Origin of the sequence: Thauera sp. WB-2 (assembly GCF_027594845.1) — a bacterium.
GTDB lineage: Bacteria > Pseudomonadota > Gammaproteobacteria > Burkholderiales > Rhodocyclaceae > Thauera > Thauera mechernichensis.
This window is the reverse complement of the sequence record NZ_CP088935.1, coordinates 1,135,972-1,251,314: the sequence shown is the minus strand read 5'-3', so window position 1 is coordinate 1,251,314 and position 115,343 is coordinate 1,135,972. Positions and strand designations below refer to the sequence as shown.

Below are 115,343 nucleotides of genomic sequence, written 5' to 3'. Positions count from 1 at the left end.
ACGAGGCCCCCATCCCGCTGCCCGCCAGCGACCAGCGCGGCAAGTACCTGCTTGCCTTCGATCCGCTCGACGGATCAAGCAACATCGACGTCAACGTTGCCGTCGGCTCCATCTTCTCGATCCTGCGCGCACCCACCCCCGGCGAGGACGCCACGGCCGCGGACTTCCTGCAGCCCGGCAGCCGCCAGGTCGCCGCCGGCTACGCCATCTACGGTCCCTCGACGATGCTGGTGCTCAGCGTCGGCAACGGGGTCGCGGGCTTTACCCTCGACCCCATCATCGGCGAGTTCTATCTCACCCACCCCGGCATCCGCTTACCCCAGAACACGCGCGAGTTCGCCATCAATGCGTCCAACACGCGCTTCTGGGAGCCGCCGGTAAGGCGCTACGTCGACGAGTGCCTGGCCGGGCGCAGCGGCCCGCGCGGCGTCGACTTCAACATGCGCTGGATCGCCTCGCTGGTGGCCGAGACCCACCGCATCCTGATGCGCGGCGGCGTCTTCCTCTACCCGCGCGACCGCAAGGACCCGGCCAGGCCCGGCCGGCTGCGCCTGCTCTACGAATGCAACCCGATCGGCTTCCTCATCGAGCAGGCCGGCGGCCGCGCCAGCACCGGCGTGCGCCCGATGCTAGAGGTCCGTCCCGAAAGCCTGCACCAGCGCATCGGCTTCGTCTTCGGGTCGCGGGAAGAAGTCGAGCGCATCGAGCGCTACCACCACGAACCGGTGATCGGCAGCGTGCAGGACGAGCCGCCACTGTTCCACGCCCGCTCGCTGTTCCGTGACACCGAGTTCGCCCAATAGGGACCGAGGGGAGACATCATGTCCGAACGCCACCCGATCGTCGCCATCACTGGCTCCTCCGGTGCCGGCACCAGCACCGTGCAGCGCACCTTCGAGGAGGTGTTCCGCCGCGAAGGCGTCACCGCCGCCGTCATCGAAGGCGACAGCTTCCACGCCTACGACCGCAAGACGATGCGCGAGAAGCTCGCCGCCTGCGAGGGCAGCACGGGCTGCCAGCTCAGCCACTTCGGCCCCGAGGCCAATCTCTTCGGCGAACTCGAGAACCTCTTTCGCAGCTACGCCGAATCCGGCGGCGGCAGGCGCCGCAAGTACCTGCACAGCCTGGAAGAGGCCGAGCACTACCAGCAGCCGCCGGGCACTTTCACCCCTTGGGAAGAGCTGCCCACCGGCACCGACCTGCTGTTCTACGAGGGCCTGCACGGCGCCGTCCAGCACGAGCAGGTGGACGTGGCCCGCTTCGTCGACCTGCTGATCGGCGTGGTGCCGGTGGTGAACCTGGAGTGGATCCAGAAGCTGCACCGCGACAAGAGCACTCGCGGCTACTCCACCGAGGCGGTCACCGACACCATCCTGCGCCGCATGCACGACTACGTTCATTACATCTGCCCGCAGTTCGCCCGCACCCATGTGAACTTCCAGCGCGTGCCGATGGTGGATACCTCCAACCCCTTCATCGCGCGCTCGATCCCGACCGCCGACGAGTCGATGGTGGTGATCCGCTTCGCCAATCCGAAGGGCATCGACTTTCCCTACCTGCTCAACATGATCAACGACAGCTTCATGAGCCGTGCCAACACCATCGTGGTGCCGGGCGGAAAGATGGAGCTGGCCATGCAGCTGATCTTCACGCCCTTCATCTGGCGCCTGATGGACCGCCGTCGCAAGGCGCTGGCGCAATGACGACGAAACACCGGCCACAACGCACCGCCCACGCCCCTGCTCGCATCCGCAGCCTGCGTGCCCGCGCACCATCGAAAGGAGTCCTCCGATGAATTTTCTGCGTCTGTCCGACCTCGACCTTGCCGGCAAGCGGGTCTTCATCCGTGCCGACTTCAATGTTCCCTTCAATGCAGACGGCAGCCTCGCGGACGACACGCGCATCCGCGCCACACTGCCCGCCATCCGCCACTGCCTGGACGCCGGTGCAGCGGTCATGATCACCTCGCACCTCGGACGCCCGGTCGAAGGAGCGCTCGCAGCCGCCGACTCGCTGGCACCCGTCGCTGGCGCATTATCCTCACTGCTCGGACACCCCGTGCCGCTGGTCAAGGACTGGACCGACGGCGGCTTCGGCGTGCGTGCGGGCGAGCTGGTGCTGCTCGAGAACTGCCGGGGCAATGTCGGCGAGAAGGCCGATGACCCACGGCTCGCCGCCCGCATCGCCCGCTTCATCGACGTCTACGTCAACGACGCCTTCGGCACCGCACACCGCAAGGAATGCACCCTCCACGCACTGGCACTCGCCGCGCCGGTGGCCTGCGCCGGGCCGTTGATGACGGCCGAACTCGATGCGCTGGGGCGTGCGCTGGCCCACCCCGCGCGCCCGCTCGCGGCGATCGTCGCCGGCTCGAAGGTGTCGACCAAGCTCACCATCCTCGAGAGTCTGGCTGCCAAGGTAGACGTGCTCGTACTGGGCGGCGGCATCGCCAACACCTTCCTCGCCGCGCGCGGCTGCGAGGTCGGCGCCTCCCTGCACGAACCCGACCTGCTCGACGCCGCCCGCCGCATCGAGCGCCGGCTGGCTGAACACGGCGGCGTGGTTTGGCTGCCCGAGGACGTGGTGGTCGCCGACCGCTTCGCCCCCGACGCCGACGCCCGTAACCATGACACCGAGCACGTACCACCAGGCACCATGATCCTCGACATCGGGCCGCAGAGCCGGGATTCGCTCGCTGGCGTGCTCGCCCGCGCCGGCACCATCGTCTGGAACGGCCCGGTTGGCGTGTTCGAGATGGACGCGTTCGCGGCCGGCACACGGGCACTCGCCTCAGCCATCGCCGTTAGCCCGGCCTACAGCATCGCAGGCGGCGGCGACACGCTGGCAGCCATAGCACGCTTCGACGTTGGCGAGCAGATCGACTACATCTCCACCGGTGGCGGCGCCTTCCTGGCGTTTCTCGAAGGCAGCGAACTGCCGGCCGTCGCCGCATTGCGCACCCGCGCCCGCACGGCGAGCCGTCGCATCGAACCGGTGCCGCAGTTCGAGCACGAGCCGGAGCTCAGCTGAGCGGGCGGCCACTGGCTGCGGTGGGCGGGCCGCCCTCCGCAGCGGCTTGTCATCGCCTGCAGCGGTGGGCAAGAATGCCGACAGATCCGCATTCCCATCCCCACTCGGCCTCCTCCCCCTCCATGTCCCTGCCCGAACAGCACCCCCTGCGCCGCCCGCTCAACGACGAGGTACACGCCCGCCCGCCCGTTCCACTCGACGCCCCCGAGTACGTGAGCTACCTGGCAGTCCTTCACCATGAAGGCAGCGCCAGTCGCGAGGCAGCCCATCTCTCGGCGCTGGCCGAGCAGTTCGGCCTCGACTCCCCGGTTACCGACAGCGGCCACGTCCTGCTCGAGATGGACGGTTTTCGCCTCAAGTGGGAACGACACAACGAGTTCTCCAGCTACACCTTCTTCCGCCCCATCCTGGCCGGTGACAGCAGCGAGGAGCACGCACTGCTGGCCGTACCCGCAGCGTGGCGGCGGGACATCCCGGGGCAGATCATCGCCGCCACCCATATCGAGGTCCGCAGCACGGACGACGTCCTCCCCGACAGCCTGCTCGAGCAGGCCTCGCCGCGCGGCGAAACCCTGGTCGCCTCACGCGTGGCGGATTGCGCCGGCTGGGTATTCACCGACTTCCACATCCACGACGGCTTCTCGCGCTTCGTGCTGCTCGACGACGGCCTCACCCCGCGCCAGGCCGGCCGCATGGTGCAACGCCTGGTCGAGATCGAAACCTATCGCGTGATGGCCCTGCTCGCCTTTCCGGTCGCCAAGGAGGTTGGCCGTCTGCTTTCTCGAGCAGAGGATGAGCTCGCAGACCTCATGGACGGCCTCGGCCAGGCCCGCAGCACCGACGACGACCGCATCATGCTAGGCCGCCTCACCCGCCTGGCGGCGGAGGTCGAACGCTCGGTGGCCCGCACCACCTTCCGCTTCGGCGCCGCAGCGGCCTACTACCGCCTGGTGCAACAACGCATCGACGAACTGCGCGAGTCACGGCTGAACGGCTTCCCTACCATGCGCGAGTTCATGGAACGCCGGCTGGCCCCGGCCATCGCCACCTGCGCGACGATCGCCCGCCGCCAGGAGGATCTGTCGGGCCGCGTCGCACGCAACTCGCAACTGCTGCGTACGCGGGTCGACATCGAGCTCGAACGCCAGAACCAGGAGCTGCTCGCGCAGATGAACCGCCGCGCCAAGATCCAGCTCCATCTGCAGGAGACGGTGGAAGGCCTGTCGGTGGTGGCCATCACCTACTACGCTTCGCAACTGGTCAACTACGTCGCCAAGGGCGCCAAGGACTTCATCGCGCCAGCCACGCCGGAAGTGCTCACCGCGGCGTCGATTCCGGTCATCGCCGGGCTGGTGTACATGGGCTTGCGGCGAATGCGCAAGTTGCTGGCGCGGGAAGAGCACAGCGGCCATCCCTGAGCTGCCCGCCACGGCCCTGCTTCGTCCCCGCGGCCTAGTGCGGGCGTTGGGGCGGCTCGGGGGCGAAGAAGCGCAGCGTGTTGCGGCCGGCAGCCTTGGCCTCGTACATGGCGAGGTCGGCCTGCCGGATCAGCTCGTCCACCTGCAATCCCTTGCCCGCAAAGACTCTGATGCCGATGCTTGGCGTGCTGACATGGACGTGCCCCTGCAACACATAGTGTTTCCCGAGGCAGTCCAGGATCTTCTCGCCGACGGCTCGGGCATGCGCGACCGCCTCGTCCTCGCGCACGCCCAACCCGCCCAGCATCACCACGAACTCGTCGCCGCCGATGCGGGCGACGGTGTCCTCCTCGCGCACGCAGGACCGCAGCCTGCATGCCACTTCCACGAGCAGCACATCGCCCTGGTCATGCCCCAAGGTGTCGTTGAGCGCCTTGAAGTTGTCAAGGTCGATGAACAGCAGCGCCCCATGCTGGGCGTTGCGGCTGCCCTGCGCGAGCAGCTGCTGCAGGCGATCGACCAGCAATCTGCGGTTGGGAAGGTCGGTGAGCGCATCGTAGAAGGCCAGATGGCGGATCTCCTCCTCCATGGCCTTGCGCTGGGTGATGTCCGTGGATATGCCGCACAACGCGTAGATCGAACCATCCTCCCGGCGCAGCGGCAACTTGACTGACATGAAGGTGCGCTCGGCCGTGCCGCTGCGGGTGGTGTTGATCTCTTCGACCGCCACGCGTTCGCCGTGCTCGATCACTCTTCTGTCATTGCGCGCGAGATTCGCAGCGGTGGCCGCATCGAAGAATTCCGCGTCGGTCTTGCCGACCAGGTCTGCCTGACGACAATCGAACAAGTCGCATACCAGGCGGTTCGCATAGCTGTAGCGATAGTCCGCGCCCTTGATATAGATGTAGGCCTCGACACTGTCGAGGATCGTCGCGAGCTTGTCCTCACTCTCACGCAAGCGCTCCGCCTGCGCCCTCAGGGCCGCACGCTGGGCACGGTTCTCGTCGTGATAGCGCATGAAGAGACGTCCGGACCAGCGCGAGAACAGCCAGGACGCAACCAGGGCGACGCCCAGCGCAAGCCCCAGCGCGATCATCAGGCCGCGCCCTCGCGGACCGCTCATGCGTTCGAACGACTCGCGCTCGGCAAGCAGGGCGCCATGCAGTTCGTCCTCGAACACGGCAACGACGAGAATCCAGCCCCAAGGCTGGGCAGTCTCCACTCTGGCCAGCTTGGGCGCAAGCACGCCGGTCGCCGGATTGCGCCACAAGTAGCGCACCAACCCTCCACCCTCGCGCGCCTTGGCGTACAGAGTGCGCAAAGCCTCGCCCTGCTCGGCAGGAAGCTCGCTGAAATGCTTGCCTTCGAGTTCGGGCTCGGAGGGCGAAAGCAGGGAGCGGCCTTCGGCATCGATCAGGCCGACATAGCCACTTTCACCAAAGCGGAAGCCGCGCAGTCGGGCCAGCGCCTCATTCTGAAGATGGATTTCCCACTCGTAGGTGTAATCGCCTGTGCCGATCAGCCAGTCGTAAGGCTCGAAGTGGCGGACATAGGCAAGCTTGTCGGCCATGCGCTGAGGGTCGTCAGGACGGTACCAGCGGTAGCGGAAAAACCCCTGCCCCGGTGGCAGGCGTGCTGCATCGATGAGGCCCCGCATGATGTAGCGGCCAGTGTCGTCCTGGTTATCCGGCATCAGCCGCCCTTCGAACTGCGGGGCGGTGGGCAGCAGGATGAAGCGACCGCTCATGTCGTCGATGAAGAAATATCCTCGCCCATCGAAGAAACGCACAGGCCTGAGCGCCTCGACGATCAAACGCTGAATATCGTCATCGGGTCGCCGTCCCACCTCACGCGCATGTATGGCGGTTGCGATCTGGAGCGCCGCTTCCACAGGCTCGATGACGGCGTTGCGCAACGTCTCTTCGGTGCGCGAGCGGGTAAACTCCAGGTAGTCGAGCGCAGAGGCCATCTCGGCGTCCAGGCGCGCTTCCAGCTTGGCGGTGACAACCTGCTCCAGACGCGCGATCGAGGCCCGATGCGCATCGATGTGCTGCCAGGAAAAGATGCTGCCCAGGGCCAGCGTCAGGACGACAACAACAACCAGGGTACCGACGAGGTGAAGCCGCGGAATGACTCGAGCTTGATCGGAAAGAGACACGATATCGGGGCGCACTGCCAGCGCCAGTATGAATGCACGGACCGGATTCTAGATGCTGCAGCGCAAAATAGCGCCATCAAGCATCACGGTCGCACGCATTCTCAAGGACGGCCACGACAAATCGCGCCCCTACGCGGCAATGCGTCACACAGTCAGTCGGCTGACGGGCTGCCCCCCCTGTCGCACCCGCGCCGTCCGGCCTAGGCAGCGCCCTGCACCCTGCTACTGCCCGGCTCCTGCAACTCTTCACGGACACGCCCCCCACGCATGTCGCCAATCGTTGCCCGCACACTCTTGAGGTGGTACTCCATCAACAGCTTCTTCGTTGCCTCGGGTACGGCCGGATCATGATAGATGCTGTGGAAGAGCTGCGACTGCACGAACATTGTCTGGCGCTTGATCGTGGCGCAATCGGGGTCCCTGACGCCATTGTTCAACTTGGCCACGATCGACAGTACGTCGCGCTTGAACTTGTAGATCACCGGTGTCTTCTCTCGCGATCTGACAGCAGGCGTCTTGTCCGTCGCAAAACCGATGAGTCTGCACAGAAAGGCCTTCATGATTCAGCGGTGGGCACTCGGAGCGCGTCTGGCAACGCATTGTTTCAACACGGGGGACCCAGCCTGCAACTGCAGGACAGCGTCTGATCGAGCGCCGAATTATACCCCCGTCAATTCCGAACGCATAGCAAGCATTCGGCAGGCGGCAGTCTGCCCCCCGGATCAGTGCCAGGCGCCAGCCTCGCGCTCGCGCGCGTACTTGCCGTAACGGTAACCCGACCACGGCGACACGGAAATCACGCCGCCATCGTCAGAGAACGCGAACGTGATGATCTGTTCAGCACCCAGCCACGGTGCCCCCCCGCCCTTGGCGGGCAGAGGTTCGGGCAACCCGAGTGCCCGCGCTTCCGGGGTGAACAGGAAGGGCGCGGGCGAGTGAATCTCCGGCACATACTTCAAGGAAACGAAACGGGTGCCGTCCATGGCATGAACCGGCAGGGATTCGGCGATCTCGCGGACCTTGACCTCGCCAAAGCAGAACCTCGATTCACGACGGCTGTAGTAAGGCTCGCCGGCCTCGAGCAGATGGTACTTCCCGTCCGAGAACGCCAGCAGCCCGGCCTGCTCCAGCCCCTTGCATGCGTCGCACGGGATATGGTTCCACATCGGCGAGCGCGGGAATGCGCCGGGTATGGTGATGCAAGCCGGAGCCAGGCGTTCGAGCTCGGCGTCGATCGCCGTTGCAAACACGGCGGCATGGTCTCTGACCACGGCTGCGCCATGAGGGTCGGCACCCGACTTCATCAACACCAAGTACAGGCCAATACCGGCCGCCGACAATACAAGCACGCCACGAAGCAACTGCATGATATCCCTCGATCCGCATCAAGAAGGCACTTCGATGAAGAGCACCGGCGCCCTGAACGCCCCCGTCAATCCTGTCAGCCTTGTTCTCTGTGCATGCGCAACCACTCAAGAACATCCTCAGCACTCCTGTCCGGCGGAAACACGGGATAGAACACCTTGCGGATGACGCCCTCCTCGACGACCAGCGTCAAGCGCTTGTATAGCTCCATGCCTGCGGCGTTGAAGGTCGGCAGGTGCAGCGCCGTCTTCAAGGCAAGCGCACTATCGCTCAGCAGTTCAAAAGGCAGACGCAGCCGGTCGCGGGCTTCGCGCTGGTAATCCGAGCTCTGGGCACTCAGGCCGAAAACACGCGCCCCAAGCGCGGCGAGTTCGCCATGGTGGTCACGGAAGCTGCAGGACTGCGGCGTACAGCCGCGCGCACCAGGAATTGCATCCCAGCCATCCGGCAAAGGCACACCTGGCTGCCCGGTCCGGGGATATACGTAGATGACGCATGAACCATGCAGGGTGCTCAGATTGACAGTCGAACCATCGGTGGCGGCGAGCACCAGATCTGGCGCAGATGCGCCTTCAAGATGCGCAGCCGCCCCATCATCGACGGGACACGGCAACTCGGGGGGTAACACGGAAGGATTGATATTCATTGCAGCTTCATCAAGTAAGGGTCAAGCACCCGTATCGGCTGTAAACAGCACGCACCGCCCCGGTCCGGAGCCCCCGCCTCAGTGGCTATCGGGAGAGCTGTACCGCTCGATGACCTGCCGTTCGGTCAAGGTGGGCGTCTGGTTCGCGAGCGCATAGTAGCCCGGCTTCCTGTCGATATAGACCTGCGTGACGATCTCGAAATCGGTGGAATCGAACACGCCAGCAGGGACGAAGTGGGCGCCTGTGGACAAGAGCTTGTAGTAGAGGTGCGTTCCACATCTACTGCAGAAGCCTCGCTCTGCCCACTCGGATGACGAAAACACCGAGATATGCTGAGCACCCTCAAACCGTACGTCTGGCCCACAATGAACGGCCAGGAGTGGCCCACCACCCCATCGCCGACAGAACCCGCAATGGCACGCACCAATTTCCTTCACGTCGGGCGCGATGAGGTTCACTGCGCCACAAAGACAACGACCTTTCATGCGCCTATCCTCCAGAGATTGTTGCAGCGGAACACTCGGCCACCTGCGCGCCTGGCACGGTCACAGCACATGTGACCGCTGCCTCAACGCAACGCCATTACAGCATACGGAATGACGACCAGAAGCAACAGACCAAATGACAGGTAGTTTCCTGTTCGTGGATCGAAGTCTCTGAACACCCTGGCCCATGGCCGTTTGAGAAGCGTCCTGGCCAGAACGATATCGAAGCTGGCCATGAACAATGCCAAGGCAAGCCCAATGGCAAGGAGCGCCCCTGGCTCATTCACTCCGATGCCGGGGACAAGCAGGTAACACACACCGAACGCCAAGGCTGTGCCCGTCACGATGCTTACCTTCAAGGCTCGCCCCTTGCCCACCCGCGGAACAAGCACTGCGGCCCATAGAATTCAGTCGGCGATACTCAAGGACACGCCACATTTCCTATTCTCAAACGACTCCAGCACAGAGCGTTGCTCATTGCCTGGAACCCATCGATGACTGTGCCTTCCACAATCACGAAAGTGAGCGCCCCTCCCCTATAATCCCGGCTTTGCCAGCAACCCGAGGCCCCACCGTGGCGACGCCCATTTTCGAGACTTCCATCAAGAGCCTGCCGCTACTCGGCCGCGGCAAGGTGCGCGACATCTACGCCGTCGATGCCGACAAGCTGCTGATCGTGACCAGCGACCGCCTGTCTGCTTTCGACGTGATCCTTCCCGACCCGATCCCGGACAAGGGCCGCGTGCTGGTGGCGCTGGCCAACTTCTGGTTCGACAGGCTCGGCCACATCCTGCCCAACCAGCTCACCGGCATCGACCCCGAGACGGTGGTGGCGGCGGACGAGCGCGACCAGGTGCGCGGGCGCGCACTGGTGGTCAAGCGCCTCAAGCCCTTGCCGATCGAGGCAGTGGTGCGGGGCTACGTGATCGGCTCGGGCTGGAAAGACTACCAGGCCAGCGGCGCCATCTGCGGCATCGCGCTGCCGGCGGGCCTGCAACAGGCGGCAAAACTGCCGGCACCGATCTTCACACCCTCGTCCAAGGCGGACATGGGCGAGCACGACGAGAACATCTCCTTCGAGCAGGCACAGGCGCGCTGCGACGCCATGCTGAAGGACGCGCTCGCCGGCACTGGCAAGACCGGTGCGCAACTTGCCGAGGAAGCGCGCACAGCAGCGATTGCGCTGTACTCCGAAGCAGCAGACTACGCTGCAAGCCGCGGCATCATCATCGCCGACACCAAGTTCGAATTCGGCATCGACGCCGCCGGCACGCTGCACCTGATCGACGAAGCGCTCACCCCAGACTCATCGCGGTTCTGGCCCGCCGACAGCTACCGCGAAGGCATCAGCCCACCGTCCTTCGACAAGCAGTACGTGCGCGACTACCTCGAAACGCTCGACTGGAACAAGACCGCGCCCGGCCCCCGGCTGCCGGCCGAGGTCATTGAGCACACCGCAGGCAAGTACCGCGAGGCCTACGAGCGCCTGACCGGCGGCACCCTGGCCTGAGCGCAGCGGGCCGGGTCGCTGTTCCAGCCCGATTGCAGCAGCCCCGTGGGGCCCGTCCGCAAGCGTGTGCGGACGGGCCCCACGCTTTTGAACGACGGCTGCCGGGATGGAACAGGAACAACTCGTATTCGCGAACTCGACGATTCTGTCCTACTCTAAGAGTCAGCCTGCCGCCCGAGACGCCCTCGTGGGCGCCGGAGCGACAGCGCACCCCTCGCAGCACACCACAGGGAGACAGCCATGGACCACTCGTCAAACTCGCTGGAGCAGCATTTCCACCTGCCACACGTTCGCCATGTCGACCGTTCGCGCCCCCTGCAGTGGTTGAAGCTGGGCTGGGAAGATATGCGCGACAACCTCGGCGCAAGCCTGCCCTACGGGGTCGTGCTCGCTGCGATGGGGTACTTGATACTCTCCTTCGCCGCCGACATGCCCTATCTGTTCACAGCGGCCATTTCAGGCTTCTTCCTGGTCGGTCCGATCGCGGCGGCAGGTCTCTACGAGGTCTCACGCCGGCACGAGCGCGGCGAACGGGCCTCCTTCATGGACTCGATGAGGGGCCTGCGCGGACACGCTGACAGCATCGCCTACTTCGGGGTCTTCCTCGCGCTCGCGCTGATCGCCTGGGAGCGCCTGTCGGCGATACTTTTCGCACTGTTCTTCCGGGGCGACCTCGCCGAAGTCTCGGGCTTTCTCAGCAGCGTCTTCATGTCGGGCGAGAACCTGTACTTCGTGTTCGCCTACATGGTGATCGGCGGCACGCTGGCTGCCGTGGTGTTCGCACTGTCCGCCGTCGCCATTCCGATGCTGATGGATCGTGACGTCGACAGCGTAACCGCAGCCATGACCAGCCTGCGGGCAGTTCAGGTGAACTTCGACACGATGGCGCTATGGGCAGCGATCATCGTCGCGCTCGTCCTGGTGGGCTTTGCAACCATGATGATCGGCATGGTCATCCTGCTGCCGCTCCTTGGCCACGCGAGCTGGCATGCGTATCGTGACCTGATCGAGAAGTAAGTACGACAACCAACAGCAGGTCAATTGAGATTGCTGCGGGCGCCCATAGCGGCGCCCGCAGCAATTTTTACGGCACAATAGTCCGCATCAACCAACCCTGGATTGCCCACGATTCCCATGCAGAACGACAGCACCGCAGCCAATCCTCTCCTCGATTTCTCCGCGATGCCGCGCTTCGAGGACATCAAGCCCGAACATGTCGAGCCTGCCATCCGCAGTCTGATCGACGAGAACCGCGCGCTGATCGAGCGCCTCACCGCCGACCCGGGCACCCCCACCTGGGACGGCTTCGTCAGCCCGATGGACGAGGCCGGCGAGCGCCTCGGCCGCGCCTGGGGCGTGGTCGGCCACCTGCACAGCGTGTTCGACGTGCCCGAGTGGCGCGAGGCCTATAACGCGATGTTGCCCGAGATCTCGCGCTTCTACGCTGAGGTCGGTCAGAACCTGGCGCTGTTCGAGAAGTACAAGGCACTGCACGACAGCCCCGAGTTCGCCACCCTGTCGCCGGTGCGCCAGCGCATCCTCGAGCACGGGCTGCGCGACTTCCGCCTCTCCGGTGCCGAACTGCCCGATGACCAGAAGCCCCGCTTCCAGGAAATCCAGGAAGAGCAGTCCCAGCTCGCAGCCAAGTTCTCCGAGAACCTGCTCGACGCCACCAACGCCCACGCCGAGTGGGTCAGCGATGAGGCGGGCCTTGCCGGGATCCCGGACGATGCCCGCCAGGCCGCCCGCGCCGCAGCCGAGGCCGAGGGCAAGCCGGGCTGGAAGTTCACCCTGCAGATGCCCTCCTATCTGCCGGTACTGCAGTACGCCGACGACCGCGAACTGCGTGCGCGCATGTACCGCGCCTACGCCACCCGCGCTTCCGAGCTGGGTAAGCCCGAGCTCGACAACGGCCCGCTGATCGGACGCATCCTTGCGCTGCGCGATGAAGAGGCCCGCATGCTCGGCTATCGCAATTTCGCCGAGGTGTCGCTGGTTCCCAAGATGGCCGACACGCCGGAACAGGTGCTCGGCTTCTTGCGCGACCTCGCCGCCAAGGCCAAGCCCTTTGCCGAGAAGGACCTGGAAGAACTCAAGACCTTCGCCAGGGCCGAGCTCGGCCTCGATACGCTCGAACCCTGGGACGTGGCCTACGCCGCCGAGAAACTCCGCCAGGCGCGCTACGCCTATTCCGACCAGGAGGTGAAGCAATACTTCCCCGAGCCCAAGGTGCTCGACGGCCTGTTCGGCGTGATCCGCGCGCTCTACCGCGTCGACATCCTGCCCGACGAAGCGCCCACCTGGGACCCGGACGTACGCTTCTTCCGCATCGAGAAGGACGGTGCAAACGGACCGGAACTCGTCGGCCACTTCTACCTCGACCTGCACGCGCGCAGCACCAAGCGTGGCGGCGCGTGGATGGACTCGGCGCGCAGCCGCCACCGCAACACCTGGGGCAGCGACACACCGGTGGCCTACCTGGTGTGCAACTTCCCCGGCCCGGTCGGCGGCAAACCGGCCACCTTCACCCATGACGACGTGCTCACCCTGTTCCACGAGTGTGGCCACGGCCTGCACCACCTGCTCACCCAGGTGGACGAACTGGCGGTGTCCGGAATCCACGGCGTCGAGTGGGACGCCGTCGAACTGCCCAGCCAGTTCATGGAGAACTTCTGCTGGGAATGGGACGTGCTGCAAGGCATGACCGCCCACGTTGACACCGGCGCGCCGCTGCCGCGCGCACTCTACGACAAGATGATCGCCGCCAAGAACTTCCAGAGCGGCATGCAGACCGTGCGCCAGCTCGAGTTTTCGATGTTCGACCTGCGCCTGCACGGCGAGGTGGATGCCTCCTCGGGTCCCGTCCCGATCGAGCGCGTCATGGCCCTGCTCGACGAAGTGCGCCGCGAAGTGGCGGTGATGATACCGCCCGCCTGGCACCGCTTCCCGCACAGCTTCTCGCACATCTTCGCCGGCGGCTACGCGGCCGGCTACTACAGCTACAAGTGGGCCGAGGTGCTGTCGGCCGACGCCTTCGAGGCCTTCGAGGAAGCCGGTGCGGGCAAGGGCAGCCTGCTCGACCCCGAGACCGGCGAACGCTTCTGGCGTGAGATCCTCGCCGTCGGCGGCAGCCGACCGGCGCTCGACTCCTTCAAGGCCTTCCGCGGTCGCGAGCCCAGGGTCGACGCGCTGCTGCGCCACAGCGGGATGGTGGCGCAGGCATGAAGATCGCCACCTGGAACGTCAATTCGCTGAAGGTCCGCCTGCCGCATGTCCTCGACTGGCTGGCGGCCAACAAGCCCGACGCGCTGTGCCTGCAGGAACTCAAGCTCGAAGACAAGGCCTTCCCGGTCGCTGATCTGGAGGCCGCCGGCTACCACGCCGTCTTCATCGGCCAGAAGACCTACAACGGCGTCGCCATCCTCAGCCCGCAGCCGATCGACGAGGCGACTGTGGTGCGCAACATCCCCGGCTTCGAGGACGAGCAGAAGCGCATCATCGCCGCCACCATCAACGGCGTGCGCGTGGTGTGCGGCTACTTTCCCAACGGCCAGGCGGTGGGTTCGGACAAGTTCGAGTACAAGCTGCGCTGGCTCGCCGCGCTGACCGAGTGGTTGCGCGAGGAGTTGAAGACGCACGAGCGCCTGGTGCTGGCGGGCGACTTCAACATCGCCCCCGAGGACCGCGACGCCCATCCGGAGTGGAAGGACGAGATCCACGTGTCGGAGCCCGAGCGCGCCGCCTTCCGCGCGCTGCAGGACCTTGGCCTGATCGACGCCTTCCGCCTCTTCGAGCAGCCCGAGCGCGCATTCTCGTGGTGGGACTACCGGATGATGGCCTTCCGCCGCAATTTCGGCCTCCGTATCGACCACCTGCTGGTGTCGCCCGCGCTGCGGGAGGCCTGCCGCAGTTGCGCGGTGGACAAGGAGCCGCGCCGGCTGGAGCGGCCTTCGGACCATGCGCCGGTAGTGCTGGAACTGTGGCCTGAACCGATGAGCCTCCGTCCATCCCCGAGCGCTGCTGCCCAGCTCGACGCACGCTACCCGGTCCTGGCCGAGCTCTCTGCGCCCGCGCGCGAGCAATTGCTGCGGAGCGCGCAATGGATGCGCGTGCCTGCAGGGGCGATGCTGTTCGACGACCGCCAGGCCTGCGAGGGCTTCCCCTTCGTGGTCGAGGGCTCGGTGCGGGTAAGCAAGTGCGCACCCAACGGGCGCGAGCTTCCGCTCTATCGCGTTGGCCCGGGCGAGACCTGCATCATCTCGTCGTCCTGCCTGCTCGGCCACGAGGACTACAACGCGCGCGGTGTCACCGAGGCCGATACCGAGCTGATGCTGCTGCCCAAGCCAGTGTTCGACGCCATGCTGGGTGAGCGCGCCTTCCGCGACTTCGTGTTCCACCTCTTCGCCGAGCGCATCGCCGACCTGATGCAGCTCATCGAGGAGGTCGCCTTCCGCAAGCTCGACCAGCGCCTGGCCGCCCTGCTGCTCGGCAAGGGCCGCACGATCCACACCACGCATCAGCACCTCGCCGACGAACTTGGCAGCGTGCGCGAGATCGTGAGCCGGTTGCTGAAGGGATTCGCCGAACAGGGCCTGGTACGCCTGGGGCGCGAGCAGATCGAGATACTCGACGCGACGGGACTGCGCAGGCTAGCAGCGGACGGCTCCGCCAAGCCGGGTTGATGCGGACTGGATACGGGCACCTTGGCCACGTGGATCTGTCGCATGGAAGTGGGCGCTATGTAACCTCGGTTACAGACCGGGGTCATGCGCCCATGGTCCAATGACGCCACTCACCCATCTGCAGCAAGGAGAACCTCATGAAGACGAACGTTGGCGGCATCGACAAGATCCTGCGCATCCTGGTCGGCATCGCGCTGATCGCCTGGGCCCTGTTCGGCGGGCCGGTGTGGGCCTGGATCGGTATCCTGCCGCTGGCGACCGGCCTGATGGGCTGGTGCCCGGCCTACACGCTGATCGGCCTCAACACCTGCCCGCTCAGCAAGAAGTAATCGACTTCGCAACACATCAGAAAGCCGGGGTAACCCGGCTTTTTTCATTGCGTAGGCGCAGCGCGGCGGCGCTGCGGTCTCAGCCCCTGGCGCTGCAGTGATTGGCGATGGCGACGAACTGCGCCACCGACAGCCGCTCCCCGCGCAGGCTGCCATCGATGCCCAGGGCCTCGAAGTCGGCGTCGCCTACGAAGTCGCGCAGCGTGTTCTTGAGCGTCTTGCGGCGCTGACCGAAGGCCGCAGTGACGATGCGGCCGAGCAGCGCCTCGTCCTGCGCACCGAGCTGATCGACAGGCAGCGGCGCCATGCGCACGATGCTCGACATCACCTTCGGCGCCGGCCGGAACGCGCCTGGCGGCACGTCGAACAAGCGTCCCATGCGGAAGCGGTACTGCAGCATTACCGAAAGCCGGCCGTACTCCTCGGTGCCCGGCTCGGCCACCATGCGCATCACCACCTCCTTTTGCAGCATGAAGGTCATGTCCCTGACGCGATCGGCAAAGCCGGCGAGGTGGAACAGGATGGGCGTCGAAATGTTGTACGGCAGGTTACCGACGATGCGCAGCGCGGGCCCCGCATCTGCGGCAAGCCCGGCACACAGGCTACCGAAGTCGAACTTGAGCGCATCACCCTCGTGCACCGTGATCTGCGCAGGTGTGTAGCGCTCATGCAGGCGGGCGATGAGGTCGCGGTCGATCTCGACCACGTGCAGATGGCCCAGACGCTCGATCAGCGGTGCAGTCATCGCGCCCAGTCCGGGGCCGATCTCGACCATCAGTTCGCCGGCCTGCGGGCGGATGCCGTCGATGATCTTGCGGATGATGTTGGGGTCGGACAGGAAATTCTGGCCGAAACGCTTGCGGGCACGGTGGCCGTCGGTCTCGTGGTCGTGCATGTCTCTTCTCTTGCGGCCCGGCGCGTGGCGCGGGTCAGGCCGCCGCGCGCGCCGCCACCATGGCAGTCGCGAGTTCAACGGCGGCAAAAAGGCTGCCCGCGTCGGCGCGGCCACTGCCGGCCAGGTCGAGTGCAGTGCCATGGTCCACCGAAGTGCGGATGATCGGCAGTCCCAGGGTCACATTGACGCCGCCGCCGAAGCTGGCGTGCTTGAGCACAGGCAGGCCTTGGTCGTGGTACATCGCCAGCACCGCATCGCCACGCTCGAGCGTGTGCGGTACGAACAAGGTGTCTGCCGGCAAGGGGCCGACCAGGTGCATGCCCTCGCCGCGCAGGCGGGCCAGCACCGGCTCGATGACCTCGATCTCTTCGCGCCCCATGTGCCCACCCTCACCCGCGTGCGGGTTGAGCCCAGCAACCAGGACGCGCGGGCTGGCGATGCCAAAGTGACGGACGAGGTCGCTGTGCACGATGCGCAGCGTCTGCTCGAGCAGGTCGGGGGTCATCGCCGCCGGCACCGCGGCCAGCGGCAGGTGGGTGGTTGCGAGCGCGACGCGCAGGCCACCACCGACCAGCATCATCACCACACGCGGCGTGCCGGTATGCTCGGCGAGGTATTCGGTGTGGCCACTGAACGGCAGGGAGTCGCGCGCACCCAGCCCCTCGCAGATCACGCCTTTATGCACCGGGGCGGTGACCATGGCGGCGAACTCGCCCTGCACGCAGCCGGCAATCGCGCGGTCGAGCAGCGCCAGCACATGAGCCGCATTGGCCGGATCGAGGGCGCCGGCGCGCGCGGGACGGGCAAGCGGCAGGTGCAGTACATCGAGCGTGCCGGCCACTGCCGCCTCGTCGGCACGGAAGGGGCGCGGCACGACCCGGACCCCTGCCATCGCGGCCCGCTCACGGATGAGTTCGATGTCGCCAAGCACCACGAGGCGCGCCGACCACAGCCGCTCGGCCAGTCGTGCGCACAGCTCGGGCCCGACGCCGGCCGGCTCGCCGCTGGTGACGGCGATCAGGGGCGCGGAGTGTGCCTGTGTCACTCGCGCTCCAGGCGAAGCTCGACGTAGGTACTGTCGCGCAACTGGCGCAGCCAGTCCTCGTAGCCTTCCTCGGCCTTGCGCTCGCGCAAGGCCATGCGTGCTGCATTGCGCTTGCGCTCGTCGGTGACGTCCTGCACGCGGCGCTCCACGACCTGGATCAAGTGCCAGCCGAAGGGCGAGCGCACCGGTGCGCTCACCTCGCCCGGCTGCAGCGCATTCATCGCACGCTCGAACTCGGGCACGGTGTCGCCCGGGTTCAGCCAGCCCAGGTCGCCTCCGCTGGCGGCGGAAAGATCGGCCGAGTTGGCCTTGGCCAGGTCACCGAAGTCGGCGCCATTGACCACGCGCTCGCGCAACGCGAGCAGGCGAGCCTCGGCCTCGGCGTCATCGAGCACCTCGGAGGTGCGCACCAGGATATGGCGTGCGCGCGTCTGTTCAAGCTGCTGTGCGGTATCGATGCCACCGCCGCGCCGATCGACCAGGCGGACGATGTGAAGCCCCGCCGCGCTGCGCAGCACCGGCGAGGTCTCGCCCGGGCTCATGCCGCGAACCGCATCGGCGAACAGCGCCGGCAGGCGGTCCAGCGGGCGCCAGCCGAGCTCGCCCCCCGACAGGCCATCGGGCGAGTCCGACATCTCGGCCGCCACACGGCCGAAATCCTCGCCCGAGCGCAGGCGTACAAGCGCCTGCTCGGCACGGGCACGCACCACCTCCACCTGCTGCGGCGAAGCGCCTTCCGGCGTACGCAGCAGAATGTGGGCGACGGCGAACTCCTGACCCGAGAAGGCATCCGGGTTGTTGGCGATGAAATTGTCGATCTCGGCGTCGGTCACCACGATGCGGCTATCGACCTCGCGTTCGCGCAGGCGGGTGAGCAGGATCTCGGTGCGGATCTCGTCGCGGAAACGGCCCCAGGCGACGCCGTCGGCGTCGAGCGCCGCACGCAACTGTTCCATCGACATGTTGTTGTTGCCGGCGATGCGCTCGATCGCGCGTTCGAGCGTGGTGTCGTCCACCCGCAGCGCAGTCTCTTCGGCCAACTGCACCTGCGCACGCTCGACGATCAGGCGCTCGAGCAGCTGGCGCTCGAGGACTTCCGTGGGCGGCAGCTCGACGCCCTGGCGGCGCAGCTGGCGCTCGGCCTGCTCCACGCGGGCGCGTAGCTGCAAGGCGGTGATGACCTCGTTGTTGACGACCGCGATGATGCGATCGACCTCGACCGCACGCGTCTGCGCATGGGCCGGCAAGGCCAGGCCAGCCGCGGCGAGGGTGACGACGAGGGCGCTACGGGTGCGGGAAATTAGGCGATTCATGGTCATTTGCAATGGGGTTCGCATGTACTGGCAGGGGCTGCGGCGCTCAATCGACGCCGAAGACGCGGTCCGCCGAAGAGTCGTTGATCTTGCCATAGCCGGGCACGCTGCGCTTGATCAGGCTGACCGGATTCGAGCCGATGCTGGCAAGGTCGTTGAGCTCGAGCTGCAGGAAGACGGCCTTGGTCACGTCGCTCTCGTCGATCGCGAAGCGGTGCATCGCAATCCGGAATGCCCAGCAGCCGCCGTTGTATTCCAGCCCGCCGATGGCTTCGGTCACGCGGTTGTCCTTGAGCGAATGCGTCACCCGGCCCACGCCATACCAGCCCCGCCCAAGCGGCCACTGGCCGGAGACGTCGACGTCCTCGAGGCCGACGATGCTGTCGGCAATGCGCAGGCTGGGCGCATAGCGGTAGCTCAGGTTGAGCACCTTGGCGAAATCCGGCTGGTAACGGACGCTGGCATTGATGCGTTCGCTGCGCCCGCTGTCGGTGTTGTACTGCACATAGGAATCGACCGAGACCGTGCGCGTGACACGCCCGCCGATGCCCGCAAGCAGTTCGGCCCCCTGCCCCGAGGGACGCAGGGTGTCGCCCGAGTTCAGCGACACCTTCTGATCGGAGAAATAGTAGCGCTGGCCGACCACCGCCCGCAGGCGCTCGATGCCGGTATCGGACTCGATCAGGCGCGTGCTTACCGCGGCGGTCAGGTCGTTGGCATCGCCGATGCGGTCGCTGCCCGAGAAGCGGTTCTCGGAGAACAGCTGCGCGAAGCCGACGTCGAAGCGGCTGGTGTCGAACAGCGGGATCTCGTCCTGCTTGCGGCTGGGCACGCGCAGGTAATAGAGCCGTGGCTCCAGCGTCTGCAGGTAATCACCGCCGAACAGGTTCGTGTCACGCTCGAAGAAAAGGCCGGAATCGACCGAAACGATGGGCAGCGAGCGTGTCACCGAGGTCTTCATGCCAGCATCCGCTGGCGAGCGGTCGATGTCGTAGCTGGTGTAGTGCAGGCCAGCCTTTGGCGTCACGAACCAGGCGGCTCCCGTCATGGGCAGCGAGACCTGGGGATAGGCGGTGAAGCGCCTCGCCTCGTCGCGGTCACGCCGTGCATCCTCGTGCGCGAAATGCACGTACTCGGTATTGAGTACCGCGCTCACGCCGCCGGGAAGGTCTGCGCGTGCGGCATCGAGGCGCAGTTGCGGCAGGCGGCGATACGGCGACCTGTTCCTCGATTCAGGATCGGGGCTGAGCGTCTGGTAGCTCTGCGCCAGCGCCGATGCCGTCCACCAGCCGCCGGTATAGATCAGACGCCCCTCGCGCAGCAGGTTGACCCGGGACGCAACACCGATGCGGGAGGACAGATCCTCGAAATAACTGTCGTCGGATACCGCATTGAGGTCCACCGTGCCATACAGGTTGGGCGCAATGCGGTGCTGGTGCTGCAGCGCACCCAGACGTCGCTCCTCGCCGGTGACGTTATCCTTGGGCATCCACTCGACCCGGCTCGTACCCTGGTAGTCCTCGCCCAGGTAGCGGAACTCGCCGCCCAGCTGCAGGCCGCGCCGGCTCATGATGCGGGGCGCGAGCGTGGCGTCGTAGTTGGGTGCCAAGTTGAAATAGTAGGGCTGCGTGAAGTCGACACCGGTCTTGTTGGACGACCCGAAGGTCGGCGGCAGCAGGCCGGACTGGCGCTGGCCATTGAGCGGAAACTCGGCCCACGGCATCCAGAACAAGGGCACGTCCATGAACACCACCGATCCACCACGAGCAGTGCCCACCTCGCGGTCATAGTCGAGCTGCAGGTCGCGCGCCTTGATGTACCAGTCGGGGTCATTGGCGCGGCAGGTCGTCCACGTGGCGTTCTCGAGCCTGAACTGGTTCTCGCCCTCCAGACGCAGCAGGTCGGCGGCACCACTGCCGGCCACCGGGCGCGCCTCGCCACCCGCCTCACGCGGCCCTTGCTCGCGCGACAGCACGTAACGCGGCGATTCGAAACTGCCCACTTGGTCGCCGACGACCAGGGTCGCACGCGGCCCCTCGATACGATCCTGACCACGCAGCATCACCACGTTACCCTCGGCCAGCACCTCGTCGGTCGGCTCGCGGTACGTGACACGATCTGCCGTGAGCAACACATCGTCGCGCTGCAGTTCGGCCTCGCCCTCGGCGACCAGTTCGATGCCACGCGCCCCCAGGATGCGCAGCGCGCTGACCGCGGTCGTGCCGGCAGGCAGCTTCGCCACCGCGCCCAGCGGCACCGTGGCAGCGGCGGGAGCATCCGCGGGCTGAGCCTGGCGCGCGCGCGGGGTCTCGGCCTGCTCGGGCGCGACGGCTTGCGTCTGCGGCACGGCGGCAGGCAGGCTACGTTCTTCCACCGTCACCTGCGGCACCGTTGCACTTGCCTGGCCTGCAGCCGGACTCGGAGCCTGTGGGCGAGCCTCGACCGGAGCAGGCCGCTGCGTATCCTTAGCAGGTACGGGCGCCACCACACGAGCGGGTGCCGGACGCAGAAGGTCGGGCGAGACCAGAAGCGGCGGTAGCCCTTGGGCGAAAGTTGCTCCGGACATGCCGAGCAACAACAGTGGAATCAGACGAATGCGCGTATTCGGAGCCATCAAGCCCAAGCCTTCCCGTCGTTCGCAATGTGCGGCAGCCCACCCGAACCAGCGTATTGATAAACTCATGGATTGTACACGAACCCCCACGGAGAACCCGCTTGCAACGTCTAGAACAGCTAAGGACCTGGCTTGCCGACGCCCAGCCCGGACGTGACTTCGAACTCGAGCCCGCCTCGGCCGACGCCAGCTTCCGCCGCTACTTCCGCGCCCGCTTTGCCGACGGCGGCCCCACGCGCATCGTCATGGACGCCCCGCCCGCCCAGGAAGACGTGCGCCCCTGGCTGCACGTTGCCGAGTTGTTCCGCAGCGCGGGCGCCCATGTGCCCGAGGTGCTCGCCCAGGATCTCGAGCGCGGCTTCCTCCTCCTCTCCGACCTCGGCTCCACCACCTATCTGGCCGCGCTGCAGCGCTCGGCGGGCGATGCGCCGGACTGCCCGCGCGCAGCCCATCTCTACGCCGACGCGCTCGGTGCACTTGCAGCGATCCAGTACGCCAGCCGCCCCGGCGTGCTGCCGGTATACGACCGCAGCCTGCTCCTGCGCGAGATGCAGCTCTTCCCCGATTGGTATGTGGCTCGCCACAAGGGCATCAGCCTGAGCGAGGCCGAGGCCGCCATGCTCGACGAGACCTTCGAGAAGATCCTCGCGGTCAACCTCGCCGAGCCCCAGGTGTTCGTGCATCGCGACTTTCACTCGCGCAACCTGATGCTGCTCGAGCCCACCGCCGGTCTCGGCGCCAACCCGGGCGTCATCGACTTCCAGGACGCGGTGTACGGCCCGATCAGCTACGACCTGGTGTCCTTGTTCAAGGACGCCTACATCCGCTGGGACGAAGAGTTCATCCTCGACATGCTGATCCGCTACTGGGAAGCAGCGAAAAAACTCGGCCTGCCCGTACGCGCCGAGTTCGCCGACTTCCACCGCGACTTCGAATGGATGGGCGTGCAGCGCCACATCAAGGTCCTCGGCATCTTCGCCCGCCTCTACCACCGTGACGGCAAGGACGGCTACCTCGCCGACATGCCGCTGGTGATGGACTACCTGCGCCGCGCCTGCAAGCGCTGGCGCGACCTCGGCCCGCTGCTCAAGCTGCTCGACCGCCTCGAGCCCGAAGACGTCCAGATCGGCTACACCTTCTGATGGCAAGCACCCGAGCCATGATCCTCGCCGCCGGCCGCGGCGAGCGCATGCGCCCACTCACCGATCACACGCCCAAGCCGCTGCTGGCGGTGGGCGGCAAGCCGCTGATCGTCTGGCACATCGAGCGTTTGCGCGCCGCCGGTTTCACCGAGCTGGTGATCAACCACGCCCATCTGGGCCTCCGCCTCGAGGACGCGCTGGGCGACGGCGCGGCCTTCGGCGTGCGCATCGCCTGGTCGCCGGAGGCCGCTGCGCTCGAAACCGCCGGTGGAATCCGCCATGCGCTGCCGCTGCTGGGCGATGCGCCCTTCGTCGTGGTCAATGGCGACGTCTTCTGCGACGCCGACCTCGCCGCCCTGCGCGCGGCCGCCCGGCGCCTGGATGGCGACGGTGCGCTCGCCCACCTGCTGCTCGTCGACAACCCGGCACACCACCCGGACGGCGACTTCCACCTTGATGGTAACGGCCTTATCCATGACGACCGCGCACCACGCCTGACCTTCTCCGGCCTGGGCGCCTACCACCCCGCCCTATTCTCCGCCCTGCCCGACCCCGCGCCAGCCAAGCTCGGCCCGCTCCTGCGCCGCGCCATGCACACCGGCCGCGTCCGCGGCGAGCACCACTGCGGCCGCTGGGTCGACGTCGGCACTCCCGAGCGGCTGGCAGAACTGGATCGCGAACTCCTCACCACTGGACAGCGCCACGCTTGACCCCGCCGGAGCAGCGCAAGCCGCGAGCTTTTCGAGCTTGCGACAAGCGCTCGCGCCTCCAACCCCTCGCGGCTTGCGCCGCTCCCACGGCATCCTGCTGCGGTCGATCACCCCCCAGTGGGAGCGGCGCAAGCCGCGAGCTTTTCTCGACATCCCACCAAGCCACGTCGCCTCCCCCCTCCCAGCTCCCACCGCCCCGAACGCGGTGCCATAATCCCGGCTATGAACGCCCTCACTACCCCCAGCCTCGCCGCATCCCTGGACACCGCCCCCTTCCGTGCCCGTCGCGCTCGCCTGCTCGCGCGCATGCAGGCCGCGGGCGGCGGCGTCGCCATCCTGCCCACCGCCCCCGAGCGCGTGCGCAACCGCGACGCCCACTACGCCTACCGCCACGACAGCTACTTCTACTACCTCACCGCCTTCCGCGAGCCAGAGGCGGTCGTCGTGCTCGTTGCGGGCAAGGAGACGAAGCAGATCCTGTTCTGCCGCGAGAAGAACGAGGAGCGCGAGATCTGGGACGGCTACCGCTGGGGTCCGGACGCCGCACGCGAGGCCTTCGGCTTCGACGAGGCGTGGACCATCGGCGACCTCGAGAAGCGCCTGCCCGACTACCTCGCTGACCAGCCCCTGCTGTGGACCAGCCTCGGCTACGACAACGACTGGGACGCCAAGGTACTGGGCGCGCTCAACGCCGTGCGCGACAAGGCCCGCAGCGGCCTCACGCCACCGCACTCGGTGCGCGACCTGCGCGCCGAACTCGATGAGATGCGCCTGGTCAAGGACTGCTCCGAGCTCGCCACCATGCGCCGCGCGGCACAGATCTCTGCCGACGCCCATTGCCGCGCGATGCGCGCCACCCGCCCGGGGCGCTTCGAATACGAGATCGAGGCCGAACTGCTGCACGCCTTTCGCGCCGCCGGCAGCCAGGCGCCGGCCTATACCTCGATCGTGGCCGGCGGCGCCAACGCCTGCGTGCTGCACTACGTCGACAACGACCAGCCCCTGGCCGACGGCGCACTGCTGCTCATCGACGCCGGCTGCGAGCTCGACGGCTACGCCTCGGACATCACCCGCAGCTTCCCGGTCAACGGCCGCTTCTCCGCCCCCCAGCGTGACGCCTACGAAATCGTGCTCGCCGCCCAGGCGGCAGCGCGCGACGCCACCCGCCCGGGCGCGCACTGGAACGAGCCGCACGACGCGGCGGTGAAGGTGCTCGCTCAGGGCATGATCGACCTCGGTGTGCTGAAGGGCAGCCTCGACGCCGTGCTCGAAAACGGCGACTACCGTCGCTTCTACATGCACCGCACCGGCCACTGGCTGGGCATGGACGTGCACGATGCCGGCGAGTACAAGCTCGGCGGCGAGTGGCGAGCGCTGGTCGAGGGCATGGTGCTGACCATCGAGCCGGGCATGTACATCCGCCCGGCCGACGACGTGCCTGAAGCCTTCTGGAACATCGGCATCCGCATCGAGGACGACGCCGTCGTCACCGCCGACGGCTGCGAGCTGATCACCGAAGGCGTACCCAAGGCGGTCGCCGAGATCGAGGCGCTGATGCGCGAGGCGCGCCATGGCTGAAACGGCGGCCAGCCATGTGCATGATCTGCTCATCGTCGGCGCCGGGCCGGTCGGCCTGGCGCTTGCACTGACGCTCAAGGACGCCGGTCTCGATATCGTGCTCGCCGACACCCGCCCGCGCGAGGCCGTCACCCGAGACCCGCGCGACCTGGCGCTGGCGCACGGCACCGGGCTCACGCTGCAAGGCCTCGGTGTCTGGGATGCACTTCCCAAGACCGCGATCGCACACATCCACATCTCGCACCAGGGCGGCCTCGGCCGCACTCTGATCGATGCCAGCGAGCACGACCTGCCCGCGCTCGGCTACGTCGTCCCGGCGGGCGCCCTCGCCGCGGCCCTGCGTGCCCGGGTAGACGCCGCTGGCATCCCCGTGTTTGACGAAACCGAAGTGACCCAGCTCGCCCCCGGCGCCGACGACGTCATCGCCAGCCTCTCTGGTCCGGGCAGGCCCGCCGCAACCCTGCGCGCGCGGCTCGCGGCCTGCGCCGAGGGAGGCCTGCGCGCCGACGACGGCAACGTGGTCGAGCACGACTACGGCCAGCACGCGCTCATCGCCGACGTGCAGGTCGCCGGCGGTCACCGCGCCACCGCATTCGAGCGCTTCACCTCGCAAGGCCCGGTGGCGCTGCTGCCGAAGGGCGAAGGCTACGCGCTGGTGCATGTCGCCCGCCCCGAGACCGCCGACGAACTGCTCGCGCTCGACGATGCCGCCTACCTCGCCCGCCTGCAGACCCACATCGGTGGCCGCGCCCGCCTCACCAGCGTCGGCCCACGCCTGCGCTACCCGCTGGTACTGCGCTACCGGCGCTCGACGATTGCCGAGCGCACGGTGTGGCTCGGCAATGCCGCGCAGACCCTGCACCCGGTCGCCGGCCAGGGTTTCAACCTGGCGCTGCGCGACGTCTGGGCGCTCGCCGAGACACTGCTGCGTAAGGTGGATTCGCACGCTCTTGGCGCGCACGGCGAAAAAACGTGCGTCCGTGAGGATATCGGCCGTGCCGAAGTCCTCGCGGCCTATGCGTGCGCGCGCGGCCTGGACCGCCTGGGCACGATCCGCTTCACCGACACCCTGGTGCGGGTGTTCAGCAACGACTTCGCGCCGCTGCGCCACGCTCGCGGCGCAGCGCTGGTCGCGCTCGACCTGCTGCCGCCACTACGCCATTTCGTCGCCCGCCGCATGATGTTCGGCGCCCGCGCCTGGCCCTGACCGGGGCGGGCACTCATCAAACCCTCGCGGCTGGCGCCGCTCCCACCCAGGTAATCAGCTGCTACGGGGCTCTGTAGGAGCGGCGCCAGCCGCGAGCTTTTGGGGCTTGCGACGGCACTATCGCCCTCAAACCCTCGCGGCTGGCGCCGCTCCTACAGGGGGTTCCCGGCCGCACTTGCTCCACGGCACAATCCGCGAGCGCTCATGAACGGCGCCCGAGATCGGGCGCCGCGCGGGTCAGAACGCCGGCACCACCGCGCCCTGGTACTTGTCGGCAATGAACTGCCGCACTTCTTCAGAGTTGAGCGCAGCAGCCAGCTTCTTCATCGCCGCGCTGTCAGCGTTGTCCTCGCGCGCCACCAGCAGGTTGGCGTACGGCGAGCTGGCGTCCTCGATGAACAGCGAGTCCTGCAGCGGATTCAGCTTGGCCTCGATCGCGTAGTTGGTGTTGATCACCGCCAGGTCGACCTGGTTGAGGATGCGCGGCAGAGTCGCAGCCTCGAGTTCGCGGATGCGCAGCTTCTTGGGATTGGCGGCGATGTCCTTCTGCGTCGCCGACACACTGTTGATGTCCTTCAGCGTGATCAGGCCATTCTTGGCCATCAGCAGCAGCGCGCGGCCGGAGTTGGAGGGGTCGTTGGGAATCGCCACGGTGGCGCCGTCCGGGATATCGGTTGCGGCCTTGTGCTTGGCGGAATAGGCACCGAGCGGCTCGACGTGCACCTTGGTCACCACGACCTGGATGTCGTTCTTCTGCTTCTGCTTGAAGGCGTCCAGATAGGGTTGGTGCAGGAAGAAGTTGCCGTCGACGCGCTTCTCGTTGGTCTGCATCGAGGGCTGGACGTAGTCGGTGAATACCTTCACCTCCAGTTCCACGCCGTCCTTGGCCAGCAACGGCTTGACGAATTCGAGGATCTCGGCGTGCGGCACCGGGGTGGCGGCGATGACCAGGCGGTCGGCTGCAGACGCGGTGGCAGCGGCGCCCAGGGTAAGGGCGCCAAGACTGGCGATGAAGAGTTTGCGCAGGGTATGCGACATGGACAGCTCCTTTGTGAGGATCACTTGCGGGTGAAATACAGCACCAGGCGGTCGCCCGAGTACTGGATGATCTGCACCAGCACCACCAGCAGAGCGACGGTGATCACCATCACCTCGGTCTGGAAGCGCTGATAGCCGAAACGGATGGCGAGGTCGCCGAGGCCGCCGCCGCCGATCACGCCCGACATTGCGGCATAGGACATCAGCGTGATCGCGGTTACCGTCACTGCGGCGATCAGGCCCGGCAGGGCCTCGGGCAACAGGGCGCCGAAGATGATGCGCCAGGTGCGGATACCCATCGCCTGGCAGGCCTCGATGACGCCGCGATCGACTTCGCGCAGCACGTTCTCGACCAGGCGGGCAAAGAAAGGCGCCGTGCCCACCACCAGCGGCGGGATCGCGCCTTCGACGCCGAGCGAGGTGCCGATCAGGATCACCGTCACCGGGATCATCACGATCAGCAGGATCAGGAAGGGCACCGAGCGCAGCACATTGACCACGAAGGACAGCACTGCATAGACGAAGCCCTGCTCCAGCAACTGCCGCCTGGCGGTGACGAACAGCAGAATGCCCAGCGGCAGGCCGAGCAGGATGGTGAAGAACAGCGACACGCCGGTCATCACCAGGGTCTCCCAGGTGGCGACGCCGATGTCGCTCCAGTCGATGACGGACAGGTCCATTACTGCAGCACCTCGTGGTGGATCTGGTGGCGGTCGAGTTCGGCGAACACGGCGCCGATACCATCCTCGCTACCCTCGAGCTCGAGCAGCAGCTGGCCGAAAGGCACGTCCTTGATGCTCGACACCTCCCCCTGCAGGATCGTGATCTGCACCTTGGCGCCGGCCATGATGCGACTGAGGATGGGCTGGTAGGTGACGTCGCCGATGTAGGTCAGGCGCACCAGGGTGCCGCGCAGCTTGTCGCTCATGTAAGCATGTGCCGGATCGTAACTGGCCGCGGCGAGCGCGTCGCTCTGCGCCACCATGCTGCGTGTCACCGGATGCTGCGGATGCAGGAACACGTCGGCCACCCTGCCCGCTTCGACGATGCGCCCACCGTCGATCACCGCGACGCGGTCGCAGATCGTGCGGATGACCTGCATCTCGTGGGTGATCAGTACGATGGTGAGGCCGAGCTGGCGGTTGATGTCGAGCAGCAGGCGCAGGATGGACTGCGTGGTCTCGGGGTCGAGCGCCGAGGTCGCCTCGTCGCACAGCAACAGCTGCGGCCGGTTGGCGAGCGCACGCGCGATGCCCACGCGCTGCTTCTGGCCGCCTGAGAGCTGCGAGGGGTACTTGTGGCCATGCTCGGAAAGCCCCACCAGCGCCAGCAACTCCTTCACGCGCGCGGCGCGCGCGGTGGCGTCGGTGTGGCCGGTCGCCTTCAGCGGCCAGTCGATGTTATCGGCCACCGTCTTGGCGTTGAGCAGATTGAAGTGCTGGAAGATCATGCCGACACGCCGGCGCAGCGCGTACAGGCCTTCGCTGTCGAGCGAGGTGATGTCTTCGCCGTCAATCAGCACGCGCCCGGCCGAGGGGCGCTCGAGCAGGTTGAGGGTGCGGATCAGCGTACTCTTGCCTGCGCCCGAACGGCCGATGATGCCGAACACCTCGCCGGCGCCGATCTCCAGGCTGACGTCGGCGAGCGCGGAGACGTCGCGGCCGTCGGCAGCGCGATAGGTCTTGTGCAGGTTCTCGATGCGGATCACGGTGAGCGCCCGGGCAGGAAAAAACCTGCGATCTTACCCCTAGCTCAGACTCGACACCACCACGCCGAACTTGTAGGCTCGCCGCCACCCTGGCAAGCATCCGCTCTATTGTGCGCCCCGTTGCGCGCCCCCGCACTCATCAAGGAACGCACACCATGCAGCACGACGACCACCGCAGGCCTGGCGCCAACTTCGCCCCCGCCACCCTCGCCGCCCAGGGCCTCGGCGCGAGCACGATGCCGCACCGCGACATCGTGCCGCCGATCCATATGGCGAGCACCTTCGAGCGTGCCGAGGATGGCAGCCTGCCGGGCGGCCGCATCTACGCCCGCGACGCCAGCCCGGCCTACGACCCTGCCGAAGCCCTGCTGTGCGAGCTCGAAGGCGGCGCGGCGGCGGCATTGTTCGCCTCCGGCATGGCCGCCGCATCGGCTGTGCTGCTGGCACTCAAGCCGGGCGCACGCATCGTCGCTCCGCACGACATGTACTGGTCGCTGCGCAACTGGTTGATCGGCTTCTCCGCCAACTGGCAGATCGACCTCGATTTCTATGCCGACACCGACGAACTCGCCGGATTGCTGCAGGCGCCGGCCGATCTGGTATGGGCCGAGACCCCCGCCAACCCGACCTGGGACATCATCGATATCGCCCGCGCAGCCAGGCTCGCCCACGCCGCCGGCGCCCGTCTGGTGGTGGACTCCACGGTACCGACCCCGGTCTTCACCCGCCCGCTGGCGCTCGGTGCAGATATCGTCATGCACTCGGCGACCAAGTACCTCAACGGTCATTCCGACGTCGTCGCGGGCGTGCTCGTCACCGCCGCCGCCGACGATTTCTGGAGTCGCATAAAGACCGCACGTGCAGCCGGCGGCGCCGTCCTCGGCCCCTTCGAGGCCTGGCTGCTCAACCGCGGTCTGCGTACGCTGTTTCCGCGCGTACGCACGGCGGCAGCGTCGGCGCTGCACATCGCACAGCACTTCGAACACCATCCCACCGTGCTCGAGGTGCGCTACCCCGGCCTCCCCAGCCACCCCGGCCATGCTATCGCCTGCAGGCAGATGATCGGCGGCTTCGGCGCCATGCTGTCGCTGCGGGTGCGCGGTGGCGCCGCGGCGGCGCACGAGGTGGCCGCCCGGGTGCGCATCTTCCGGCGCGCAACCTCGCTCGGCTCGGTGGAAAGCCTCATCGAGCACCGCGCCATAGTCGAAGGACCGGGCACGCGCTGCCCCGACGACCTGCTGCGCCTGTCGGTGGGCATCGAGGACACCGAGGACCTCGTTGCCGATCTGGAGCAGGCACTGGCTTGCTGCCCCGCCGGCGCGCAACCGAGCACCTGAGCGCTTGCCGCATGTATCAATGCAGCGTTGTCATTACGCTGCACTGCGACAGCCGACACGCCAAGGGTTTGAACGATGGGGTAAAATGCCGGGCTTTCATCGCTCGCTCCCGCTCATGCAGTTCGCCGGCTTTACCTTGCGCAACAATCTTTTCGTCGCTCCGATGGCCGGGGTGACGGATCGTCCTTTCCGCCAGTTGTGCAAGAAACTGGGCGCAGGCGTGGCCGTGTCCGAGATGGTGACGTCCAACTCCCTGCTCTATGGCAGCGAAAAGACCCGTCGCCGTGCAGATCACACCGGCGAGGTCGACCCGATCTCGGTGCAGATTGCCGGCGCCGACCCGGCAATGATGGCCGAGGCCGCAAAGTACAACGCCGACAATGGCGCGCAGATCATCGACATCAACATGGGTTGCCCGGCCAAGAAGGTGTGCAACGTGATGGCTGGCTCGGCGCTGATGCAGGACGAACCGCTGGTGGCGCGCATCCTCGAAGCGGTGGTCAAGGCCGTGCCCGATACCCCGGTCACGCTCAAGTTCCGCACCGGCTGGAACCGTGCCAACAAGAACGCGCCGACGATAGCCCGCATCGCCGAGGCGTCCGGCATCCGCGCCATCGCCATCCACGGCCGTACCCGCGCCGACCAGTACATGGGCGAGGCCGAGTACGACACCATCGCCCACGTCAAGACCCTGGTGAGCATCCCGGTGATCGCCAACGGCGACATCACCAGTCCACAGAAAGCGAAGCACGTCCTTGACTACACCGGCGCCGATGGCGTCATGATCGGGCGCGCCGCACAGGGCCGGCCGTGGATCTTCCGCGAGATCGAGCACTACCTCGCCACCGGCGAGCTGATGCCGCCGCCGCTGGTGAGCGAGATCCATCAGGTCTGCCGCGAACACCTCGCCGACCTGTACGGCTTCTACGGCGACGAGCGCGGCGTCAAGATCGCGCGCAAGCACATCTCCTGGTACACCAAGGGCCTGGTCGGCTCGGCGGCGTTCCGCCGGGCGATGAACCAGATCCCCGACATTCCCGCCCAGCTCGCCGCTGTTGACGACTTCTTCGGCCAGCTAGCCGAGGCCGATGCGCGCCTGAGCTACGAAGCCGACGAAAACCTGCAGGAACTCGCCGCATGAGCCGCAACAACGAGATCGCGGACGCCGTCGTTCGCACCCTGGATCAGTATTTCCGCGACCTCGACGGCGAGAAACCGGGCGCCATCCATGACATGGTGATCCGTAACGTCGAACGCCCGATGCTGCAGTTCGTTCTCGAGCAGGCCAAGGGCAACCAGACGGTCGCCGCCGAGATGCTGGGCATCAACCGCAACACGCTGCGCCGCAAGCTCACCGACTACGAACTGCTGTAAGCCGCCACCGCGCGCTCTTCGGCTCGAACCGGAAGGCGCGGCGCGCACCTCGACCCTCCGTTTTTCTCAATCCTCAGCCCAGTCACCACGATGAACGTCACCCAAGCCCTGATCAGTGTTTCCGACAAACGCGGCGTGCTCGAATTCGCCCGCGAGCTCTCCGCGCTCGGCGTCAAGCTGCTGTCGACCGGCGGCACCGCCAGCCTGTTGCGCGAAGCCGGCCTCGAGGTGACAGACGTTTCCGAGCACACCGGCTTCCCGGAGATGCTCGACGGCCGCGTCAAGACCCTGCACCCCAAGGTGCATGGCGGCATCCTCGCCCGTCGTGATCTCGCCGAGCACATGGACACGATCGCTGCACACGACATCGGCCGCATCGACCTCGTGGTGGTGAACCTCTACCCCTTCCAGCAGACCGTGGCCAAGCCCGACTGCTCGCTGGAAGATGCGATCGAGAACATCGACATCGGCGGCCCCACCATGGTGCGCGCCGCGGCCAAGAACCACGGCAACGAAGACGGCGGTGTCGGCATCGTCACCGACCCCGAGGACTACGCCGGCATCGTCGCCGAGCTCAAGTCCAACGCCGGCAAGCTCAGCCACAAGACCCGCTTCGCGCTCGCGGTGAAGGCCTTCACCCACACTGCGCGCTACGACTCGGCGATCTCCAACTACCTCACCGCGCTGGTCACCAACGACGCCGGCGACGTGTCGCTGCAGACCTACCCCGAGCGCCTGCAGCTCGCCTTCGACAAGGTGCAGGACCTGCGCTACGGCGAGAACCCGCACCAGACCGCGGCCTTCTACCGCCAACCGGGCGCAGCCGAGGGTGGCGTTGCCGGCTACACCCAGCTGCAGGGCAAGGAGCTGTCGTACAACAACATCGCCGACGCCGACGCGGCCTGGGAATGCGTCAAGGCCTTCGACGGCCCGGCCGCCGCCTGTGTCATCGTCAAGCACGCCAACCCCTGTGGCGTGGCCGTCGCCGCCAGCCCGCTCGAAGCCTACAAGAAGGCCTTCGCCACCGACCCGACCTCTGCCTTCGGCGGCATCATCGCCTTCAACGGCGAGGTTGACCGTGCCGCCGCAGAAGCGGTGTCGGCGCAGTTCCTGGAGGTCCTGATTGCGCCGTCCTACACTGCCGACGCGCTCGAACTGCTCGCCGGCAAGAAGAACGTGCGCGTGCTCACCTGCCCGCTCGGCCAGCCCGCAGGCGCCTTCGACTACAAGCGTGTCGGTGGCGGCCTGCTCGTGCAGAGCGCCGACGAGGCTCGCATCCAGGTCGCCGACCTCAAGGCCGTCACCCAGCGCGCACCGACTGACGCCGAGATGCGCGACATGCTGTTCGCCTGGCGCGTGGCCAAGTACGTCAAGTCCAACGCCATCGTGTACTGCAAGGACGGCATGACCATCGGCGTCGGCGCCGGCCAGATGAGCCGCGTCGACTCCGCCCGCATCGCCAAGATCAAGGCCGAGAACGCCGGTCTGCAGATCGCCGGCTGCGTGGTCGCCTCCGACGCCTTCTTCCCCTTCCGCGATGGCCTCGACGTGCTCGCCCAGGCTGGCGCCACGGCGGTGATCCAGCCGGGCGGCTCGATGCGCGACGAAGAGGTCATCGCCGCCGCCAACGAGCAGAACATCGCCATGGTGTTCACCGGCTTCCGCCACTTCCGCCACTAATAACGACATCCTCCCCGCAGAGATCCGGAGCAGCTCATGAAAGTCCTCGTCATCGGTTCAGGCGGTCGCGAACACGCGCTGGCCTGGAAGCTCGCCCAGTCGCCCAAGGTCACCCGCGTGCTGGTGGCGCCGGGCAACCCCGGCACCGCTGCCGAGAAGCTGCTGCAGAACGTACCGGTCACCGATATCAAGGTGCTGGTCGAACTGGCCAAGCGCGAACAGGTCGCCTTCACCGTGGTCGGCCCCGAAGCCCCGCTCGCGGCAGGCGTTGTGGACGCCTTCCGCGCCGCCGGCCTGCCGATCTTCGGCCCCACCAAGGCGGCTGCGCAGCTCGAGAGCTCGAAGGACTTCGCCAAGCAGTTCCTCGTCCGCCACAACATCCCGACCGCGAAGTACCAGACCTTCTCGGACGCTGCCGAGGCGCACGCCTACATCGACACCGAGGGCGCGCCGATCGTGATCAAGGCCGACGGCCTGGCTGCGGGCAAGGGCGTCGTGGTGGCGATGACGGCAGACGAGGCCCATGCCGCGATCGACATGATGCTGCTCGACAACAAGATGGGTGATGCCGGCGCGCGCGTGGTCATCGAGGAATTCATGGAGGGCGAGGAAGCCAGCTTCATCGTCATGGCCGACGGCAGGAACGCGCTCGCGCTCGCCACCAGCCAGGACCACAAGCGCCTCAAAGACGGCGACCAGGGCCCCAATACCGGCGGCATGGGCGCGTATTCGCCCGCTCCGGTGGTGACCCCCGACGTGCATGCACGCGTGATGCGCGAGATCATCAACCCGACGCTGGCCGGCATGACTGCCGACGGCCTGCCTTACACCGGCTTCCTCTATGCCGGGCTGATGATCGATGGCGACGGCCGTCCGCGCGTGGTCGAGTTCAACTGCCGCATGGGCGATCCGGAAACGCAACCGATCATGATGCGGCTCAAGACGGACCTCGCAGACCTCATCGAAGCGGCCATCGCCGGCAAGCTCGACCACACCGAAGCCGAGTGGGATCGCCGCTTTGCGCTGGGAGTTGTGCTGGCTGCCGCCGGCTACCCGGACAGCCCGCGCAAGGGCGACGCCATCACCGGCCTGCCCGCCAACGAGCTCGAGGACGTGCATGTGTTCCATGCCGGCACCGCCGACGAGGACGGCCAAGTCGTCACCGCCGGCGGCCGCGTGCTGTGCGTGACTGCGCTCGGCGACAACGTGCGCACGGCGCAGAAGCGCGCCTACGAGATCGCCGACATGATCCAGTTCGAGGGCCGCCAGTACCGCCGCGACATCGGCCACCGCGCCATCGGCCGCAAGCTCTGATGACGATGCAGGCCGAGATCGTAAAGCCCTGGTTCACGGGGCTGCAGTCGCGCATCGTAGACCGCCTTGAAGCCTTCGATGGCGTCGCCTTCCGTGCCGACGGCTGGGAGCGCCCGGGCGGCGGTGGCGGGCTGACGCGAGTGATCGAGGACGGTAACTTCTTCGAGCGCGGCGGGGTCAACTTTTCCCACGTCACCGGCGACGCCATGCCGGCCTCAGCCACTGCCCACCGCCCCGAACTCGCCGGCCGGCGCTTCGAGGCCATGGGCGTATCGCTCGTGCTGCACCCGCGCAACCCCTGGTGCCCCACGGTGCACATGAACGTGCGCTGCTTCATCGCCATGGCCGAGGACAAGGCCCCGGTGTGGTGGTTCGGCGGCGGCATGGACCTGACGCCGTATTACGCCTTCGAGGACGACGTCCGCCACTTCCACGCCACCTGCAAGGCAGCCGTGCTGCCCTGGGGCGGCGAGGCGGAACACCGCCGCCTCAAGGACTGGTGCGACCGTTACTTCTTTCTCAAGCACCGTAACGAGCCACGCGGCGTGGGCGGGCTGTTCTTCGACGATCTCGGCGCCGACGGCCAGACCGATTTCGATACCGCCTTCGGGCTGACACGCTCGGTCGGCGAAGCCTTCCTCGACGCCTACCTGCCGATTATCGAGCGCCGCAAGGACATTGCCTACGGCGAACGCGAGCGCGACTTCCAGGCCTACCGCCGCGGCCGCTACGTGGAGTTCAACCTGGTGTTCGACCGCGGCACACTGTTTGGCCTGCAGTCCGGCGGTCGTACCGAATCGATCCTGATGTCGATGCCACCGATCGTGAAGTGGCGCTACGACTGGCACCCCGAGCCCGGCAGCCCCGAGTCGCAGCTCTACGACATCTTTCTCAAGCCGCGGGACTGGGCCTGAGCCTAGCGCTTTGGGCTCGACGCAGGCGCAAAGGCCTTCAACCCCTCGCGGCTCGCGCCGCTCCTACAGGGGGCGACGCGCGTTGGGTTTGCTGTAGGAGCGGCGCCAGCCGCGAGATTTTCATCGGCTGCCCACCCACTTCCGTCGCCTTCAACCCCTCGCGGCCCGCGCCGCTCCTCCAGGGGGCGACGCGCGTTGGGTTTGCTGTAGGAGCGGCGCCAGCCGCGAGATTTTCTTCCTCCAAGCACACCTGCCATCCCTGGCCCTAGAAAGCGCAGAGGGCCGCAAACACTACGCCCGCGGCCCCCTTGTGCCCAGCCCTGCGCTGCCTTCAGGCCGCTGCGGCCGAGCCCACCTTCTCCGCCGCGGCACGGTAGTGGCGCTGGGCGTCTGCCGGACGCTCGAGCGTGTCGAACAGGTGTGCCAGCGCAAGATGCGTATCCACCGCCGGCGACTGCTTGAGCGAGGCTTCGAGGTAGCTCTGCGCCTTGCCCCACAGTTCACTGCGCCGGCACAGCTGGCCAAGGGCAAACAGCAGGCCGCTGTCCTGAGGATGCGCCTCGAGCCAGCCTTCGGCCTTCTGCAGGCAGCTGCGCGCATCCTCGTTCGACGCCGCGCAGTAGGCGTACAGGCGCGCCAGCGCCGTATCCCAGCGTTCGTCGAGCAGACGCTCGACCTGGCGCCGGACCGTCACACCATGGCCGGCGCGCGCCATCAGCGGCAGTGCACGCTCCACCAGACCCCGATCCTGCAACTCGTCCTCGGGGATCTCCTTCCAGTACTGCGCAAGCGCCCCAGTGTCGCCCGCCAGCTGCTTCATGCGCTCGATGTGTGCCCGTCTCAGCTTGGGCGCGGCCTGCTCATCGCTGAGAGCCTTGTGCTTGCGCAGCTGGCGTACGTGATGCACCAACTCGTCCCAGCGCCCCAATGCCAACGCCACACGTGACTCCAGCCGCAGCATGGCGATGTGCTTGTGCCCGGCATCGCGCAAGGTCTGCAGGCGGCTCGCGGCAACGTCGAACTGACGGCTTTCGATGGCGAGCTCGGCCTCGGTCATCAGGCGAGCTACTTCACTGCCCTTCTCTTCTGCGGCATGCCCCAGCCACTCCTGGTAACGGGCCTCGTCCTGCAGGCCATGCGCCGCGCGCGCAGCCACCAGTGCAGCCATGGACGAGCCCGCGCTCGCAGTGTATGCAGTCGAGGCCGACTTGAGCGATTGCGAGAAACGGCCTTCGAACAGGGCATTGATCGCGCCATGCAGCGCGCGATCGGCCTTTTGCCGGCGTCGGCGCTCACGCCAACTGGCAACCCGGGCAGGCAGACCCAGCGTGCGACCGATGACCTTGAGCAGCAGGTGGACGAGCAGCACGCCGACGACGAGCAGGACGATGAACAGGTTCAGCGAGATCTGCGCCCGCCAGGGCGACAGCACAACCAAGACATAGCCGTCATTCACACCGGCAACCATCGCCACGCCGACAGCGAGGGCGAAGATGCCGATCAACCAGATCAGTGCGCGCATCGACTGGCCCTCACTCGCTCACGGCCGGCGCCGCGCCTGCCGAATCGCCACCTTCCGTGCCCTCTCCAGCGTCGGCCTCCTGGGCTTCGGCGGCAACCTCGGCGGCCTCCACCGTCGTGCCCGCAGCGGGCGCAGCAGTCGGCGCAGCCGGTGCGGCCGCAGGGACGTCCTGTGCCGGCGTAGTGGGCACTTGCGGCCGACCGCTACGCGCTTGCGCAAGACGCAGCGCATTGAAGGTCTCGGACAGGTTGTGTGGCTCATAGCGCACCCGCACTGCCTCCAGGGTCTTGAGTTCAGTCAGCGCAGCCTGCACGCGAGCGTCACGCGGGTCGAAGAAACGCTCCACCCAGGCGCGAGCCTGCGCCAGGTCGGCCTCGTAGGTGCGGCCATCGCGGGCCAGCAGCGCGAGACGCGCGGTGAGCAGGCGGATCTTGAGGTTCTCGCGCAGGAAAGCGTTCTGCGCCGGCGCCAGCAACACCGGCTCTGCCTGGTCGAGACGCTCGACCCGGATAAGGGTGCGCACTTCGTGCCAGACGTCGGCCGCCAGCGCTTCGCCAAGGCGCCACGCGCTGGCCATCCAGCCTGCCAGCCCGGTGCTTTCGCCCGGTGCCAGATCGCGGCCGACCGCAGCCTCCACCGGCAACTGCCCCTCGAAGGCGAGCGGCAGAGCGTCGGCGCGCTCGAGCAGGCGCTCAAGGCGCAGGCTCAGGCCCGAGACGTCGAGTACCGGCTGCAACTTGAGCGCGTCGATGTCGTTTGCCAACGCACGCCGCAGCCCGGCAAGCTGCCCCCGATCATGCAGCGCGAGGCGGGATTCGGCCTCCTGCAGCGCAATCAGCGCAGCCTCGACGTTGCCGGCAATCTGCAACTGCTGTGCGGCGAGCACCACCGCCTGCTCGACCTCGGCAATCACGCCGTCTTCACGCGTACGCGAGAACTCCTGATAAAGGGCTTCGAGCGCAGCGGCCTGGCCTTCGGTCTCCTCGACCTTGGCGCTCAACGCACCCAGGCGGCCCTGAAGCGCGGCGATCACTTCCTGTTGCTGGCGCACGATGCCGCGCGCCTCGCTCGCCACCCGCTCGCCCTCGGACAGGCGCTGTGCCAGTTCCTCGCGCAGGACGGTCGCGCCGACCCGCGTGTCGCGTGCCTGCCACACTGCCCAGCCGGCAATGCCGATCGCCACCAAGGCCAGCAACAGTGCCCACCACGCGGCAGCGCTGCGGCGCGGCGCGGCCACCACCCCCTGCTCGGCTCCGCCCGCAGGCTGGACCACATCGGTTGAAGTCTCGGCCGACGAGGCGGCTTCGCCGCGCTCCACCGTATCGGCACTCGTGCTTGCAGCGGCTTGCTCGCCGCGCGCCGCGTCGAGGGCATCGTCCTTACGATCGGGATGGGCGCTCGCCGGCGGCTGCGTGAGGGCGGGAGTCTCTTCTTTCATGGCTTCAGTGTAACCAAAGTGGTCCTCAAGTGCCTGCATCAGGCCGTCATCACCGGCGGGCGCCTCAATCACGTCAGCGAAACCGGCCTCGCGGGCCTGCTCGACGATGCGTGGATGAGTGGCGAACACCTTTACCTGGCGCAATGCCGCAAGCCCTTCAGCGCCGAGCATCTGCGCCAGGTTGCGGACGCCTTCACTGCTGGTCAGCAGCAGGGCGTCGACCTCACCGCGACCCACCGGCTGCAGCAACAGCGCAGGATCAAGCTCCGGACAGTAGCGCCGATAGCACGTGACATATTCAACACTGGCGCCGCGCTCGCGCAAGGTATCGGCAAGCAACTCGCGACCGCCGTCACCGCGGAAGATCAGCACCTTGCAGCCGGCCACAGCCTCTGCGGCAAACTCGGGCAGCGCAATCACAGCCTCGCTGTCGAACCCGACCTGCGGCGCAATGACCGCCTCGAAGCCATAGTCGCGCAGCACCCGCTCGCTGCCCTTGCCCACGGTCGACACGCGCAGACCAGCCGGCCAGGCGCGCCGCGGCAGGATGTACTGCATCGCGTAGTTGGCGGCATTGGGGCTGACAAAGAACGCCAGCTGGAACTCGTCGAGGCGGGGTACCACGGCCTCGAGCTGGGCAGGATCGGGCGCCGCACCGATCGCAATCACCGGAAAGCGCAGGGCGCGGCCACCTGCGGCCTCGATGCGCCGGCACAGGTTGTCGGCCTGCTCCTGCGGGCGCATCACGACCAGGCAGCGCCCTGCGAGAGGGCCGGCGCCCGGACCGGGCGCGGACGGGAGAGCGGGGGCGGTCGCCATCAGCTGTGTTCGCCGTCAGCCGATATCGGCCAGGATCGCCTCGGCGCCCTGCGCGCGCAGATCTTCGGCCAGTGCGCGGCCAAGCGCGTCGGCATCGGCGGGCGCGCCCTCGCGTTCGGCACGGACGATCTCGCTGCCATCGGGGCGGGCGACGAAACCTCGCAGCCACAACTGCCCTCCGCGGATCACCGCGTAGGCACCCAGCGGCACCTCGCAGCTGCCGGCCAGTGCGCGTGCGACTGCACGCTCGGCCAGCACGCAGGCGGCAGTATCGGCATCGACCAGGGGTTGCAGCCAGGCAATGACATCGGGCCGCGCCGCCAGGCATTCGATACCGAGCGCGCCCTGTCCGGCGGCCGGCAGCGACACCTCGGCCGGCATCACCGAGCGGATGCGCTCGCCCAGTCCGAGCCGGGTCAGCCCGGCCGCGGCGAGGATGATTGCGTCGTACTGGCCTTCGTCGAGCTTGCGCAGACGGGTGTCGAGGTTGCCGCGCAAGCTGGTCACGGCAAGGAAGGGATACTGCGCATGGATCTGCGATTCGCGGCGCAGCGAGGACGTCCCCACCACAGCCCCAGGGGGCATGTCCGCCAGGCTGTCGTAGCGATTGGAGACGAAGGCGTCGAGCGGAACCTCGCGCTCCGTGATGCAGGGCAGCACGAACTCATCGCCCATCACCATCGGCACGTCCTTCATCGAATGCACGGCGATGTCGGCGCGCCCATCGAGCAGGGCTGTTTCCAGCTCCTTCACGAACAGGCCCTTGCCGCCAACCTTCGCGAGCGGGCGGTCGAGGATCTGGTCACCGCGCGTGGTCATGCCCAGAAGCTCGACATTGCAGCCGGGATACAATCCCTCGAGCCGGGCCTTGATGTGCTCGGCCTGCCACAGGGCGAGACGGCTTTCACGGGTAGCGATGACGATGCGCTCGGGGGTCGCTTGGCTCACGATGGATAACTCACGTAACAAGTAGGAAGGTGCCGGGTACGGCCAGATTTCGCCGCACTGCAGCATCAGGGTTCGCACCAATGGTGCGCGGACAGGCCGGGATTCTAGCATGCGTGCCGATCGCACTCTTTTCCCCACCGACCGCCTTGCCTGGCACGCAGCACATCTCTCTGCGACGCCGGAGCGATGCACAACGCCGGGACGCCCTGACGTGAGCATGGACGATCAACGGCAGGTGCAGGGCCCCCTAGACGACAACCAGGAAACCAAGACACATGACCCAGGACAAGGACGCCCCGCTGCGTGAAGACATCCGCCTGCTCGGGCGCCTGCTCGGTGACACCGTGCGCGACCAGCAGGGCGCAGCCGCCTTCGAGCTGATCGAGCGCATCCGCCAGAACTCGGTGCGCTTCCGCCGCGACGACGACATTGCGGCCCGGCGCGAGCTCGAGGACATCCTCGATGCGCTGTCGCGCGACCAGACGATCCAGGTCGTGCGCGCCTTCAGCTACTTCTCGCACCTGGCCAACATCGCCGAGGACCAGCACCACATCCGGCGCTCGCGCGCACACCTGGTGGCGGGCTCGGCCCCGCGCGAGGGCAGCCTGCCGCACGCGCTGCAGGCGGTGTTCGACAGCGGCGTGACCGATGCTGCAGGCCTGGTCGCGTTCTTTGACGGTGCGCTGGTGTCGCCGGTGCTCACCGCCCACCCCACCGAGGTGCAACGAAAGAGCATCCTCAACTGCGAGACCGTGATCGCGCGCCTGCTCGACGAGCGCGACCGCATGCAGCTCACCCCCGAGGAGGCCGCAGCCAGCGACGAGGCGCTGCGCCGCGCGGTGCTCACGCTATGGCAGACGCGCATGCTGCGCACCGCCAAGCTGTCGGTGATCGACGAGGTCAATAACGGCCTGTCGTATTTCGACACCACCTTCCTGCGCGAGCTGCCGCGTCTGTACGCCAGCCTGGAAGACCGCCTGGCCGCGGCCGACCCGGCGCTGGGCGCACCCGAGCTGGCCGCCTTCGTGCAGGTGGGCAGCTGGATCGGCGGTGATCGCGACGGCAACCCCTTCGTCACCGCCGAGGTGCTCGAGCGCGCGCTCGCCATGCAGGCGGCCGTCGCCCTGGGCTACTACCTCACCGAACTGCACACCCTGGGCTCGCAGCTCTCGCTCGGGCTGGGCCTGGTCTCCGCCTCGGAGGCGCTGCTGGCGCTGGCCGAGCGCTCGCCCGACCACTCGCCGCACCGCAGCGACGAACCCTACCGGCGCGCCATCACCGGCATCTACGCCCGCCTGGCGGCCACCTACCAGGCGCTGCTCGGGCACGCCCCGGCCCGCCCCGCAGTGGCCGCGGCCGAGCCCTATGCCGGCGCCGACGCGCTCGCCGAGGACCTCGACACTCTGCACCACTCGCTGGTGGCCAACGGCTCGGCCGCGCTCGCGCGCGGGCGGCTGCGCCACCTGCGCCGCGCGGTGAAGGTGTTCGGCTTTCATCTCGCGCCGCTCGACCTGCGCCAGAACTCGGACGTGCACGAACGCGTGGTCGCCGAGCTGCTCGAAGTGGCCCGTCCCGGCACTGCCTATTCCAGCCTTGACGAGGCCGCGCGCTGCGCGCTGCTGCTCGAAGAGCTCGCCACCGCGCGCCCGCTCGCCTCGCCCCACGTCGCCTACTCCGAGGAGAGCGCGGGCGAGCTCGCCATCTTCCGCGCCGCGCGCGGCATCCACCAGCGCTACGGCAGCGCCGCCATCCGCAACTGCATCATCTCCAAGACCGACGACGTCTCCGACCTGCTCGAGCTGGCCGTGCTGCTGAAGGAGGCCGGCCTGCTGCGCCCGCTCGAGAACGCGCTCGACGTGAACATCGTGCCGCTGTTCGAGACCATCGGCGACCTGGAGAACGCCGCCGGCGTGATGGAACGCCTGTTCTCGATCCCGGCCTACCGCGGCCTGCTCGAGGCGCGCGCCCACACCCAGGAGGTCATGCTCGGCTACTCGGACAGCAACAAGGACGGCGGCTTCCTCACCTCGGGCTGGGCGCTGTACAAGGCCGAGGGCGAGCTGGTGGCCACCTTCGCCCGCCACGGCGTGCGCCTGCGCCTGTTCCACGGCCGCGGCGGTTCGGTGGGGCGCGGCGGCGGGCCGAGCTACCAGGCCATCCTCGCTCAGCCCGAGGGCGCGGTGCAGGGCCAGATCCGGCTCACCGAGCAGGGCGAGGTGATCGGCGCCAAGTACGGCAACCCGGAAGTGGGCCGGCGCAACCTCGAGGTGCTGGTGGCCGCCACGCTCGAGACCAGCCTGCGCCCGGCCAGCGCCGCGCCCACCCCGGCGGCCTTCCTCGAGGCCATGCAGGCCTTGTCGGACGCCGCCTTCGCCGCCTACCGCGGCCTGGTCTACGAGACCGAGGGCTTCGAGCGCTACTTCTGGGAATCGACCGTGATCAGCGAGATCGCCGCGCTCAACATCGGCAGCCGCCCGGCCTCGCGCAAGAAGAGCACCGCCATCGAGGATCTGCGCGCCATCCCCTGGGTCTTCAGCTGGTCGCAGTGCCGGGTGATGCTGCCGGGCTGGTACGGCTTTGGCAGCGCGGTGCAGGCCTTGCTCGCCCGCCAGCCCGCGGACGGCCTGGCGCTGCTGCAGCGCATGAACCGCGAGTGGCCCTTCTTCCAGACCCTGCTGTCGAACATGGACATGGTGCTGGCCAAGACCGACCTCGCGATCGCCAGCCGCTACGCCGAGCTGGTCAAGGACGCCGCGCTGCGCGAGGCGATCTTCGGGCGCATCCGCGCCGAGCACCAGGCCACCGTCGAGGCGGTGCTCAAGATCACCGGCCAGGCCGCGCTGCTCGACGGCAACCCACTGCTCAAGCGCTCGATCCGCAACCGCTTCCCCTACCTGGACCCGCTCAACCACGTCCAGGTCGAGCTGCTGCGCCGCCACCGCGAAGCCGCCGCCGCTGCCGGCAGCGACGAGCGCACCCGCAACGGCATCCATATCTCGATCAACGGCATCGCGGCGGGCTTGCGCAACAGCGGCTAGGGCGCAGCACAGGACGCGCGCCTACACACCAAGCGCCTGGCGGACCGCAGGCCACTGCCTGCGGCTGACCGCCAGGCGCTCGTCCACGCCCTTGAGCAGTACCGCCCAGTGGGCCTCGCCGTCCTGCTCACCGGCGCGCTCGACACCGAGCACCGCCGCACGCGCCACCAGGCAGTTGCGGTGCAAGCGCAGGAAGCGCTGGGGAAACTCCTCCTCGAGCTGGACCAGCGATTCGTCGAGCACGTAGTCGCGCTCTGCCGTGCGCGCTGTGACGTACTTGAGCTCGGCACGCAGGTAAAGCACATCGGCCACCGGCAGCAACAGGATGCGCCCACGCTCGCTGACGCTGAAGTGACGGCGCTCGCCCGGCGCCAGGCCGGCCAGCGTGGCGTCGGCGACACGCGCGGGCGGGCGCAGCTTGCCCAGCGCAGCAGCCAGGCGCTCGGCGCGCACGGGCTTGAGCAGGTAATCGACCGCCGCAAGGTCGAAGGCCTGGACCGCATACTGGTCGTAAGCAGTCACGAAGATAACCGCCGGCGGCTTGTCGAGGCGGCCCAGGTGGCGGGCAAGCTCCACCCCATCCATCACCGGCATGCGGATGTCGGCGAGGACGACGTCGGCCGGCTCTGCCTCCAGGATGCGCAAGGCCTCCACGCCATTGGCCGCCATGCCCACGACCCGGCTCGGCTGCCCCGCACCGATGTCGCCGAGCAGGTCGCGCAGGCGGCTGCGTGCAGGCGCTTCGTCATCGACAATCAGGACCCGCAGTGCGGGCGCTGCTCCGCCCCCCTCAGGCTTCATCGTTCCATGCTCCCAAAGCACCCCCGGTACGGTAAGGCAGTCGGATGCGCACACGGTATCGCCTGCCATCGTCGTTGATCTCAAGCCCGGCCTCGAGGTCATAGAACAGCATCAGGCGCTCACGAATGTTGTCGAGTGCCATGCGATTGCCGGCATGGTGGCCACCTGCATCGCACACCGGGTTGTCGACCTCGAGCCTCAGCTCCTTGCCGTGGCGCGCCAGACGCACGACCACCTCACCTGCCTGGGCAGCGGGCTCGATGCCGTGATAAACCGCGTTCTCCAGCAGCGGCTGCAATAGCAGCGGCGGGACTCGCGCTTCGAGCAAGGCCTCGCGCCCGCCCTCACCTTCGCCAAGCTCCCAGCGCACATGCAGGCGCTCGCCCAGACGCAGGCGCTCGAGGTCGATATAGCGCTCGCACAGCGCCAGTTCGTCGCGCAGCGGCACCTGCTCGCGGTTGTCCTGCATCAGCGCACGAAACAGGTCTGCAAGCTCTTCGAGGGCGCGCTCGGCCCGACGGGGATCGGTCCGGATGACCCCAAGCACACCGTTGAGGCTGTTGAAGAAGAAATGTGGCCGGATGCGCGCGGTAAGCGCAAGCAGACGCGCCTCGGCAAGCGCGGGCGTATAGCGGCAGCGCACATAGTCGAGGTAAAGCAGGCACAGCATGGCGGCCAGCGCCGCCCACACCGCGCTGCGCGCGCCCTCGGCGACCACATCGCCGCCGACCAGCACCACACCCGCAAGCGCCGCAGCAACAGCCAGGCCGACAACGGCGAACCACGCGCGACGCGCACCAGCGCGCAGCAATGCAGGTGCCACGCCATAGAGCAGCAGCACGGTGAGCAACAGCGGCAGCGCCACCTGCCCGGCCATCAAGACCAGCGCTGCCGGCAGCTCGGCGGGCTCATCGACACGCACGCCAACGGTGAGAACGACGAGCAGGCTCACCAGCACAAGCACGCGCAGGATGACGCCCAGATTGCGGAAATCCGGCAGGCGGGGCGGGCCAAGCCCGGCTGGCTTTTGCTTTATAATTTCCATCGTTCCCGAGCGCCGTGACCACGGCCTCACATCCACGCGCAGGGCCGGCTTCAATACGCCGGCCGATTCATTTCATCGGCACCATTATGACAGACACCACGACGCCGGCAGCCGGCGGCAACGAACCCGCCAAGGCCTGGTCCGGCCGCTTCACGGAGCCCGTCTCAGAACTCGTCAAGCGCTACACCGCCAGCGTGTTCTTCGACCAGCGCATGGCGACGCAGGACATCCGCGGCTCGCTCGCGCACGCGAGGATGCTCGCCCGCCAGGGCATCATCGGCGCCCAGGATCTCGCCGATATCGAGCGCGGAATGGCGCAGATCAAGGACGAGATCGAGCGTGGCGAATTCACCTGGAACCTCGACGACGAGGACGTGCACCTCAACATCGAGAAACGCCTTACCGCGCTCGTGGGCGACGCCGGCAAGCGCCTGCACACCGGCCGCAGCCGCAACGACCAGGTCGCCACCGACATCCGCCTGTGGCTGCGCGACGCGATCGACCAGATCCTGGCGCTGATCGCCGAGTTCCAGAAGAACCTGCTCGATGTCGCCGAGGCCAACGCCGACACACCGATGCCCGGCTTCACCCACCTGCAGGTGGCGCAGCCGGTTACCTTCGGCCACCACCTGATGGCGTATTACGAGATGAGCAGGCGCGACGCCGAGCGCTTTGCCGACTGCCGCAAGCGTACCAACCGCCTGCCGCTGGGCTCGGCCGCGCTCGCCGGCACCAGCTACCCGATCGACCGCGAGTTCGTGGCCGCGGAGCTGGGTTTCGACGAGGTCTGCTACAACTCGCTCGACGCCGTCAGCGACCGCGACTTCGCCATCGAGTTCTGCGCCGCATCGGCGTTGCTGATGACCCACCTGTCGCGCCTGTCCGAGGAGCTGATCCTGTGGATGAGCCCCCGCGTGGGCTTCATCGACCTCGCCGACCGCTTCTGCACCGGCAGTTCGATCATGCCGCAGAAGAAGAACCCCGACGTGCCCGAGCTCGTGCGCGGCAAGACCGGCCGCGTCAACGGCAGCCTGATCGCCTTGCTCACCCTGATGAAGGGCCAGCCCCTGGCTTACAACAAGGACAACCAGGAAGACAAGGAGCCGCTGTTCGACACCGCCGACACCGTCATCGACACCCTGCGCATCTATGCCGACATGATCACCGGCATCAAGGTCAAGGCCGACGCCATGCGCGGCGCGCTCTGCCAGGGCTATGCCACCGCCACCGACCTCGCCGACTACCTGGTCAAGAAGGGCCTGCCCTTCCGCGATGCGCACGAGGCCGTGGCGCTGGCGGTGCGCGCAGCCGATGTCAAGGGCTGCGACCTGCCGCAGTTCTCGCTCGACGAGCTGCGCATCGCCATGGCGCACGTGCCGGGCGCAGCCGAGCGCCTGGGCGAGGACGTGTTCGGCGTGCTCACGGTCGAGGGCTCGCTGGCCTCGCGCAAGCACATTGGCGGCACCGCGCCGGAGCAGGTTCGCGCCGCCGTTGCACGCGCGCGCAACCGGCTCGGCTGAGTTCGCCGCAACTCGATGACGGCACATAAAGACGCTGCGGCGCGGCGACGATGAACACGGCAACGGCTGAGTTCATCGGCAAGTACGAACTTCGCCGCCTCATCGGCCGCGGCGCCACCAGCAGCGTCCACCTGGCCTGGGATCCGTTCCGCCAGACCGAGGTCGCCATCAAGCGCCTGCGTCGCGAGATCGTGAGCGACCCGCAGCGTGGCCGCCTGCTGCGCCAGCTGTTTCTCAACGAAGCCACCTTCGCAGGCAAGCTCAAGCACCCCCACATCGTCCGCATCCATGACGCCATGGTGGGCGACGACAGCGCCTGGCTGGTGATGGACTACATACCCGGCGGCACACTCGACGCCATCGCCACCCCAGGGACGCTCGCCCCCTTCGAGCGCGTCATAGAAATCGTCTTCAAGGCCACGCGCGCGCTCGACTACGCCTTTCACCAGGGCATCACCCATCGCGACATCAAGCCGGCCAACATCCTGCTGATGGAACCGGAGGGCACCGACATCCGCATCTCGGACTTCGGCGCCGCGCTGCACACGGCACGCGAGACCACCCAGATCTCCGGCGTCGGCTCGCCTGCCTACATGTCACCACAGCAGGTGCGCGAGGTGCCGCTGGACCACCGCACCGACATCTATTCGCTCGGCGTGGTGATGTTCCAGTTGCTCACTGGTCGCCTGCCCTTCGAGCACGACAACAACTACAGCCTGCTCTACAGCATCGCCAACGATACGCCACCACTCCCCTCGGAACTGCGCCCCGAGGTACCCGAAGCCCTCGATGCGATCGTGCGTCGCGCCACCGAAAAGGACATCGAGCGTCGCTACCAGGACTGGGCCGAGTTCTCGCACGACCTCGCGCTCGCATTCCGCAACCATGGCGTGCACCTGGCCGCAAACAGCGTCCCCGATGCAGAGAAGTTCGAAGCCCTGCGCGCGATCCACTTCTTCCGCCGCTTCTCGGATGCCGAACTGTGGGAGGTCATCGGCCTGTCGCGCTTCAGTCGTGCCCATAGCGGCACGGTGATCTTCAAGGAAGGGGAGCGCGGCGACGCCGTTTGTTTCGTGCTCGAAGGCGAGGCGCATGTACGCAAGCACGGGCATCTGCTCAACGTGTTGAGCACCGGCGAGTGCTTCGGCGAGGTGGCGGTGTTCTCGGCGGCTGCCGGCATACGCTCGGCCTCGGTCGAAGCGACCACCGACACAGCGCTCATCACCATACGCGCAGCGGCCCTGCAACGCGCCAGCGACACCTGCCGCATGCATTTCTACCAGGGCTTCCTCGAGGTCCTCGCCACCCGCCTGTCCCAGGCCAGCGCACGCATCGCGAACCCATGAGCACACCGCCCCACCCCGCCCTGCCCGACATCGAACACGCAATCCGCAACGCGACCGGCAGCGCCTTCCACATCGCCGAACTGACACCAGCCAGAGGCGGTAGCACCCACCAGGCGATGACCGTCTACGGCACCGACGGCAGCCGCCACTTCGTCAAGGTCGGGCCCCGCGCCTGTGCAGCGATGTTCGCTGCCGAATCAGACGGCCTCGCCGCGATCGCAGCCAGCGCAACGTTCCGCACGCCTGCCGTCATTGCCCGTGGCGAGTCCGCCGAGCACGCCTTCGTCGTCCTCGAGCACCTCGACCTGCTGGCTGTGAGCTCTGCGGCCGACGGCGTCCGCTATGCCGAAGCGCTGGCTGCCCTCCATCACACGACGGGCGACAGCTTCGGCTGGCGATGCGACAACTTCCTCGGCCGCAGCGCCCAGCGCAACACGCCAAGTGCGAACTGGGCCCAGTTCTTCATCGAACAGCGCCTGCGCCCCCAGTTCGCCCTTGCGCGCGAGCGCGGCTTCGTCGGCGAGCTGCAGAAGCAGGGAGAACGCCTGCTCCCACGCGTGCCCGCACTCTTCCTCGACTACCGTCCACGCGAGAGCCTCGTCCACGGCGACCTCCGGCACGGCAACGCAGCCCTGCTCGCAGACGGCACGCCGGTTGCGTACGACCCCGCGGTGCACTTCGGCGACCGCGAGTCGGATATCGCCATGAGCGAGCTTTTCGGCGGCTTCCCGTCGAGCTTCTATGCGCGCTACCGCCAGGCTTGGCCGCTGCACGAGGACTACGAGCAGCGCAAGCTGCTGTACAGCCTGTATCACATGCTCAACCACCTCAACCTCTTCGGGCGCGGCTACCTAGGCGAAGCGCTGAGGCTTGCGACCAAGCTCAACCAGGAACTGTCGCTGCGCCGGGATTGAGGACAGGCGTCAAAGTGCGCCGCGCATCACGCCTCGCTGCGAAAGGCCTTGTTGAGCAGATGAACTGCCAGCAATCCTGGCGGCATGCGCAGCCAGTGGCTGCGCACGAAGGCCATCCAGCGCGCAAATCGGACGGACGATGTGGTGCACGAGGGGTGATCGGGCAGAAGAGCGCGGCGCAGCATCCAGTCACGGAGCGCGCCGACGCCGCGCCACGACCGCGCTCGAACGACTTGTGCCAGCTCGACCTCAGGCACAGCGGTATGGAACACCCGCGCACAATGCTGAAGCGCATCGTTCAGCGGCTGCTCCAGCCCAGTCTCGAAAGCCCTGCGCCGCAAGACCGTCCAGAACGCCGGCACATCGCCAAAATGCGTCAGCAGACGATGCAGGTCGTAGAGGTCGCGCAAGCCCTTGTGGAACTCATTGAAGAACAAGTGCGCGGCCGAGTGCAGGACCATGTCTTCCGGCGCCAGCACCCTGAACATGCCCAGCCTGTCGGACTCCAGACCGTTCAGGGGCTGCGCGCGCTCGAGCAGCACATTTGCGTCAGGCACGACACCGGAGGTCGGCGGTACGATCGTATGGTGCACGTCGAGCACAGTGCCGCGTGATTTGTGTTCAAGCGGCGGAATCTCATGCATCCAGCGCCTGTAGTAGCGCTGGTCATAATCGTTGACGATCTGCGGAATCCAGCCCGCATCGAGCAAGGCGTACTCGACCGTGGTGATCGCGGCATGCGGCACCATGATATCAACGTCATTGAATACGCGGCCTTCCGCCGCCGGATAGTCCGCGAGGGCGTAAGCGGCTCCCTTCAGCAACACCACAGGAACATCAAGCTTGCGCAGGGCACGCGCGATGTGAAGCACCTCCCAGCGCACGGCCTCGCGATGGCGCATGGACAGTTGCCAGGCTAGATCAAGGTGGCGGCGCGCCGCCTGAGGCGCAAAATGGAGCGCGGCGGCACACGAAAGGCGCGCATGCAACTGACCGAGCATTTCGGCATTTCTGGCCTGTCCGATCAGAACCGACCACGCCGCCGCATCCAGGCCGGCCACCCGCCCGGGCTCGGCAAGCACAGCGGCAATCAGGCTCGTGTCGAGCACGCCGCCCCCGCTCATGAGCGATCCGCCGCGGTAAGGCGGTCGATCTCGGGGAGTATCTGCGTCAGACTGCCATAGCCAGCGCGAAAGGTCTCGCTACGCTCGATCAAGCCGGCCAATGCGTCGAAGGCAGAGGCGCCAAGGAAGCCATAGTTGAAGGCGTGGCGCACCATCTCCATGAAAGCGTGCGCCTTGCCGACCGGCTCGACGCTGAGCTGACCGCCGCGCGTGAAGCGAGGAAAAACCAACCAAGCCGGCAGCGCCATCTCCGCTCTGCGCGCCACACTATCGGCAGGCGGGCGCATATGCGCGACGGCGCCCTTGGTCGTATCGGCACATACTGCGCTGAGCTCGACCTCGTCGCCAAGACCGCGCACGACCTCGATAGATTCATTCTTGAGGCTGATCGGTCGCGCCACCGGCCGCACACGCCCGGACGACAACTCGAGCAAGGCCAACTCGTCCGACAGCAGGCGCCAGCCCGCATGCACGAGGCCTGCACACAAGGTGCTCTTGCCCGATCCCGGATCAGCAGACAACAGAAGGGCGCGCCCGTCACGCTCGAGAACAGCGGCATGCAGGACGAGATGGTCGTGAGCGTGGGTGGAGATCACCCAGTTGAGCCCCCACTCGAGCATCGGAAAAGCCTGATGACGCGGCAGAGGCTTGAAAGGCGCACGACCATCGCAGTAGAAGCCGACCTGCGGCCGCAGGAAACGCCGAGCCAGGCCTGGCGGACGGACTTCGACCTCGAAATCGACAAAGCCCCCCTCTGGCATAAGGGGGAAGTCTCGATAGAGACGCTGCAAGCCCTCGACGATCTCTGCGCTTCGCGTACGCAATCGGACCACGAAAGGGCCACATGGCAACAATAGCCCGGCGCCCGCCAGCCTTTGCTGCAATTCACCCCGGGAAAGCGCTCCGAGCGTCAATCCCGGCCCCGGAGCGCCGCAAGTCGCAACAATGCGTCCGCCAGCGCGGACTCAGCCTCGCCACCAACCGCTGCCGCGGACCAACCCTCGGCACTCGCGGCGTCAAGCAGAAGCGCCTCCGCTGCACCAGGCAGCATTACGGTCTCGGCACTGCGTGGCGAAAACAGCACCACACCGTCAGCCCAGGCATGCCAGCGCACTTCCGGGTTCAAAAAGAAGGTGGTCATCTATACCTGAGGGAAACTGCACGCCCGTGCGCACGGCCCGCGATACCGCCCCGGTCTGGCGGGCCGCGGTCAATCAGTACTTCTGAGTCCAGTCCTTCTCACCTGTGGTAACGCCGTTGAAGCACCACAACTCGCCAGACTTGTCATACACATCCAGATGGCTCTTGAGCGCATTGAGCGCGCTGCAAGGACTGGGACTCGACAACGCAGTCTGCAGTGCAGCGATCACCGCGCCCGGGGTCTGGTAGCCTGGCGCAGGATAGCGATCACCATAGAAGGACGCATTCAGCAAGCCTGCGATCACATGGAACAGACTGGCCGAGAGCGAAGTACAACCCTTGAGCTTGCTCATCGCAAGTTCGGAGTCCGCGACCTTGTTGCTGCCAGGCCCCAGATCGATCAGCCTGCGGTTGGAGGTTGTCTTGAAAAGCGTGACCCCGAACACTGAATTGAAGGTCTTGTAGGGACCATAGTGCGCGGGAATGATGTCGGTATCGCCCCACTTGATGATCCCGTGCGGGCTACGCCACCAGAACCCAGGGCTGCAGCCGCATGACGACACCTCGCCATGCCGAGACATTGCCGCCGACACCGACTCCGAGCCACACTGGCCGAAGCCGGTACCGAGCGCCGAGCGGGAACTCAGCGACATCAGCACACCTGCGCCGGCAAGACCGGCCGTAGTCAGCTTGCGTCGCTTGGGATCGGACACGGATTCGACCTGGCCGGAAGCTTCCGCACCAGGATCTGAGGGTTTGTTCGGCGTATTCATCAAGTATCTCCGTCAGCGCACCGCACCGTATCACAGCTCGCCAGTCGCGAGCGTGAACAACGGCACGGATTCGAATGCTGTCATTCCTGCGCTTTTCGAAAGACGTAAAGCAAGATTCACGCCCATCCCTGCAAACAACTGAACAACAAGAATAAATTACCCTGCTGTTGCTACGCCCTCCGACCAGAGCAGCGAGAGTGTCAAAAAAACCGACACTACGAGCAACGCCATGCCTCGACGACTCAGGCGGCGTCGGACACGCCTGCATCCTTCAGCATCTGCTGCAGTTCGCCGCTCTCGTACATCTCGCGCATGATGTCGCTGCCGCCGACGAACTCGCCCTTGATGTAAAGCTGCGGGATGGTGGGCCAGTTGGAGAACTCCTTGATGCCCTGGCGGATCTCGGCGTCGGCGAGCACGTTAACCGCCAGCACCTCGCGCACGCCACAGGCCTTCAGGATCTGCACCGCGGTGGACGAAAAGCCGCACTGCGGGAACTGGGGCGAACCCTTCATGTAAAGCACCACGTCGTTGGTGGCGACCTGTTCGCGGATGACGTCCTGGATGTCCATGGAAAAACCTGCAAAAGTTGAGTTAAACAGTCGGAAATTCTAGGGATGGCCCTGGAAGGCGTCAAGCCGGACGCACAAAGCCGGTCGCAGACGCACCCGGTGCTCAGCCCCTGCCCAGCCAGCGCCCACCGGAGACGCGCTCGATTCCGGCCAGATCCCTCCAGGACGCAATCTGCGCGAAGCCCGCATCCGCCAGCAAGCCCCGCGCCGCGGAAGCCTGGTCATAGCCGTGCTCGAGGAAGAGCCAGCCGCCCGGCACGAGACGCGCTGGCGCCCCGGCGACGATCTCGGCGAGGTCGTCCAGCCCCTGCGGGCCGGCAGCCAGCGCGCTGCGCGGCTCGAAGCGCACGTCGCCCTGCTCGAGGTGCGGATCGGCCGCGGCAATGTAGGGCGGATTGGAGACGATGAGCTCGAAGCGCTCGTCCCCCAACGCACCGAACCAATCGCTCTGCACGAAGGACACGCTCGCGCCCAGGCGGGCGGCATTGGCCATTGCCACCCACAAGGCCTCGCGCGAACGGTCGAGGGCGACGACATCCGCCCCGTCGAGCTCGAGCGCAAGCGTGACGGCCAGCGCACCGCTCCCCGTACCCATGTCAAGTACGCGCACGCCGCGCTGTCCGGCGAAGTGCGCCAGCGCCAGCTCGACCAACAATTCGGTGTCCGGACGCGGGATCAGCACCGCGGGCGTGACCAGGAACTCACGACCGTAGAATTCGCGACTGCCTGTCAGGTAGGCCACCGGTTCGCCCGCGCAGCGGCGCTCGACGAGCGCACGGTACTCAGCCCAATCGGCAGCCTCGAGACGCTGCTCGGGCCAAGCCACCAGGCGCGCCGCAGGGCATTGCAACACATGGCGCAGCAGCACTCGCGCATCGAGCATATCGATGCGCGCGCGCGCCCAGGCGAGCGCACCAGCGATATCGACACCGGCCACCGGCACCCCCGAACGTTCCTCGCCCATCAGTCGTCCGCCAGCGCTGCGAGCAGCGCCGCCTGGTGCTCCAGCGTCAGCGCAGCGACGATCTCGTCGAGTTCGCCCTGCATCACCGCATCGAGCTTGTAGAGGGTGAGGTTGATGCGATGATCGGTGACACGCCCCTGAGGAAAATTGTAGGTGCGGATGCGTTCAGAGCGGTCGCCACTTCCGACCAGGCTCTTGCGCTGCGCAGCCTCGGCGCTCTGCTGCGCACGCACCTTGGCGTCATACAGACGCGCCGCCAGCACAGCCATCGCCTGCGCCTTGTTGCGGTGCTGCGAACGGTCGTCCTGGCACTCGACGACAATCCCGGTCGGCAGATGGGTGATACGCACCGCCGAATCGGTCTTGTTGATGTGCTGCCCGCCCGCGCCAGAGGCACGGAAGGTGTCGATGCGCAGATCTGCAGGATTGATGTCGACGGCCTCGACCTCGTCCGCCTCAGGCAGCACCGCCACTGTGCACGCCGAGGTGTGAATCCGCCCCTGCGTCTCGGTGACCGGGATGCGTTGCACGCGATGACCGCCGGATTCGAACTTGAGTCTGGAATACGCCCCCGCGCCGACCACGCGCGCGATGACCTCCTTGCACCCCCCCAAGTCAGACTCGCTCGCCGACACGATCTCCACTCTCCAGCGCTGGCGCTCTGCGTAGCGTGTGTACATGCGCAGCAGGTCGCCAGCGAACAAGGCGGCCTCATCGCCCCCCGTACCCGCACGGATCTCGAGGAAGAGGTTGCGCTCGTCGTTGGGGTCGCGCGGCAACAAGGCGCGCTGCAACTCGCCATCGAGTTCGCCGATGCGCGCCAGCCCAGCCTCCAACTCCAGCTCGCCAAGCTCGCGCATCTCGGGCTCGGCGATCAGCTCGCGCGCGGTAGCGCAGTCCGCTTCAGCCTGAAGGTAGTCGCGATACAGCGCAACCACCGGCTCGATCTCTGCACGCTCGCGCGAAAGCTCGCGAAAGACGTTCATGTCACGCGCAGCATCTTCTGCCGCGAGCGCACGGTCGAGCTCCTCGAGCCGGCTGGCAAGGTGTTCGAGTTTGTCGCGGATGCTCTGCTTCATCGTGATGAGCGACATGCGCCTGCACCGCCCCTGCGGGCGGCCCGGCGTATGCCGATGGGCCTAGTGTTGATCGCGATGGAGGTCGCGGGGCAGGCTGAAAAGATCGCGCACGACGCGGCCGGCTTCGGCCTTGTGCTCGCCTTCAGCCTGGTTGAGGAAACGGGTGGGCCCGTGCATGAGCTTGTTGGTCAGACCCTGCGACAGCGCATCGAGCACCTTGTGTGGATCCTCACCCTTGGCAAGCAGGCGCATGGCACGTTCGAGCTCGCTGCGGCGCAAGGACTCCGCATGGTCGCGCAGCGCGCGGATCACCGGCACCGCGTCACGATTGGCCATCCAGCTGAGGAAACCGTCGACACGCGTGTCGATGATCTGCTCGGCCTCGATCACCGCCTGCTGGCGCGACTCCATCCCGGCCTCGACGACCTGGGCGAGGTCGTCGACGGTGTACAGGAAGATGTCATCGAGCCCGGCAATCTCGGGCTCGATGTCGCGCGGCACGGCGAGATCGACCATCACCATCGGGCGGTGGCGGCGCGCCTTGACCGCGCGCTCGACCATGCCCAGGCCGACGATCGGCAAGGGCGCGGCCGTACAGGACACGACCACGTCGAAGCGCGGCAGCGCGTCGGCAATCTGCTCGATGCGCATGGTCTGGGCACCAAAGCGCGAAGCCAGCGCACGCGCGCGCTCCTCGGTGCGATTGGCCACGGTCATGGACTTGGGCTTTGCCCCGCCGAAATGCGCAGCGCAGAGTTCGATCATCTCGCCTGCGCCGATAAACAGCACATGCTGGTCGGACACCCGCTCGAAGATGCGCTCGGTCAGGTGCACGGCGGCGGCGGCCATCGACACCGTGTTGGCCCCGATCGCGGTGGTCGAGCGCACCTCCTTGGCCACCGCAAAAGTGTTCTGGAACAGCTTGTGCAGCAGCACGCCCATGGTGCCCGCCTCTTCGGCGTGGCGCGCGGCATCCTTGACCTGGCCGAGGATCTGCGGCTCGCCGATGACCATGGAATCGAGCCCGCTGGCGACGCGAAAGACGTGGCGAATGGCGTCGCGCTGCGGGTAGGAATACAGGTAGGGCGACACTTCCGGCAAGGGCACGCTGTGAAAGCGCGCCAGCCAGTCGGCCGCGTGCTGAGGCTGCTCGGCCGCGAAGTAGAGCTCGGTGCGGTTGCAGGTCGACAGGATCGCCGCCTCGCGCACCGAATCGGCATGCGTCAGATCGTGCAGAGCCTGATCCAGCCGCTCGGGCTGGAACGCCACGCGCTCACGGATGGCGAGCGGCGCGGTGTGATGGTTCAGGCCAAGGGCGAAGAGTTGCATGCGGAAACCGGGTTTTCGGGCGTGGCGCATTATAGCACCGCGAAACAAGCGTAAAACTTGAGCAGAATCAGCCACTTCTGACCCGAAATTCCAGCCCGGAAAGCAAACGGGCCGACACAAGTGTCGGCCCGTCCTGGGAATCGTGGTGGCCAGTCGCGGAATCGAACCACGGACACGCGGATTTTCAATCCGCTGCTCTACCAACTGAGCTAACTGGCCAACGAGGACGCCATTATAGTGAAATCTTTTCCGATGTCAAAGCCTAATTCAATGCAAATGCGCGACGTGCTGGATGCAAGTTCGAGGGAAGACCTCGAGCGCGGCACAAGGCCTCAACCCAGCGGATCATGATCGCCCTGCACGATCGGTGGCGGCTGCAGATTGCTGCGCGGGAAAACCACCCGCGCCAGCGTGCCCTGCCCGGCCGGATTGGCATCCAGCGTCACCGTGGCGCGATGCAACTCGGCAATCTCGCGCACGATCGGCAAGCCCAGGCCGGAGCCATCCACGCCGCTGCCGAGCACACGGTAGAAGCGCTCGAACACGCGCTCGCGGTCGACATCGGGGATTCCCGGCCCGGTGTCCTCCACCTCCAGGATCGGCGATCCCGCAAAGCGGGTGCGCGCCGTCACCCGTCCGCCGTACGGAGTGTATTTGACCGCGTTGTCGACAAGGTTCTTGACCATCTCGCGCAGCAGGACGGGGTTACCCTCGATCACCAGTTCGGTGTCGCCGGCCTCGACGCCGAGGTCGATCTGCTTGACCTGAGCGCGCGGGTAAAGCTCGAGCGCCACCTCCCGCACCACTGCATCGAGACTGACCGGCTCCACGGTATAGAGCTTCTCGAAGCTTGCCTCGGCGCGCGCCAGCGACAAAAGCTGGTTGATCAAGTGGGCAGCGCGGTCGGTACTTTCTGCAATACGCGTGAGCGACTCCCGCAACTGCACGGGGTCGGTCTCGTGCAGCGCAAGGTCGGCCTGCATCTTCAGGCCGGTCAGTGGCGTGCGCATCTGGTGCGCTGCGTCAGCAATGAAGCGTTGCTGTGCCTGCAGGTTCTCTTCGAGGCGGACCATCATGTCGTTGAAAGCGACGATCAAGGGACGAACCTCTTCCGGGACGCTGCCGGGCGCGACCGGTGACAGATCGGTCGGCCGGCGGCGCCGGATCAGGCTCTGCAGCCGGTTGAGCGGCGCAATGCCGCGACTGAGGCCGACCCAGACGAGGATCACCGCGAGCGGGATGATCGCGAACTGAGGCAACAGCACCCCCGTGACCACTCGCGAGGCCAGATCCGTACGCTTGTTGCGCGTTTCAGCCACCTGCACTACCACAAGCAGCTCGGGCCGCGCGGGATCAAGGCGCAGGAAGCGGTAGGCGATACGCACATCTTCGCCGTGGATCAGCTCGTCACGAAAGAAGATCTGCTCGCCGTCGATGGAAACGGGCAAGGGAGCCGGGAGGATCTCGGGGTCGCCGCTGACGGTCACGCCACGCCAATCCGCCACCTGGTAATAAACCGCGTCGTCCTGATCGGCACGAAACAAAGCGCGCGGTGGCGCCGGAAAGTTGACAACGGCACGCCCCTCATCGATGACGACGAAGCGCGCCAACGCCCTCACACTGTCGGCGAGCGCGAGGTCGTAGGGCTGATTGGCGATACTGTCCGCCACGTTATGGGTGACGATGATGGAGATCGGCCACAGGAAAAGCAGCGGCGCGAGCATCCAGTCGAGGATCTCACCGAAAAGCGAGTTTGGGGGCGCAGTCTTGCGCGCCGCCCCCGCCTTCTCAGGCTTTCGCCGCAGGGGCAGCATCGGGGTTTTCCAGACAGTACCCCAGACCGCGCACGGTCACGATGCGCACGCCGCTGTCCTCGAGCTTCTTGCGCAGGCGGTGCACATACACTTCGATTGCATTGCTCGACACCTCCTCGCCCCAGCCGCACAGGTGGTCGACGAGCTGGTCCTTGCTCACCAGGCGACCGACCCGCAGCAGGAAGACCTCGAGCAAGCCGATTTCGCGCGCCGACAGGTCGATCATCTGACCGCCGACCTTCACCACGCGATCGGCCTGGTCGTAGCTGAGCTGGCCGATCTCGATGCAGCGCGGCTGCCCGGTACCGCGCCGCGTCAGCGCGCGCACGCGCGCCTCGAGCTCGGGCAGGGCGAATGGCTTGGTAAGGTAGTCGTCGGCACCGGCGTCGAGTCCGCGCACACGATCATCGACACCGTCCTGGGCCGTCAGGATCAGCACCGGCTGCGCCGATTTGCGCGCCCGCAGGCGTTTTAGGACGTCGATGCCGTTCATGCGCGGCAGACCAAGGTCGAGGATCAGCAGGTCATAGCCCTGGGTGGAAACCGCCGCATCGGCCTCGGCGCCGTCGGCCACATGGTCCACTGCATAGCCGCCACGCCGCAACGCGCGACAGATGCCATCGGCAATCACCGGGTCGTCTTCAGCCAGCAGAATCCGCATAGTGTCCAGGCTGTAAGTGATTTGTAAGCGGACCTTCATACAGTTGGCCCGCTGTTCTCCTTTTGCTCGGCCTTGGGAGCCGCCAGCGCTAGCGCGCTGGCGGCTCCGGGGAGCGGGCGGCCACTGCGCCAGCTCACTCCCCGCCGACCTTTCTCCCTACCAAACCTATGGATTATCCCACGCTTCGCGCGGCTTCGTGCGCGGCGATGCATGCTCGCGCCTGCGTCTTCGGCCCTGCGTAAACGCAGACGGCCCCGCCTGAGCGGAGCCGTCTGCGTTACTGCGGGCGCGACCCGGGCATGCCGGGTCGCAGGCAGGCACTTACATACCCATGCCCATGCCGCCCATGCCGCCCATGCCACCCATGTCGGGCATGCCACCGGCCGGCTTGTCTTCTGCCAGCTCGCCGACCATGCAGTCGGTGGTCAGCATCAGGCCAGCGACGGACGCGGCGTTCTGCAGCGCGGTGCGGGTGACCTTGGTCGGGTCCAGCACGCCCATCTCGACCATGTCGCCGTACTCGCCGGTGGCGGCGTTGAAGCCGTAGTTGCCCGAACCCTCGACCACCTTGTTCACCACCACGCTCGGCTCGTCACCAGCGTTGGCGACGATCTCGCGCAGCGGCTGCTCCATCGCGCGCAGCACGATCTTGATGCCGGCGTCCTGGTCGTGGTTGTCGCCCTTCAGCTCGCCCAGTGCAGCACGGGCGCGCAGCAGCGCCACACCGCCGCCGGGGACGATGCCCTCTTCCACTGCAGCGCGGGTGGCGTGCAGGGCGTCTTCGACGCGGGCCTTCTTCTCCTTCATCTCGACTTCGGTGGCAGCGCCGACCTTGATCACCGCAACACCACCCGCCAGCTTGGCGACGCGCTCCTGCAGCTTCTCGCGGTCGTAGTCCGAGGTCGCTTCCTCGATCTGCACGCGGATCTGCTTGACGCGGGCTTCGATGCGCTCGGCCTGGCCGGCGCCGTCGATGATGATGGTGTTTTCCTTGCCGATCTCGATGCGGGAGGCCTGGCCGAGGTCGTCCAGGGTGGCCTTCTCGAGGGTCAGGCCGACTTCTTCGGCGATGACCTGACCGCCGGTGAGGATGGCGATGTCTTCCAGCATGGCCTTGCGACGGTCGCCGAAGCCCGGAGCCTTGACGGCGCAGGTCTTGAGGATGCCGCGGATGTTGTTCACCACCAGGGTGGCCAGGGCTTCGCCCTCGACGTCTTCGGCGATGATCAGCAGCGGACGACCGGCCTTGGCAACCTGCTCGAGCACCGGCAGCAGGTCACGGATGTTGGAGATCTTCTTGTCGAAGAGCAGGACGAAGGGCTGCTCGAGAATGGCAACCTGCTTGTCCGGGTTGTTGATGAAGTAGGGCGACAGGTAGCCGCGGTCGAACTGCATGCCCTCGACGACGTCGAGCTCGTTCTGCAGCGACTTGCCGTCCTCGACGGTGATCACGCCTTCCTTGCCGACCTTGTCCATGGCGCGGGCAATGATGTCGCCGATGTCGCTGTCGGAGTTGGCCGAGATCGAGCCGACCTGGGCGATTTCCTTGTTGGTCGAGCACGGCTTCGACAGCTTCTTCAGCTCTTCGATGGTGGCCACGACAGCCTTGTCGATGCCGCGCTTGAGGTCCATCGGGTTCATGCCGGCGGCGACGTACTTCATGCCTTCGCGCACGATCGACTGGGCCAGCACGGTGGCGGTGGTGGTGCCGTCACCAGCGATGTCCGAGGTCTTGGAAGCAACTTCCTTGACCATCTGTGCGCCCATGTTCTCGAACTTGTCCTTCAGCTCGATTTCCTTGGCGACGGAGACGCCGTCCTTGGTCACGGTGGGGGCGCCGAAAGAGCGCTCGAGCACCACGTTGCGACCCTTCGGGCCCAGGGTCACCTTGACCGCGTTGGCCAGGATGTTGATGCCGGCGACCATGCGCTCGCGGGCGGAATCACCAAACTTGACTTCTTTAGCTGCCATTCTTCAGAACTCCTGAATTGTTTCGATTAGCGTTGCAGGGGCTTGCAGGAGGCTCAGGCCTCGACCACGCCCATGATGTCTTCCTCGCGCATCACGAGGAGTTCTTCGCCTTCGACCTTCACGGTCTGGCCGGCATACTTGCCGAACAGCACCTTGTCGCCCACCTTGACGGCCATCGGACGCACCTTGCCGTCGTCCAGGATCTTGCCGTTGCCGACAGCCAGGACTTCGCCCTGATCGGGCTTCTCGCCGGCGCTGTCCGGGATCACGATGCCGCTGGCGGTCTTGCGCTCGGCTTCCAGACGCTTGACGATCACGCGATCGTGCAGGGGACGAATCTTCATCGAGTTCTCTCCTTGTTACGGTTCAACTGTTTGGGTTGATTGATCCGCGGGTAAAGCCCGCGGGTGAATCTGCAGTGGCTTGAGCGCCAACGGGGCGAATGATCGCCGCCACGTGTTAGCACTCACCGCCAACGAGTGCTAATAATAGGGACGGCCCAAATGGATTTCAAGGGTGGGAGGCCGAAACTATTTGTTCGGCAGCATCGCTCATGCGGCGCAGGCTGCCTGCCTCAACACCAGAACTCGACCAGCACAGCATTGTTCAGCACTCGGGGAAGCTCACCGCCAGGCCGCCGCGCGAGGTCTCCTTGTACTTGTCGAGCATGTCGCGACCGGTATCGCGCATGGTGCGGATCGCCTGATCGAGCGAGACCGTGTGTGCGCCGTCGCCGCGCAGGGCAAGTTGGGCGGCGTTGATGGCCTTCACCGAGGCCATCGCGTTGCGCTCGATGCAGGGCACCTGCACAAGACCGCCGACCGGGTCGCAGGTCAGGCCGAGGTTGTGCTCGAGGCCGATCTCGGCCGCATTCTCGACCTGCTCGGGGCTGCCGCCCAGCACCTCGGTCAAGCCTGCAGCAGCCATCGCACAGGCCGAACCCACCTCGCCCTGGCAGCCGACCTCCGCGCCCGAGATCGAGGCGTTCGTCTTGCAAAGCACGCCCACGGCCGCCGCCGCAAGCAGGAAGTCCTCCACGTCGCGCGTACTGCTGCCCGGCATGAACTTCATGTAGTAGTGCAGCACGGCAGGGATGATGCCAGCTGCTCCGTTGGTAGGCGCGGTAACCACGCGACCACCGCCGGCATTTTCCTCATTGACTGCCAGCGCGAACAGATTGACCCAGTCGAGCGCTGCCATCGTGTCGCTGATCAGGTTGCGGCCCGCCGCCCGTGCGCTGAGCTTGCGATGCAGGTCCGGAGCGCGGCGCCGCACATTGAGCCCGCCTGGCAACACGCCCTCATGCCGCATGCCCCGTGCCACGCAGGCCTGCATCACCGCCCAGATACGCTGCAGTGCCTGACGCGTATCATCCTCGTTGCGCCAGGCGCCCTCGTTGGCGAACATCAGCTGACTGATGCGCAGACCATGGCGGCGACACTGCGCGAGCAACTCGGACGCGGTGGCGAAAGGGTAAGGCAGCGCCAGTTCCTCCGCCGTCAAGTCACCTGCCTGGGCTTGCGCCTCGTCGATCACAAAGCCGCCACCGACTGAGTAGTAGGTGTTTTCATGCAGGAGTCCGGCCTCGCCGTAGGCCGCCAGACGCATCGCGTTCGGGTGGTAGGGCAAGCTCACGGGTAGCAAGCGCATGTCGCGCGCCCAGTCGAATGCCAGCCTACCCCCACCGGGCAGCGGCAAGACGCCATCGATACGTACGGCATCCACCGCATCAACCAGGAAATCGGGATCAATCTCGTCCGGGCGAGCCCCCATAAGGCCTGCAACCACGGCCCGGTCGGTGCCATGACCGACACCGGTCGCCGACAGGGAGCCGTAGAGTTTCACCTCGATCCGCGTCACCGCATCCACCAGCCCGCGGCCCCCGAGCGCTGCGACGAAATCGTGGGCGGCACGCATGGGGCCGACGGTGTGCGAACTGGACGGGCCGATACCCACCTTGAAAAGGTCGAGCACGCTGATGGACATGGTGAAACTCCGGTCTGGGAAGTGGCCTTGCTTCAATTCCGCTAGGGACGCAAATGCTCATACGCTCATGAGCGGCATTCTCGACCTTGAAACCTGTCTGCTCAACCGGGGGGTCTTCATCGCCACCCGCATTTATCCGGCAACCTCGGAGCAATCGGCTGGACTCAGGTCAAGACCCTCAGCGGCGCACGACCCGCTACCCCATCATCTGCCCGGGAAGCCACGTCACCAGCCCGGGAAAGACATAGAGCAGGATCAGCGCCAGCACCATCAGCAGGAAGTATGGCAGCGCGTAGACGGCGATGGTGCTGATCTGCTTGCCTGACAGCGCCTGCAGCACGAACAGGTTGAAGCCTACCGGCGGAGTGATCTGCGCCATCTCCACGACCACGATCACGAACACGCCGAACCACAGCGGATCGATGCCCGCCGCCTGGATCGTCGGCAGCAGCACCGCCATCGTCAGCACGATGATCGAGATGCCGTCGAGGAAGCAGCCGAGCAGCACGAAAAAGATCGCGAGGGCGAACAGCAGCATGCCGGGCGTGAGGTTGAGCGTGCCGATCCACTCAGCCAGATGGCGCGGCAGGCCGATGTAGCCCATCGCCAGGGTCAGGAAGGCCGAGCCGGCGAGAATGAGCGCGATCATGCAGTACAGCCGGGTGGCGCCCATGAGGCCGGCAATGAAGCTCTCGCGGGTCAGCGACTTCTGCGCCGCGGCGATGATCAGGCTGCCGATCACGCCTATCGCCGCCGCCTCGGTGGCGGTGGCGATACCCGAATAGATCGAGCCGAGTACGCCGGCGATCAGCAGTACCACCGGGATCAGGTTTCTCGACGCGGCGAGCTTCTGCATGAAGCTGGTCTTGAGGTCCGCCGGCGGGATCTTGTCGCGGTTCATCAGCGACCAGATCACCACCCAGCCCATGAACAAGGACGCGAGCAGAATGCCCGGCAGCACGCCCCCGATGAAGAGCTTGGAGATCGAAACATCGGCCGCCACGCCATACACGATCATGATGATCGAAGGCGGGATCAGCAGCCCGAGCGTACCCGCGCCGGCCAGGGTGCCCAGCACCATGGACTCGGGATAGCCGCGGCGGCTGAGCTCGGGCATCGCAATCTTGCCGATGGTGGCGCAGGTCGCCGCCGACGAGCCCGACACCGCCGCGAACAGCGTGCAGCCGATCACGTTGGTGTGCAGCAGGCGGCCGGGCAGGCGCTCGAGCCAGGGCGACAAGCCCTTGAACATCTCCTGCGACAGCCGGGTTCGGAACAGGATTTCACCCATCCACAGGAAAAGCGGCAGCGCGGTCAGGGTCCAGCTCGAGCCGTGGCTCCAGATGGCAACGGCCATGCCGTCGCCGGGGGCGCGGGTGGTGAAGCCGAGCATGCCGAGGATGCCGATGGCCATCAGGGAGAGGCCGATCCAAAGGCCGCCGGCGAGCAGCAGTACCATCAGGCCGATGAGAACGAGTGCAGCGGTGAGTTCCATGATGGCCCCTTATTCCATGTGCGCCATTTCTTCGGCGCTGGCCTTGGCCAGGCGCTGCGGCTCGCGCCCGAGGCTGACCTGAATGAAGTCGTCGACCACGGCGATCAGCAGGATCACCGACCCGATCGCCATCGACAGCTGCGGGATCCACAGCGGCGTGGCGTCGATGCCCTGCGAGATCTCCTCGAATTCATGCGACTGCCAGGCCAGGCGTACCGCATACCAGGCGAGCATGGACGCCACTACCACGCCGGCGCCGTGCGCGAACCACTCCGCCACGCGCCGCATGCCCGGCCCGAGGCGCTCGATAACCAGGCTCACGCGAATGTGCTCGCCGTGCTTGAAGGTGTAGGCAAGCGCGAGGAAGCCGCAGGCCGCCATCGCATAGCCCGCGTAGTCATCGGTACCCGGCAGGTAGATGTTGAAAGGCCGGGTGAATACGCCGGCAGCGACCATCACCAGCGTGAAGATCATGCCGACGGCGGCGAGGGCACCGGACAGACGGTACAGCGAATCGAGGAACGCTCTCATGGCGGTCTCCGGAAAGGCCGGGGGCCGCACGTGCGGCCCCCGGCGACGGCACGGACTTACTTCAGCTTGCGGTAGGCGTCGAGGATGGCCTGACCATCGGAGCCTGCCTTCTCGGCCCATTCGGCCGCCATCTGCTCGCCGATCTTGAGCAGGTCGGCCTGCAGCGCGGCGGGCGCAGGCGCCACCTTCATGCCGTTGGTCCTGAGCTGATCGATGTACCACGCGGTCTTCTCTTCCGAGACCCTCCAACCGCGCTCCTCGGCAGCGGTAGCCGCCTTGAGCAAGGCGTCGCGCGCGGGCTGGTCGAGCGCATCGAAAGCCTTCTGCGAGACGAACACGATGTTCTTCGGCAGCCAGGCCTGGATGTCGTAGTAGTGGCTGAGCTGCTCCCAGCTCTTGGTGTCATAGCCGGTGGCCGAGGAGGTCAGGTTGGCCGACACCACGCCGGTCGACAGCGCCTGAGTGAGGTCGGCGGCCTGCACGGTCACCGGCTGGCCACCCATGAGCTGGATCATGCGTGCCACGGTCGGGCTGTAGGAGCGGATCTTCATGCCCTTGAGGTCGCCGATCGTGTTGAGTTCGGTCTTCGAATACAGCCCCTGCGGCGGCCACGCCACCGAATACAGGATCTTCAGGCCGTTCTTCGCCAGGCGCGCCTCGACCGCCTCCTTCGACACCTGCCACAGCTTTCTCGAGTCCTCGTAGCCGGTGGCGAGGAAGGGCACGGTGTCGAGCGCATAGAGCGCATCCTCGTTGGCCAGGCCGGAGATGATCACCTCACCGATCTGCGCCTGACCGCCCTGCACCGCGCGCTTGATCTCGTTGGCCTTGAACAGCGACCCGTTTGCGTGGACGGTGATCTTGAGCTTGCCGCCGGTGGCCTCGGCGACCTCGTTGGCGAACTGCTGGATGTTCTCGGTGTGGAAGTTGCTAACCGGGTAAGGCGTGGGCATGTCCCAGACGGTCTGAGCCTGAGCAGCAGCGGCAATGCCGAGCCCAAGCATTGAAGCGGTGATCGCCTTTAGCAAAGGGTGCGAGAAAGTCATGGCATGTACTCCTGAGTATGGGAGGGCAAGCGCCCCGAGAGGCTGGTGATTAGGCGGCAACCTGCAATCCATAAGTCACCGTTATTGCACGATAGAGATTTTATGGTTATCTTGTCAACAAAACGTATACGTTTTTTTAACGAAACATATTTATAACGCACTCGAAATACCTTCAACTCCCTGAACACCCATCCCACCACTGCCCCGGAGACTGTCATGAGTGAGGCCAACCGCATCGTGTCTTCCCAACACCTGGTGTCATCCAAGTCGCCCGAACTGTCCGAGTTCGAGTTCGGCCTGATCATTGCGTGGCACGCCTTTGCGCGCTGGATGACTCGGTGCATGACGGCTGCCGGCGTCAAGGACATGACGCCGACCGACGTGCTGGTCCTGCACCACGTTGCCCACCGCGACATCGAGAAGCGCCTCGGTGACATCGCTTTCGTGCTCAATATTGAGGACACCCACGTGGTTTCCTACTCACTGCGCAAGCTGGCCGGTCTCGGCCTGGTAAAGAGTGCCAGGCGTGGCAAGGAAGCCTTCTTTTCGCTTACCGAACAAGGGCACGATGTGTGCATGGCATATCGCGATGTACGCGAGGATTGCCTGATGCCCGGATTCACCGGCACACCGGAAGACAACGCCCAGATCGGCGAACTCGCCCGTCTGCTGCGCACCCTGTCCGGCCGCTACGACCAAGCCGCCCGTGCGGCATCGACGTCGTCCCTGTAAGCCGGAGCGCGCCAGTGAGCCACCGCATCCTCGACGCCGGCGACGCCGCGCTGACCATCGAGTTCGGCAACGTCATCGACCCCGCCCTGCTTGCCGCCGTGAACGCCCTGGACGCCGCCATCCTGCGCTTGCAACATGGCGGCGGGCTACCGGGCGTGATCGAGTCCATGCCCACCTTCCGCTCGCTGACGGTGTTCTTCGACCCGCTCGTCACCGACCGCGACACCCTGCTCGCAGCGCTGCAGCCGCTGATCGACGCTGTCGAGCACTGCACACCCACGGACGGCCGCCACTGGCAGCTGCCCGTCTGCTATGAGGGCGAGGCCGCACCCGATCTCGCCGAAGTGGCGAGCACGCTCGGCATCGACGCCGCCGAGGTGGTGGCGCTGCACAGCGGCACCGAGTACCTGGTTTACATGCTGGGATTCCTGCCTGGTTTTCCCTTCATGGGTGATCTGGCCGAGCGCCTGCACCTGCCACGGCGCAGCCAGCCCCGCGTGCGTGTTCCCGCCGGCAGCGTGGCGATCGCAACCGGCCTTACCGCCATCTATCCTTGGGAAAGCCCCGGCGGCTGGCACCTGCTCGGACGCTGCCCGGTGCCGCTGTTCGACGCCCGCCGCGCATCGCCCTCACTGCTCGCCGCCGGCGACAAGGTGCGCTTCGTCCCCGTCAGCGCGGACGAATACCGCGCACTCGAAGCCGGGCTACGCCGCGGCGAGATCGACCCGATGCAGTGGTGCGTCGCCGATGCCAGCAGCGCCAGCGAGGCTGCAGCATGAACGCCAGAACCGAACTCGAGATCGTCTCACCGGGCGCCTTCGCCTCGATCCAGGACGACGGCCGGCGCGGCTTCCGTCGCATCGGCGTGCCCTGGGCGGGCGTACTCGATCGCCGACTGATGCGCATCGCCAACGCTCTGGCCGGCCGCCCCGAGTACGCACCGGTGATCGAGTGCTTCGACGGCGGGCTGCATGTCGTGGCACACGGCGGCGCGGTGAAGCTGGCGGTCGCAGGGGACGCGGTGGTGGAGATCGATGACACCGGTGGACGCCGGCAGCTCGCCCCCTGGCGCTCGCTGACGCTGGCCGCAGGCGAGGCGCTGCGCATCCGCAAGATGGACAACGGCCGCATTGCCATGGTCGCGGTCGCAGGGCTCGATGTTCCAGCGGTGATGGGCAGTACCTCGACCTACGTACGCGCTGGCCTCGGCGGAGCAAGCGGCAGCGGCCGCGCGCTGACCACCGGCACACGCCTGGCCCTGGCCCCAGCCACTGACGAGAGCCGAGGCCTTGACCGCGTGCTCGCCCAAGCGCCCGCAGCCGACACGCGCCCGATCCGCGTGGTGCCCGGCCCACAGGCCGACCATTTCGGCACCGATGCGCTGGCGACGCTGGTCAGCGGCAACTACCGCGTCAGCGCGGAAGCCGACCGCATGGGCATCCGCCTCGAAGGCGCGCGCCTCGAGCATGCCGGCGCCGCAGAAATTGTGTCCGACGCCACCGTGCCCGGCTCCATCCAGGTGCCCGGCGCCGGCCAGCCGATCGTACTGCTCGCCGACGCCCAGACCGCAGGCGGCTATCCGAAGATCGCCACCGTGATCACCGCCGACCTCGGCCGACTCGCCGCATTGCGCCCCGGACAGACGCTGCGCTTTGCCGCCGTCACTGCCACCGAAGGGGCACGGATCGCGCGCGCGACAGAGGCCGAGACCCGGGCATTGATCGCCTCGATCCGCCCTCTGCCTGCCGACGGCGTGGACCTGGTGGCGCTGTACAGCAGCAATCTGGTCGACGGCGTCGTTCATGCGCTCGGCCCCGAATACCGGCCGCTGTATTGAAACTCAGAGCCGCCCCTGCCTACGGAGACTTGCACATGAACAAGACCATCAATCTGAACGCCGACCTCGGCGAATCCTTCGGCGCCTGGACGATGGGCGAGGACGAGGCACTACTGCAGGTGGTGCGCTCGGCCAACATCGCCTGCGGTTTTCACGCCGGTGACCCGGTCGTGATGCGCCACACCGTGCGTTGTGCGCTTGCCGCCGGGGTCAGCCTGGGCGCCCATCCCGCCTACCCCGATCTGCAGGGCTTCGGCCGCCGGCCGATGAAGATGGCGCCGGCCGAACTCGAAGCCATGATCATCTACCAGGTTGGCGCGCTCGCCGGCTTGGCCGCGGCCGAAGGTGGGCGCGTCACGCACGTCAAGCCACATGGCGCGCTGAACAACCAGGCCTGCGAGGATGCAGCGCTCGCTGACGCGGTGGCGCGTGCGGTGAGCGCCATCGACCCACAGCTCATTCTGCTCGCCCCCGTGTTGTCCGAGCTGTACTTCGCCGGCCAGCGTGCAGGCCTTCAGGTCGCTGGCGAGATCTTTGCCGACCGCGCCTACACCGACAGTGCCACCCTGGTGCCACGCGCTCAGCCGGGCGCCGTCATCCATGACCCTGAGCAGCTCGTCTCCCACGTGCTGCGCATGCTCGACGCCGGCGCCGTAGTCAGCCAGAACGGCAAGGTCCTGCCGGCGACGATGGACAGCATCTGCGTACATGGCGACACCCTGGGCGCGGTGGATAGCGCACGGCTGCTGCGCACTGCGCTGGAAGCGCGCGGCTGGACAGTGAGCACGCTACCCGCACTGCGCCATGGCTGAAGCGCAGCCTGCACGCTGTGGCGCTGTTCTGCGCACACACTCCACCGCTCGCGGTGAAGGTGTACTCAAAACGCGATGGCGACGCCGAAGTGCAAGCGCAGGCTGCGCGCCTGGTGGCCCCATGCGAGGTCGATTGCGAGCGGCCCGGCAGGGCTGCGCCAGCGCGCTCCAACGCCATAACCGACGCGCAGGTCGAAGTCGTCGCGCGTATCCGCGGCATCACCTGCATCCACGAATACGGCGCCCCCCCACTGCGGCTTGAACCAGTGCACATACTCTGCACTCGCCGCTGCGAGGAAGCGGCCACCGACGGTGGCGCTGCCCTCCCTGACGCCAAGGCTCTGGTAGTCGTAACCGCGCACGGTCTGCGCGCCACCGGTGCGGAAAAGGAAGTCCTGCGGGATACCCTCACGGCTGTCTGCAACCGTCATGCCCGCCTCGGCGCGCAGGATGAAGACATCGCTGCCGCGCACCGGCTGATAGCGAACGAAGCGCGAATACAAGCGGACGAAGTCCTGCTCGGCCAAGGCGATCGCGGTACCACCGCCAACCTGGTACTCGAATACATAGCCACGGGTGGGGTCGAGCAGGTCATCAACCGCCCGCTTCACCCATGTCCAGTTTGCGGTAAGGGTGTTGTTGGAACGCTGCGGCGCACCAGCGGGCGCGATGTTCTCGTGCTGCAAGCGCAGCGCCAACTGGGTTTCGATGTCGCCACGGGTTGCACTGCGGGTCGCGCCCACGGCTTGCGAGGTGACGACGAGGTTCTCGAGATCACTGCGCTCGACGAGCGCGCCGAAGCTGTCGCGATGCCGCCCCTTAGGCGGCAGGAACACGTCGGCGTACAGCGCCTGGCGGCGCTGCTCGACGCGCAGGCCGGTGGCGAACTCCCAGCCACGGCCACGCAGGTTGGAGTCGCGATAGGTGGTCTCGACGCGCGCCCCGGTGTTGGTGGAAAAACCCGCCCCGAAACCAACGTACTTCGGCAGCGCCTCGGTCACCTGCACCCGTATCGGTACTGCTGCAGCCAATGCGGGGTCGCGCTCGATGTCGACGATCACCGAGCCAAAGTGCGGCGTATTCTGCAAGCCGGTCTGGAAAGCCAGAAGCTCTTCGCGGTCGTATGGCGTACCCGGTCGCAAAAGGCTGTAGCGCTGAACGAGGTCGGCCGGCAGGTGCTCAAGCCCCTCGACCTCGAGAGCACCGAGGTAAAAGGCCGGCCCGCTGTCGAGCGTCACGCTGAGCCTTGCCGTTGCGGCCTCGGGATCGATCTCTGCACGGCTGCGAACGATGCGGGCGGCGGCGTAGCGACGCGCGCTTAAGGCATCGAGGAGCTGCTGCTTCGCGCCGTCCCACGCGCCCTGAGTGAAGGCGTCGCCCACCGGCAGGGACCAACGCGCACGCAGGTCCTGGAGACGCTCAAGCTCCGCAGTGGCGCCGGGCGCGGCAAGCTCGCCCTCGAACTCGATGTTGACCGCCGCAATCGTGGTACGCGGCCCGGGTTCGACCTGAATTACCCACTGCCCGGCCGCGCTGCGGTCGATGCGGACACGCGGGCTGAAGTAGCCCTCGGTGGCAAGCAACTCGGCGACCTCACGGCGCGTCCGCCGTGTCATCGCCGCGCGGTCGGCGTCCGCCTCGGGAACCACAAGGTCTGCACGACGCAGCAGGCGAACGTGACGCTCGAGCAAGGGCTTGACGGCATCGGGCGCATCCAGGCCGACCGCCAGTGCCTGCTGCGCATACGCGCCGGGCACGGGGAGCAGCGCCAGCCCCCCAAGCACAGCGGCAATCCGCACCAAGCACCGCATCCGACCCACCCGGCTCAACCCTCGAGGTGATAGGAGACGACGCGCTCGACTTCGTTCTTCGAGCCCAGGATCACCGGCACGCGCTGGTGCAGCTCGGTGGGCTTGAGGTCCATGATGCGCTCACGACCGGTAGAGGCTGCGCCGCCAGCCTGCTCGACCAGCATCGCCATCGGGTTGGCCTCGTACATGAGACGCAGCTTGCCCCCCTTTGCACGGCACTTCTCATCCATTGGGTACATGAAGATGCCGCCACGGGTCAGGATGCGATGGACGTCGGCGACCATCGACGCCACCCAGCGCATGTTGTAGTCCTTACCGAGCGGGCCGCCCTTGCCCGCCTGCATCTCATCCACGTAGCGCTTCACCGGCTGCTCCCAGAAGCGCGCATTGGATGCGTTGATGGCGAACTCCTGGGTGTCGACCGGGATGGTCATGAACGGCTGGGTATATACGAAGCTACCCATCTCGCGATCGAGGGTGAAGCCATGCACACCATTACCGACGGTGAGAACCAACTGGGTCGACGGGCCATACACCGCATAACCTGCAGCGACCTGCTCGCTGCCCGGTTGCAGGAAGTTGGCTTCGGTCGGCTCGCTGCCGCCCGCAGGGTTGCGCAGCACCGAGAAGATCGTGCCCACGGAGATATTCACGTCGATGTTCGAGGAGCCGTCGAGCGGATCGAACAGCAGCAGGAAACCACCTTTGGGATAGTCGAACGGAATCTGGTGCACGGTCTCGACCTCTTCCGAGGCCATGGCCGCAAGGTGTCCACCCCACTCATTGGCCTGCAGCAGGATCTCGTTGGCGATCACGTCGAGCTTCTTCTGCGCCTCGCCCTGCACGTTGTCGGTACCGGCCTCGCCGAGCACGCCGGCGAGCGCCCCCTTGGATACGTTGACGCTGATGGCCTTGACCGCACGCGCAACAACCTCGATCAGCAGACGCAGATCGGGGCTGATGCGACCTGCACGCTGCTGCTCGATCAGGAACTGGGTAAGGGTGACACGGCGCATGAAGGAACTCCAATCGACTCGATAGACGGACAGGCGTGGATTATCGCGGTTCCAAGCCGGCAGCGCACGGGGTAAATGCCCATAGCACTGCCGGCAAGCGGTTCCGCGCGCTGAAGCGCGGGGGTATGATCGCAGCCCCGGAACCCATCCCCGGCCCTCAACAGAAGGCGCACGCCCCACCCATGCATGTCCTGGTCCTCGGTGCCGGCCTCTCCGGCGTCACCACAGCCTGGTATCTGCACCAGGCCGGGTTCGACGTCAGCATCGTCGACCGCCAACCCGCCGCAGCGCTCGAGACCAGTTACGCGAACGGCGGCCAGATCTCGATCAGCCACCCGGAGCCCTGGGCCAACCCGGGTGCACCGCTGCAAGTGCTGCGCTGGCTCGGCCGTGACGATGCGCCGCTGATGTTCCGCCCCACCACCGACCCGGCCCAGTGGCAGTGGGGGGCGCGCTTTCTGTTCGAATGCCTGCCCTGGCGGACACGCCGCAATACGGCTGCGATCGCGCACCTGGCGCGCTGGAGCGGCGAGCGCCTGCGCGCCCTGCGCGCGGAACTCGACCTGCACTACGAACACCTCGAACGCGGCATCCTGCATCTGTTTCACAGCCCGGCAGAGTTCTCCCAGGCCGGCAGGCGGGTGCAGGAACTCACGCACTTCGGCATCGCAGCCCGGGTCTGCACCAAAGCCGAATGCCTGCGCATCGAGCCCGCACTCGCGGCACAGGCGGACTCGCTGGCAGGCGGGCTGTATGCGCCAGGCGACGAGTCGGGCGACGCCCACCTCTTCACCCAGATGCTTGCCCTGCGCCTGTCGACCGCTGGGGCACGCATGCACTGGGGGTGCGAGATCACGCGCATCCTGAGCCTAGCCAGGCGGGAGTGCGTCGAGGCCGTCGAGATCCGCGACACGCGCGGCGAGTTGCATCTGCTGCATGCCGACGCCTTCGTTGTCTGCCTGGGCAGCTACGGCCCGCGTCTGCTCGCACCGCTGGACGAAAAGCTACCGATCTATCCGGTAAAGGGCTACTCGATCACGGCACCGGTGGTCGACCCGAGCCGCGCGCCCAGCGTAAGCCTGACCGACGAATCCCGCCGCATCGTCTGCTCGCGACTCGGCGATCGACTGCGCATCGCAGGCACGGCGGAACTCAATGGGTTCGATACGAGGATCAGGCCGGAACGCGTAGCGGGAATCCTCGACTGGGCGCGCACCCGCTTCCCGGGTGCAATCGACATCGCCGAGGCCGAAGCCTGGGCCGGGCTGAGGCCGGCAACACCCGGCAATGTTCCGGTGATCGGCCGCGGCCGGCACGATCGGCTGTGGTTCAACACCGGGCACGGAACGCTGGGCTGGACGCTGGCCTGCGGCTCAGCCGCAGCCCTGGCCGAACTCATGAGCGGACGCCAGCCCGCGCTCGACTTTCCTTTCCGCGACGGCCGCAAGACCTGAAAACCGCGTCGCGATGAACCGTAACACGCAGGGAATACGCCAGCAGAGTGCCCTGGTCAGCCCGAACAGGCCGGGCTACGCGCAGTCTCCGGCTGGCATGCGGACTCCGCACTGAGGCTGGCGCACGCACAGCCTTCACCACGCTGCTCGCCCTCGGCGAGCGCAGGCAGCACGCCAGCCTCGAAGTCGAACCCTACGCTCTGCAAATGGAATGCGAGCGCGGCATCCATGCCGTCGACATGATTGCGGAACCAGGCCGGCAACTCCTCGACCAGGCGTTTGAAGAAGAAGGTGTCGCCCCCCGCGACGCGCTTGCGGATGTCGTACATGACTGCAAGCACGCGATCGTGCTCGGCGCGATGGCAACCCGGAAAGTCGACGGCTTCCATCCACCCGTTCTCGAGCGCAAAGTGCTCTTCGGTGTGCGCGATGAGCGCATCGAAGGCCGCCAGCAACTGCTCGGGCGCCGCCTCGACTACCGCGTTGTAGCACGCCACGAACTCGCGGTGCGTGGCGTCCATCGGCTCGAGCTTGTTCTCGAGCGCTTCGCTCCAAACCAGACCTGTCACGGCATGCTCCTCACTTGACCAGCTTGAGATGACTGCCGCGCGGCGGGCGTGGAGAGGCATCGCCGGCGCCATCTGCAGCTTCGGCGCGGGCCTGTGCCGCCGCGTCGCCCATGTCTTCGACCACGGCCTCCGTGCCGGCAGCTTCTTCGCCGTCGACAGCCTCATCCTCGAGGCCGGCCGCGTCCTCTTCGAACTCAGGCTCGAAGGCCATGCCCTGCCCGTTCTCCCGCGCATAGATGGCGATCACGTTGGCGACAGGGATGACCAGCGAGTGTGCAACACCACCGAAGCGCGCCTGGAAGCTGATGAAGTCGTTCTCCATCTGCAGTTGGCCCGTGGCGTCAGGGGCGAGATTCAGCACGATCTGGCCATCGCGGGCGTAACCGGGCGGAACACGCGTGTGCTCGTCGACGGCAGTTGCGATATAGGGCGTGAAACCCTGGTCGATGCACCACTGCCAGATTGCGCGCAGCAGATACGGCTTGGTCGAAACGATGCTCATCTTCACTCCGTTGATCGGGGCTGCGCCACATGGACGCCCGCCCCGGCCCGCTCAGCGGCGCATGACCTTCTCGGACGGGGTCAGTGCGTCAATGAAACCCTGGCGGCTGAAAATGCGCTCGGCGTATTTCATCAACGGCGCGGCAGCCTTGGGCAGCTCGATACCGTAGTGCTCGAGGCGCCACAGCAGCGGCGCGATCGCGACGTCAAGCATCGAGAACTCGTCACCCAGCATGAACTTCTGCTTGGTGAACACCGGCGCGAGCTGAGTCAGGTGGTCACGCACATGGGTGCGCACCTTGTCGACACCCTTCTGCCCAGCCTCGAGCGCCTCGAGGTGGGTGAACAACTCCTGCTCGAAGGTATGCAGCAACTGACGTGCACGGGCGCGCATGATCGGGTCGGGCGGCATCAGCTGCGGATGCGGGAAGCGCTCGTCGATGTACTCGTTGATGATGTTGGACTCGTAGAGCACAAGGTCGCGATCCACCAGCACCGGCACGCGGTTGTAGGGATTGATGACGGCGATGTCTTCGGGCTTGTTGTAGAGATCGACGTCGATGACTTCGAAATCCATGCCCTTTTCGAACAGCACGATCCGGCAGCGGTGACTGAAGGGATCGGTCGTGCCGGAATAAAGGTTCATCATGGTGTTGCCACTCCGGAATTCATAAAGCAAAAGCGCACCACGCGGTAGCGCGTGGTGCGTCTGGGGTCGGACCGCGCTAACCGGCCTTGCGGCCTGCCGCGTTTTCGATCAATGAATGTCCTTCCAGTAGTTCTTCTTCAGCGCGTAGCTGAGCACGAACAGGCCGGCCAGGAAGATCAGCACGACGGTACCGATCGCCTTGCGCTTCTCGGCGATCGGCTCGCTCATCCAGACCATGAAGGACACGAGGTCGGCGACGGCCTTGTCGTACTCTTCTACGCTCAGCTTGCCCGGCTTGGCGAGCGACAGCTGCACGTTCTTGGTGCCGTCGGCGTTCTCGGTGATGTTGGCCACCTGCTCGCCCTGCAGCTCCCAGAACACGTGCGGCATGCCGACGTTCTCGAACACCACGTTGTTCCAGCCCGAGGGACGCGCCGGATCGCGGTAGAACTGACGCAGGTATGTGTACAGCCAGTCGGCACCGGTCGTGCTCGCCGTGTTGCGCTGGCGCGCCACCAACGTGAGGTCGGGCACTGCAGTACCGAACCAGACCTTGGCATCGGCCGGGCGCATGGCCACGGTCATCAGATCACCGACGCGCTCGCCGGTGAACATCAGGTTGTCACGGATTTCCTGCTCGGACAGGCCGATGTTGGTGAGCATGTTGTAGCGCTTGAAGCTCGCGCTGTGACAGCTCAGACAGTAGTTGACGAACAGCTTGGCGCCATGCTGCAGGGCAGCCGGATCAGTACTGACCGGAGCCTTGTCGAGCTGCACCGGGGCCCCCGCCGCCAGCGCCACGGCCGGGGCGAACAGCAGCACCGCTGCTGCCCGCTTGATGAGGTTGATCACGCGCATTTTCATTTGAAGGTCACCCTTTCCGGTTCGGGTTTGCACTTGTCGAGCTTGCTGTACCACGGCATCAGCAGGAAGAAGGCGAAATACAGCACCGAGCAGATCTGCGACACCAGGGTGCGGCCCGGGGTCGGCGGCAGCACGCCCAGGTAGCCGAGGATGATGAAGGAGATCACGAACACAACGAGGGCGGACTTGAAGATCGGCCCCTTGTAGCGGATCGACTTCACCGGACTGCGATCCAGCCACGGCAGGAAAGCGATGATCACCACCGAGGCCCCCATCGCGACCACACCCCAGAACTTCGCATCGAGGCCGAACAGCGGGAAGGTGACCGCGCGCAGGATCGAGTAGAAGGGCGTGAAGTACCAGACCGGCGCGATGTGCGGCGGGGTCTTCAGCGGGTCAGCGGGAATGAAGTTGTTGTACTCGAGGAAGTAGCCACCGCCTTCAGGCGCAAAGAACACCACCGCGCTGAAGAAGAACAGGAAGGCGACGACGCCGACGATGTCCTTTACCGTGTAGTACGGATGGAAGGGGATGCCGTCGAGCGGGATGCCGTTGGCGTCCTTCTTCTTCTTGATCTCGACACCGTCCGGGTTGTTGGAGCCAACCTCGTGCAGCGCGATGATGTGCGCAACGACGAGGCCGATCAGCACCAGCGGCACGGCGATGACGTGGAAGGAGAAGAAGCGGTTCAGCGTGGCGTCGGACACGACGAAATCGCCGCGGATCACCAGCGCCAGATCGGGCCCGATGAGAGGAATCGCCGAGAACAGGTTCACGATCACCTGCGCGCCCCAGAAGGACATCTGCCCCCACGGCAGCAGGTAACCCATGAAGGCTTCGGCCATCAGCACCAGGAAGATCAGGGTACCGAAGATCCAGATCAGCTCGCGCGGCTTGCGATAGGAACCGTAGAGCAGGCCACGGAACATGTGCAGGTACACAACGACGAAAAACGCCGACGCGCCGGTCGAGTGCAGGTAGCGGATCAACCAGCCACCCGGCACTTCACGCATGATGTACTCGACACTGGCGAAGGCCACCGGCACGCCCGAGGCGTTGAGCGAGGCATCCGGCTTGTAGTGCATGACCAGGAAGATGCCGGTGAGGATCTGGATGACCAGCACCAGCAGGGCGAGCGAACCGAAGAAATACCAGAAATTGAAGTTCTTCGGCGCGTAGTACTCGGTGAGATGCCCCTTGATCGACGACGTAAGCGGAAAACGCTCGTCGATCCAGTTGAGCAGGGCTTGTGATTTGGTCGTCATCGCTTAGGCCTTCCCGTCTTCGCCAACAAGAATGGTGGAATCCGCGAGGTACTGGTGCGGCGGCACTTCGAGGTTGTCCGGCGCCGGCATGCTGCTGTAGACGCGACCGGCCAGATCGAAGAGCGAGCCATGGCAGGGGCACAGGAAGCCACCCTGCCAGTCGGCGCCCATGCCGCTCTCGGCACCCATCTTGAACTTCTCGGACGGGGAACAGCCGAGGTGGGTACAGATACCCACGGCGACGAGGTACTCCGGCTTGATGGAGCGATGCTTGTTCTTTGCGTAGTCCGGCTGCATCGGCTTGTCCGAATTCGGATCGCTGACGCGCGCATCGGTCGCATCGAGCGACGCGAGCATTTCGGGCGTGCGGCGCAGCACCCACACCGGCTTGCCCCGCCACTCCACCGTCATCATCTCGCCCGGAGCGAGCTTGCTCACATCAACTTCGACCGGCGCACCGGCTGCCTTGGCGCGCTCGGACGGCGTCAGGCTGGCAACAAACGGCACCGCGGTCGCCACTGCGGCCACGCCGCCGGCGGCGGACGTAGCGAGCAGCAGAGTGCGGCGGCTGCTGTCCATCTTTTGATCAACGCTCATGACCCTCTTCCCAGAAAGGAAAATGAAAGACCTGGATACAGATAACCCGAGAATTATACCGGAGTCACCGCAGCAGAGAAAGCGCAAAGCGCGCATCGCCTTCTGCCACAAGGCTTTCCGCGACAATGCGAGGGCTTTCGGTCGGTCTCCGGGCGGGTCAAATGTGGCGCTGCAGCATCCTCGCCACCGGCCGCGTCATGAAGCCTGGGATGGGTCAGAGCGCACGCCGCTCCACCAGGGCCTGGGCAATGGTGCCGGTGTCGGTATGCTCGAGCTCTCCACCAACCGGCACCCCACGCGACAGGCGGCTCACCTTGACCCCACGCGCTGCGAGCAGGGCGGCCACCGTGTGCGCCGTTGCCTCGCCCTCGTTGGTGAAGTTGGTGGCAAGGATCACCTCGCGCACGCTGTCGTCCGTCGCCCGCGCGATCAGCTTGTCCAGGCCGAGCTCACGTGGCCCGATGCCATCGAGCGGCGACAAGCGCCCCATCAGCACGTAGTAGAGGCCATTGTAGGTCTGGGTCTGTTCGATCATCGCCAGATCGGCCGGCATTTCCACCACGCACAACAGAGACGCGTCGCGGCGAGGATTTGCGCAGCGCTGGCACACCACCTCCTCGGAAAACGTATTGCAGCGCTCGCAGTGACGCAACACTTCGAGCGCATGCGTGAGCGCACGACCAAGGCGCGCTGCGCCGCGCTGGTCGCGCTGCAGCAGGTGGTAGGCCATGCGCTGGGCCGACTTCGGCCCCACTCCGGGCAGGCAACGCAGCGCCTCGATCAGCTCGTCGAGGCTGGACGGCGACATCGGACGGCTGCGCTCAGAACGGCAGCTTCATGCCGGGCGGCAGATTCAAGCCCGCGGTGACACTCGCCATCTTGTCCTGGGTGGCGGTTTCGACCTTGCGCACCGCATCGTTGAGCGCCGCGGCGACGAGATCCTCGAGCATCTCCTTGTCATCCATGACCGAGGCATCGATGGAGACGCGGCGCACATCGTACTTGCAGGTCATCTGCACCTTGACCATGCCGGCACCGGACTGCCCCTCGACTTCGATCGAGGCCAGTTGGTCCTGCATCTTCTTCATGTTTTCCTGCATCTGCTGGGCCTGCTTCATCAGGCCGGCAATACCGCCTTTCATCATGATGTGCGCTCCGTCGTATGGTTGGGATTCAGGGTAAATGTTTCAGGAAGGGTGTGCCGCAGGCCGACACCGCAAGCAGCGGCTCAAAGCGGCTTCACGGTACTCTCGACGAGCGTGGCGTCGAAACGTTCGATCAGCTCGCGTACGAAGGGATCGGCCTCGAGCGCGGCAACGGCCTCGGCATGGCGCGCACGACGCTCGACCTCGTCGCGCTGCGCCGGCGTCTCACCGGCAATGTCGCCGACGATGATGCGCAGTTTGAGCGTACGCCCGAGGGCCGACGACAGACTGCCCTGCAGGCGCTCGAGCGCCCCTGGATTCATGTCGAGCAGATGACGGTGCGCCACTGACAGGCGCAACTGCAGGCCCTCATCGCTGAAATCGACCCATTCGCAATGCTGGGCAAGTTCGCGCACGAGGCCACCAAGTTCAAGCGCACGCACCAGCCCGCGCCAATCACCAAGCGCGAACAGGGTCGCAGCATCGCCGCGTGCAGGCTTGCCGGCAGCTGCATCCGGCGCCATCGTCGCCTCCGGCACTACCACGGACTTCTCTGCGGCAGCAGCCACTGAGGCAGAAGCCACCGGGGCAGGAGCGGGCGCTGACGCAGCCTCGCTCGCTGCTCCCAGCGAAGACGACACGGCATGCACGCGTTCGACAACGGCCGCGCTGTCGGCATAGGCCTCGGGCGGCAGATCCTCCCACGGCGGCACGTCATGCCCCGACACCGCTTGCGCGGTGCCGACCGCCGCCGGCTTGGCCTCGGCAGGCTGCGGAGCCATCGCTGGCGGCCGCTCTGCGGCAGGCTGTGCGACCGCGGCAGGTGGCGGTGTTATGGCCGCGACCGGCGGCTCCGGCCTCGCCGCAGCAACCGACGCGGACACCGTTGGCGCCGGCCTCGCCGACGCAGGCACCGCCCGCGCCAAGCCACCACCCCCAGGCGCCACGCCCGGCCCACCGAGCGCTGCGGGTTGCTCGGGACGGAATGCATGCAGGCGCAGCAGCGTCATCGTGAAGCCGGTGTACTCATCCGGCGCAAGCGGTAGCTCGTCACGGCCGTGGATGGCGATCTGATAGGCAAGCTGCAGGAACTCGGCATCGAAGGCCTGCACGTAGGCCGCCACGCGCGCGCGCTCGAGTTCGTCGGTGATCGCCTCGGGCGCAAACTGCGCCAGGGCAATGCGGTGCAGCAGCGTCGCCAGCGACTGCAGGGCTGCATCGAAGGCCAAGCTGCGCGCCTCCATGCCATCAGCCACTCGCAGCAGCGCAGGGACATCAGCCGCGACCAGGGCATCGAGCACCGCGTACAGATGGTCGTCGCCCACCGTGCCCAGCATGTGGGTAACCTGCTCCTCCTCGACCTTGCCCGCGCCATGCGCGATCGCCTGGTCGAGCAGGGACAGCGCATCTCGCATCGAGCCGTTCGCCGCCTTGGCGAGGTGGCGCAATGCACCAGGCTCGAATGACACCTGCTCAGCCTGCAGGATGCGCGTGAGGTGCTCGACGATATGCCCCTGCGGCATCTGCTTGAGGTTGAACTGCAGGCAGCGCGACAGCACCGTTACCGGGATCTTCTGCGGGTCGGTGGTGGCGAGGATGAACTTGACGTGCTCGGGCGGCTCCTCGAGCGTCTTCAGCATGGCGTTGAAGGCATGCCCGGTGAGCATGTGCACTTCGTCGATCATGTACACCTTGTAGCGCCCCTGCACCGGCGCATACACCGCCTTGTCGAGGAGCGCCGCCATATCGTCCACGCCACGGTTCGAAGCCGCATCCATCTCGACGTAATCGGGAAAGCGGTCGGCGTCGATCGCGCGACAGGCGTCGCAGGTGTTGCACGGCTCGGGGGTGATGCCAGTCTCGCAGTTGAGCGCCTTGGCCAGAATGCGGCTGATCGTCGTCTTGCCGACACCGCGCGTGCCCGTAAACAGCCAGGCGTGATGCAGACGGCCGGTGGCGAGCGCATGCGACAGCGCACGCACCACGTGCTCCTGACCGACCAGCGTACCGAAGGACTTCGGCCGCCACTTGCGCGCAAGGACCTGATAGCTCATGGCGGGCGATTCTAGCAGAGCGTGGCCGCCGCGCCCCCCCCCCTGCAGTAGCAGCGCCCGCCGCGAGGGCCCGAAGGAGACTGCACTCGGATCTGCCGGGGTATCAGCGGAATCGATGGCCTGCGCCGCTGCGCCCGTGGGCTGCTCCACCGAACTGATTGGCATCGAAACTTCCTGCCGCCGGGAAAGTGTCGGCATTCCTTACACATGCCCGCCCCAACTCGGCGTCGATCACAGCCGGCTGCGACTTGCCAGCGGGATATACCACTCGCACAAAAATTGCTTCGACCACTCTGTCCGGGCGAACACCGGACACCTACAAAACAACAACCCGCAGGAGACTCGCATGAACACAAGAAACAGCTTATCGCCGCAGAGGGTAGCCCTGACGGCGGCAATGAGCCTTTGCCTGCTGCAGGCGAGCACGGCGGACGCCGCCATCACCGTCAGCGACAGCTATCACTTCCTGGACAATCGCAGCGACAACTCCGTACGCATCTTCGCCGGCGTAAGGCAGACGATCGGCGCCTTGAACGTCACCCCCAATCCAGGCTCCACACCCAGCGCCGCCACCCAGATCATCGCCACCCAGGACGGTGTGCACTACACCAGTCTCGTCTACGATCCGGTCACCGTCGCGCCGAACCAGTATGCGCGCTCGGTCGGGGACGGCATGCTGTTCTTCAATGCCGAGTTGGGTGAGAACGTGCCCTACAACCCCAGCACGGCCGGCTGGAGCCTGTTCGGTCGGAGCGACCCGACGGATGCATATGCCGCTGTCGGCACCCTGCCCTCCATCGAAGGCGCAACTGTGCTGCCCTTCGTCTCCAACATGCGTGTCAGCGGCAGTGGCGAGGACATGACCTTCAATTGGGGGGTCTATGAAGATTCGAGCCACGACAGCGTGCGGGTGCAGATATGGAGCCTGGACTACAAGCCCGGTGACTCCATCTCGGGCGACATCCTGTTCAGCCGCAGCTTCATGGCGCCCGATGTGTCCTCGTTCCGGATCGGCGATTATGCCGATCTCGGCACCCTGCTGAGCGGCGACAAGATGTACTCGGTCGAGGTCAGCCTGATCGACCGCCGCGACGAATCCGCGCCGGTGTCGAACGCCAACATCCTGAGCCGCTCGCGCAGCTTCTTCGACTTCATGCTGCTGCCCGAAGGGGCGCCGGACGGTGTCTACCTGCCCAGCGGCGGAATCGACCCGACCGGCGATACGGTATTCAAGTTCACCATCGAGCGCGTCACTCCCGACGAGATCATCTTCATAGACCCGCTCGTGGCTGTCGGTTACGACTATGCCATCGGCGCTGGCGACCCGCTGATCCGCGCCGTGCTGCTCCCGACCGGGATCGGCGACTCGCTCTACGATATCGAACTCTGGGACGGCAGCGCGTGGGTGCCCTTCAAGACCAACATCCTTGGCGGCGAAGAACTCGTGTTCGATGACGACGGCGTCGACCGCTTCCGCGTGCTTGGGATCGAGACCACCGCCGGACTGGACCCGGCCAACCCGCTGGCCTTCATCACCGGCCTGCGTTTTGCCGAGGAAGGACGCTTTACCGGCACGATGACACCGCTGACCGAGTTCGTCGCCCCCGTCCCCGAGCCCGGCGTCCTCGTGCTCATCGCTGCGGGGCTGCTCGGCTGGTGCCTGACGCGTCGGGCCTCCTGAGCTGTCTCGTGCTTCCGGACGGGCATTGCCGAGGCCAATCGGCGCGATGATGCGTTTCGATTGGCCTCTCCTGAGCGAGCGACGTAAGCTGCCTCAAGCGGGATGGGGCTTGCAGGAGCAGGGACGAGGCCACCCGGGCTTGTTCGACAGGCGCGCGCCCCACTTGTCGCCGCGAATCGGAAGGAGCCGATGATGAACGCCGGACGCAAGGAACTTGAAACGCTTTTCGACCTGCTGTGCGAGATGTGTGCCGATTACGCGCAGTCTCAGTAACTGAGGGCAAGGATGGGGTCGCCCCCATCCTTGCTCAACGCTCGATTCAGCGCACGAGCATTCCCCGCGCCTCGAGCCATGCCAGCACGGTGTCGGCCGCAGCGTCGAGGTCAAGCCGGGTGGTGTCGAGGCGCAGTTCAGGGTCTTCCGGCGCCTCGTAGGGCGAGTCGATGCCAGTGAAGTTCTTCAGCTCGCCGCGCCGGGCCTTCTTGTAGAGACCCTTCACGTCGCGTGCCTCGGCGACTTCGAGCGGGGTGTCGACAAAGACCTCGACGAACTCCCCCTCTTCGACCAGGCCGCGCGCCATACGGCGTTCGGACTTGAAGGGCGAGATGAAGGCGGTGAGCACGATGAGGCCGGCATCCACCATCAGCTTCGCGACCTCGGCCACGCGGCGGATGTTCTCGACGCGGTCGGCGTCGGTGAAGCCGAGATCCTTGTTCAGCCCGTGGCGCACGTTGTCGCCGTCGAGCAGGTAGGTGTGGTGGCCCAGCGCATGCAGCTTCTTCTCGACCAGGTTGGCGATCGAGGACTTGCCCGCACCCGACAGGCCGGTGAACCAGAGCACGCAACCGTGCTGGTTCTTGAGCGCAGCACGCGCCTGCTTGTTCACGTCAACGTGTTGCAGGTGGATGTTGTGTGCCCGGCGCAGCGCGAAGTGCAGCAGGCCAGCACCGACGGTGTTGTTGGACAGCCGGTCGATGAGGATGAAGCCGCCGGTGTCACGGTTGTCGCGATAGGCATCGAAGGCGATCGGACGGTCGAGGCTGATGTTGCACACGCCGATCGCGTTCAGTTCCAGCTTCTTGGCCGCGACATGCTCGAGCGTGTTCACATTGACCTGGTACTTGATGTCGGTGATCGTTGCCGTCACCGTGCGTGCGCCGATCTTGAGCAGGTAGGGTCGCCCGGCGAGCATGGGCTCGTCGTGCATCCAGTTGATCGTGCATTCGAACTGGTCGGCGACCTCGGCCGGCGCCTCGACCGTGGAGATCACGTCGCCGCGCGAAATGTCGATCTCGTCGGCCAGCGTGAGCGTGACCGACTGCCCGGCCACCGCCTGTGCCAGGTCGCCGTCCAGAGTCACGATCCGCGCTACCGTGCTCTCGCGCCCCGAGGGCTGAACGCGGATGCGATCACCCGGCTTGACCACACCGCTGGCGATGGTGCCGGCAAAACCGCGGAAATCGAGGTTCGGGCGATTGACCCACTGCACGGGCAGGCGGAAGGGGGCGCGCTGCATGCGGCAATCGTCCACCTCGACGGTCTCGAGATAACCCATCAGCGTGGTGCCGTGGTACCAGGGCATGTTGTCGCTGGGGGCAATGATGTTGTCGCCCTTGAAGGCGGACATCGGGATGAAGGTGATGCCCTCGAGACCGAGCTGCGCTGCGAAGGCGCTGTAGTCCTCGACGATCTCGCGGAAGATGGGCTCGGCGTAGCCCACCAGGTCCATCTTGTTGATGGCGACCACGACGTGGCGGATGCCGATCAGGGACACCAGGTAGCTGTGGCGGCGCGTCTGGGTGAGGATGCCCTTGCGCGCATCGACCATCAGGATCGCCGCATCCGCCGTGGACGCGCCGGTGACCATGTTGCGGGTGTACTGCTCGTGGCCCGGGGTGTCGGCGACGATGAACTTGCGCTTGTCGGTGGAGAAGAAGCGGTAGGCCACGTCGATCGTGATGCCCTGCTCGCGCTCGGCCGCCAGGCCATCGACCAGCAGCGCGAAGTCGATCTGGTCGCCCTGGGTGCCGAACTTCTTCGAGTCGGCCTCGACCGCGGCAAGCTGGTCCTCGAACAGCATCTTCGATTCGTAGAGCAGGCGGCCGATGAGCGTGCTCTTGCCGTCATCCACGCTGCCGCAGGTGATGAAGCGCAGCAGGCTCTTCTTCTCGTGCTGACGCAGGTACTGCTCGATGTCGGTGGCGATGAGGTCGGAAACGTGTGCCATGTCAGAAGTACCCCTCTTGTTTCTTCTTTTCCATGGAAGCGGCGGAATCGTGGTCGATCACCCGGCCCTGGCGCTCGGAGGTCTTGGTGAGCAGCATCTCCTGGATGATCGCCGGCAGCGTATCGGCCTCGGACTCGATGGCGCCGGTGAGCGGGTAGCAGCCCAGGGTGCGGAAGCGCACCTTCTTCATCATCGGCACCTCGCCGGGCTTCAAGGGCATGCGGTGGTCGTCGACCATGATCAGCGTGCCGTCGCGCTCGACCACCGGGCGCTCGGCGGCGTAGTACAGCGGCACGATGGGGATGTTCTCGAGGTAGATGTACTGCCAGATGTCGAGTTCGGTCCAGTTCGACAGCGGGAACACGCGGATCGACTCGCCCTTGTGCTTTCTGGCGTTGTAGAGCTTCCACAGCTCGGGGCGCTGGTTCTTCGGGTCCCAGCGGTGCTGCGCGGTGCGGAACGAGAACACGCGCTCCTTGGCGCGCGACTTCTCCTCGTCGCGGCGCGCACCGCCGAAGGCGACGTCGAAGCCGTACTGGTCGAGCGCCTGCTTGAGGCCCTCGGTCTTCATGATGTCGGTGTGGATCGCCGAGCCGTGGGTGAAGGGGTTGATGTCCTTCTCCACGCCCTCGGGGTTGATGTGCACCAGCAGGTCCATGCCCGTCTCCTGCGCCATGCGGGTGCGGAAGCGGTACATCTCCTGGAATTTCCAGCGCGTATCGACGTGCAGCAGCGGGAAGGGCGGCACGGCCGGGTAGAAGGCCTTCATCGCCAGGTGCAGCATGACCGCGCTGTCCTTGCCGACCGAGTACAGCATGACCGGCTTGTCGGCTTCGGCGACGACCTCGCGCAGGATGTGGATGCTTTCGGCTTCGAGCCGTTGCAGGTGGGTCAGGCTGCTCGCTGCGGGACTGTGCATGGGCATCGGTCGCTCTGTTCGGTTCTGGACGTTGAGCGCGCACTTCACCCTCAGCCATTCATGCCTGCTCCGGGGCAGGCACGGAGGAAACTGCAACAGGGCCATGTTCCAGCGTGCGCGAAGACGATGCAATATATCGCCGAAGGCTAGACTATGCCACTCGACATCACCCACGCCCCTTGCCTGGAGTCCGCCCGTGACCTTGCCACCGCTCGCCCCGCTACTCGAACGCCTTGTGCCGATCATCCGTGCTGCCGGCGATGTCGTGATGAAGGTCTACGCCACCGATTTCGCCGTACGTGGCAAGGACGACGCCTCTCCGGTGACCGAAGCCGACGAGCGCGCCGAGGCGCTGATCCTGCCTGCCCTTCAGGACCTGCTGCCCGGCGTGCCGGTGGTGGCGGAGGAGGCGGTCGCTGCAGGACGAGTACCCGAATTCGACCGCCACTTCTGGCTGGTGGACCCGCTCGATGGCACCAAGGAATTCATCGGCCGCAACGGCGAGTTCACCGTCAACATCGCACTCATCGAGGACGGCAACCCGGTGCTGGGAGCCGTGCTCGCGCCCGCACTCGACCGCCTTTTCCTCGGCGCCCACGGCGTGGGCGCATTCATTGAGGAAGGCGGCGCACGCAGTCCGATCCGCTGCCGGCATAGCCCTGCGGCGGGGCTCACGGTCGTTGCCAGCCGCTCACACGGCGATGCTGCGGCGCTCGACGCCTTCCTTGCCGGCCGTCCGGTTGCTGCGCTGAAAAGCGCGGGTTCTTCGCTCAAGCTCTGCCTCATCGCCAACGGCGAAGCCGACCTCTATCCGCGCCTGGGCCGTACCATGGAATGGGACATCGCCGCCGGACACGCCGTGCTGGCAGCTGCCGGCGGCAAGGTACGCACGCTCGCCGGCGACGCGCTGCGCTACGGCAAGCCTGGCCTGGACAACCCGCACTTCGTCGCCAGCGGCCTGGACTGAGTGGCCACCGCGACCCACGCATGACAGCTCACCTCGTCCTCGGCTCGATCGGTCTCCTGCTGGCGCTGCTGATTCACGGCCGGATCAGCCCGGCGATCCTGTTCGCGAGTTGGGCCGGCATCTACCACCTGCTCGGTCTGGCCAGCCAGCAGGCCCTGCTGTCGAGCTTCTCCAACCCGGCGCTGGCCACCCTGATCCTGCTGCTGCTGGTATCGCTGGCACTGGAGCGCTCTCCCTTCCTCGACCTGCTCTCCCAGCTCCTGCTCAAGGGGCGCACCCACCTGGCGACCCTCAAGCTGGCCACTTTCAGCAGCCTTGCCTCGGCCTTCATGAACAACACGGCGGTGGTCGGCGCCTTGCTCGGCACCATCACCCAGCAGCGCCGGCACCCGGCCTCGAAGCTGCTGATTCCACTCTCCTACGCATCGATCCTTGGCGGCATCACCACCCTGGTGGGCACCTCGACCAACCTGGTGGTCAACTCCTTCGTCGTCGAAGCTGGCCTGCCGGCCTTGCACATGTTCCAGTTCACGCTGGTCGGCCTGCCGGTGGCGCTTGCCTGCATTGCGGTGCTCACGCTCAGCGCCCGCCTGCTGCCTGCGAACGCCTCGACCGGCAACGATGTACGCTCGGCCTACTTCCTCGAGGCCCGCGTCATGCCCGGCTCGCCGATGATCGGCCGCAGCATCGAGCACAACCGCCTGCGCAACCTCGAGGGACTGTTCCTGCTCGAGATCGAGCGTGAGGGTCGGCTGATCTCGCCCGTCGGGCCAGCCGAACTGCTGCACGCCGGCGATGTACTGGTATTCACGGGCGAGGTGGACAAGGTGCAGGCCCTGCAGCGCTTCTCCGGCCTGGCGGTGTTCGGTGCCGGCGCCGACGCGCTGCTCAAGTCCAACCTGGTGGAGGTCGTACTGTCGAGCGAATCGGACCTTGCCAACCGCACGCTGCGCGACGTCGATTTCCGCACCATGTTCGACGCCGGGGTGGTAGGCATCCGCCGCGGCGACAAGCGCCTCACCGGGCAGCTCGGCCGCATTCCGCTGCGCGTGGGCGACAGCCTGCTGCTGGCGGCGGGGCCGGACTTCTTCCAGCATCGCAACCTCGACCGCAACTTCCACGTACTCAACGGCTCGGGCGTACGCCCGAAGATGAGCCCTGCGCAGAGCACGGCCGCGCTGACGGGCTTCGCGCTCGCAATCGTGCTATCGGCGGTGGGCGTGCTGCCGCTGTTCTCGGGGCTGTTGCTGCTGCTCGCCGGCCTGCTCGCCAGCGGCCTGCTGACCCTGGGCGAAATGCGCCGGCGATTTCCTTTCGAGCTGCTGGTGGTGATCGGCTCGGCGCTGACGATCGCCGGAGTCGTCGAACGCTCGGGCGCCGCTGCACTGATGGCGGGCTGGATGCGCGCCCTGTTCGATGGCTACGGCGTGTATGCAGCACTGGTCGGCGTGTATCTGATCACCATGGTGCTCACCGAGCTTGTCACCAACAATGCGGCGGCAGCCCTCGCGTTTCCGATCGCGCTGGGTACGGCGCGTGCGTTCGGCGTCGATCCGACGCCATTCATCATGGTGGTGGCCTATGGCGCCAGCGCCGGTTTTCTGATCCCTTTCGGCTACCAGACTCACCTGATGGTGTATTCGGCCGGCCGCTACCGCATGCGCGACTTCCTGCGCGCAGGCTTGCCGGTGAGCCTGACCTATGCTGCGGTTGTGCTTGCCCTGGTGCCGGTGTTCTTCCCGTTCAGGCCGTCGTAGCCGGCACGCCGAACGATCGCCTCAGCCCTGCTGGCGGGCGGTGAGGCGTTCCACGAAGTCGACCACGGTGGCCACCGACGCAAACGAATTGCCATCGACCTCGTCGTCGGGGACCTCGATACCGAAGCGGGCTTCGATCTCATGGATCACGGCGATCACGGCCATCGAGTCGAGCTCGGGCAGATCGCCAAGCAAGGGCGTGTCGGCGCTGAAGCCCAGGGCGCGACCATCGAGGCTGAGCACCTCGTCCAGCAGCGCCAGCACTTCCTTCAGAATCTGTTCTGACATCTTCTCTCCCTTGCGGACCACGCGCGCGCACGGCAAGCCAGCGCGAAAACGCGCGCATTATACTTCCGCATCCGGTGCGAATTGCGCACTGCGACAATTCAGACTCATTCAAAAAAGAGCAGCAATGCACGCCAGGCACCTCCTTCATCATCTCGTTTCCGCCCCAGCCGTACACGCCCCGGAGCGCATTGCACTCGTAAGCGGCTCGCAGCACATCAGCTATGGCGCGCTGCAGACGAGCATCGACGGCTTTGCAAGCGGCTTGGCAGCGCTGGGCCTGGCGCGCGCCGAACGGGTCGCGATCTACCTCGACAAGCGCCCGGAGTTCGTCGCCGCCGCCTTTGGCTGCAGCGCCGCCGGCGGAGTGTTCGTGCCGGTCAACCCCATCCTCAAGGCCGATCAGGTCGGGCACATCCTGCACGACTGCACCGTCCGCGTCCTGGTCACCACGCCGGAACGCTTCGGCGCCCTGCGCGCCACGCTGGCAGCTTGCCACGACCTGCGTCATGTCGTGCTGGTCGGTCGCCCCGCAGAGCGTCCGCAGCTCGATGGCCTGTCGCTGCACCTTTGGGATGAGCTCGTGGCCGCCCCGTCCATGGCCGGGCACCGCGTCATCGACACCGACATGGCGGCCATCCTGTATACCTCGGGCAGCACCGGGCGACCAAAGGGCGTGGTGCTCGCGCATCGCAACATGATGGCGGGCGCGCGCAGCGTTGCCTCTTACCTCGGCAACCACGCCGACGACACCCTGCTCGCCGCGCTGCCGCTGTCCTTCGACGCCGGCCTGTCGCAGCTCACCACTGCCTTCCATGCCGGTGCCCGCGTGGTGCTGCTCAACTACCTGATGCCGCGCGATGTGCTCAAGGCGGTCGAGCGCGAGCGCGTGACCGGACTCACCGCAGTACCACCGCTGTGGATACAACTGGCACAGCTTGAATGGCCCGCCGGTGTCAGCGAGCACCTGCGCTACTTCGCCAACACAGGCGGGCGCATGCCACTCGACACCCTCACCCGCCTGCGCGCGCAGCTACCTGCAAGCAGTCCCTTCCTGATGTACGGGCTCACCGAGGCATTCCGCGCGACCTACCTGCCACCCGAGGAGATCGACCGCCGCCCCGACTCCATCGGCAAGGCCATCCCCGATACCGAGGTGCTGGTATTGCGCGAGGACGGCAGCGAATGCGCCCCCAACGAGCCTGGCGAACTGGTGCAGCGCGGCGCGCTGGTAGCGATGGGGTACTGGAACGACCCCGAGCGCACCGCCGAACGTTTCCGCCCCCTGCCGCCGCGCGCGCCCGGACGCGAGCCCGGCCTGGTGCTACCGGAGATTGCCGTGTTCTCGGGCGATACGGTACGCCGCGACGAGGACGGATTCCTCTACTTCATCGGCCGCCGCGACGAGATGATCAAGACCTCGGGCTACCGCGTGAGCCCCACCGAGATCGAGGAGATCCTCTACGCCACGGGCATGGTCGGCGAGTGCGTCGCCTTCGGCCAGCCGCACCCCACGCTGGGCCAGGGCATCGCCGTGATCGCAACCCCCCTGCCCGGTACCACCCTCGATACCGCGGCACTGCTGGCCGAGTGCCGCGCACGCATGCCCGCCTACATGGTGCCGACACGCATCGAGCTGCGCTCCGGTCCGCTGCCGCGCAACCCGAATGGCAAGCTCGACCGCAAGGCGCTCAGCGCTGACTGAGCTGCCACCCTCCTGCCAACCGCATCGCCACTGACACCGCCATGCCCGCCTCCACTCCTGCCGCCAAAGCCTCGCCCGTACACGCCGCCATGGACCAGTTCGCGGTGCGCGACGGCGAACTCCTGGTCGGCGGCATCCCGCTACGCAGGCTCGCCGCCCGCGTCGGCAGCACCCCTTTTTACGCCTACGATCGCACGCTGCTGAGCGCGCGCGTGGCACAACTGCGCAGCGCCCTGCCCAAGGGGATCGAGCTGCATTACGCGATGAAGGCCAACCCGATGCCGGCGCTGGTCGGCCACATGGCGCCCCTCGTCGACGGCATCGACGTCGCCTCGGCGGGCGAGCTGAAGATAGCGCTCGACGCCGGCACCGACCCCCGGTGCATCAGTTTTGCCGGGCCGGGCAAGCGCGACGCCGAACTGCGCCAGGCGGTCGCTGCCGGCATCCTGATCAATGTCGAGTCCTTCCGCGAGCTCGCGGTGCTTGCCGAAGCCTCGCAGGCGCTTGGGGTGCCGGCACGCGTGGCCGTACGCGTCAATCCGGACTTTGAGCTCAAGTCATCGGGGATGAAGATGGGCGGCGGCCCCAAGCCCTTCGGCGTCGATGCCGAGCAGGTACCGGCACTGCTGCGGGCGATAGGCAGGGCGGAGCTCGCCTTCGAGGGCTTTCATCTCTTCGCCGGTTCGCAGAACCTGAAGGCGGAGGCCATCGTCGAGGCCCAGCAGAAGAGCTTCGCGCTCGCCCTTCGCATGGCCGAGCACGCACCGGGGCCGGTGCGCACGCTCAATCTCGGCGGCGGCCTCGGCATCCCCTACTTTCCTGGCGAGCAGCGCCTGGATCTCGCCCCCATCGGGACAGCGCTGGGCAACATCGTGGCCGAGGCAGCGACCGCGCTGCCCGGGGCAGCCATCGTGCTGGAACTCGGCCGCTACCTCGTCGGCGAGGCAGGGATCTACGTGTGCCGCATCACCGACATCAAGGTCTCGCGCGGCCACACCTACCTGGTCACCGACGGCGGGCTGCATCACCACCTTTCGGCCAGCGGCAACTTCGGCCAGGTGCTGCGCAAGAACTACCCCGTGACGATAGGCACCCGCATGGGCGAGCCTGCGGCCGAGGCCGTGTCAGTAGTCGGCCCGCTATGTACGCCGCTCGATCTCATCGCCGAGCGCATGGCTCTGCCGCAGGCCGCGGAAGGCGACCTGGTGGTGGTGTTCCAGTCCGGTGCCTACGGTGCATCGGCCAGCCCACAGGCCTTCCTCGGCCACCCAGGCGTAGCCGAGGTTCTGGTATAGCGGCGCCGGCGTGGGTCAGAAACCGCAGGACTGCTGGCCGGGCCGCACCGTGGCGTCGTGAACCTCGTCGCCATTGCAGAAGCTGTAAAGCCCGCCACCGTTGCTGACGACGCGGTAGGTGTAGGTGCCACCGGAGCCGTAGTTGTAGACCATGCGCGCGTTGGCGCCCGTGCCATTCACGCTCCAGGAACCGACCTGCTTGGTCGGGTCGACCGGGTCGGCGGGCCCCTTCTTCCAGTCGACGAGCGCCCCCCCCGCCTGGTGGAACTCCTGCCAGCGATTGCTGCCTCGTACCGCGCAGACGGTGTTGCCGGGGAAGGTGCTGTTCAATTCCGTATGATTCATCGTGCTGTTGGCCGGGCATGCCGCGAGCGCCTGGCCCGAGCCCACTACACCAAGGACCGCGAACGCGGCCGCCGCACATTTGAATGCCTTCATGTCTGCTCCCTCGTGAGTTCGGATCGCGCCGGGTCTGGCGTCAATTTTCAAGATAGCAGTTTGCAGCGCGGCGTACGACAATTGAACCTCAACGCCGCAGGAAAAAGATCACACGATGCACGATCCGCGCTCCGCCGCCCCCGCCAGGGCCTGGCAGCACGCCCGAATCGCCCTGCTGTGGGCGGTTTTCGTCGCCTACGGCAGCCTGGTGCCGCTGGAGTACCGCCCACGCGAGGACGCCTGGCAGGCATTCATGAACACCCCCTGGCTGGACCTGGGCGTAGGCTCGCGTGCAGACTGGGTGGCAAACATCCTGCTGTACATCGTGCTCGCCTACTTCGCCACCGGCGCAGTGTGGGCGAGCCGGATGGGACGTGCGGCCCGCGTGCTCGTGCTCATGGTGGTCGTCACGGCAATCCTGGCGATGGCCGTGGGCATCGAGTACCTGCAGTTGTTCTTTCCGCCGCGAACGGTCTCGCGCAACGACCTGCTCGCGGAGGGCCTGGGCACCGGGCTGGGGCTGGCGCTTTGGTTCGTCGCCGGGCAGCGCATCGCCGGGCTGTGGCAGCGCTTCGTCCATGGCGGAGCGCACAGTCTGCTCGCCGTGCTGGCACTGTACGCCCTCGGCTACCTCGGCTTGAGCTTCTTTCCCTACGACTTCCTCGTCAGCAGCGAAGAGGTTGCGGCCAAGCTCGCCCGCCCCGACAGTCTCAGCCTTGGCCCAGGGCTGTCCTGCGGTGCAGCCTTCATCTGCGGGGTGAAGTTGCTGGTGGAGGCCGTGCTGATGGTCCCCGTCGGGCTGCTGCTGGCGCTCGGCCTGAAGGCGCGCTCGCCCGGCCGGCGCAGTCCTGGCCTTGTAACCGGGGTCGTGGCGGGCGCCGCCGTCGGGCTGCTCATCGAGGCAGTGCAGATCGTGCTCGCCTCGGGCACCACCCAGGGCATCTCCATCCTCACCCGCGCGCTCGGCATGGCTTGGGGGGTGGCACTCGCGCGCAGCCACCCGCTGCAGTGGCTGCACTACTCGCCCGCCCGGCTGTTACGCTGGAGCGTGCTCCTGAGCCCCGTCTACCTTGCCTTGGTGCTGGCACTCCACGAAGTGCTGCCGCTGGCGCTCCAGCCTGCCTGGGCAGCCACGGAGAAGCTCGAGACGCTGCGCTTCCTGCCTTTCTATTACCACTACTACACCACCGAGACGGCCGCGGTGCGCAGCCTGCTCTTCGTCCTGGGGAGCTACGCGCCAATCGGCCTGGTCGCCGCACTCGCCTTCCCCCGCCTGCAACGGGGGGCAATGATCCTCGCCGTGCTCGTGGCGCTCGCGCTGTGTTTCGGCGTCGAGGTCTTGAAGCTGTTCACCGTGGGCAAGAAGCCCGATCCGACCAATCTGCTGATCGCCGCGAGCAGCGCCTGGTTCATGCACTGGGTCGCCAGCCGCATCCTCGCGCTGATGCAGGCCCACGCGACCACGTCCCACGCCACCGCACACGCTGAGGGCCTTGGTTACCCCGCACGCACCGCAAGCGCGGACTGGCGCAAGGCCCTACTGGTCGGTGTGCTGCCGGCAGCCCTGATCATTGCCGGTGTGGCGCTGACCGTACCCGATGCGCCGCCTGCCGCCGGCGCGAACACGTCCAGCGTCACGTACCCGCCACCGTCGGCGCTACCAAGGCCGCAGTTGCCCGGCTTTCGCATGGCGCACCCCCGCCTGCCACATCCGTCTCCCGCCGACATCGCCACCCTGCGCGCAAGGAACCCGCGCTTTCTTGAGCAGTTATCCTCTGCCGCACGCAACAATCCCAATGCCATCAACGCCATCATGCAGGCGGGCTTCATCCAGCCGGGGGTGTTCAACCTCGCCCCCCTGCATGCGAGACTGATGGAAACGCGCTTCGTCGACCGCGGACACGGCCAGGTCATGCCACTGGCAATCGCCTACGACTGGCTGCACGACCAATGGACGGCAGCCGAGCGCGACGCCCTGCGCGACAAGCTCGCCGAAGGCTGCGACTATCTCATCGACGTCATCCGCCGCGACCAGCTGTCGCCCTACAACGCCTTCCTCTACAACGCACCGCTGCAGGCGTTGATGGCATGCAGCATCGCGCTCTACGGCGACCACCCGCGTGGTGAAGCGCACATGAGCTTCACCCACGAACTCTGGAAGAACCGCGTGCTGCCGGTGTGGCGCCAGGTTTTCGGCAACAGCGGCGGCTGGCACGAGGGCGGCGAATACGTCGCCGTAGGCATCGGCCAGGCCATCCACACCCTGCCCGCGCTATGGCGCGCAGCAACGGGCGAGGACCTCTTCGCCAGCGAGCCAGGCATCCGCGGCTTCCTCGACTTTCTTGTCTACCGCACCCGCCCCGACGGCACCCACATGCGCTGGGGCGACGGCGCCTGGTTCAATCGCCACCCCAGCGATGCGGCAGCGCTGGCGCTGGAGTTCCGCCACGCCGCAGCCTATTCGCTGGTCCCGCCAAAGGGCGGCCCGGTGCCAACGGGCTGGCCCTGGGGGCCGCTGTCGGACGATGGCCTCATCGACCTGCAAGCCGCCGCGCGCCTGCCACTGGCCAAGCTCTTCGACGGCATCGGCATGCTCATCGCCCGCAGCGACTGGAGCGAGCACGCAACCTGGGTGAGCTTCAAGGCGGGTGACAACTTCTGGTCGCACAGCCATCTCGACCAGGGCGCCTTCACAATCTACAGCGGCGGCCCACTTGCCATCGACAGCGGCTGGTACGGCCCGGCCTACGGGTCGGAACACCACATGAACTACGCCTACCAGAGCATCGCCCACAACCTCGTCACCGTCACCGACCCTGCCGACAACCAGCCGGGCCCTGGTTTCGACCACGCCAACCCGCGCCACTACGCCAACGACGGCGGTCAACGCCGCATCGGCTCGGGCTGGGGCGTCGACGGCGCACCGCTCGACGCCAAGCAATGGGCACAGCGGCGCGAGACCTACCACACCGGCCGCATCGTCGCGCACATGGCCGAGGACGACCTGGCAGTCGCCGTTGCCGACATCACACCGGCCTACACCAACAGTCAGTCGGGGCGAGGCAGCTTTGCCGACCGCACCCGGCGTGTGGAGCGCATGTGGCGGGTATTCGGCTACGACCGCATCAACAATGCGGTGGTCGTATTCGACGATGTCGTCGCAACCCGGGCCGAGTTCCGCAAGCGCTGGCTGCTGCACTCGATCGAGCCTCCCATTCTCGGCCCCGACCGCTTCGACCTCTTCATCCCGGCCAATCAGAACCCAGGACGCAGTGGCGGTCGCCTGCACGGCTACGTGCTGCTGCCACGCGAGCCGATGCTCAACAGCATCGGCGGACCCGGCTTCGAGTTCTTCGTGGACGGCCGCAACTACGATCAGGACGGCAGCGCACAAGCGGCCATCGCCCAACTCGGCCACGGCCGCGCCGAGCCTGGGGCCTGGCGGATCGAGCTGATGCCACTGCGCGACGCTCGCGAGGACCAGTTCCTGGTCGTCATGTTCCCAACCGCAGCGGGCGCCAGCCCCGCCGCCAGCGTTCGCCGTATCGAGGCCGATGGCCGCATCGGCGCCGAAATCGCAGGCCCCGAGCGCACCACGCGCTGGTGGTTCACGCCTGGCCAGCTCGGCGCCACCGTCGAGGTCGTCGGCGGTAGCACGCACCACCTCAACGAGTAGCAGGCTTGCCGCATTGGGCCAGACGTGCGGCGGTTTGCTGCAAGCGCGGCGCCAGCCGCGAGCTTCTCGTCGCCCCACCCAAGCCGCATCGCCTTCAACCCCTCGCGGCTCGCGCCGCTCCCACTGGGGGAGCGAGCCGCGTGGGGCTTGCTGTAGGAGCGGCGCCAGCCGCGAGCTTCTCGTCGCCCCACCCCAGCCCCATCGCCTTCGACCCCTCGCGGCTCGCGCCGCTCCCACTGGGGGAGCGAGCCGCGTTGGGCTTGCTGTAGGAGCGGCGCCAGCCGCGAGCTTCTCGTCACCCCACCCCAGCCCCATCGCCTTCGACCCCTCGCGGCTCGCGCCGCTCCCACTGGAGGAGCGAGCCGCGTTGGGCTTGCTGTAGGAGCGGCGCCAGCCGCGAGCTTCTCGTCGCCCCACCCCAGCCCCATCGCCTTCGACCCCTCGCGGCTCGCGCCGCTCCCACTGGAGGAGCGAGCCGCGTGGAGCTTGCTGTAGGAGCGGCGCCAGCCGCGAGCTTCTCGTCGCCCCGCCCAAGCCCCATCGCCTTCAACCACTCGCGGCTGGCGCTGCTCGTACGGGGGCTCTCGACAGCCGGCCCCGGGGAAACTGGAAGTACAATAGCGGCTCGATGCGTCCAATGAAGCACCTGCCGAATGACCGCCATGCCCGATCCTGACGCCATCCGCCACGCACTGCGGCGGGTGATCGACCCCGAAGTCGGAATGAACATTGTCGATCTGGGGCTCATCTACCGCATCGAGTGCGGACCGGGAACGGTCCACATCGACATGACCATGACCTCACCGGCATGTCCGTTGGCCGACGTGATCCTGGACGAGATCGACGCGGTTCTCGATCCGCTGCTGCCGCCCGAGATCGATATTCGCGTCGATGTGGTGTGGGAGCCGCCGTGGAGCCCAGACATGATGGCCTCCGACGCCCGCGACCACTTCGGCTGGAACAGATGACCGCACTGCCGGCGCCGGCGCGCATCCCGCTGCTCATCCTCGGTCTCGCGGCGCTGCTCACGGGCGTGCTCGCCGGACTCGCCCGACTGGGCGTGGACGTTCCCAGTATCGCTGCCACCCAGGCCGGCACGCATGCGGCCTTGATGATCTGCGCGTTCTTCGGCACCGTCATCAGCCTGGAGCGCGCAGTCGCGCTCGACGGACTGTCGGCCTATCTCGGCCCAGCCGCCGCGGGTACAGGCGGCGTGCTGCTCATCGCCGGCGCCCCGCTCTGGGTGCCGCAGTCGCTCTTCGTTGGTGCGGCGCTGGTGCTGCTGCTCGGTAGTTTTCAGGTCATGCAGCGTCAGTTTGCGCTCTTCACCGTCATGCTTGCGCTGGGTGCGGTGTGCTGGCTGCTGGGCAATCTGGTGTGGTTCGTCAACGGCGACCTGCAAGGGGCGGTGCCATTCTGGCTGGCCTTCCTGGTCGTTACCATCGCAGGCGAACGCCTGGAGCTCACGCGTTTCCTGCCCGTGCGCCGCGCCGCCGCACCGAGCTTCATCGCCCTTTCGTGCCTGGTCCTCGGCGGCATGCTGTTCACGCCCGTCGAACCGGAGCACGGGCGCATCGCCTTTGCCGCCGGCCTGCTCGCACTGGCGGCATGGCTGCTGCGCTACGACATCGCCCGCCACAACGCGAGTCAGCAAGGCCTCACGCGCTTCATCGCGATCTGCCTGCTATCGGGCTATGTGTGGCTTGCCACCGGGGCGATTGCCGGGCTGGCTGGCGGCTTCACCCCCGGGCACGCGCTCTACGACGCCGCCATGCATGCCGTAGCGCTGGGCTTCGTGTTTGCCATGGTGTTCGGCCACGCACCGATCATCTTCCCCGCGGTGGTGAAGGTGAAGATTCCCTACCACGCGGCCTTCTACCTGCCGCTGACGCTGCTGCACATCTCGCTCGCCCTGCGCGTGTTCGGCGACGTGGTCGACAGCCTCGCACTGCGCCAGTCGGGCGCAATTGCCAATGCGGCGACGCTGGCGGTGTTCATTGCCACGATGCTGTTAAGCGTGGCGCGCGGAGCATGGCAACCTGCCAAGAGCAAACGCAGCAGGGCACGCCTCACGCCAGGCGGCTGAGCCTGCCGGCAACGCCAGGGGCGTGAAATCGTTCCACGCCTGCACCACACCATTCGTCTAACCTCGCGGGACATCTGCATGGGCCGGCGTGGTCTTCCACGCTCGACGCCCGGCTCCGAACCATGCGCGACGCAGCATTCGTCCCGCCCGACGACAAGACACGGTGATGCCGGCTCGACAAGAGAAAATCAAGATCTGCTTCGTGACCGGCAGTGCGGGCGACTGGGGCGGCGCCAGCCGTGTGCTGTACACGAATCTTCGCCACATCGACCGCAGCCGCATCGAACCGATCCTGCTGCTGCCGCGTGACGGCCCCATCGTCGCCGAACTGAACCGCCTCGGCCTGCGCCATCACATCTGGGGCAGTCCGACTGAGCCTGGTCAACGGCTCGGCTTCGCACGCAACCTGGTACGCGCGATCAGGCTTTTCCGGCGCGAGAAGGTGCGGCTGGTTCACTTCAATAACCGCCCGTGGCGATCGGCCGAAGCCCTCGCCGCACGTTTGCTTGGCATCCCGATCCTGCTCCATTTCCATGTGGTGAATGAAGCCATCAGCCCGGTGGTGCGCTGGGCAAGAGGCGTAGTCGTGGTGTCCAGGTTCGTGGGCCAGGCCTCGGTGCCTGCGGCCCTGCCCAAGCATGTGGTACACAACCCCGTCGACTTGCAGCGCTTCCGCCTTGGCCGCTCGATACGCGAAGCACAAGGCATCGAAGCAGGTCGAGTCGTGGTGAGCTTTGTCGGGCAGATCCGCGACATCAAGGGCGTGCAGGACTTCATCGCCATGGCACGCCTGATCAAGGCCCCCGATCTCGTCTTCCTGATTGCCGGCGAGTGCCGGGACCCCAAGGTCTTCCCTGGCGCCTACAGCGAGCACGACGTGCAGGGGATGGCCGGGGGCGATCCGCGCATCCGCTACCTCGGCTACATCACGCGGGTCGAAGACGTCTACACGAGTTCCGACATCGTCGTCGTCCCGTCACGCTGGCAGGAGCCCCTGGGGCTGATCGCGATCGAGGCAGGCGCCTGCCGCAAGCCGGTGATCGCGACCCGCGTCGGCGGCCTGCCGGAGATCATCGATGACGGCCGCACGGGCTGTCTGGTGGCCCCGGAATCCCCGCACGAACTGGCCGAGGCCGTCGAGCGCCTCGTTGCCGACCCCGACGCCAGGCATGCGATGGGAGAGGCCGCGTACCTGCGCATCACGCAGCACTTTGCCGAGCAACCCGTCGCTGCATTCGAGGAGGTGCTCGTACGCCATGCGGCAGGCACACTGTCATGACGGCGGAAAGGTCGTCCTCCACGGCGCAGACGCTCGACATCAGCAACCGTGATGCCATAATTCACGGCTGCGTCATGACGATGCGGGCACAATGCGCTCCGCAACATCGGAGCCCTGCATGAATGGCATTACCTCCGTAGAGCAGCTCGTGCAGCCCCATCCGGTCGCATGCAGGCGCTTCAAGCGGCGCTTGCCTGCATGCGTCCGTCACTTTATTGATCCGCAGCGATTCGCAGCTTTTGCCGGCCGCGCAGGCAAGACCGGTTGCGGACGACACCGGAAGCGAGTCCTCACCGAAGAGCGCAGTCGATGATCTCAACCCCAGCGGCACATCTGCATGCCGAAGGCGCCTGCGGGCATATGCGCGCTCGCACTGTCATTGGCGCTGAACAACCACGATACCGAAACTGCATGCTCCTCCCGAACCATTCACCTCGCAACATGCTTCTGGCCTCATGAGCGCCGCAAACTCGATCCGGGCCGGGATCAAGTGGCTGATCACTGGCAGCTTGGGTACGCAGATCCTGCAGTTCGCATTCGGGATCGCGCTTGCACGCCTGCTCGTCCCCGAGGACTTCGGCTTCATCGTCACGATCCAGATCTTTACCGGCTTCGTGGGACTCCTCAGTGGCGGAGGGATGGGACAGGCACTGGTCCAGTCGAAGGATGCGAGCGCGCGGGATTTCGATGTCGTATTCACGGCGCAGTTGGCGGTTGGCGCCCTCATCTTCATTGCGTTCTATTTCGCCGCCCCCTGGTTTGCCACCACCTTCGGAAACCCGTTGTACACGGACCTGGTGCGTGTCTCGGCAATCAGCTTCCTGTTGCGCCCCTTCGTCAATACGCGCGCGAGCGCACTGCATCGTGAGATGCGCTTCAAGGAGCGCTCCCTGATCGGCCTTGTGGTGGGCGTCCTCACGGGACTGGCGAGCATCTGGCTTGCCATTGTGGGCGCAGGTCCGTGGAGCCTGATCCTGTCGGGGATTCTGGGTAGCCTCATCACGCTTGTACTGCTTGACCGCGTCAGCGATCGTCGTCCGCAATTGAGCGTCGACATGGCAGTGGCAAGACGGCTGGGGGCTTATGGCATCAAGGTCTCCCTCAATGACCTTGCCTCGTACTTCACCAAGCAGGCGAGCAACGCCATTATCAGTCGCGTCTCAGGCCCTTCCGCGGTCGGCCTCTTCAACAAGGGCGAAAGCCTGGCCTGGCTGCCATTCTCGACCGTCAGCGGAGCGGTATACGAAGCCGTGTTTCGTGCGATGGCAAAGGCTCAGGACCGTCCGGACGAGGTCAGGTACCTCTTTTACCGCATGATCATGCTGATGGTCGTCTACACCCTGCCGATCTATATCGGCCTGGCCTGGATGGCCGAGCCCTTCATGCACTTCGTCTACGGCGAAAAATGGCTACCTTCGGCCGACCCCTTGCGCATCGTCTCCCTCGCCGGCCTGCTGATCTGTATCGGCCACCCCTGCGGCGCAGTCCTCGCTGCCATGAACCGCCTGGGCAGGGAAGTATGGATCCACGCAAGCCAGGGGCTGCTCGTGGCCGCGGCATGCTACTACGGGCTCCAGGCATGGGGTCTCGTCGGTGCAGCCTGGGGCATTTTTGCTGGGATCGCGTACTCGACCCCGGTCATGTACTACCTGGCCACGCGATGCTTCCAGAGCTCCTTCGCCCACCTTGTCAATGCGCTCGCACCGGGTCTGAAGCTCAATCTGCTGTTCCTCGGCATGCTCGCAGTGGGCCATGCCATCCTGCCTACCGGTTGGCGTGACACCCAGCCGGCCCTCTACATGCTGATTGTCGGAGGCTCCGCCGGGCTGGCCTACGCAGCGGCGTTCCTGTTCATTCCCCTCAACGCGCTTGCAGACGAGAGCCTGCGTTGGCGCCGAACTCTTCGCCTCGCGCGCTAAGGCATGATGAAGTCACTGGATCTCACCCAAGGTTTCGAGACCACCACAAGCGCTCCCACGGTGGCGCTACAAGGAGCCAGCCGCCACATCTGGTCATGTGATGGAATTGAGTGCGTGCGTGACGACTTCCCGCTCGACGGGGCGAGTTGCCTATTTGTACGCGCCCACCCTTCCGCCGACGGCGACGAGCTCCGTATCTTTCTCGGTGGCAAGCACCTCCTGCGCCGCTGCGGCGGCGTTGGTGGCTGGCTGCTGGAACCGGAGACTCAGGACAAAGCCGTATTCTGGCTACCGCGCCTGCCCGCATTGCGCACTCTGGACGGCTTCGGCCGTATCACGGCCGAAGCCGATGCCACGCTGACCGACTTCGTCATGAACGACAGTGGTGCTTCGGCGGCTTATCGGCTGCCGGACGGGCAGTCCCTGGATTTCGTCGTATGGCGACTGCAACCGTCGACCGAGCACACCGCAGACATGGAGTTCTGCACCTCGAGCACGCTCGAGCGCAAGCCGTTCTTCATCTACGCTTCGCACAGCGCCACACGGAGCGCTGCCGACTTCTACTCCCACCTGGTGCACGGCAAGGTGTATGGCGCATGCTGGGCTTGGCCAAAGAAGCTCAAGATCTGCGACGAACTCGACGCCCTGTCGCTTCACATGATCGCCTGCGCACTCGGGCGCAGTACCGGCAAGCGGCTCTACCGCCTGCTACGACGCCAGATCGTCCTCGCCTTGCTCGCCAGGCAGGAGGCAGATGGCAGCTTTCGGCACGGTGAATGGACGGACGAGTACGAGAGTCACAATCGCCTGATCAACGGCGCCGTGCAGTTGCTGGCGAGCGAGTTCGAGATTGCCCCGGAACCAGCCATCGCCGATGCATTGAAACGGATCGCGAACTTCATATCCACACAGGTTGACCAGACCGCAGCCGGCCCATGGTTCCTGCACGACTCTCTCGAACAGTCCGAAGAGGGCATGCGGCACTACCCCCTGAACTGGGAGCGCGGACAATGGTTGGGCAAGTCGACTACCAACCTGCTCATCCTCAATACGCATCTCGACTGCATGCTCGCACTTGCGCGCCATGGCACGGTGTGCGACGACGCGACTTACGACGCGCTCTTCAAATCCGCCGAAGGCAGCCTGCGCACAGTGATGTCCGCACGCCCTGCCGAATGGCTGTTCCGCCGCCTGCTCTCGATCATCAAGCTGTCACTGCTGCCGAAAGCGGAACAGGCGCGCTTGCCTCTCGGCGCACGTGCGCTCAAGCGCTTCGGCTGGAAGTACGTGATCCCGCGCTGGCACCTCATCCGTCGCCGCTTTCCACGCCTGGCGATGCCCGACGGATATATTGAGCGCAGCCTCGGCCAGGCTGATTTCGTACATCGCTACCATGGCGTACATCTGATGGATTTCGAGCGTTTGCTGGCATGCCCGGGGGTGGACGCAAAGGATCCGCAATGGACAGCAATCAGCGATGGGCTGGTTCATTTCGGCATCACCAGCCGTGTCCCCCTGCTCTGGAAGGAAAGCGAAGCGAGCAAGGACTCCCTGGCATTCTGGGCCGAGGGGCTGTACCGTCGCTGCCTGCGCACGAATGCGGACAGCGACCACGCCTTGCTGGCTGACGCCGTACTGCACCTGCACGATGCCGGCCTCGGGCTGCCACCATCACTACTTGGTGGCAACGGTGAGATCCTGCCGCCCCATCTCGTCACGCCCACGCCATCCGCCACTGACGAACGCCTGTGGGTGATCAACCTTGGCAATCGGGACGGAGCCAGCCTCCTCGTCGTCAATACGGCCACGACCGCCCTGACGATCGCCTTCGAGCGTGGGCCGGACAGCGGCGTATCCCTGCCTGAGCAAACAATCGCTGCTCGCAGCTGGGCACTCCTGCGCGCCTTGTCAGCGCCGACTGCCCGCACGATCGGCAGCACGGCCAACATCGCCCCCTCGAACCCATTCTTGACACCTCCCCAGCCCCAATGAGCAACGCACGCGCAATCGCCTTTCACTTGCCTCAGTACCACCCGACTCCCGAGAACGACGAGTGGTGGGGTAAGGGCTTCACCGAGTGGACGAACACGGCCAAGGCCAAGCCCCTTTACCCTGGGCATTACCAGCCGCACCTGCCTGCCGACCTCGGCTACTACGACCTGCGCCTGCCAGAGGCACGCCATGCCCAGGCCGAGCTCGCTCGCGCCTATGGCATCGAGGGCTTCTGCTACTACCACTACTGGTTTGGCGGACGACGCATCCTGGAGCGCCCGGTCAACGAGATCATCGCCAGTGGCGAGCCGGACCTCCCATTCTGCCTGTGCTGGGCCAACCACAGCTGGAGCAACATCTGGCAGGGCGTCGCCGACCGTATGCTGATCGAGCAGACCTATCCGGGCATGGAGGACCACCGCCGTCACTTCGAATGGCTTTTGGCGGCATTCAACGACCCGCGCTACATCCGCGTCGATGGCAAGCCGATGTTCCTGATCTACAACCCGCCGGATATCCCCGACGTCGCACAAGTGATGGATTACTGGCGCCAGCTCGCCGCACAGTCGGGCTTGCCCGGCCTGCACCTCGTAGCGGTCAATTACCTTGGCTCCCCGGTCGATCCGTCCAGCTTCGGCATGGACGCCTCGACCTGGCAACCGCTGCCGTCCAAGAGCGGCAGCATCCCATGGCGCTACCCCGCGCTCAAGGCGCGCATGCGCATGGCGCGCGGCAAGTACAAACTCACCGTCCTCGACTATGAGCGCATCATGAGCGGACTGACCCGCTCTCGCCTGCCTGACTTCGTCGAATACCCGACCGTGCTGCCCAACTGGGACAACACCCCGCGCTCCGGCCTGAACGGCCTGGTGTTGCATGGATCGACACCGGAGTTGTTCAAGACCGTCCTGCGTCGCGGTGTCGACCTGGTGCAGGAATACCCGAGCGAACAGCGCATCGTGTTCATCAAGGCGTGGAACGAATGGGCCGAGGGCAACTATCTCGAACCCGACCAACGTTTCGGCCACGGCTACCTGAGTGTCGTCCGCGACGTCCTCACGGAGCAGCGCTGACGTGTGCGGCATCAACGGCATCTTCGCCTATCGCCCAAGCGCGGCTGCGGTAGACCGGGACGAGCTGCTGCGCGTGCGCGAGACGATGACCGCGCGCGGTCCCGACGGCGCTGGGGTTTGGATCGCCGACAACGGCCGGGTCGGACTCGCGCACCGGCGCCTGGCCATCATCGACCTCAGCCCTGCGGGCGCCCAGCCGATGCAGACCGCCGACGGCCTCACGGTCGTCAGCTTCAACGGCGAGATCTACAACTATCCTGAGCTACGCAGCGAGCTCGAGCGCGACGGCGTGCGTTTCGACTCACACTCGGACACCGAGGTATTGCTGCACCTATACCGCCGCCAGGGCCCGGCGATGGTTGGGCGTCTGCGCGGCATGTTCGCCTTCGCGCTGTGGGATGCGCAGGCGCGCAGCTTGCTGCTCGCGCGCGACCCCCACGGCATCAAACCACTCTATTACGCCGACGACGGCGGTACGCTGCGCTTCGCATCGCAGGTCTCGGCCTTGCTGGCCGGCGATGGCATCGACAAGCGCCCCGAGCCAGCAGGGGCGGTCGGCATGCTGCTGTGGGGCTCCGTTCCGGAACCATTCACGCTCTACCGCGGAGTCCGTCTGCTACCGGCAGGCTCCACACTGCTCGTGACCGAGACGGGCGCCGCCGCGCCAGTGCGCTACTGGACCCTGTCTGCAGCCATGGAGCGATCGCTCGAAGCGGCGGCCTCGATCCCCCTTGGCAGCGAAACAGCCTTCATGCGCGAACAGCTCCTCGACAGCGTGCGTGCCCACTTGCTTGCCGATGTGCCAGTAGGGGCCTTCCTGTCCGCCGGGCTCGACTCCTCGACCCTGGTCGGCCTCGCCCGCGAGGCCTCATCTGCCCGCCTGCGCACGCTCACCTTGACCTTTGACGACCTGCAAGGCACACAACACGACGAGTGCCCGGCCGCGAGCCTGATCGCCCGCCACCTGGACGTCGACCACACCTGCATCGTACTTTCAGCGGGCGAGCAAGAGGAAGAACTCGACCGCTTCTTCACCGCCATGGACCAACCGACCATCGACGGAATCAACACTTGGTTCGTCAGCCGTGCCGCGCAACAAGCGGGGCTCAAGGTTGCGCTGTCAGGGCTTGGCGGAGACGAACTACTGGGAGGCTACGCAAGCTTTACAGAGGTTCCAAGACTGCGCGCGAGCGCGCAAGGCAGCCCGTGGCGGCACGCCCCCAAGCTCTACCGCAGCATGCACCGCTTGCTCGGAGCCAGGCTAGGCTGGTCAGCCAATGCCGCGGGGATACCCGAATTCGGCACCACGCCCGAGGGGGCCTACCAACTGTCCAAGGGGGTCTTCATGCCCTGGGAGCTGGAGGGCATACTCGGCACGGACATTCTGCGCGAGGGTCTGCGCGCCCTCGCCGAGCACGACGCCGCTTACGCCGAAGCACACACCGGCCTCAATGACTTCGGCCAGGTCGCCTGCCTGGAGTCGGTCCGCTACATGCGCAACCAGTTGCTGCGTGACACCGACTGGGTCAGCATGTCGCACTCGCTCGAGATCCGTGTGCCACTGGTCGACCATGTGCTCAGCGAGACCCTGCTGGGCCTGGCTGCAAGCGGACGCCTCGGCCCGGGCAAGAGCGCGCTCCCGCGCATACTGTCCTGCGGTTTGCCCACCGAGATACTGAACCGCCCCAAGAGCGGCTTCGTCGTTCCCACCTGGCGTTGGCTGCGCCACCACCCCGGGCTGGACGCATGGAAATCCGTCCCCGCACTCCGGCAAGCGCGCATGTCGGACAGCCGGCGCTGGGCCTTCACGCTGCTGAGCCGCCACCCGTCAGGCAAGGCACTGCTGCGCAACTGAGCCCTGAAAACGTTCACGCCCCTATTGTCCGCCCCCATGGAAACGACATCTGCTCCGCTCCCGTCCGCCGCCCGCGCCTGCATCAGCGTGGTCATGCCTTGCTACAACGCCGCGCCCTTCGTGCAGGAGGCGGTGGAGTGCGTGATGGGACAAACACACGGCAACGTCGAACTGATCGTGATCGACGACGGATCAACGGATGCGAGCAGGGAAATTCTTCAAGCTCTGGCAACGACTCATGGTCAGCGCATGCGGGTATTGGAGCAGAACCGCAAGGGCCCCTACCCCGCGCGCAACCTTGGCCTGCGCCAGGCCAAGGGAAGCCTGATCGCGTTTCTGGACGCCGACGACTACCTTAGCCCCGACTGCCTCGCAAAGCTTGCCGCCGCCCTCGACGAGGCTGCGGCGGACATCGCCTACTGCGGCTGGCAGAACGTCGGCGAGGGCGCTCCGGGGACGGCACCGCATGTTCCCCCCGACTACGCAAGTCTGGACACTGCGGCCGAGTTCCTGCGCACCTGCCCATGGCCGATCCACGCCGCACTCGTGCGCAGGGCCGCGATCGATGCGGTCGGCGGCTTCTCGGAGCGCTGCTTCTCGGCAATGGACTACGACCTCTGGCTCCGCCTCTATGCGCACACGCAGAAGATCGTGCGCGTACCCGAAGTGATGGCGTTCTACCGCTGGCACAGCGGCGGGCAGATCTCCAAGACGCGCTGGAAGCAGGTCCTCGACGCCCTGCAGGTGCGGCGCGATTTCATCGCTGCGCACCCCGACCGTGTCTCCCACATCCCGGTGGCCAAACTCGCCGACCTCACCCAAGGCTACCTGCGCCGCGAGGCCTATCGCGCCTACTGGCGGCGCGACCTCGGCGACGCGCAGGCACTGTTCCGGGCGGCATGGAGTGAAGGCGCATGGCAAGCGAGCGACCTCAAGTACATCCTGCCTGCCGCCCTTCCTGCCCCGCTGTTTCGACATATCGTACGTCTTGCAGGAGGCAACTCTTGAGCGCGGATCCAACCCTTTATCTGATCTTCACGCACGAACGGCCGCGGCAGATCGTGCGCCTGGCACGCGCTATCCGGCAACTGAGCCCGAACGCACTGATCGCGATCCACCATGACCCGGGTGGCGAAGCGCTCGACCAGAGCATGTTCGAGGGCATCGCCGGGATCCACTTCATCCCTGATCCGGTGCGCGGCGAGTGGGGCGCCTTCTCGCAGGTGGAGCAATACCTGCATGGCTTGCGCTGGTGTGCCGCCAATCTCAACTTTGACTGGTGCTGCACGCTGACCGGACTCACATATCCCCTGCAGCCGCTCTCCGAGTTCGAGGCCTTTCTGCAGCGCTCGGAGTACGACGTCTTCATCCACCATTTCGACGCCTTCGATCCGGTGCAGTGGCCGCCGGGCACGGCCGAGCGCCGTTATCTGTTCGCCTACTATCGGCTGCCACGCTTTCCCTACATGCACCGCGTACCACAAACCCTCCAGCGGCTGCTCGAGCGTAGCCGGGAGGTCTTCAACAGAGCCCAGCCGTTGTTCCGCATCGTTCCCCTGCCACGCAGAGCCCCGACCCGTTTCGGTATCCGCAGGCTGAAGCGCCCGATAGGCAAGGACTTCCTGCTGTGCGGGGGGCGGCAGACTCTCAACCTCAACCGGCGCGCCCTCATGCGCACCCTGGAATTCGTCGACGCCCATCCGGAGTGGACGCAATACTCGCGCAGGGCGTTGCATCCGGACGAATCGTTCTTCGTTTCGATCCTGGCCAACGACAAGGAACTGCGCATCTGCAATGACGTGCTGCGCTACATCAAATGGCCTAAGCTGCATGCTGCCAGCGGCGCCACGATCGACAACGACGAGGTCGAACAAGCACTGCGCTCGGGCGCGCCGTTCGGGCTCAAGTTCGATGAACTCGCAGCACCCGATGCACTCGCCGTGATCGATGCCCGCCTCGGCATCGCTCCAGACTCCAACCCCGCACATCCCCCATGCTGAACACGACCATGACGTCCCCCGCCCAACGCGTCCCGGTCCTGATGTACCACCGCATCGGCGCCGCACATAACGACTGGGAGCGCAAGTATTGCGTGAGCCCGGAGACCTTCGCTGCGCAAATGGAGGCGCTTGCACGCGCCGGATGGAAGGCCGTCTCGATAGAGGACTTCTTTGCCTGGCTGGACGGCACGCGCGACCTCCCGCAGGGGGCGTTCCTGCTCACTTTCGACGACGGTTTCGCCGGCGTGCATGACCACGCGGCCCCGGTGCTGCGCAGGCTCGAATGGCCGGCAACGGTGTTCCTCGTCAGCGGCCTGATCGGCGAACGCGACGCCTGGTGCGAGAAACACAACCCGGACGGCCATACCTACCCGCTGATGGATCGCGAACAGATCCTCGCGCTGCGCGCTCAGGGCTTCAGTTTCCACTCCCATACGCGCGACCATGCCGACCTTCCAACACTCGACGACGGCGCCTTGCAGGCCCAACTCGCCGGTGCCCGCCACGACCTGGAAACGCTGCTCGGCGAGCCGGTCGACTACCTTGCCTACCCGTATGGGCGCTACGACGAGCGCGTGCTGGAGCAGGCGCAAGGTGCCGGCTACCGTGCTGCGTTTTCAGTTCAGCCCGGATTCAACCGTCCCGACGTCCATCGCTTCCGTCTCCGCCGACTCGACGTGTTCGGCACCGACACGCCAGCGATGCTGTGCCGCAAGATCACACTCGGCAGCAACGATGGCCGCCTCATCGCTGCATGGCGTTACAACGCCGACAGGGTCCTGGCCCGGCTCGGCATTCGACACTGACCCGCGATCATGCACCCTTCCCTCCCCTTCATCACGGTCGCGCTGTGCACCCATAACCATGCGGACCGCCTGGAGCGCACGCTCAAGACCCTCGCCGGGCTGCATCCTACCGAGCAGCCTTGGGAAATGCTCGTCATCGACAATGGCAGCACGGACGGCACACCGTTGCTTCTCGCAGACAACGGCTGGCATCCTGCCGGTATCGCTGTGCGGGTCGTGCGCGAAGAGCGCCTCGGGCTCTCGAACGCGCGCAATCGGGCGCTGCGCGAGGCACGCGGTGAATACCTGCTGTTCATGGACGACGACGAAACCCCCGACCCGGACTGGCTGTGCGCCTACGAACGCGCGATGCAGGAGTGGCGGCCGGATGCACTCGGCGGCCGCATAGAGGTGTTCTTCGAGGACGGCGTGCGCCCGCCTTGGCTGCAGGACGAGTTGCTCGGCTTCCTCGGCAAGCTCGACCATGGCGCGGCGCGCTGGCTGGATGCTCCCGGCACACCGATCTTCGGCGGCAATTTCGCCTTCCGTCGCAGCGTGTTTGGCACCATCGGAGACTTTGACGCCCGTCTCGGGCGCATGGGCAAGGCAAACATCGGCGGCGAGGACACCGAGATCTACCGCCGCCTGCTGGCACACGGCTGCCGGGTGCGCTGGGTGCCGGAGGCGATCATTCACCACCGCATCCAGACGCCCAAGCTGCGCCGCGGCTACTTCCTCGACCTGCATTTCCGCCAGGGGCGCAGCGAAGGCGCAGCCAAGCGCGGAAGCGGCCGGCGCATCCCCCCCCCTTACCTGTTCGCCCAATGGCTGCGCGCCCTCGGTCGCGCAGTCGGGCGCAGGCTGGGCTCAGGCGCTGACCAATCGCTGCGGCTCGAGATGAACGCAGCCTATTTCTGCGGCTTCCTTCTCGGCTGGATACGCGACCGCGGCTGAGTCGTCACCCCGCCCACCCCGTACACCTGATCGAACCTGCCCCGATGCCCTCACTCAGGCTTCCCCACCTGCACAAACTGCTCGACCCCGAGATCCGCGCCAAGAACGTGCAATGGCTGCGCTGGCGTGCCAGGGAGCATTACTACGCGCTCGCACACCCGGACATGCCCGATCCGGTCTTCGTAATCGGCTGCTCGCGCTCGGGCACCACCATCACCTTCGAGACGCTCGCGGCGGGCGGGCACTTCCTGCACTTCGACTATGAGTTGCCGCAGTTCTGGAACGGACTCTACGGGCCGAATAACAACGGCTGGATCTCGGAGGCGGCAGGCCCCGAGCAGGCCGACCCCGAGCACCGCCAACGTGCGCTCGCCTACTTCTACGCCCGCCTCGGTGCCGGCCCGGTGCTCGACAAGACCTGCATCAACACGCTGCGCGTGGGCTACCTGCACAAGCTCTTCCCGCAGGCAAGGTTCGTGTTCATCCACCGTGACGGGCGCGACAACATCAGCTCGATGATCGACGGCTGGCGCCTGGGCCGCAGCGACGGCGGTTTCGGCCTGGAGAAGTTCTTCGGCCCCTCACCCGTGCCTGTAGCGATCAATGATGGAGAGTTCAGCGAATGGCATTTCTTCCTCCCGCCCGGCTGGCGTGACTACAACCAGGCCAGCCTCGAGGAGGTTTGCGCATTCCAGTGGCTCAGTGCCAACCGGCTCGCCCTCGATGCGGCACGCGACGTGCCGGCTGCGCAGTGGGTACAGGTGCGCTACGAGGATATCTTCGAGCACCCGGTCGAGATGTTCCGCTCCGTGTTCGAGCGCCTGGACCTGCCCTTCGATGCACGCATGCAAGCGCATTGCGCCAACCTCTCCGGGCGTCCGACGAGCATCGTGAAGGGTGCGCCGAAGAGGCAGAAGTGGAAGGAGAGCAACCCTCGGGCGATCGAGCGCATCCTGCCGACCATCGCTCCACTCATGTGCGAACTGGGCTATGCAATCGACGACTGAACCGACGGTCAGCGTCGTCATCCCTGCCTTCAATGCGGCGTGGTGCATCCGGCACGCGATCGACAGCGTGCTGGCGCAGAGCTTCCCGGACTTCGAGTTGATCGTCGTCGACGACGGCAGCACCGACGACACGGCCGAGATCCTGCGCAGCTACGGCGATGCGCTGCTTGTCGTATCACAGCCGAACGGCGGCATGAGCAGTGCGCGCAATGCCGGCATCCGCAACGCACGCGGACGCTACCTCGCCTTCCTTGATGCGGACGATCGCTGGTTGCCAGCCAAGCTCGAGCGCCAGGTCGCGCTACTGGACAATCGGCCCGAACTTGCGTTCTGCGCAGCCACCGCAACCCTGGAGGCTCCCGACGGTCAGGTGGTCGGCGCCTGGGCCTGCCAGGGCAATGGCACCGCCTCGGTCACCGAGGTCTTCGCCGCCCACGCGCTGATTGCTGGCGGCGCCTCATCGGTGCTGGCGCGGCGCGAACTCGTACAAGCGCTCGGCGGTTTCGACGAGACCCTGTTCGGTGCGGAGGATACAGACCTGTGGATCCGCCTCGCTGCACGTGGCGGCTTTGCATGCATTCCCGAAGCCCTGGTGGTGGTCCTCAAGCGTCCGGGCAGCGTCAGCCGGAACCGCAAGCGAATGCGCGCGGGCGCACTGGCAATGACGCGCAAGAACCGCCACCTCCTGCCGGCCAACAAGCGCGGCGCCTACTGGCGCGCACTCTACGCAGGCACCTTGTGCGACTACGCCAAGTGGGCGTGCCGCGAGGGAGATCGTGGCGCAGCACTCGCCGATCTTGCACGCGCCCTCATGCTCGCCCCCCTGAGCCATGGGAGACTGGTGGCGGGGATCGCCCTGGCTTTGATCACCGGAGCGAGACTGTGAAACCTGAACGCCCCGCGCCGAACACCCTCACCATCCTGATCTGCACCCACAACAGGGTGGATCTGCTCTCTCGCGTCATCGCATCGCTGGATGGCGCAACACAGCCCGCGGGATGGCGGTTCCGCCTGTTCGTGGTCGCCAACGCCTGCTCTGATGGCACGCACGCGTTTCTGACGGCTCGCGGCGCAAACCCCGACGGCGGCCTGCCGCTCACCTGGGTCGCCGAGCCTACGCCGGGCAAGTCTCACGCGCTGAACCGTGCGCTCCCTCTGCTCGAGGACGAACTGGTGGCCTTTGTGGACGACGACCACCGGGTGGACGCGAGCTATCTGGAGGCGATCACCGGAGCAGCAAGCAGTTGGCCGGAGGCCGACCTCTTCTGTGGCCGTATCGTCCCCGACTGGGACGGCACCGAGCCCGCCTGGGTGCACGACGAGGGCCCCTACCGAATCTACCCGTTACCCGTACCGCGCTACGACCAGGGCCAGGATGACTTCGCAATCGATGTCGACGGCCCCATCCCCGGCGGAGGCAATCTGGTCGCACGCCTGGCGGTGATCGCACGGACTGGCCCGTTCGCAATCGAACTCGGCCCTACCGGGCACGACCTTGGCGGCTCCGAGGACGCAGACTGGATCCTGCGCGCACTGCGCAACGGTACGCGTCTGCATTACGTGCCCGCAATCCTCCAGTACCACTATGTGGACAGCGAGCGGCTGACCCTCTCGTATGTGGCGCGCAAGGGTTTCCAGCGTTCGCAGTCGGTCACGCGCGTCCGTGCGGAATTCGAACGCGTACCGCGCTACATGTGGCGCAAGGCCGCAGGCTACGCCGCCGGTCTCGCGCTGTCGTGGCGTCTGCAGGCACGCCGCTTCTACTTGGTCCGGCTGTCGTCCGCGCTGGGCGAGATCTCGGGCATCCGCGACCAGCACCGGCGGCGGCGCAAACGGGCGGCACTGCCGATGCTCGGTGCCGAATACCTGTCGGCCAGCCTGTTGGCGATCGCCGCCACCGCGCTCGCCCTGGCGGCGATGCTGGGGCGGGACTGGCTGGGCGAGGCTGCATTCGCATCCGGACTCGTTGGCGCCTTCACTGCAGCGCTGCTCGTGGTCAAGTCGGTGCGCGATTTCTCGCGCACCGGCCCCGGGCTGCGCGACGAGATCGTCAACCGCTACCGCAACTACATCGTCTTCGCGCTCGCACGCCTGGCATTTGCGTCACTTTGTGTTGCGGCATTCTGGGCTTTCCCCGGCGCGGCGCTCTGGATCAGCGCGGCCGAAGCCATGGGGCGCGAACCGCCACTGTGGTCGACCGCAGCCGGGGGCGCGCTGACCCTTGCGCTCGCGACAGTGTATGCCGGCTGCCGGGCACTTTCGCTGAACCCAGGGCTGGTCATCGCATCCTGGCAGTACCGCACCGTGCGCATCCATCGCCTGTGGCGAGCACTGTCCCGCCGCGGCCTGGACCTGATCGCCCGCATCGTGCTGTTTTCCGGCATCGCCTTGGTAAGCGCGCTTGCCGTGCTGCGCTACCACCAGGACAGTGCGGCCGACGCCGGCACCCTGCTGCTCGCCGCATGCGGCTACATCGCGCTTCTGCTCTATGCGATCTGGGAGCCGGACGGCGCTCACGCACGCACGACGGCGTCAAGCGGGCGACGAAACGTGGTGATGATCGGCAGCGACACCCTGCGTGCAGACCGCATCGGCGCACAGCGCGACGGAGTCTCGATCACGCCCCACATCGACGCGCTCGCCGCACAGGGGGCGCTGTTCAGCGCCTGTTACGTTCCCTGCGCCCGCACCGCCCCCAGCCTGATCTCCCTGTTCACGGGGACCTGGCCCCACCACCATGGCGTACGCGACAACTATGTTACGGAGGCCGAGACGCGGCTCAAGGACAAGACACTGCCCAACGTGTTGCGAGCCCTCGGATATCGCACCGCGGCGGTCTCGGATTGGTGCGGGGCCGACCTGGGCAAGTTCGACTTCGGCTTCGACATCACGGACCTGCCCGCCGACCAATGGAACCTGAAGTATCTGGTCCGCCAGGGTCCAAAGGACATTCGACTGTTTCTGTCACTGTTCCTGCACAACCGCCTCGGCCGTCAGTTGCTTCCCGAGATCCACTACCTTGGCGGCGTTCCCCAGACCGGCATGCTCGGCCGCCGTGCGCGCCGCACTCTGACGAGGCTTGCCAACACCAGCGAACCCTTCCTGCTCAACATCTTCTACTCCACCACCCACCCGCCGTTCGCGTCCGAGCACCCCTACTACACGCGGTTCTCCGACCCAGCCTATTCCGGCGCATCGAAATTTGCCATGGCTCGCCTGACCGAGCCGTTCGAGATCATCCGCCGTCAGGGCGAACCTCGTGAGGAGTTCGACCTCGACCAGATCCTCGACCTCTATGACGGTTGCGTCGCACAGTTCGACGACGAGGTCGGACGTCTGATGCGACAGATCGAGGCCAGCGGGCTCGCCGAGAACACCGTCATCGTCCTCTACAGTGACCACGGCATGGAGTTCTTCGAGCATGGCACCTGGGGACAGGGCAACTCGGCGCTCGGCGACTTCAGTGCGCGAGTACCGCTGGTCGTCGTTGACGCCAAGCAAGCGCGTGGGCAGCGCATCGACCAGGTCGTACGCAGCGTCGACATCATGCCAACCCTGCTCGAACTGCTCGACGCGCCCTCCGTTGGCTGCGATGGCGTCTCGCTCGTGCCGACCATCGCCGACCCGACCACTGACCTGCACCTGAAGGCGTTCAACGAGACCGGGATATGGATTGCGCCTGTACCTGGGCTCCCCGAAGGCCACCTCAGCTACCCCAACCTGCTCGAACTACTCGACATTCCCGACCCCGACTCGGGTAGCCTCGCCATCCGGGCGCACTACCAGCAAGAGGTCGTGGTGGCAAAGGACCGCATGGTACGCGACGGTCCCTGGAAACTCGTCTACCAGCCGCTGGAGTCCGGTCGCAAGCTCAGCCTCTACAACGTCGCAGCCGACCCGGGATGCACGAGTGACGTGGCGGCGAAGTATCCCGAGGAAGTCGTGCGGCTTTGGGGCGAGTTGCACGCCTGGATGGCAAACGACCCGGCCCTTCGGGAAGATCGACGCCTGGAGTTGGATCCTGCCGAAGCGGGCTGAGAGCAGGCTCGGGCCACAGCCCCCTTTCGCATCCGCGGCGGGGGAGGTCAGCGACCAAGGTGCTCAAGCACGAAACCGCCCGCCCGCAAACGCTCGGTAGCGCCCAGCAAGGGCGCGACCTGATCGCGCCTCAGATTGAATACACGCCCTGCCTCCACTGCTTCAGGCAACGCGGATTCTCCTGCAAAGCCAGTGCAGAAGCGGACTGGTTCATCAGGGCGGTCAAGCTTGTGCTCGCAGGCGCCCGGATTGGTGGGATCCCCTACAAGCGCAAGGCGTGCATCACTCGAGTAGGAGGGTCCGAAGAAGCGAATCAGGTTGAGGTACTCCTGCTGTACCGTCACGCCGCGCAGCAGAACCGTCGGCACGGCCTGCGCATCGAAAACGTGCGCGCTGATCACTGCCATCGCCTGCGGCTGGTAATCGATGCGCTCGTACTTCGGCACGAACATGGCAGCACCGAGTCGCTGGATACGCCACACACCCGGCTGCTCGACCAGCCAACCGTAGACGGGCGGCCGCACGATCAAGAGCAGCACCAAGGTGGCACCTAGCATCCCGCGCCGCATCGGCGTGCGCCAGCCTCCAAACACCCAGCACCATCCAAGCGCAGACAGCAGAACCAGAGGTGGCACCAGACCGATCAACATTCGCGTCTGCACCTCGGAGCCTGCCGCGACCAACCACCAGGAAGGAAGCCCTGCAAGCAGGAGCCATAGCCCGCCAAAGC

Annotated in this window: 98 protein-coding genes, 1 tRNA gene and 1 pseudogene (2 of these 100 only partly in view); 49 read left to right on the top strand and 51 right to left on the bottom strand. The window is 66.3% G+C overall.

What is annotated here, in order from left to right:
* The 4 genes from LQF09_RS05730 to LQF09_RS05715 form a co-directional block, all read left to right on the top strand.
* On the top strand, positions 1-803 hold the 3' portion of the coding sequence (locus LQF09_RS05730; protein WP_270069419.1) for a class 1 fructose-bisphosphatase. The gene continues 286 nt to the left of window position 1, outside the view; the window shows 803 of its 1,089 coding nt (coding positions 287-1,089); its start codon lies off the left edge, out of view; its stop codon occupies positions 801-803.
* Between the two features lie 18 nt (positions 804-821).
* Positions 822-1,703 carry a phosphoribulokinase gene (locus tag LQF09_RS05725; RefSeq protein ID WP_002929456.1) on the top strand — a complete coding sequence of 294 codons (882 nt, stop codon included), beginning with the start codon at positions 822-824 and terminating at the stop codon, positions 1,701-1,703.
* 88 nt (positions 1,704-1,791) lie between these two features.
* Complete coding sequence (locus tag LQF09_RS05720; protein WP_270069418.1) at positions 1,792-3,030, top strand: phosphoglycerate kinase; 1,239 nt, start codon at positions 1,792-1,794, stop codon at positions 3,028-3,030.
* Between the two features lie 122 nt (positions 3,031-3,152).
* Complete coding sequence (locus LQF09_RS05715) at positions 3,153-4,448, top strand: DUF3422 family protein (protein WP_002929461.1); 1,296 nt, start codon at positions 3,153-3,155, stop codon at positions 4,446-4,448.
* A gap of 34 nt (positions 4,449-4,482) precedes the next feature.
* Here the strand turns inward: LQF09_RS05715 and LQF09_RS05710 are convergent, their stop codons facing one another.
* From LQF09_RS05710 to LQF09_RS05685, 6 genes are all read right to left on the bottom strand, one after another.
* Positions 4,483-6,606, bottom strand: a complete 2,124-nt coding sequence (locus tag LQF09_RS05710; RefSeq protein ID WP_270069417.1) for a sensor domain-containing diguanylate cyclase — start codon at positions 6,604-6,606, stop codon at positions 4,483-4,485.
* A 200-nt stretch (positions 6,607-6,806) separates the two neighbouring features.
* Entirely contained in the window at positions 6,807-7,088 is a 282-nt protein-coding gene (locus LQF09_RS05705) for a hypothetical protein (protein WP_002929463.1), read from the bottom strand.
* Positions 7,089-7,328: 240 nt separating this feature from the next.
* The gene (locus LQF09_RS05700) at positions 7,329-7,973 is read right to left on the bottom strand and encodes a hypothetical protein (RefSeq protein ID WP_002929464.1); all 645 of its coding nucleotides are present in this window, start codon (positions 7,971-7,973) and stop codon (positions 7,329-7,331) included.
* Between the two features lie 74 nt (positions 7,974-8,047).
* Positions 8,048-8,617, bottom strand: coding sequence for a peroxiredoxin (locus LQF09_RS05695; RefSeq protein WP_037984559.1), 570 nt, complete (start codon positions 8,615-8,617; stop codon positions 8,048-8,050).
* A 78-nt stretch (positions 8,618-8,695) separates the two neighbouring features.
* On the bottom strand, positions 8,696-9,103 hold the full coding sequence (locus LQF09_RS05690) for a GFA family protein (protein WP_037984562.1): 408 nt from the start codon (positions 9,101-9,103) through the stop codon (positions 8,696-8,698).
* 83 nt (positions 9,104-9,186) lie between these two features.
* On the bottom strand, positions 9,187-9,462 hold the full coding sequence (locus LQF09_RS05685) for a hypothetical protein (RefSeq protein WP_002929469.1): 276 nt from the start codon (positions 9,460-9,462) through the stop codon (positions 9,187-9,189).
* 215 nt (positions 9,463-9,677) lie between these two features.
* Here LQF09_RS05685 and LQF09_RS05680 point away from each other — a divergent pair, with 215 nt between their 5' ends.
* From LQF09_RS05680 to LQF09_RS05655, 6 genes and pseudogenes are all read left to right on the top strand, one after another.
* A complete protein-coding gene (locus LQF09_RS05680; RefSeq protein ID WP_002929471.1) occupies positions 9,678-10,613 on the top strand; it encodes a phosphoribosylaminoimidazolesuccinocarboxamide synthase in 936 nt (311 codons plus the stop codon).
* Positions 10,614-10,853: 240 nt separating this feature from the next.
* Positions 10,854-11,630: a DUF2189 domain-containing protein gene (locus tag LQF09_RS05675; RefSeq protein ID WP_270069416.1), complete on the top strand. Its 777-nt coding sequence runs from the start codon at positions 10,854-10,856 to the stop codon at positions 11,628-11,630.
* Positions 11,631-11,747: 117 nt separating this feature from the next.
* A complete protein-coding gene (locus LQF09_RS05670; protein WP_002929473.1) occupies positions 11,748-13,838 on the top strand; it encodes a M3 family metallopeptidase in 2,091 nt (696 codons plus the stop codon).
* Positions 13,835-14,593 (top strand): annotated as a pseudogene (gene xth / locus LQF09_RS05665) (exodeoxyribonuclease III); the annotation flags it as partial. The gene LQF09_RS05670 and the pseudogene xth, both read left to right, overlap by 4 nt.
* A 12-nt stretch (positions 14,594-14,605) precedes the next feature.
* Positions 14,606-15,295: a Crp/Fnr family transcriptional regulator gene (locus LQF09_RS05660; RefSeq protein ID WP_270069857.1), complete on the top strand. Its 690-nt coding sequence runs from the start codon at positions 14,606-14,608 to the stop codon at positions 15,293-15,295.
* Between the two features lie 137 nt (positions 15,296-15,432).
* Positions 15,433-15,624, top strand: coding sequence for a YgaP family membrane protein (locus LQF09_RS05655; RefSeq protein ID WP_002929486.1), 192 nt, complete (start codon positions 15,433-15,435; stop codon positions 15,622-15,624).
* Between the two features lie 79 nt (positions 15,625-15,703).
* Here LQF09_RS05655 and rsmA read toward each other — a convergent pair whose 3' ends face one another.
* From rsmA to LQF09_RS05635, 4 genes are read right to left on the bottom strand one after another with little or no spacing between them, the layout of a single operon-like run.
* On the bottom strand, positions 15,704-16,519 hold the full coding sequence (rsmA, locus tag LQF09_RS05650; protein ID WP_002929487.1) for a 16S rRNA (adenine(1518)-N(6)/adenine(1519)-N(6))-dimethyltransferase RsmA: 816 nt from the start codon (positions 16,517-16,519) through the stop codon (positions 15,704-15,706).
* A gap of 34 nt (positions 16,520-16,553) precedes the next feature.
* Complete coding sequence (pdxA, locus tag LQF09_RS05645) at positions 16,554-17,564, bottom strand: 4-hydroxythreonine-4-phosphate dehydrogenase PdxA (protein ID WP_270069415.1); 1,011 nt, start codon at positions 17,562-17,564, stop codon at positions 16,554-16,556.
* A complete protein-coding gene (locus LQF09_RS05640) occupies positions 17,561-18,877 on the bottom strand; it encodes a peptidylprolyl isomerase (protein ID WP_002929490.1) in 1,317 nt (438 codons plus the stop codon). The genes pdxA and LQF09_RS05640 overlap by 4 nt, the downstream gene beginning before the upstream one ends.
* Before the next feature lie 46 nt (positions 18,878-18,923).
* Positions 18,924-21,266: an LPS-assembly protein LptD gene (locus LQF09_RS05635; protein ID WP_270069856.1), complete on the bottom strand. Its 2,343-nt coding sequence runs from the start codon at positions 21,264-21,266 to the stop codon at positions 18,924-18,926.
* Between the two features lie 326 nt (positions 21,267-21,592).
* On the opposite strand from LQF09_RS05635, the gene LQF09_RS05630 reads away from it, so the two are divergent.
* From LQF09_RS05630 to LQF09_RS05615, 4 genes are all read left to right on the top strand, one after another.
* Positions 21,593-22,633: an aminoglycoside phosphotransferase family protein gene (locus LQF09_RS05630; RefSeq protein WP_270069414.1), complete on the top strand. Its 1,041-nt coding sequence runs from the start codon at positions 21,593-21,595 to the stop codon at positions 22,631-22,633.
* Between the two features lie 17 nt (positions 22,634-22,650).
* A complete protein-coding gene (gene murU / locus LQF09_RS05625; RefSeq protein WP_270069855.1) occupies positions 22,651-23,343 on the top strand; it encodes an N-acetylmuramate alpha-1-phosphate uridylyltransferase MurU in 693 nt (230 codons plus the stop codon).
* Between the two features lie 222 nt (positions 23,344-23,565).
* A complete protein-coding gene (locus LQF09_RS05620) occupies positions 23,566-24,921 on the top strand; it encodes an aminopeptidase P N-terminal domain-containing protein (protein ID WP_002933230.1) in 1,356 nt (451 codons plus the stop codon).
* On the top strand, positions 24,914-26,128 hold the full coding sequence (locus LQF09_RS05615) for an FAD-dependent monooxygenase (protein ID WP_270069413.1): 1,215 nt from the start codon (positions 24,914-24,916) through the stop codon (positions 26,126-26,128). The genes LQF09_RS05620 and LQF09_RS05615 overlap by 8 nt, the downstream gene beginning before the upstream one ends.
* 237 nt (positions 26,129-26,365) lie before the next feature.
* On the opposite strand, the gene LQF09_RS05610 is transcribed toward LQF09_RS05615, so the two are convergent.
* The 3 genes from LQF09_RS05610 to LQF09_RS05600 are packed head-to-tail and all read right to left on the bottom strand — an operon-like array spanning position 26,366 to position 28,874.
* Entirely contained in the window at positions 26,366-27,166 is an 801-nt protein-coding gene (locus LQF09_RS05610) for a MetQ/NlpA family ABC transporter substrate-binding protein (RefSeq protein ID WP_002933217.1), read from the bottom strand.
* A gap of 20 nt (positions 27,167-27,186) precedes the next feature.
* A complete protein-coding gene (locus LQF09_RS05605; RefSeq protein WP_002933214.1) occupies positions 27,187-27,846 on the bottom strand; it encodes a methionine ABC transporter permease in 660 nt (219 codons plus the stop codon).
* Complete coding sequence (locus tag LQF09_RS05600; protein WP_270069412.1) at positions 27,846-28,874, bottom strand: methionine ABC transporter ATP-binding protein; 1,029 nt, start codon at positions 28,872-28,874, stop codon at positions 27,846-27,848. The genes LQF09_RS05605 and LQF09_RS05600 overlap by 1 nt, the downstream gene beginning before the upstream one ends.
* Before the next feature lie 155 nt (positions 28,875-29,029).
* On the opposite strand from LQF09_RS05600, the gene LQF09_RS05595 reads away from it, so the two are divergent.
* The 6 genes from LQF09_RS05595 to hemF all read left to right on the top strand — a co-directional run bounded on the left by LQF09_RS05595 (position 29,030) and on the right by hemF (position 35,493).
* The gene (locus LQF09_RS05595; RefSeq protein WP_270069411.1) at positions 29,030-30,211 is read left to right on the top strand and encodes a trans-sulfuration enzyme family protein; all 1,182 of its coding nucleotides are present in this window, start codon (positions 29,030-29,032) and stop codon (positions 30,209-30,211) included.
* A 115-nt stretch (positions 30,212-30,326) separates the two neighbouring features.
* Entirely contained in the window at positions 30,327-31,352 is a 1,026-nt protein-coding gene (dusB, locus tag LQF09_RS05590) for a tRNA dihydrouridine synthase DusB (protein ID WP_037983335.1), read from the top strand.
* On the top strand, positions 31,349-31,585 hold the full coding sequence (locus LQF09_RS05585) for a helix-turn-helix domain-containing protein (protein ID WP_002933202.1): 237 nt from the start codon (positions 31,349-31,351) through the stop codon (positions 31,583-31,585). The genes dusB and LQF09_RS05585 overlap by 4 nt, the downstream gene beginning before the upstream one ends.
* 90 nt (positions 31,586-31,675) lie before the next feature.
* The gene (gene purH / locus LQF09_RS05580) at positions 31,676-33,265 is read left to right on the top strand and encodes a bifunctional phosphoribosylaminoimidazolecarboxamide formyltransferase/IMP cyclohydrolase (RefSeq protein ID WP_270069410.1); all 1,590 of its coding nucleotides are present in this window, start codon (positions 31,676-31,678) and stop codon (positions 33,263-33,265) included.
* Between the two features lie 36 nt (positions 33,266-33,301).
* Positions 33,302-34,579: a phosphoribosylamine--glycine ligase gene (purD, locus tag LQF09_RS05575; RefSeq protein WP_002945745.1), complete on the top strand. Its 1,278-nt coding sequence runs from the start codon at positions 33,302-33,304 to the stop codon at positions 34,577-34,579.
* A gap of 5 nt (positions 34,580-34,584) precedes the next feature.
* Positions 34,585-35,493 (top strand): oxygen-dependent coproporphyrinogen oxidase, encoded by a 909-nt coding sequence (gene hemF, locus LQF09_RS05570; RefSeq protein WP_270069854.1) that lies wholly within the window; start codon positions 34,585-34,587, stop codon positions 35,491-35,493.
* A gap of 331 nt (positions 35,494-35,824) precedes the next feature.
* Here hemF and LQF09_RS05565 read toward each other — a convergent pair whose 3' ends face one another.
* From LQF09_RS05565 to hemC, 3 genes are all read right to left on the bottom strand, one after another.
* On the bottom strand, positions 35,825-37,015 hold the full coding sequence (locus LQF09_RS05565) for a heme biosynthesis HemY N-terminal domain-containing protein (protein WP_270069409.1): 1,191 nt from the start codon (positions 37,013-37,015) through the stop codon (positions 35,825-35,827).
* Positions 37,016-37,025: 10 nt separating this feature from the next.
* Positions 37,026-39,197, bottom strand: a complete 2,172-nt coding sequence (hemDX, locus tag LQF09_RS05560) for a fused uroporphyrinogen-III synthase HemD/membrane protein HemX (RefSeq protein ID WP_270069853.1) — start codon at positions 39,195-39,197, stop codon at positions 37,026-37,028.
* A gap of 90 nt (positions 39,198-39,287) precedes the next feature.
* Positions 39,288-40,220 (bottom strand): hydroxymethylbilane synthase, encoded by a 933-nt coding sequence (gene hemC / locus LQF09_RS05555; protein ID WP_004248895.1) that lies wholly within the window; start codon positions 40,218-40,220, stop codon positions 39,288-39,290.
* 275 nt (positions 40,221-40,495) lie between these two features.
* Here hemC and ppc point away from each other — a divergent pair, with 275 nt between their 5' ends.
* On the top strand, positions 40,496-43,258 hold the full coding sequence (gene ppc, locus LQF09_RS05550; RefSeq protein ID WP_270069408.1) for a phosphoenolpyruvate carboxylase: 2,763 nt from the start codon (positions 40,496-40,498) through the stop codon (positions 43,256-43,258).
* Between the two features lie 21 nt (positions 43,259-43,279).
* Here the strand turns inward: ppc and LQF09_RS05545 are convergent, their stop codons facing one another.
* Both LQF09_RS05545 and LQF09_RS05540 read right to left on the bottom strand, forming a co-directional pair.
* A complete protein-coding gene (locus LQF09_RS05545; RefSeq protein WP_002926753.1) occupies positions 43,280-44,059 on the bottom strand; it encodes a LytR/AlgR family response regulator transcription factor in 780 nt (259 codons plus the stop codon).
* Positions 44,049-45,104 carry a sensor histidine kinase gene (locus LQF09_RS05540; RefSeq protein ID WP_002926756.1) on the bottom strand — a complete coding sequence of 352 codons (1,056 nt, stop codon included), beginning with the start codon at positions 45,102-45,104 and terminating at the stop codon, positions 44,049-44,051. The genes LQF09_RS05545 and LQF09_RS05540 overlap by 11 nt, the downstream gene beginning before the upstream one ends.
* A gap of 86 nt (positions 45,105-45,190) precedes the next feature.
* Between LQF09_RS05540 and argH the strand changes: the two genes are divergently transcribed.
* From argH to LQF09_RS05525, 3 genes are read left to right on the top strand one after another with little or no spacing between them, the layout of a single operon-like run.
* Entirely contained in the window at positions 45,191-46,624 is a 1,434-nt protein-coding gene (gene argH, locus LQF09_RS05535) for an argininosuccinate lyase (protein ID WP_270069407.1), read from the top strand.
* A gap of 50 nt (positions 46,625-46,674) precedes the next feature.
* Positions 46,675-47,970 (top strand): serine/threonine protein kinase, encoded by a 1,296-nt coding sequence (locus LQF09_RS05530; RefSeq protein WP_002926761.1) that lies wholly within the window; start codon positions 46,675-46,677, stop codon positions 47,968-47,970.
* Positions 47,967-48,884 (top strand): fructosamine kinase family protein, encoded by a 918-nt coding sequence (locus tag LQF09_RS05525; RefSeq protein ID WP_270069406.1) that lies wholly within the window; start codon positions 47,967-47,969, stop codon positions 48,882-48,884. Before LQF09_RS05530 ends, LQF09_RS05525 begins: the two co-directional genes overlap by 4 nt.
* Positions 48,885-48,910: 26 nt before the next feature.
* Here LQF09_RS05525 and LQF09_RS05520 read toward each other — a convergent pair whose 3' ends face one another.
* The 17 genes from LQF09_RS05520 to LQF09_RS05440 form a co-directional block, all read right to left on the bottom strand.
* Positions 48,911-50,008 (bottom strand): nucleotidyltransferase domain-containing protein, encoded by a 1,098-nt coding sequence (locus LQF09_RS05520; RefSeq protein ID WP_270069405.1) that lies wholly within the window; start codon positions 50,006-50,008, stop codon positions 48,911-48,913.
* Positions 50,005-50,832 (bottom strand): HprK-related kinase A, encoded by an 828-nt coding sequence (locus tag LQF09_RS05515; RefSeq protein ID WP_198291830.1) that lies wholly within the window; start codon positions 50,830-50,832, stop codon positions 50,005-50,007. Before LQF09_RS05515 ends, LQF09_RS05520 begins: the two co-directional genes overlap by 4 nt.
* Positions 50,833-50,918: 86 nt before the next feature.
* Positions 50,919-51,149, bottom strand: coding sequence for a hypothetical protein (locus tag LQF09_RS05510; RefSeq protein WP_002926771.1), 231 nt, complete (start codon positions 51,147-51,149; stop codon positions 50,919-50,921).
* A gap of 73 nt (positions 51,150-51,222) precedes the next feature.
* A complete protein-coding gene (locus LQF09_RS05505; RefSeq protein ID WP_002926773.1) occupies positions 51,223-51,921 on the bottom strand; it encodes a hypothetical protein in 699 nt (232 codons plus the stop codon).
* Between the two features lie 242 nt (positions 51,922-52,163).
* Positions 52,164-52,493 carry a Grx4 family monothiol glutaredoxin gene (grxD, locus tag LQF09_RS05500; RefSeq protein ID WP_002943284.1) on the bottom strand — a complete coding sequence of 110 codons (330 nt, stop codon included), beginning with the start codon at positions 52,491-52,493 and terminating at the stop codon, positions 52,164-52,166.
* A 103-nt stretch (positions 52,494-52,596) separates the two neighbouring features.
* Complete coding sequence (gene prmC, locus LQF09_RS05495) at positions 52,597-53,457, bottom strand: peptide chain release factor N(5)-glutamine methyltransferase (protein ID WP_002926775.1); 861 nt, start codon at positions 53,455-53,457, stop codon at positions 52,597-52,599.
* Entirely contained in the window at positions 53,457-54,536 is a 1,080-nt protein-coding gene (gene prfA / locus LQF09_RS05490; protein WP_270069852.1) for a peptide chain release factor 1, read from the bottom strand. The genes prmC and prfA overlap by 1 nt, the downstream gene beginning before the upstream one ends.
* Before the next feature lie 60 nt (positions 54,537-54,596).
* The gene (gene hemA / locus LQF09_RS05485; protein ID WP_002926778.1) at positions 54,597-55,865 is read right to left on the bottom strand and encodes a glutamyl-tRNA reductase; all 1,269 of its coding nucleotides are present in this window, start codon (positions 55,863-55,865) and stop codon (positions 54,597-54,599) included.
* A 143-nt stretch (positions 55,866-56,008) separates the two neighbouring features.
* Positions 56,009-56,084: transfer RNA gene (locus LQF09_RS05480), tRNA-Phe, on the bottom strand.
* Positions 56,085-56,197: 113 nt separating this feature from the next.
* Positions 56,198-57,679, bottom strand: a complete 1,482-nt coding sequence (locus LQF09_RS05475) for a sensor histidine kinase (protein ID WP_270069404.1) — start codon at positions 57,677-57,679, stop codon at positions 56,198-56,200.
* Positions 57,654-58,340 carry a response regulator transcription factor gene (locus LQF09_RS05470; RefSeq protein WP_002926782.1) on the bottom strand — a complete coding sequence of 229 codons (687 nt, stop codon included), beginning with the start codon at positions 58,338-58,340 and terminating at the stop codon, positions 57,654-57,656. The genes LQF09_RS05475 and LQF09_RS05470 overlap by 26 nt, the downstream gene beginning before the upstream one ends.
* Before the next feature lie 321 nt (positions 58,341-58,661).
* Positions 58,662-60,311: a chaperonin GroEL gene (gene groL / locus LQF09_RS05465; RefSeq protein ID WP_002943277.1), complete on the bottom strand. Its 1,650-nt coding sequence runs from the start codon at positions 60,309-60,311 to the stop codon at positions 58,662-58,664.
* Positions 60,312-60,364: 53 nt separating this feature from the next.
* Positions 60,365-60,655 (bottom strand): co-chaperone GroES, encoded by a 291-nt coding sequence (gene groES / locus LQF09_RS05460; RefSeq protein WP_002926786.1) that lies wholly within the window; start codon positions 60,653-60,655, stop codon positions 60,365-60,367.
* A 262-nt stretch (positions 60,656-60,917) separates the two neighbouring features.
* Positions 60,918-62,297: an L-serine ammonia-lyase gene (locus LQF09_RS05455; protein ID WP_270069403.1), complete on the bottom strand. Its 1,380-nt coding sequence runs from the start codon at positions 62,295-62,297 to the stop codon at positions 60,918-60,920.
* Positions 62,298-62,493: 196 nt separating this feature from the next.
* Complete coding sequence (locus LQF09_RS05450; RefSeq protein WP_270069402.1) at positions 62,494-63,792, bottom strand: TRAP transporter large permease; 1,299 nt, start codon at positions 63,790-63,792, stop codon at positions 62,494-62,496.
* A 9-nt stretch (positions 63,793-63,801) separates the two neighbouring features.
* Positions 63,802-64,323 carry a TRAP transporter small permease gene (locus tag LQF09_RS05445; protein WP_002926790.1) on the bottom strand — a complete coding sequence of 174 codons (522 nt, stop codon included), beginning with the start codon at positions 64,321-64,323 and terminating at the stop codon, positions 63,802-63,804.
* A 56-nt stretch (positions 64,324-64,379) separates the two neighbouring features.
* Positions 64,380-65,369, bottom strand: coding sequence for a TRAP transporter substrate-binding protein (locus LQF09_RS05440; RefSeq protein WP_270069401.1), 990 nt, complete (start codon positions 65,367-65,369; stop codon positions 64,380-64,382).
* A gap of 216 nt (positions 65,370-65,585) precedes the next feature.
* Between LQF09_RS05440 and LQF09_RS05435 the strand changes: the two genes are divergently transcribed.
* Genes LQF09_RS05435 through LQF09_RS05420 form a run of 4 tightly spaced genes read left to right on the top strand, consistent with a single transcriptional unit; the run spans position 65,586 to position 68,750 of the window.
* The gene (locus LQF09_RS05435) at positions 65,586-66,101 is read left to right on the top strand and encodes a winged helix DNA-binding protein (RefSeq protein ID WP_270069400.1); all 516 of its coding nucleotides are present in this window, start codon (positions 65,586-65,588) and stop codon (positions 66,099-66,101) included.
* Positions 66,102-66,115: 14 nt separating this feature from the next.
* Positions 66,116-66,880, top strand: coding sequence for a 5-oxoprolinase subunit PxpB (gene pxpB, locus LQF09_RS05430; RefSeq protein ID WP_270069399.1), 765 nt, complete (start codon positions 66,116-66,118; stop codon positions 66,878-66,880).
* The gene (locus LQF09_RS05425; RefSeq protein WP_270069398.1) at positions 66,877-67,938 is read left to right on the top strand and encodes a biotin-dependent carboxyltransferase family protein; all 1,062 of its coding nucleotides are present in this window, start codon (positions 66,877-66,879) and stop codon (positions 67,936-67,938) included. Before pxpB ends, LQF09_RS05425 begins: the two co-directional genes overlap by 4 nt.
* Positions 67,939-67,973: 35 nt before the next feature.
* Positions 67,974-68,750, top strand: coding sequence for a LamB/YcsF family protein (locus LQF09_RS05420; protein WP_270069397.1), 777 nt, complete (start codon positions 67,974-67,976; stop codon positions 68,748-68,750).
* 65 nt (positions 68,751-68,815) lie between these two features.
* Here the strand turns inward: LQF09_RS05420 and LQF09_RS05415 are convergent, their stop codons facing one another.
* Both LQF09_RS05415 and LQF09_RS05410 read right to left on the bottom strand, forming a co-directional pair.
* On the bottom strand, positions 68,816-70,561 hold the full coding sequence (locus LQF09_RS05415; protein ID WP_270069396.1) for an autotransporter assembly complex protein TamA: 1,746 nt from the start codon (positions 70,559-70,561) through the stop codon (positions 68,816-68,818).
* A 14-nt stretch (positions 70,562-70,575) separates the two neighbouring features.
* Complete coding sequence (locus tag LQF09_RS05410; protein ID WP_270069395.1) at positions 70,576-71,577, bottom strand: class 1 fructose-bisphosphatase; 1,002 nt, start codon at positions 71,575-71,577, stop codon at positions 70,576-70,578.
* Positions 71,578-71,759: 182 nt separating this feature from the next.
* Between LQF09_RS05410 and LQF09_RS05405 the strand changes: the two genes are divergently transcribed.
* Positions 71,760-73,031, top strand: coding sequence for a D-amino acid dehydrogenase (locus LQF09_RS05405; RefSeq protein ID WP_270069394.1), 1,272 nt, complete (start codon positions 71,760-71,762; stop codon positions 73,029-73,031).
* A 56-nt stretch (positions 73,032-73,087) separates the two neighbouring features.
* On the opposite strand, the gene LQF09_RS05400 is transcribed toward LQF09_RS05405, so the two are convergent.
* The 9 genes from LQF09_RS05400 to dnaX all read right to left on the bottom strand — a co-directional run bounded on the left by LQF09_RS05400 (position 73,088) and on the right by dnaX (position 80,675).
* Positions 73,088-73,600: a hemerythrin domain-containing protein gene (locus LQF09_RS05400; protein WP_002926807.1), complete on the bottom strand. Its 513-nt coding sequence runs from the start codon at positions 73,598-73,600 to the stop codon at positions 73,088-73,090.
* Between the two features lie 10 nt (positions 73,601-73,610).
* On the bottom strand, positions 73,611-74,102 hold the full coding sequence (locus LQF09_RS05395; protein WP_002926808.1) for a ClpXP protease specificity-enhancing factor: 492 nt from the start codon (positions 74,100-74,102) through the stop codon (positions 73,611-73,613).
* Between the two features lie 51 nt (positions 74,103-74,153).
* The gene (locus LQF09_RS05390) at positions 74,154-74,750 is read right to left on the bottom strand and encodes a glutathione S-transferase N-terminal domain-containing protein (protein WP_002926809.1); all 597 of its coding nucleotides are present in this window, start codon (positions 74,748-74,750) and stop codon (positions 74,154-74,156) included.
* A 108-nt stretch (positions 74,751-74,858) separates the two neighbouring features.
* On the bottom strand, positions 74,859-75,614 hold the full coding sequence (locus tag LQF09_RS05385) for a cytochrome c1 (protein ID WP_270069393.1): 756 nt from the start codon (positions 75,612-75,614) through the stop codon (positions 74,859-74,861).
* Positions 75,611-76,879 carry a cytochrome b gene (locus tag LQF09_RS05380; RefSeq protein ID WP_270069392.1) on the bottom strand — a complete coding sequence of 423 codons (1,269 nt, stop codon included), beginning with the start codon at positions 76,877-76,879 and terminating at the stop codon, positions 75,611-75,613. The genes LQF09_RS05385 and LQF09_RS05380 overlap by 4 nt, the downstream gene beginning before the upstream one ends.
* A 3-nt stretch (positions 76,880-76,882) precedes the next feature.
* Positions 76,883-77,476, bottom strand: a complete 594-nt coding sequence (gene petA / locus LQF09_RS05375) for a ubiquinol-cytochrome c reductase iron-sulfur subunit (protein ID WP_002926818.1) — start codon at positions 77,474-77,476, stop codon at positions 76,883-76,885.
* Positions 77,477-77,690: 214 nt separating this feature from the next.
* Positions 77,691-78,284 (bottom strand): recombination mediator RecR, encoded by a 594-nt coding sequence (gene recR / locus LQF09_RS05370; protein WP_270069391.1) that lies wholly within the window; start codon positions 78,282-78,284, stop codon positions 77,691-77,693.
* A gap of 13 nt (positions 78,285-78,297) precedes the next feature.
* Positions 78,298-78,621: a YbaB/EbfC family nucleoid-associated protein gene (locus LQF09_RS05365; RefSeq protein WP_002926821.1), complete on the bottom strand. Its 324-nt coding sequence runs from the start codon at positions 78,619-78,621 to the stop codon at positions 78,298-78,300.
* 83 nt (positions 78,622-78,704) lie between these two features.
* Entirely contained in the window at positions 78,705-80,675 is a 1,971-nt protein-coding gene (dnaX, locus tag LQF09_RS05360; protein ID WP_270069390.1) for a DNA polymerase III subunit gamma/tau, read from the bottom strand.
* A gap of 346 nt (positions 80,676-81,021) precedes the next feature.
* Here dnaX and LQF09_RS05355 point away from each other — a divergent pair, with 346 nt between their 5' ends.
* Positions 81,022-82,356 carry a PEP-CTERM sorting domain-containing protein gene (locus tag LQF09_RS05355; RefSeq protein WP_232433233.1) on the top strand — a complete coding sequence of 445 codons (1,335 nt, stop codon included), beginning with the start codon at positions 81,022-81,024 and terminating at the stop codon, positions 82,354-82,356.
* Between the two features lie 319 nt (positions 82,357-82,675).
* Here LQF09_RS05355 and cysN read toward each other — a convergent pair whose 3' ends face one another.
* Together cysN and cysD are read right to left on the bottom strand one after the other, a co-directional pair.
* Complete coding sequence (cysN, locus tag LQF09_RS05350; protein ID WP_270069389.1) at positions 82,676-84,583, bottom strand: sulfate adenylyltransferase subunit CysN; 1,908 nt, start codon at positions 84,581-84,583, stop codon at positions 82,676-82,678.
* Between the two features lies 1 nt (position 84,584).
* The gene (gene cysD, locus LQF09_RS05345) at positions 84,585-85,508 is read right to left on the bottom strand and encodes a sulfate adenylyltransferase subunit CysD (protein WP_270069388.1); all 924 of its coding nucleotides are present in this window, start codon (positions 85,506-85,508) and stop codon (positions 84,585-84,587) included.
* A 190-nt stretch (positions 85,509-85,698) separates the two neighbouring features.
* Here cysD and cysQ point away from each other — a divergent pair, with 190 nt between their 5' ends.
* Positions 85,699-86,469 carry a 3'(2'),5'-bisphosphate nucleotidase CysQ gene (gene cysQ / locus LQF09_RS05340; RefSeq protein ID WP_270069387.1) on the top strand — a complete coding sequence of 257 codons (771 nt, stop codon included), beginning with the start codon at positions 85,699-85,701 and terminating at the stop codon, positions 86,467-86,469.
* 20 nt (positions 86,470-86,489) lie between these two features.
* Positions 86,490-88,226, top strand: a complete 1,737-nt coding sequence (locus LQF09_RS05335) for an SLC13 family permease (protein WP_270069386.1) — start codon at positions 86,490-86,492, stop codon at positions 88,224-88,226.
* Positions 88,227-88,247: 21 nt separating this feature from the next.
* On the opposite strand, the gene LQF09_RS05330 is transcribed toward LQF09_RS05335, so the two are convergent.
* On the bottom strand, positions 88,248-88,514 hold the full coding sequence (locus LQF09_RS05330) for an acyl carrier protein (protein ID WP_002926828.1): 267 nt from the start codon (positions 88,512-88,514) through the stop codon (positions 88,248-88,250).
* A gap of 124 nt (positions 88,515-88,638) precedes the next feature.
* Between LQF09_RS05330 and LQF09_RS05325 the strand changes: the two genes are divergently transcribed.
* Together LQF09_RS05325 and LQF09_RS05320 are read left to right on the top strand one after the other, a co-directional pair.
* Entirely contained in the window at positions 88,639-90,216 is a 1,578-nt protein-coding gene (locus tag LQF09_RS05325; protein WP_270069385.1) for an acyl-CoA ligase (AMP-forming), exosortase A system-associated, read from the top strand.
* Between the two features lie 41 nt (positions 90,217-90,257).
* Positions 90,258-91,511 carry a pyridoxal-dependent decarboxylase, exosortase A system-associated gene (locus tag LQF09_RS05320; protein ID WP_443081774.1) on the top strand — a complete coding sequence of 418 codons (1,254 nt, stop codon included), beginning with the start codon at positions 90,258-90,260 and terminating at the stop codon, positions 91,509-91,511.
* A 15-nt stretch (positions 91,512-91,526) separates the two neighbouring features.
* On the opposite strand, the gene LQF09_RS05315 is transcribed toward LQF09_RS05320, so the two are convergent.
* A complete protein-coding gene (locus LQF09_RS05315; RefSeq protein ID WP_270069384.1) occupies positions 91,527-91,949 on the bottom strand; it encodes a hypothetical protein in 423 nt (140 codons plus the stop codon).
* A gap of 115 nt (positions 91,950-92,064) precedes the next feature.
* On the opposite strand from LQF09_RS05315, the gene LQF09_RS05310 reads away from it, so the two are divergent.
* The 15 genes from LQF09_RS05310 to LQF09_RS05240 all read left to right on the top strand — a co-directional run bounded on the left by LQF09_RS05310 (position 92,065) and on the right by LQF09_RS05240 (position 114,613).
* Complete coding sequence (locus LQF09_RS05310) at positions 92,065-95,625, top strand: VanZ family protein (RefSeq protein WP_270069383.1); 3,561 nt, start codon at positions 92,065-92,067, stop codon at positions 95,623-95,625.
* Positions 95,626-96,278: 653 nt separating this feature from the next.
* Entirely contained in the window at positions 96,279-96,593 is a 315-nt protein-coding gene (locus tag LQF09_RS05305; RefSeq protein ID WP_002926836.1) for a metal-sulfur cluster assembly factor, read from the top strand.
* Positions 96,590-97,711, top strand: a complete 1,122-nt coding sequence (locus tag LQF09_RS05300; protein ID WP_270069382.1) for a hypothetical protein — start codon at positions 96,590-96,592, stop codon at positions 97,709-97,711. The genes LQF09_RS05305 and LQF09_RS05300 overlap by 4 nt, the downstream gene beginning before the upstream one ends.
* Positions 97,712-97,877: 166 nt before the next feature.
* The gene (locus LQF09_RS05295) at positions 97,878-98,990 is read left to right on the top strand and encodes a glycosyltransferase family 4 protein (protein ID WP_002936212.1); all 1,113 of its coding nucleotides are present in this window, start codon (positions 97,878-97,880) and stop codon (positions 98,988-98,990) included.
* A 455-nt stretch (positions 98,991-99,445) separates the two neighbouring features.
* The gene (locus LQF09_RS05290; RefSeq protein WP_002936213.1) at positions 99,446-100,909 is read left to right on the top strand and encodes a lipopolysaccharide biosynthesis protein; all 1,464 of its coding nucleotides are present in this window, start codon (positions 99,446-99,448) and stop codon (positions 100,907-100,909) included.
* A 114-nt stretch (positions 100,910-101,023) separates the two neighbouring features.
* Positions 101,024-102,901: a hypothetical protein gene (locus LQF09_RS05285; RefSeq protein WP_270069381.1), complete on the top strand. Its 1,878-nt coding sequence runs from the start codon at positions 101,024-101,026 to the stop codon at positions 102,899-102,901.
* On the top strand, positions 102,898-103,974 hold the full coding sequence (locus LQF09_RS05280) for a glycosyltransferase WbsX family protein (protein ID WP_002926845.1): 1,077 nt from the start codon (positions 102,898-102,900) through the stop codon (positions 103,972-103,974). The genes LQF09_RS05285 and LQF09_RS05280 overlap by 4 nt, the downstream gene beginning before the upstream one ends.
* Position 103,975: 1 nt before the next feature.
* Positions 103,976-105,829 (top strand): asparagine synthase (glutamine-hydrolyzing), encoded by a 1,854-nt coding sequence (asnB, locus tag LQF09_RS05275; RefSeq protein ID WP_270069380.1) that lies wholly within the window; start codon positions 103,976-103,978, stop codon positions 105,827-105,829.
* A gap of 93 nt (positions 105,830-105,922) precedes the next feature.
* Positions 105,923-106,837: a glycosyltransferase gene (locus LQF09_RS05270; protein WP_270069379.1), complete on the top strand. Its 915-nt coding sequence runs from the start codon at positions 105,923-105,925 to the stop codon at positions 106,835-106,837.
* Positions 106,834-107,829 (top strand): N-acetylglucosaminyltransferase, encoded by a 996-nt coding sequence (locus LQF09_RS05265; RefSeq protein WP_270069378.1) that lies wholly within the window; start codon positions 106,834-106,836, stop codon positions 107,827-107,829. The genes LQF09_RS05270 and LQF09_RS05265 overlap by 4 nt, the downstream gene beginning before the upstream one ends.
* The gene (locus tag LQF09_RS05260) at positions 107,823-108,635 is read left to right on the top strand and encodes a polysaccharide deacetylase family protein (protein WP_002926849.1); all 813 of its coding nucleotides are present in this window, start codon (positions 107,823-107,825) and stop codon (positions 108,633-108,635) included. Before LQF09_RS05265 ends, LQF09_RS05260 begins: the two co-directional genes overlap by 7 nt.
* A 9-nt stretch (positions 108,636-108,644) precedes the next feature.
* Positions 108,645-109,568 carry a glycosyltransferase family 2 protein gene (locus LQF09_RS05255; RefSeq protein WP_002926850.1) on the top strand — a complete coding sequence of 308 codons (924 nt, stop codon included), beginning with the start codon at positions 108,645-108,647 and terminating at the stop codon, positions 109,566-109,568.
* A 44-nt stretch (positions 109,569-109,612) separates the two neighbouring features.
* Positions 109,613-110,575, top strand: coding sequence for a sulfotransferase family protein (locus LQF09_RS05250; RefSeq protein ID WP_002926851.1), 963 nt, complete (start codon positions 109,613-109,615; stop codon positions 110,573-110,575).
* Entirely contained in the window at positions 110,559-111,461 is a 903-nt protein-coding gene (locus LQF09_RS05245; protein ID WP_270069377.1) for a glycosyltransferase family 2 protein, read from the top strand. The genes LQF09_RS05250 and LQF09_RS05245 overlap by 17 nt, the downstream gene beginning before the upstream one ends.
* Positions 111,458-114,613 (top strand): sulfatase-like hydrolase/transferase, encoded by a 3,156-nt coding sequence (locus LQF09_RS05240; protein ID WP_270069376.1) that lies wholly within the window; start codon positions 111,458-111,460, stop codon positions 114,611-114,613. Before LQF09_RS05245 ends, LQF09_RS05240 begins: the two co-directional genes overlap by 4 nt.
* Before the next feature lie 47 nt (positions 114,614-114,660).
* Here LQF09_RS05240 and LQF09_RS05235 read toward each other — a convergent pair whose 3' ends face one another.
* Positions 114,661-115,343: the end of a hypothetical protein gene (locus LQF09_RS05235; RefSeq protein ID WP_270069375.1), read on the bottom strand. The gene runs 955 nt beyond the window's last position; 683 of the gene's 1,638 nt are visible here — the last part of the coding sequence; its start codon lies beyond the right edge, outside the window; the stop codon is at positions 114,661-114,663.

Excerpts from the sequence above, each read along its gene's own strand:
- LQF09_RS05725 (WP_002929456.1), top strand. The coding sequence starts at position 822 with ATGTCCGAACGCCACCCGATCGTCGCCATCACTGGCTCCTCCGGTGCC.
- LQF09_RS05385 (WP_270069393.1), bottom strand. The coding sequence starts at position 75,614 with ATGAAAATGCGCGTGATCAACCTCATCAAGCGGGCAGCAGCGGTGCTG.
- LQF09_RS05585 (WP_002933202.1), top strand. The coding sequence starts at position 31,349 with ATGAGCCGCAACAACGAGATCGCGGACGCCGTCGTTCGCACCCTGGAT.
- rsmA (WP_002929487.1), bottom strand. The coding sequence starts at position 16,519 with ATGCACGACCACGAGACCGACGGCCACCGTGCCCGCAAGCGTTTCGGC.
- LQF09_RS05695 (WP_037984559.1), bottom strand. The coding sequence starts at position 8,617 with ATGAATATCAATCCTTCCGTGTTACCCCCCGAGTTGCCGTGTCCCGTC.
- LQF09_RS05475 (WP_270069404.1), bottom strand. The coding sequence starts at position 57,679 with ATGCTGCCCCTGCGGCGAAAGCCTGAGAAGGCGGGGGCGGCGCGCAAG.
- LQF09_RS05365 (WP_002926821.1), bottom strand. The coding sequence starts at position 78,621 with ATGATGAAAGGCGGTATTGCCGGCCTGATGAAGCAGGCCCAGCAGATG.
- murU (WP_270069855.1), top strand. The coding sequence starts at position 22,651 with ATGATCCTCGCCGCCGGCCGCGGCGAGCGCATGCGCCCACTCACCGAT.
- LQF09_RS05610 (WP_002933217.1), bottom strand. The coding sequence starts at position 27,166 with ATGTCGCATACCCTGCGCAAACTCTTCATCGCCAGTCTTGGCGCCCTT.
- LQF09_RS05520 (WP_270069405.1), bottom strand. The coding sequence starts at position 50,008 with ATGAGCGGGGGCGGCGTGCTCGACACGAGCCTGATTGCCGCTGTGCTT.
- LQF09_RS05280 (WP_002926845.1), top strand. The coding sequence starts at position 102,898 with ATGAGCAACGCACGCGCAATCGCCTTTCACTTGCCTCAGTACCACCCG.
- ppc (WP_270069408.1), top strand. The coding sequence starts at position 40,496 with ATGACCCAGGACAAGGACGCCCCGCTGCGTGAAGACATCCGCCTGCTC.
- groES (WP_002926786.1), bottom strand. The coding sequence starts at position 60,655 with ATGAAGATTCGTCCCCTGCACGATCGCGTGATCGTCAAGCGTCTGGAA.
- LQF09_RS05640 (WP_002929490.1), bottom strand. The coding sequence starts at position 18,877 with ATGAATCGCCTAATTTCCCGCACCCGTAGCGCCCTCGTCGTCACCCTC.
- LQF09_RS05540 (WP_002926756.1), bottom strand. The coding sequence starts at position 45,104 with ATGGAAATTATAAAGCAAAAGCCAGCCGGGCTTGGCCCGCCCCGCCTG.
- LQF09_RS05445 (WP_002926790.1), bottom strand. The coding sequence starts at position 64,323 with ATGAGAGCGTTCCTCGATTCGCTGTACCGTCTGTCCGGTGCCCTCGCC.
- LQF09_RS05325 (WP_270069385.1), top strand. The coding sequence starts at position 88,639 with ATGCACGCCAGGCACCTCCTTCATCATCTCGTTTCCGCCCCAGCCGTA.
- LQF09_RS05355 (WP_232433233.1), top strand. The coding sequence starts at position 81,022 with ATGAACACAAGAAACAGCTTATCGCCGCAGAGGGTAGCCCTGACGGCG.
- LQF09_RS05295 (WP_002936212.1), top strand. The coding sequence starts at position 97,878 with ATGCCGGCTCGACAAGAGAAAATCAAGATCTGCTTCGTGACCGGCAGT.
- LQF09_RS05320 (WP_443081774.1), top strand. The coding sequence starts at position 90,258 with ATGCCCGCCTCCACTCCTGCCGCCAAAGCCTCGCCCGTACACGCCGCC.
- LQF09_RS05300 (WP_270069382.1), top strand. The coding sequence starts at position 96,590 with ATGACCGCACTGCCGGCGCCGGCGCGCATCCCGCTGCTCATCCTCGGT.
- LQF09_RS05415 (WP_270069396.1), bottom strand. The coding sequence starts at position 70,561 with ATGCGGTGCTTGGTGCGGATTGCCGCTGTGCTTGGGGGGCTGGCGCTG.
- dusB (WP_037983335.1), top strand. The coding sequence starts at position 30,327 with ATGCAGTTCGCCGGCTTTACCTTGCGCAACAATCTTTTCGTCGCTCCG.
- LQF09_RS05435 (WP_270069400.1), top strand. The coding sequence starts at position 65,586 with ATGAGTGAGGCCAACCGCATCGTGTCTTCCCAACACCTGGTGTCATCC.
- LQF09_RS05470 (WP_002926782.1), bottom strand. The coding sequence starts at position 58,340 with ATGCGGATTCTGCTGGCTGAAGACGACCCGGTGATTGCCGATGGCATC.
- dnaX (WP_270069390.1), bottom strand. The coding sequence starts at position 80,675 with ATGAGCTATCAGGTCCTTGCGCGCAAGTGGCGGCCGAAGTCCTTCGGT.
- LQF09_RS05335 (WP_270069386.1), top strand. The coding sequence starts at position 86,490 with ATGACAGCTCACCTCGTCCTCGGCTCGATCGGTCTCCTGCTGGCGCTG.
- LQF09_RS05405 (WP_270069394.1), top strand. The coding sequence starts at position 71,760 with ATGCATGTCCTGGTCCTCGGTGCCGGCCTCTCCGGCGTCACCACAGCC.
- groL (WP_002943277.1), bottom strand. The coding sequence starts at position 60,311 with ATGGCAGCTAAAGAAGTCAAGTTTGGTGATTCCGCCCGCGAGCGCATG.
- LQF09_RS05425 (WP_270069398.1), top strand. The coding sequence starts at position 66,877 with ATGAACGCCAGAACCGAACTCGAGATCGTCTCACCGGGCGCCTTCGCC.
- LQF09_RS05605 (WP_002933214.1), bottom strand. The coding sequence starts at position 27,846 with ATGGACCTGTCCGTCATCGACTGGAGCGACATCGGCGTCGCCACCTGG.
- LQF09_RS05545 (WP_002926753.1), bottom strand. The coding sequence starts at position 44,059 with ATGAAGCCTGAGGGGGGCGGAGCAGCGCCCGCACTGCGGGTCCTGATT.
- petA (WP_002926818.1), bottom strand. The coding sequence starts at position 77,476 with ATGAGCGTTGATCAAAAGATGGACAGCAGCCGCCGCACTCTGCTGCTC.
- LQF09_RS05245 (WP_270069377.1), top strand. The coding sequence starts at position 110,559 with ATGCAATCGACGACTGAACCGACGGTCAGCGTCGTCATCCCTGCCTTC.
- LQF09_RS05410 (WP_270069395.1), bottom strand. The coding sequence starts at position 71,577 with ATGCGCCGTGTCACCCTTACCCAGTTCCTGATCGAGCAGCAGCGTGCA.
- LQF09_RS05615 (WP_270069413.1), top strand. The coding sequence starts at position 24,914 with ATGGCTGAAACGGCGGCCAGCCATGTGCATGATCTGCTCATCGTCGGC.
- LQF09_RS05565 (WP_270069409.1), bottom strand. The coding sequence starts at position 37,015 with ATGCGCGCACTGATCTGGTTGATCGGCATCTTCGCCCTCGCTGTCGGC.
- LQF09_RS05440 (WP_270069401.1), bottom strand. The coding sequence starts at position 65,369 with ATGACTTTCTCGCACCCTTTGCTAAAGGCGATCACCGCTTCAATGCTT.
- hemA (WP_002926778.1), bottom strand. The coding sequence starts at position 55,865 with ATGCAACTCTTCGCCCTTGGCCTGAACCATCACACCGCGCCGCTCGCC.
- LQF09_RS05330 (WP_002926828.1), bottom strand. The coding sequence starts at position 88,514 with ATGTCAGAACAGATTCTGAAGGAAGTGCTGGCGCTGCTGGACGAGGTG.
- LQF09_RS05395 (WP_002926808.1), bottom strand. The coding sequence starts at position 74,102 with ATGAGCATCGTTTCGACCAAGCCGTATCTGCTGCGCGCAATCTGGCAG.
- LQF09_RS05675 (WP_270069416.1), top strand. The coding sequence starts at position 10,854 with ATGGACCACTCGTCAAACTCGCTGGAGCAGCATTTCCACCTGCCACAC.
- purD (WP_002945745.1), top strand. The coding sequence starts at position 33,302 with ATGAAAGTCCTCGTCATCGGTTCAGGCGGTCGCGAACACGCGCTGGCC.
- purH (WP_270069410.1), top strand. The coding sequence starts at position 31,676 with ATGAACGTCACCCAAGCCCTGATCAGTGTTTCCGACAAACGCGGCGTG.
- hemDX (WP_270069853.1), bottom strand. The coding sequence starts at position 39,197 with ATGCGCCCGCAGGAGCAGGCCGACAACCTGTGCCGGCGCATCGAGGCC.
- LQF09_RS05690 (WP_037984562.1), bottom strand. The coding sequence starts at position 9,103 with ATGAAAGGTCGTTGTCTTTGTGGCGCAGTGAACCTCATCGCGCCCGAC.
- LQF09_RS05510 (WP_002926771.1), bottom strand. The coding sequence starts at position 51,149 with ATGACCACCTTCTTTTTGAACCCGGAAGTGCGCTGGCATGCCTGGGCT.
- LQF09_RS05255 (WP_002926850.1), top strand. The coding sequence starts at position 108,645 with ATGCACCCTTCCCTCCCCTTCATCACGGTCGCGCTGTGCACCCATAAC.
- LQF09_RS05655 (WP_002929486.1), top strand. The coding sequence starts at position 15,433 with ATGAAGACGAACGTTGGCGGCATCGACAAGATCCTGCGCATCCTGGTC.
- LQF09_RS05290 (WP_002936213.1), top strand. The coding sequence starts at position 99,446 with ATGAGCGCCGCAAACTCGATCCGGGCCGGGATCAAGTGGCTGATCACT.
- cysD (WP_270069388.1), bottom strand. The coding sequence starts at position 85,508 with ATGCCCATGCACAGTCCCGCAGCGAGCAGCCTGACCCACCTGCAACGG.
- LQF09_RS05420 (WP_270069397.1), top strand. The coding sequence starts at position 67,974 with ATGAACAAGACCATCAATCTGAACGCCGACCTCGGCGAATCCTTCGGC.
- LQF09_RS05270 (WP_270069379.1), top strand. The coding sequence starts at position 105,923 with ATGCCTTGCTACAACGCCGCGCCCTTCGTGCAGGAGGCGGTGGAGTGC.
- LQF09_RS05250 (WP_002926851.1), top strand. The coding sequence starts at position 109,613 with ATGCCCTCACTCAGGCTTCCCCACCTGCACAAACTGCTCGACCCCGAG.
- argH (WP_270069407.1), top strand. The coding sequence starts at position 45,191 with ATGACAGACACCACGACGCCGGCAGCCGGCGGCAACGAACCCGCCAAG.
- LQF09_RS05390 (WP_002926809.1), bottom strand. The coding sequence starts at position 74,750 with ATGATGAACCTTTATTCCGGCACGACCGATCCCTTCAGTCACCGCTGC.
- LQF09_RS05450 (WP_270069402.1), bottom strand. The coding sequence starts at position 63,792 with ATGGAACTCACCGCTGCACTCGTTCTCATCGGCCTGATGGTACTGCTG.
- LQF09_RS05700 (WP_002929464.1), bottom strand. The coding sequence starts at position 7,973 with ATGCAGTTGCTTCGTGGCGTGCTTGTATTGTCGGCGGCCGGTATTGGC.
- hemF (WP_270069854.1), top strand. The coding sequence starts at position 34,585 with ATGCAGGCCGAGATCGTAAAGCCCTGGTTCACGGGGCTGCAGTCGCGC.
- LQF09_RS05260 (WP_002926849.1), top strand. The coding sequence starts at position 107,823 with ATGCTGAACACGACCATGACGTCCCCCGCCCAACGCGTCCCGGTCCTG.
- LQF09_RS05315 (WP_270069384.1), bottom strand. The coding sequence starts at position 91,949 with ATGAAGGCATTCAAATGTGCGGCGGCCGCGTTCGCGGTCCTTGGTGTA.
- LQF09_RS05720 (WP_270069418.1), top strand. The coding sequence starts at position 1,792 with ATGAATTTTCTGCGTCTGTCCGACCTCGACCTTGCCGGCAAGCGGGTC.
- prfA (WP_270069852.1), bottom strand. The coding sequence starts at position 54,536 with ATGAAGCAGAGCATCCGCGACAAACTCGAACACCTTGCCAGCCGGCTC.
- LQF09_RS05505 (WP_002926773.1), bottom strand. The coding sequence starts at position 51,921 with ATGAATACGCCGAACAAACCCTCAGATCCTGGTGCGGAAGCTTCCGGC.
- LQF09_RS05715 (WP_002929461.1), top strand. The coding sequence starts at position 3,153 with ATGTCCCTGCCCGAACAGCACCCCCTGCGCCGCCCGCTCAACGACGAG.
- LQF09_RS05660 (WP_270069857.1), top strand. The coding sequence starts at position 14,606 with ATGAGCCTCCGTCCATCCCCGAGCGCTGCTGCCCAGCTCGACGCACGC.
- LQF09_RS05380 (WP_270069392.1), bottom strand. The coding sequence starts at position 76,879 with ATGACGACCAAATCACAAGCCCTGCTCAACTGGATCGACGAGCGTTTT.
- LQF09_RS05455 (WP_270069403.1), bottom strand. The coding sequence starts at position 62,297 with ATGTCCATCAGCGTGCTCGACCTTTTCAAGGTGGGTATCGGCCCGTCC.
- prmC (WP_002926775.1), bottom strand. The coding sequence starts at position 53,457 with ATGGGCGAGGAACGTTCGGGGGTGCCGGTGGCCGGTGTCGATATCGCT.
- grxD (WP_002943284.1), bottom strand. The coding sequence starts at position 52,493 with ATGGACATCCAGGACGTCATCCGCGAACAGGTCGCCACCAACGACGTG.
- LQF09_RS05620 (WP_002933230.1), top strand. The coding sequence starts at position 23,566 with ATGAACGCCCTCACTACCCCCAGCCTCGCCGCATCCCTGGACACCGCC.
- LQF09_RS05530 (WP_002926761.1), top strand. The coding sequence starts at position 46,675 with ATGAACACGGCAACGGCTGAGTTCATCGGCAAGTACGAACTTCGCCGC.
- cysN (WP_270069389.1), bottom strand. The coding sequence starts at position 84,583 with ATGGCACACGTTTCCGACCTCATCGCCACCGACATCGAGCAGTACCTG.
- LQF09_RS05595 (WP_270069411.1), top strand. The coding sequence starts at position 29,030 with ATGCAGCACGACGACCACCGCAGGCCTGGCGCCAACTTCGCCCCCGCC.
- recR (WP_270069391.1), bottom strand. The coding sequence starts at position 78,284 with ATGTCGCCGTCCAGCCTCGACGAGCTGATCGAGGCGCTGCGTTGCCTG.
- LQF09_RS05670 (WP_002929473.1), top strand. The coding sequence starts at position 11,748 with ATGCAGAACGACAGCACCGCAGCCAATCCTCTCCTCGATTTCTCCGCG.
- LQF09_RS05525 (WP_270069406.1), top strand. The coding sequence starts at position 47,967 with ATGAGCACACCGCCCCACCCCGCCCTGCCCGACATCGAACACGCAATC.
- LQF09_RS05305 (WP_002926836.1), top strand. The coding sequence starts at position 96,279 with ATGACCGCCATGCCCGATCCTGACGCCATCCGCCACGCACTGCGGCGG.
- LQF09_RS05310 (WP_270069383.1), top strand. The coding sequence starts at position 92,065 with ATGCACGATCCGCGCTCCGCCGCCCCCGCCAGGGCCTGGCAGCACGCC.